This window comes from Mesorhizobium sp. WSM4845 (assembly GCF_055811455.1).
This window is the reverse complement of the sequence record NZ_JBVVQA010000008.1, coordinates 108,291-223,633: the sequence shown is the minus strand read 5'-3', so window position 1 is coordinate 223,633 and position 115,343 is coordinate 108,291. Positions and strand designations below refer to the sequence as shown.

The following is a 115,343-nucleotide window of genomic DNA, read 5'->3' as shown; positions in this document are numbered from 1 at the left end:
TGCAGCCTTCCGCATCGAGTTCGAGGCGGTTTTGCTTCAGCGCCTCGATCAGCGCCCGGAATTCACCCGGCCGCGCCGCGATGGCCTGGCGCATCGCCAGCAGCAGCGCCGGCCCCGGCTGCCACCAGGCAACGCCGGCAAAGCAGCGCTCAAGCCCGATATGGATGAAGAACACGCCCTGTTCCATCTTGGTGCCATCAGGCGAGAGGATTGCCGACAGATGCCGGTTGTAGGCCGCTTGTCCTTGGCGAAGCGCACGTCGCGATTGATCCGGAACAGCGACTTCTTGCGATCGCCGCGCAAGCCCAGCCCCGCTGCCGCGAAGCGCTCGGAGAGCGTTTCGACCAGATCGCCGAAGGGGTCGCGCAGCTCGCTTTCGAAGAGGTCGCGGTTTTCCAGAAACCACTCCCGGCTCTGGTGAAAATCGAGCGCCTTGAGGAAGGGAATTGCCTTTTGGCCGAAACCGGTGAACGCGCCTTCCATCACGCCTTGCCGATCCGCGCCAACCAAGCGTCTTCGTCGATCACCTCGATGTCGAGTTCGGTGGCAAGCTTGAGCTTGGAGCCAGCACCTGGGCCGGCAACGACGAGATCGGTCTTCTTCGACACCGAGCCGGCGACCTTGGCGCCGAGCTTTTCGGCCATTGCCTTGGCCTCGTCGCGCGACATCTTTTCCAGCGCGCCGGTGAAGACCACCGTCTTGCCGGAGACCGGCGACGACACGCCACCGACCGGCTCCTCGTCGAGCACTGTTACTTCCGCCAGCAATGCATCGAGCGCCTGCCGGTTATGGTCTTCAGCGAAGAAATCGACCACCGCCTCGGCAACGATCGAGCCGATGCCGTTGATGCCGTTCAACTCCTGCCAGGCAGCGTTGCCAGGGTCACCCTTGCCGGCCGGCATGACGGCGCTTTGCCCGGTTTCGCGGAAAGCGGCAAAGGAAAGGAAATGGCGGGCCAGCCGCTTGGCATTGGTCTCGCCGATGTGGCGGATGCCGAGCGCATAGAGGAATCGCGAGAACTCGACCTGCCGCCGATCGTCGATTGCCGCGAACAGCTTGCGTACCGAGGTCGCGCCGAAACCGTCAACGTTCTCGAGCTTGGTCAGCGATGCTGCCTGCCGCTTCTTCAGCGTAAAAATGTCGGCCGGTGAATAGATGCGTAGGGACGGATCCTCGGCGTGGAAGAAGAATTCGATCTGCTTCTCACCGAGCCCCTCGATATCGAAAGCACCCCGAGAGACGAAATGGCGCAGACGCTCCACCGCCTGCGCGGGGCAGATCAATCCGCCGGTGCAGCGCCTGACTGCTTCCCCCTCCTCGCGCACGGCGTGGCTGCCGCAGGCCGGGCAAAGCACTGGGAAAGCATATTGCACACTGTCGGGCGGCCGCTTTTCCATGACCACGTCGATGACCTGCGGAATGACATCGCCAGCACGCTGGATGCTCACCGTGTCGCCGATGCGAATGTCGCGGCCTTCGCGGATCGGCTGGCCGTTGTTGCCGATGCCCTTGATGTAGTCCTCATTGTGCAGTGTCGCGTTGGTCACCACGACGCCGCCGACCGTCACCGGCACCAGCCGCGCCACCGGCGTCAGCGCGCCGGTGCGGCCGACCTGGATGTCGATGCCGGTCAGGATCGTCGTCGCCTTCTCGGCCGGGAATTTGTGAGCGATCGCCCAGCGCGGCGAACGCGAGACGAAGCCCAGCCGCTGCTGCAGCTCGAGGCTGTTCACCTTGTAGACGACACCGTCGATGTCGTAGCCGAGCGTCGCCCGGTTGGATTCGATCAGCCGGTATTGCTCGAGCAATCCCTCGACGCTGTCGAACAGCTTCATCAGCGGATTGACCCTGAAGCCAAAGCGCTCGAACGCCGCCACCATGCCCATCTGCGTGTCGGCGGGCATGGCGCTCACCTCACCCCAGGTATAGGCGAAAAACCGCAGCGGCCGGCTGGCTGTGATCGAGGTATCGAGTTGGCGCAAGGAGCCTGCCGCCGAGTTGCGCGGATTGGCAAAAACCTGCTTTCCGGCCTCGGCATTGCGGCGATTGAGCTCGGCAAAGTCGGTGAGGCGCATATAGACCTCGCCCCGCACTTCCAGCACATCGGGAAAATCGCCTGAGAGCACGTTGGGAATCTCGGCGATGGTGCGGGCGTTGGCCGTCACATCCTCGCCGACCTGGCCGTTGCCACGCGTTGCCGCCGTCACCAGCCGTCCGGCCTCGTAGCGCAGCGACAGCGACAGGCCGTCGATCTTAGGCTCGGCAGTCATCGCCAGCGGCGCGTCGGCGCTGAGCCTGAGGAAACGGCGGATGCGGCCGACGAAATCGATCACGTCCGCATCGGCGAAAGCGTTGTCGAGCGACAGCATCGGAATGGCATGGACGATCTTGCGGAATTTCTCCGACACCGCCGCGCCGACTTTGCGTGACGGCGAATCCTCGCGCACAAGGGCAGGAAACCGCTGCTCGATGGCAAGGTTGCGCCGCCGCAGCGCATCGTAGGCCGCGTCCGAAATCGTCGGCGCGTCCTCGGCATGGTAACGCTGGTCGTGAGCGGCGATTTCCTCGGCCAACCGCTTCAGCTCGCTGGCTGCTTCACTTTCGCTGAGCGAATCGACTGGTTTTTCGGGCATGCACGGCTCCTCGACGCTGACCCGGAACGATTTCCTGGGCCATGCGCGAAATCAAATTGCTACAGCGTCCTTGCGCGTTCGAAGGACGCGCGGCGCGCCACAATAGATCAGGATTTTGAGAAAATCATTGCTGAACAGCAGGATGGAGCCACATCCTGACTCGATCCACAACGCCGAGCATAAGCTCTGCTATGCCGCGGTGTTTTCGCGAAGCAGCCGCTCGGCGGCCGCACGCGCCTCGTCGGTGATGGTCGCCCCGGCAAGCATCCGCGCGATCTCTTCCTGGCGCGCCGCCCGATCCATCTCGGCGATGCCGGTGGCGACGCGATCGGCGCTGCCGGATTTGGAGATCAGGAAATGCGTTGCCGCGCGTGCCGCCACTTGCGGCGCGTGCGTGACCGAAAGCACCTGCACGCGCTTCGACAGCCGCGCCAGCCTTTGGCCGATGGCGTCCGCCACCGCGCCGCCTACGCCGGTGTCGATTTCATCGAAGACCAAGGTCGGCGCCGAGCCGCGGTCGGCCAGCGCCACCTTCAGCGCCAGCAGGAACCGCGAAAGTTCGCCTCCGGAGGCGACTTTCATCATCGGGCCCGGTCTTGTGCCGGGATTGGTGCGCACCCAGAACTCGACCCGATCGATGCCGTCTTCCATGCGGCTCTCGGCCTCGCTTGCCATCTCGACGATGAAGGCTGCCCGTTCGAGCTTCAGCGCCGGCAGTTCGGCCATCACCGCCCTGGTCAACCCGACCGCCGCCGCATGGCGAAGCGACGAAAGCTGGGCAGCGGAAATGTCATAGGTCTCGCACGCGGCGGCGGCCTGCTTCTGCAGCCCGTGCAGGCGCTCCTCGCCGGCGTCGAGATCGGCGAGATCGGCGGCCATCGTATCGCGCAATTGCGCCAGATCGTCGACCGCCACACTGTGCTTGCGTGAGGCGGCGCGCAGCGAAAACAGCCGCTCCTCGGCCTGTTCCAGCCGCCGCGGATCGTACTCGGTGGCGCGAAGTGCCGCTTCCACGCCCGATTGCGCTGCGTCGAGCGACAGCATCGCCTCATCGAGCGATTTGACCACGTCGTCGAGCAGGCCGGGCGCCTCGGTCACCTTGCGCTGCAGCCGTCGCAACAGGCTGGCGAGTTGCGGCAGGGGCGAAGACGGGCCCGAGAGCACATCTTGCGCATCGTGGATTTCGGAGGCGATCTTTTCCGCCCGCATCATCGAGGCGCGCAACTCGGCAAGGTCGGCTTCCTCGCCTGGCTGGGGATCGAGCTTCGTCAATTCGGCGACCGCGGCGCGCAGATAGTCGGCCTCGCGGGCCGCCGCTTCCACCTTGGAACGATGCCGCGAAAGTTCCAGTTCGCAGGCCCGCCAGTACCGCCATGCCTCGCCGGTCGCCCGCACAGCGCCGAGATGACCGCCAAAACTGTCGAGCAATTCGCGATGGGCACCGGGATCGACCAAGGCACGCTCGTCATGCTGGCCGTGGATCTCGACCAGCGCGTGACCGACATCGCGCATCAGTGTCACGCTGGAAGGCTGGTCGTTGACGAAGACGCGGGTACGGCCATCCGCCGTCTGCACGCGGCGCAGGATGATGTCGCCATCGTCCTCGATAGCGTTGTCGGCAAGCAGCATGCGGGCAGGATGGTTGCGCGGCACGTCGAACACGGCGATGACTTGGCCCTGTGCCGCGCCATGCCGCACCAGCGAGGCGTCACCGCGGGCGCCAAGCGCCAGCGACAGCGCGTCGAGCAGGATGGATTTTCCAGCACCGGTTTCGCCGGTCAGCACCGAAAGACCGGACGAGAAGTCGATGTCCAGCTTCTCGATCAGAACGATATCGCGGATCGACAGTCTGGAAAGCATGGTGACGCGCCGCTCAGGCGCCGGTGATCAGCTTCCCGGCCTTGGCGATCCACGAGCCCGCATTCTCGCGCGGCTCGAGCCCACCAGTCTGCAGGAGCTTGTAGGAATCCTTGTACCACACGCTGTCGGGATAGTTGGTGCCGAGCACAGCAGCGGCAGTCTGCGCTTCCGATGTCAGCCCCATCGCATAATAGGTTTCGGTAAGGCGCGCGAGCGCTTCCTCGACATGGCGCGTGTTGGAATAGGTCTCCACCACGACGCGGAACCGCTTGACGGCGGCGATGTATTCACGGCGCTCGAGATAATAGCGGCCGATCTGCATCTCCTTGCCGGCGAGTTGGTCGTTGGCGAAGCGGATCTTTTCCTTGGCGTCGTCGACATATTCGGAATCGGGCCAGCGCGTCACAAGATCCTGCATCGTCTGCACGGTCTGACGCGCTTCCTTCTGGTCCTGGGTGACATCCCTGATTTGCCGGTAGTAGCTCAGCCCGATGATGTACTGGGCATAGGCAGCGTCGTCGGTCGACGGATAGAGCGTGAGATAGCGCTTGGCCGAACCGATAGCCTCGGTATAGTTGCCCTGGCGATAGTCGGCAAAGGCGCCCATCACCATCGATTTGCGGGCGTATTCGGAATAGGGATGCTGGCGGTCGACCGCACTGAATTTGCGGCTCGCCTCCTGCAGGCGCCCGGCATTCAGATTGGCGAGGCCCTGATTGTAGAGAACGTCTGCCGGCTCGGTCTGCTCGACATAGGTCGACAGGTCGACATCCTTTTCGGACGACATGCAGGCCGACAGGAACAGCGATGGAACAACCACCGAAAGCGCCAGGAAAACAGCCCGATGCGGCGCTTTCGATTGACCAATTCGCTTGAAGAACATGATTGGATTCCGCCCTTTCGGCGTCATTTCAGTCGACATTTCGCCCTGGGCAGCAGGCATAACCATAATCGCCGTGCCCGGCAACGCTATCTCCGGCCATTCGCACATTTTTGTGGCAGCCTGGCGCAGCCCGCACACTTGCGTGATTTCGCCGGCCGATGGTGCATTCATGCAACACAGGCCGGCGGCCATAAAACGCAAACGTTAAGAATCAGATCATCCAGGGCGCGTAGACAGGTGCATAGACGGCGCTCTTTTCGACGGTGCGACCGCGCTCGCGGCGTGTCGTCTCGACGATCTCGAACGCCGAACGGTCCGACAAAAGGCGGCGCAGCGCTGCCGCATTCAGCCTGTGGCCGCCGCGATAGGAACGGAAGCAGCCGATGAACCGGGCGCCGGCCAGCGCCAGATCGCCCATGGCGTCCATCGTCTTGTGGCGCACGAATTCGTTGGGATAGCGCAAGCCTCCGATGTTGATCACGCGGTTGTCGTCGCCGATCACCAGGGAGTTTTCCAGCGAGGAGCCGAGCGCATAGCCGGCTGCCCACAGCCGCTCGACGTCCTTCATGAAACCAAAGGTACGGGCCCGCGCGATGTCGCGGCGAAAAATGTCGGCGTTCATGTCGGATGCAAAGAGCTGACGGCCGATCGCCGGGCTTTCGAAATCGATCTCGATTTCGAAGCGCGTGCCGTCATAGGGCCTGAACTCCGCCCAGGAGGCACCGTTCTCGATGCGAACCGGCTTGACCACCCTGATGTAGCGGCGCTTGACCGGCAGCGTATCGATGCCCGCCTGGTCGATAGCCTCCACGAACGCAATGGCGCTGCCGTCGAGGATCGGAACCTCACGGCCGTCGATCTCGATGACGACATTGTCGATGCCGAGCCCGAAAACCGTGGCCATCAGATGTTCGACTGTGGCGATGTGCTCGCCTGCCGGATCGCCGAGCATGGTGCACAGATCGGTGGCGCCGACCTCGGAAACCAGCGCGCGGAACTCCCGGACTTCGCTTCCATTCGAAAGCTGGAACACGACACCCGTATCAGCGTCTGCCGGCAGGAAATGAACGGTAACGGAATTGCCGCTGTGAACACCGGTGCCGGTCAGCGTCGCACGCGATTTAAGTGTCGTCTGATAGTCGTGCAAAACAAACCCCATAGCCCATACTGCCTACGTCCGCTTCATAAGCCCAAGGGCGCGGCTCTTTGATCGGCAGGCAGGGCCACTTCCCCGAATCCCAGCAAACCGAAATTGATCGCGGCGAAGATAGTGGTCCGGCAGAAAGTCTCCAAATCACGGTTTCTTACTCTGTGTAACCGCGATCCGAACCGGATACGGTCTCATAACTCCTTGTTTTACAAGGAACTTTTAGCGTTAACAGGCAAACAATTTCTTGTCTGCCTGTTAACAACTGTTACGGTCCGTTAACAGGTTAGTTGGCCTGGCGGCGCAGGAATGCCGGAATCTCCAGCTGATCGTCTTCCTGGACGGCCCTGCTCTGCGGCGTCAGCCGGCCCTGGTCGTCCAACTGGCCGCGGCGTGGCGCGTAAAGCTGCGGATCCTGGCTGGCAAGGCGGCGCACTTCGGGTGCCGCCTGGCGCAGTTTCGGCTCGCGCGGCTGCGCCGGCTGCAGCCGTGCAGGCTCTTCTTCGCGACGGGTAAGGCCGTTGGTCAGGCGCTTGAGCAGTCCCATCGGTCCGCTATTCTCGTGGTCGGCCGGACGGCTTTTGGCTTCCACCTCGGCTTTCACCACCGGCGGAAAGTCCTCGACGCGCGGCATGCGCTGGGGCGCTGCCCGCTGAAGCACTTCACGCTGCGGCGCGGGCTGCATCGTTTGCTGAACCATTGGCTGCAGCATCGGCTGCGGCTGGGCCGGCGGCGCCTGGAAGATCTTGCTCTGCGGGCGGAAATCTTCCGCCTGGGAGGCCGGCGCGGGACGCGCCATCGCCGCCGCATTGGCCTCGGCGAGCTGGATTGCCTCGGCGACCGGATCGGCGGCGCGCGGCTCGTAGCCTCCCTGCTGGACAGGCGCCGGACGGCTTTCCGTGACCGGAGCGGCCGGGCGGCTGACCGGCCTTGGCGGAGCCGTGCGGATGGCGATCGGCGCGGCAGCGATTTCTGCCGCCGATTTGTCGATGCCGGTAGCAACCACCGAGACGCGGATGACGCCTTCGAGATCCTCGTCGAACGTCGCACCCAGGATGATGTTGGCTTCCTGGTCGACCTCCTCGCGAATTCGGGTCGCCGCCTCGTCGACTTCGAACAGGGTCAGGTCGCGGCCGCCGGTGATCGAGATCAACAGCCCCTTGGCGCCCTTCATCGAGGTCTCGTCGAGCAGCGGATTGGCGATCGCGGCTTCGGCGGCGGCCATGGCGCGCCCCTCGCCGGAAGCTTCGCCCGTCCCCATCATCGCCTTGCCCATCTCGCGCATGACCGAGCGGACGTCGGCGAAGTCGAGGTTGATCAGCCCTTCCTTGACCATCAGGTCGGTGATGCAGGCGACGCCGGAATAGAGCACCTGGTCGGCCATGGCGAAAGCGTCGGCAAAGGTCGTCTTGTCATTGGCCAGCCGGAACAGGTTCTGGTTGGGGATGACGATGAGGGTATCGACGCATTTCTGCAATTCCTCGATGCCCAGATCCGCCGTCTTCATGCGGCGCTGGCCTTCGAAATGGAACGGCTTGGTGACGACGCCGACGGTGAGAATCCCCTTCTCGCGCGCCGCACGTGCAACCACCGGCGCGGCCCCCGTGCCGGTGCCGCCGCCCATGCCGGCAGTGACGAAGCACATATGGGTGTTGGAGAGATGATCGACGATCTCGTCGATGCATTCCTCCGCCGCGGCGCGTCCGACTTCCGGCTGCGACCCCGCACCCAGGCCCTCGGTGACATGCGCGCCGAGCTGGATCAGGCGATCCGCCTTGGACATGGTCAGCGCCTGCGCATCGGTATTGGCCACCACGAACTCGACGCCGCGCAAGCCGGCGGTGATCATGTTGTTGACGGCATTGCCGCCGCCGCCGCCGACACCGAACACGGTGATACGCGGCTTCAGCTCGGTGATGTCCGGCTTTTGCAGATTGATGGTCATTGTCTCCGTCCTTTGCCTTTCCCGCCGCTTCGCCGCTGCGGCCGCCTATGGGGCTGTCCCCGTCAATTTAAAAACTGTCTCTCAACCACTGACTCATTCGATGCAGTTTTCCGCCAGTTCCGGTCATCCTGAGACCAGAAATTCCTTTCGCCGGATGGCTCTCGAAATTCGCCATCTGCGGGTAGATCAGAAGCCCGACTGGCGTCGAGAAAGCCGGCCCCTTGGCCGCCTCCGGCAGGCCCGCTACACCGAGCGGACGGCCGATGCGCACATTGCGTCCGAGAATGCGGCGCGCTGCCTCGGGCAGGCCGGAAAGCTGGCTGGCGCCGCCGGTCAGCACGACGCGCTTGCCGGCCGCGTTGCCGTAGCCGGACCTGTTCAGCCGGTCGCGCAACAGTTCGAGCGTCTCGTCGATGCGCGCCCGGATGATGCGCGTCATCACCGAACGCGGGATCTGAAGCGGCACCTCGCCGTCCTCGCCGATCGGCTGTATCGAGACCAGGTCGCGGTCGTCGGCACTGCCGGGCAGCGCCGAGCCATGCATCACTTTCAGCCTCTCGGCGGCATCGAGCGAGGTTGACAGGCCCTTGGCCATGTCCAGCGTGACGTGGTTGCCGCCGATGGCGATGGCGTCGCCATGAACGAACTTGCCTTCCGAAAACATCGAGATCGTCGTGGTGCCGCCGCCCATGTCGATGCAGGCTGCGCCCATCTCGAGTTCGTCGTCGACCAGTGCGGCAAGACCGCTGGCATAGGGCGTCGCCACCATGCGCTCGACCGACAGGTGCGAACGGTTGATGCAAAGCTCCAGATTGCGCAACGGTGCCGCGTCACCCGTCAGCACGTGCATGTCGACGCCGAGCTGGTCGCCGACCATGCCGCGCGGATCACGCACGCCGCGCTCGGCGTCCAGCGAAAAGCCGACGGGAAGCGAATGGATCACTTCGCGCTCGGCCCGCAGCGCCTGCTTGGCGCCGGCGGCAAGCACGCGCTTGATGTCGGCCTCGTCCGCCTCATGGCCGCCAAGGTTGATGGTTGCCGAGAAGCTTTCGCTCTTCAGCCGGCCGGCCGTCATGTTGACGATCAGCGAATCGACGGTCAGCCCGGCCATGCGCTCGGCGGCATCGACGGCAAGGCGAATGGCGTGCTCGGCCCTGTCGAGATCGATGACGACACCCGATTTCACGCCTTGCGACTTCTGGTGGCCGATGCCGATAACCTGTATGCGATGCGAGCGCCCGCGCAGCAGCATGCCGTCCTCGCGCGGCTTGAGCTTGGCCACCACGCAGCAGACCTTGCTCGAGCCGACATCCAGCACCGTCATGATGCCGGATCGGCGCGACGAGGCATCGCTGTTGCCGCCAAGCCAGCTCATATCTTCGTCTCCGGCTTGCGCTTCGGCATTTTCGGCTTTTCATTGAGCGCGGCCTGACGCTGCGTCGCCGCCTCCGGCGTCAACTGGACGACGAGGCGATCGGAAAGGCGCATGTCAACGGCGGCGATATCGCGCGTCAAAAGCCCGTTCTCTCGGTCCATCCTCAGCAGATCGGCGATCGCCTGGTCCTCGCCATCCTCGGGGAGCTTGACCGTGATGCCGTTTTCCAGCTTCAGGTCCCAACGTCGTTCGCCGATGCGGATGTAGCCTTTGATCCGTGCGGCAAGCTCTGGGTATTTCTTGATCCTGGCCAGGAAATCCGGCGCCTTGGCCGGGGCGCCGGTGCCGACGATCAGCGGCAGCAGCGACTGCTTGCCGCCGGAGAATGGCGCGATCACGGCGCCGGAGCGCTCGATGACCGAAAGCTCGCTGCCCTGCTGCCAGAGCGCGAAGGGCTCACGCTCCTCGATGCGCACCTCCAGCGTGTGCGGATAGACCTTGCGCACCGCCGCGACCTCGACCCAGGGCAGCGTGGCGATGCGTTCCCGCGCGGCTTCGGCATCGAAGCCGATCAGCGACGTCCAGCCATCGAGCTGCATCCTGTCGAGAATATCGATCTCGGAGGTTGCGCGGTTGCCGACGACCTTGATCTGGTCGACGGCAAAGCCCGTGCGCGCGGTGATGCCCTGGACGATAGCGTCGACATGCCCGCCGAGATAGGCGCCATAGGCACTGCCCGATACGAGCAGCGCCGCCGACAGCACGGCTGCGGAAAACGGCGGCACCTCGAAGTCGTCCTCGCCCAGACGCGCCAGCATGCGCGCCGGCCGGCGAAGCAGGCGCGGCAGCACGAAATGGTCGAACGACAACGCCACGCCGAACAGCGTCGGCCCGGCCGCGCCCTTCCCCTTGCCCTGTCCCCACCTCAACGCAGACACGAAGCGTCCTCCACCATCCAACTCAACAAATCGCCGAACGAGTGTCCCGCCTGCGCGGCGATCTCAGGCACCAAGGATGTCGGCGTCATGCCGGGCTGAGTGTTGACCTCGAGCCAGACAATTTCGCCGTTCTCGGAGTGTCGATCATCATAACGGAAGTCCGACCGGGAAACGCCCCGGCAGCCGATGGCTTGGTGAGCCCTGAGCGTCAGTGTCTGTATTTTTTGGTAAATATTCGGTGAAATTTTTGCAGGGCATTCGTGTTTTGATCCGCCCGCGACGTATTTTGAATCATAGTCGTAGAAGGAATGGCCGGTCGGGATGATCTCGCAGACGCCGAGCGCCACATCGCCCATCACCGCGCAGGTCAACTCCCGCCCGTGCACATAGCGCTCCGCCATGACGGTATCGCCATACTTCCAGTCGGACGAACCGATGACCTGCGGCGGATGCGACTGCCCTTCGTGCACGATGACGACGCCGAAGCTCGACCCCTCATTGACCGGCTTGACGACGTAAGGCGGCTTCATCGGATGCTTGTTCTGGATGGCGAAGCGATTGACCACCTTCGATTCGGCAACCGGTATGCCGACAGACTTGGCGATCTTCTTGGCTTGTTCCTTGTTCATGGCAAGCGCCGAGGCGAGCACGCCGGAATGGGTGTAGGGGATGGCAAGATATTCGAGGATGCCCTGGATGGTGCCGTCCTCGCCGAAAGGACCATGCAGCGCATTGAAGACAACATCAGGCTTGAGCTCAGCCAGCACCGATCCAACATCGCGCGAGACGTCGACGCGAGTGACCTGGTAGCCTTCCGTCTCGAGCGCATCAGCACAGGCTTTCCCCGAAGACAAGGACACGGGCCGCTCGGACGAGAATCCACCCAGAAGGACGGCCACGTGCTTGCTTTTCATTTCCCGTCATTCCCTATCACGGCGGGCCCTTTCACTGCGGGTCTGCATCTCACACGCCCCGGAAAGGGCCATACACTCAAACGCTCGGAGCAGTCCCTGCTCTGATGATTTCTGCACCATCGAGTCCCCGAGTTTCCCGGCAGGCAACCCCCTGACGGAAAAACGCTGGTGACGCGTCGAAACGACTCAAATCAGGAAACGCTTCAGGGCAGAGAATCAGAGAGTGCAATCGCTGGCAAGTCCTTACGATTCCGCGAGATTCACTTTCCGCAAAAACGGCCGCGAAAACTGTGTTGTTGAGTCCTTACAGCAACTGTCCGAGGAATTCCTGGACCTCGTGCCCTGGCCGGAATTTGCCGATGCGCTTGATTTCCCAATGCAGCCGGATGCCCGACCTTTCGAGCACGCGCGCGCGCACCGTCTCGCCAAGATATTCAAGGTCGTAGCCCGTCGCGGTTCCCGTGTTGATCATGAAGTTGCAATGCATCGGCGACATCTGCGCGCCGCCGATCATCAGCCCCCGACAGCCCGCCCTGTCGATCTCCTTCCAGGCCGAGGTGCCCTCCGGATTCTTGAAGGTCGAGCCGCCGGTCTTTTCGCGGATCGGCTGCACGGTCTCGCGATGATGCTGGACGGCGTCCATTGCCGCCTTGATCGCGGCCTTGTCTGCCAAAACGCCTTCGAACACCGCTGATGTGAAGATCAGCCCGGCAGGTGCTGCCGAATGGCGATAGGCGTAGCCCATATCAGCGTTGCTCAGCGTATGCACATTGCCCTTGCGGTCGAGCGCCCGCACCTCGACAACGCGCTCGCGCGTCTCGACGCCATTGGCGCCGGCATTCATCCTCAGCGCACCGCCGATGGCGCCCGGAATGCCGTGGTAGAACTCAAAGCCGCCTATGCCAGCTTGATAGGCGACAGCGGCAAGGCGTTTGTCGGGCGTGGCCGCGCCCGCCTTGATTGTGGTCGGCGCAATCACTTCGGCTTCGCCAAAGCCCTTGGCCGAAAGCCGGATGACGAAGCCCGCAATACCGCCGTCACGGACAAGCAGGTTCGAGCCGATACCGACGGTGGTCAGCGGCATCTCTTCGGGCACTGCCCCCAGGAACGCAGCGAGATCGTCTTCGTCGGCCGGCTGGAACAGCGCGTCGGCCAGCCCGCCGGCGCGGAACCAGGTGATCTTGTCCATCTCGGCATTGGGCGTGATGCGGCCGCGCAGGCCGGCAAGCCGGCCGCCAAGCTTGTCGATCAATGCCTGGCCACGCATCATGAGGCAGTACCGCCGAGTTCCCTGGGCAGCGCGTAGGCCCATTGCGTGATGTTGCCGGCACCGAGGAAGACGATGAAATCGCCTGGTTTGGCCAGGTCGCGGATAACCGGCGCAATCGCCGCGGGGCCTTCGATGTAGCGCGCGTCGCGATGGCCGCCGGAGCGGATGCGCGACACCAATGCCTCGGACGTCACCCCGTCGATCGGCTCTTCGCCTGCCGCATAGACCGGCGCCACCATCACCGTGTCGGCATCGTTGAAGCAGACGGAAAACTCGTCGAACAGGTCGTGAAGCCGGGTGAAGCGGTGTGGCTGGGCAATCGCGATGACGCGGCCCTTGGTGGCATCGCGCGCCGCCTTGAGAACCGCCGTGATCTCGACCGGATGGTGGCCGTAATCATCGAACACATCGACGCCGTTCCACGAACCGGTACGGGTGAAGCGCCGCTTGACGCCGGCGAAGGACGACAGGCCCTTCCTGATCGCCTCGGCCGAAAGGCCGAGCTCATGCGCGACGGCGATCGCCGCCGTCGCATTGGCGACGTTGTGACGGCCGGGCATCGGCAGGCGCAGGCCTGATATCGTCGACTCGCCGCCGGTCTTGCGGTCGCGGATCACCACGTCGAATTCCGAGGTCGGGCCATCCATGCGGTGATTGATGAAACGCACGTCGGCCTGTGCGTTCTCGCCATAGGTGATGACGCGCCGGTCCTCGATGCGGCTGACCAGCGCCTGCACCTCCGGATGGTCGGTGCACATGACGCCGAAGCCGTAGAACGGCACGTTTTCGACGAACTGGCGAAAGGCCTCGCGCACCTTGTCGAAGGAGCCGTAATGGTCGAGATGTTCGGGATCGATGTTGGTGACGACGGCAATCTCGGCCGGCAGCTTCAGGAACGTGCCGTCGCTCTCATCGGCCTCCACCACCATCCATTCGCCATCGCCCATGCGGGCGTTGGTGCCGTAGGCATTGATGATGCCGCCATTGATCACGGTCGGATCGAGCCCGCCGGCCTCGAGCAGCGTCGCCACCATCGAGGTCGTCGTCGTCTTGCCATGCGTGCCGCCGATGGCCACCGCCTGCCGGAAGCGCATCAGTTCCGCCAGCATCTCGGCGCGACGGACGATGGGAAGCAGTTTCTCGCGTGCCGCCTTCAGCTCCGGATTGGATTTCTTGATCGCCGTCGAGACGACGACCACTTCGGCATCGCCGATATTGTCGGCATGGTGACCGACGAAGCACTCGATGCCCTTGTCGCGCAGCCGCTGCACATTGGCGCTGTCGGCCTGGTCGGACCCTTGCACCTGGTAGCCGAGATTATGCAGCACCTCGGCGATGCCGCTCATGCCGATACCGCCGATGCCGATGAAATGCACGAGGCCGATCGTCTGCGGCATCTTCATACGTGCGTCTCCTTCCTGAATTCCGATACGCTTTTCTTCGACGCAATAGCCTCTGTCAGATCGGCGAGCAACCGTGCCGCGTCCGGTTTTCCGGCCGATTTCGCCGCCGCTGCCATCGTGGTCAGCCGCTCCGGATCGTCCATCAGCGCTCCGACGAGCGCGGCGATGCGCTCGGACGAAAGCGTCGATTGCGGATGCACTTCGGCGCCGCCTGCCGCGGCCAATGCCGCAGCATTGGCGGCCTGGTCGTGGTCGAGCGCATGCGGATAGGGCACCAGCAGCGCCGGCCGGCCGATCACCGCGATTTCCGATACGGTCGATGCGCCGGATCGTGACATCACCAGGTGCGCCGCAGCCATGCGCGCCGCCATGTCGGTGAAGAAGGGCGACACCTCAGCCTCGACGCCAAGGACGGCATAGGCCGCCTTCACCCGCTCGACATCGTCGGCACGCGCCTGCTGGGTGATATCAAGCCGCTTGCGTTGTGCATCGGAAAGCTGTCGAACCGCCGCCGGCACCGCATCGGAAAAGAACTGTGCGCCCTGGCTGCCGCCGAACACCAGGAAGCGGAACCGCTGCTCCCCGGTCGACGCCGCATAGGGCGTCTTTGCCGCCTCCAGCACTTGCGGCCTGACCGGATTGCCGGTCGTCACCGTCTTGGCGCCTGCAGCGCTTGAATCTTCTGGCAAAAACCCGCCGGCGATGGCATCGACACGGCCGGCGAGCGCCCGGTTGGCGCGCCCCATCACCGCGTTCTGCTCGTGGATCAGCGTCGGCACCTTGCGCCGCGTCGCCGCATAGAGCGGCGGCAGCGTCGGATAGCCGCCGAAACCGACCACCACGGCTGGCTTGACCCGGCCGATCACGGCCGATGCCTGCCGCACGCCGCCCCAGATCTTCCAGAAGGCGGCGAGCACGGCGAAAGGATTTTTCGAGCCGATAGTCGCCGACTGGATCGGATGGATACCCGCGGCCGGGAACTGGCCGGCAAAACGCTCGGCACGATCATCGGCGGCCAGATGCACCGTCCAGCCGCGCCTGATCAGCTCGTGCGCCAGCGCCTCGGCCGGGAAGAGATGCCCGCCCGTGCCGCCGGCCGCCAAAAGGATCGCGCCCCTCGACATTTCACTCCGCCGGCATGGCGCGCTGCGACGGCGCGAAGCCCAACTGCTTGCGCTTTTCCGGCCGCTTGCGCGTCAGCGCCAGCACCATGCCCATCGAGATGGCGATGGCGATCTGCGAAGAGCCGCCATAGGAGATGAACGGCAAGGTCATGCCCTTGGCCGGCATCAGCTGCAGATTGACGGCCATGTTGATGACCGACTGCAGACCGAAGACCGTGACCAGGCCGCCGACCGCATAGCGTGTGAAATCGTCCTGCTCCTTGAGCGCGGTGCCGAGGCCGCGCAGCACGATGAAGGCGAAGATGGTCATGATGAAGAAGCACATGATCAGTCCGAACTCCTCGCCGGCCACCGAGTAGACGAAATCGGCATGGCTGTCGGGTATCACCCGCTTGACGGTGCCCTCGCCCGGCCCGACGCCGAACCAGCCGCCATTGATCAGCGCATCGCGGCCCATGTCGACCTGGAACGTGTCGCCCTCGCCGGTCGTGAAGCGATCGATGCGGCCGGCGACATGCGGGAACACGGTGTAGGCGGCAAACACGCCGCCGACGCCGACAGCGCCCAGCGCGATGATCCACAGCCATGGCAGCCCGGCCATGAAGAACATCACCCCCCAGGTGCCGAGCACCAGCATGGTCTGGCCGAAATCGGGCTGTGCTACCAGCAGCGAGATGACGAGGGCCAGCAGCAGCATGGCGAACAGATTGCCTGGAATGTCGGGCTGGCGCTTGTGTTCGGCAAACAGCCAGGCGCAGATGACGACGAAGGCAGGCTTCAGGAATTCCGACGGCTGCAGCGACACGCCGGCGAGCGACACCCAGCGACGCGCGCCCTTCACCTCGACGCCGATGTAGAGCACCGCCAACATCAGCACCAGCGTGATGCACAGCATCGCCAGGGCCATGCGCCTGATCTGCCGCGATTCCAGGAAGGAGACGGCCAGCATCACGCCAAGTGCGGGAATGGTGAAGATGATCTGCCTCGTGGCGAAGTGGAAACTGTCCAGGCCGATGCGCTGGGCCACCGCCGGGCTTGCCGCGAAGGACAGCACGATGCCGAGCCCCATCAGCGACAGGAACGCAGCCAGGAACCAGCGATCGATCGTCCACCACCAAGTGGCAACCGGGCTTTTGTCGAGACGGCTTTGCATTATCGTGCCCCTCCGATGAGCTTCACGCCATCAATAGTGCTCGCAGCTTGCCTGAAGGCTTCGCCGCGCACTTCGAAATTCTTGAACTGGTCGAAACTGGCGCAGGCCGGTGAAAGCAGCACCACCACCTCGCCGTTGCAGTCGTCCCTGGCCGCGTCGCTTGCCGCATGCTCGACTGCTGCGGCAAGCGTGCCGGAGATCTCGTAGGGCACCGCCTCGCCAAGCGTCGCCGAGAAGGCTGGTGCGGCCTCGCCGATCAGATAGGCTTTGGCGATGCGCGGAAAGAGGCCGCGCAACGGCTCGATGCCACCCTCTTTCGGCAACCCGCCGGCGATCCAGTAGATGCGCGGAAAGGAGGACAATGCGGGCGCAGCCGCATCGGCATTGGTCGCCTTGGAATCGTTGATGAACAGCACATGGCCCTTGCGGCCGACCTGCTCCATACGGTGCGCCAGCCCGGGAAAGCTCTCCAGCCCCGACTGGATCTCGCCCAGATCGAGCCCGACCTTGAGGCAGGCGGCGAGAGCGGCCAGCGCATTCTGCGCATTGTGCTGGCCGCGCAGCGAGCCGATGCCTTCGAGAAAGGCGACCCGGCTGTAACGGCCGTGCACCGCCTCCATCAGATCGGTGCCCTCGGCGAAATAGCCGTCGGTCAGCGGCAGGCGCTTCGAAATGCGGATGACGTGCCGGCCTGCCCGCTCCAGCCGGTCGGCGAGCTGGGCACACCAGGAATCGTCGACGCCGACGATGGCCGTCTCGCTGCCGGCCGCCAGCCGTTCCTTGATCGCGGCGTAGTGCTGCATCGTGCCATGACGGTCGAGATGATCGGGCGTCAGGTTGAGCAGGACGCCGGCAGTCGGATTGATCGAGGGCGCCAGGTCTATCTGGTAGGACGAGCATTCCACGACATAATGCCGCCCCGGCTCCGGCGGATCGAGCGTCATCACCGCGCGGCCGATATTGCCGCCCATCTGCGTGTCGCGTCCGGCCGATTTCAGGATATGCGCCGTCAGCGCCGTGGTCGTCGATTTGCCGTTGGTGCCGGTTAAGGCGACGAAGGGTGCAGCCGGCGCCAGCAAGGTCCGCTGCCGGCAGAACAGCTCGATGTCGCCAATGATCTCGACGCCTGAAGCGCGCGCCAGTTCCACTGTCCAGTGCGGCTTCGGATGCGTCAGCGGCACGCCGGGCGACAGCACAAAGGCCGAGAATTTCGCCCAGTCGGCGCCACGCAGGTCGCCGGTCGCGATACCGACGGCCGCGGCATTGGCGACACTGCCGGGATTGTCGTCCCAGGCGAGCACCTCCGCCCCGCCCTCGATCAACGCGCGCGCAGTGGCGATCCCCGAGCCGCCGAGCCCGAAGAGTGAAACGCGCTTGCCTGCGAAGGATGCGGCGGGGATCAAGCGGCCTCCTATCGCAGCTTGAGGGTCGACAGGCCGACCAGCGCCAGGATGACGGCGATGATCCAGAAGCGGATCACCACCTGGCTTTCGGTCCAGCCGAGCTTTTCGAAATGATGGTGGATCGGCGCCATCAGGAATACCCGCTTGCCGGTCATCTTGAAGTAGCCGACCTGGATGATGACCGACAGGATCTCGACAACGAACAGGCCGCCGACGATGACCAGCACGATCTCGTGCTTGGTGGCAACCGCAACCGTGCCGATCAGGCCGCCAAGCGCCAGCGAGCCGGTATCGCCCATGAAGATCGCCGCCGGCGGTGCGTTGAACCACAGGAAGCCGAGGCCGGCGCCGATCACTGCGCCGAGGACCACCGCCAATTCACCGGTGCCGGGCACGAAATGGATCTGCAAATACTCGGCGAACACCGCATTGCCGGACAGGTAGGCGATGACGCCGAAGGACGCCGCCGCGATCATGATCGGCACGATCGCAAGGCCGTCGAGGCCATCGGTCAGGTTCACCGCGTTGCCGGCGCCGACGATGACGAAGCACGAGAACGGGATGAAGAACCAGCCGAGATTGATGAGGAACTCCTTGGCGAAGGGGAAGGTCAGCGACGATGAGAACGGCGCCTGGCCATTGTGCATGATCACCCAGGCGGCGATGCCGGCGATGACGAATTCAAGCCCCAGCCGCGCCTTGCCAGAGAAGCCGAGATGCGATTGCTTCGTCACCTTGAGATAATCGTCGTAGAACCCGATCGAGCCGAAACCCAGGGTCACCAGCAGCACCACCCAGACATAGATGCTGGACAGGTTCGCCCACAACAGCGACGAGCCGATGATGCCGCACAGGATCATCAGCCCGCCCATGGTCGGCGTGCCGGCTTTCTTGAAATGCGTCTGTGGCCCGTCGGCGCGGATCGGCTGGCCCTTGCCCTGCCGCAGCCTCAGCGAATTGATAATGGCCGGGCCGAAGATGAAGACGATCAGCGCCGCGGTGATCAGCGCGCCGCCGGTGCGGAAGGTTATGTAGCGGAAGACGTTGAAGACCGAGATCTTGTCCGCGAATTCGACGAGCAGTGTGAACATGCGATTCGGTCCCCGGACCTGGCTCTAGGTCTGTTTGGCGGTTGCGGCTGCCGCCGGAAATTTGCTGAGCAGTGCGTCGACCAATTTGGAAAACCCGATGCCTTTCGACGATTTGATCATCACCACGTCGCCCGGCTTCAGTGCCGACAGAAGCACCAGTTTCAGATCCTCTGCGCCGGCGCGATACTCTGTCTCGATCTCATCAGGCAGGATATCGGCCAGCGCCCGCATTTGCGGGCCGGCGAGAAACACCGTGCGCGTGTCGGTGCCGACGATGAGATCGGCAAGGGCGGCGTGCAGCTTCGCCGAATGGTCGCCGAGCTCGAGCATGTCGCCGAGCACCGCGATGCGCCTGCCTTCGCCCGACACCGGCGTCGCGTTGAGCAGCGCCATTGCTGCGCTCATCGACGCCGGATTGGCGTTGTAGCTCTCGTCGATCAGCGTGATCGGACCTTTCGGGTGGCGCAGCACATGGCGCTTGCCGCGTCCGCGTTCGGCCGAAAGATCGGCCAGCGCCGGCGCCACCCTGGCGATGTCGGCGCCGACCAGGTGCGCGGCGCCCAGCACAGCCAGCACATTCTGCACCATGTGTCGGCCCGGCGCGCCGACCCTGGCGGTGATCTCCTGACCGCCGATCTTGGCGGTGATGACGGAATGATCGGCATGCAGCGCGCATGTCAGCAGCTTGAAGGTCGCACGGGCATTCTCGCCAAAGCCGTAGATGTGCTCGACGCCGGCGGTTCTCGCCATCTTGTCCAGAAGCTTCCAGCGCGGGTCGTCGCGGTTGAGAAGGACGGCGCCGTCCGGTTCCAGCCCTTCGAAAATCTCGGCCTTGGCTTTGGCGATCTCGTCCAGATTGCGGAAGAAGCCGAGATGTGCCGCGGCGATCAGCGTGACGATGGCGACATGCGGCCGGACCATCCTGGCCAGTGGCCGGACCTCGTCGGGATGGTTCATGCCGATCTCGAACACGGCATAGTCGCAATCCACAGGCATCCGCGCCAGCGTCAGCGGCACGCCCCAGTGGTTGTTGAAAGACTGCGCCGATGCGTGCACCTTGCCGACCACTGACAGCACATGGCGCAGCGCTTCCTTGGTGGTGGTCTTGCCCGCCGAACCGGTCACCGCGATGATCTTGGCATTCGAGCGCGCGCGGGCGGCCAGCCCCAGCTTTTCCAGCGCGGCCAAGACGTCCTGCACGACGATCATCGGCGCCGTCAGCCGCCCGAGCGACGGCAGCTTGCCCTCGGCGACGACCAGCACGCCGGCGCCGGCCTTGATGGCGGCGGTCGCGAAATCATGGCCGTCCATCGCCTCGCCCTTGATCGCGAAGAAAGCATTGCCCGGCTCAAGGCTGCGGCTGTCGATCGAGATGCCGCTGATACCCTCCGGCATCGGACCGAGCGGTCGTCCGCCCATGGCGGCGACGAGATCCTCTGAGGTCCACAGGAAGCTCATGCGGCGTGCTCCTGCAGCGCGGCGCGGACTTCCTCATGGTCGGAAAAATGCAGCGTCTCGGCGCCGACGGTCTGGCCTTCCTCATGCCCCTTGCCGGCCACGATCAGCGTATCGCCGGCATGGAGCATGGCGACTGCCTGGTAGATCGCCTTGCGCCGGTCGCCGATCTCGATCGCGCCGGGTGCAGCGGCAAGAATCGCAGCACGGATCGTTTCGGGCACTTCCGAGCGCGGATTGTCGTCGGTGACGATGACGACATCGGCGAGCCGCGTGGCGATCTCGCCCATGATCGGACGCTTGCCGCGGTCGCGGTCGCCGCCGCAGCCGAACACGACGATGACGCGGCCGGTGGTGAACGGCCGCACCGAAGCCAACACGTTTTCCAGCGCGTCCGGCTTGTGCGCGTAATCGACATAGACCGGCGCACCGTTGGCAGCGGTGCCAACAAGGTCCAGCCGGCCCGGGGCGCCCTTCAATTTCTCCAACGCCATCAGGGCTTTGGCGGCAGGTGTTCCAGTAGAAATGGCGAGGCCCGCCGAAACCAGGGCATTGGCGATCTGGAAATCGCCGGCCAGCGGCAGGTCGATCTCGTGGAGAACGCCATCGACTTCCACCTCGGCACGCTGGCGGTGGCGCTCGTGCTCGACCCGCTTCAGTGTCAGGAACTCGCCGTGGCGGCCGACCGTCAGCACATCCAGTCCCGCGGCCCTTGCCGCCTGGATCGTCGGCTCCGACCAGGGATCGTCGGCAAAGATGACGGCCGGCGCGCCCTTCGGCAGCAGCGCGTCGAACAGGCGCAGCTTGGTGCGATGATAGTCCTCGACTGTCGGATGATAGTCCATATGATCGCGGCCGAGATTGGTGAACCCGCCGGCTGCGAGTTTCACGCCGTCAAGCCGGCGCTGATCGAGACCATGGCTGGAGGCCTCCATCGATGCGTGGGTGACGCCGGCATCCGCCAGTTCGCGCAGCAGCCTGTGCAGGTCGACCGGGTCGGGGGTGGTCAGCGAGCCGTACTCGTTGCGGCGCGGCGCCACCACGCCGGTCGTGCCGATCGAAGCAGCGGCAAAGCCTGACTGCTCCCAGATCTGCCTGGTGAAAGCCGCAACCGATGTCTTGCCGCTGGTGCCGGTCACCGCGACCATGGTTTGCGGCTGCCTGCCGAAGTAGCGGGCGGCACTCAGCGCCAGCGCCAAGCGCGGATCGTCGACGGCGAAAACCGGCACCGGCAGTCCGGTGGCGCCGCTGCCCTTGCCGGCTACGATCGCTGCGGCGCCGCGCTTGGCGGCATCGGCGGCATAGGCCCCGCCATCGGTCTTGGTGCCAGCGAGCGCGAAGAAGACCACGCCCGGTCCTACCTGGCGGGAATCCGAAGAAATCCCGGTAACCTCCGTATCGAAGGACGCTGTCCCCTCGACAGGCAGGATACCGGCTAGGTCTTTCAGCTTCATCGAACCCCGTTCATAGCAACAAAATAGCGCGCAGTTGCCGGCGCGCCCTCAGAATCACTGATAGGAAACCAGCGTTGCGCCATTTTCATGGCTGAAATCTGGCTTCACGCCAAGCATGGAAGCCGAACGTCGGATAATGTTTGCAGCCATGGCGCCAGCATTCGAGGCGGCCGTCGCACCCATGCCGGGTTTTTCCGGCTTCGGTTCGTCGGCGATGGTAAGCACGATGTATTGCGGATCGTCCATCGGGAAAGCCGCAACGAAGGCGTTGAAGTTCTTGTCCTTTGAGTAGCGGCCGTTGACAACCTTCTCGGCCGTTCCCGTCTTGCCGCCAACGCGATAACCTGGAACCCTGGCGTTCCTGCCTGAGCCTTTCTCGGAATTGAGTGCATAGAGATAGCGCATGTTCTCGGAGGTCTTGTCGCTGACGACTTTCTTGGCCACCGACATCGCCTGTTCCTGCGCCCGTCTCAGGAATGTCGGCTGGATCAGATAGCCGCCGTTCATCAGCGCGGCACAGCCGACCGCCGTCTGCAGCGGCGTCGTCGACACACCGTGACCAAAGGCGATGGTGATCGAATGGACCTGTTTCCAGACCTTTGGCTCGGTCGGGCGGGCGACCTCAGGCAGTTCCGTCTGCATTCTCTCGAGGATGCCCAGGCGATGCAGGAATTCGCGGTGCCCCTCGATGCCGACCGCTTCAGCTTCCTTGGCCGAACCGATGTTGGACGAATAGATGAACACTTCGGGCACCGACAGCACCCGGGACTTGCCATGAAAATCATGGATGGTCTGGCGGCCGATCCTGATCGGGCGCGTAGCGTCGAAACGGCTTTCCAGCGTCACTTTGCCGGAATCGAGCGCCATGGCGGTGGTAAAGCTCTTCAAGGTCGAGCCCATCTCGTAGAGCCCGGCCGACATGCGGTTCAAGCGGTCCTTGTCGTGCGCATTATAGGGGTTGTTCGGATCGAAATCCGGAACCGAGGCCATCGCGACCACTTCGCCGGTCTTGACGTTGAGAACGACGGCGCCCGCCGCGATTGCGCGGTATTTTTCCATGCCGGTGGCCACCTCATCACGCACGATATGCTGGACGCGCAGGTCGATCGAGAGCTGCACCGGCTTCAGATCCTTGGCCACCGCCAGGCCGGACGCCTGAAGATCGCTCAGCCCCTGTTCGTCGATGTATTTCTCCATGCCGGAGATGCCCTGGTTGTCGATGTTGGTGAGGCCGACAATGTAGGACGAGGTTTCGCCGGCCGGGTAGAAGCGGCGCTTTTCGGTGCGGAAGCCGATGCCGGGAATGCCGAGCTGCAGAATCTCCGATTGTTGCTTGGGCGTCAGTTGCCGCTGCAGCCAGACGAAGCCGGCGCCGCTCTTCAGCTTGTGATAGGTCTGCTCGTAGTCGATTTCGGGAAGCACCGTCGCCAGTTTTTCGATCGCCTCGTCGGCGTCGACAATGCGGCGCGGTTCGGCAAACAGCGACGCCGTCTTGATGTCGGTCGCCAGAACTTCGCCGTTGCGGTCGACGATGTCGGGCCGCGACGCCGTCACCCGGCTCTGCGGACCGCCGGACAGGTCGGGGTTCTGGAAACCGAGATAGACCAGCCGCCCGGTGATGGTCAGATAGATGCCGAAAAACACCGCCATCGTCATCACGACGCGGGTCCTGCCCTTGCCTCCGGTCGCCTTGCGGGCGCCTTCGACCACAATCGATCCGTCGTCACCGGACTTGGCGCGGCGCGTCAGCAGACTGGTGATCACTGGAAGTCTGGCGATCATTGGACGATGCCTCCGGTGACCACGGGGTCGTTGCCCATCGGTTCCTTGCTGGAACTGTCGGCCATGCCGCCCAGCCGCTCGGACGAAAGGTCCTCGATGGTGAGGGGTTTTGCCGGCAGATCGTCCAGCCCGATGATCTGGCGGGCGCTGACCGGCTCGAGCTCGAGTTGCGATTTATAGGTCTCGGCCAGCTTTTGCAGGCGCGACGGTTGGGTAAGCAGGCTCCAGTCCGCCTTGAGGAGATCGATCGTATCCTCCTCGTAGCGGATCTGCGCCTGGATCTTGTGCACCGCCGCCAATTGTTCCTCGGCCTCGCGCTTGGTCTTGAAGGTCAAGGCCGCGGCCGAAACCATGACGGCGATAAGGACTATGTCGCTGGTACGAAACACGTGCTCACCTCTCTCCCGGCCGCTCGGCACCGGGAAGTTTTGGGTCAGGAAGTTTTGGAAGACCGAAAATCGAAAAATCGCCGGCGCGCGGCGGCGCGTCGGTGCGGATCGCAGCGCGCAGCCTTGCCGAGCGTGCCCGCGGATTGGCCGATATCTCGGCCTCACCGGGCGTCACGCCGCTGCCCACCTTTTTGAAGGTGGCGCTGCGCGCCTGCGCCTCGGGCAGGTGCCGCGATCCGGTCGCCGCATCGGCGCGATCGGCGATGAAGCGCTTGACGATGCGGTCTTCCAGGGAATGGAACGTCACCACGGCCAGCCGTCCGCCCGGTTTCAGCACGCGTTCAGCCGCAAACAGCGCTTTGGCCAGTTCGCCGAGTTCGTCATTGACGAAAATGCGCAGCGCCTGGAAGACGCGGGTCGCTGGATGGATCTTGCCCTTCGGCGCGCGGCCGATATGCGTCTCAATGGCGTCTGCAAGGTCGAGCGTGCGCTCGATCGGATGTTTTTCGCGACGGCTTTCAATCATGCGGGCGATGCGGCCGGCATGGCGCTCTTCGCCAAGAAACCCGAAGATGCGGGCAAGATCACCCACCTTGAAAGAGTTGACGACGTCGGCGGCGCTGAGGCCAGCCTGCGCCATGCGCATATCGAGCGGTCCGTCGGCACGGAACGAAAAACCGCGCTCCGCCTGATCGATCTGCATGGAGGAGATGCCGATGTCGAGCACGACGCCGTCAGCGCTTTCGACATGCTCGTCCAATGTCGAGAACGGCGCCTGAACAAGCCGGAGCCTGCCGCCCGATTGTTGCTCGAGAACACGACCGGCAGCAATCGCATCCGGATCGCGGTCGATCGCGACAACCGAGGCGCCGCTCGCCAGAATGGCTTTGGAGTAGCCGCCGGCGCCGAATGTGCCGTCGACGACCACCTCGCCCGTCTTGGGCGAAAGCGCCTCCAGCACTTCGGCAAGGAGGACCGGAATGTGACGGGCTGGTCCGCCAACGGCGTGAGGGTCATCGCCGTAGCCCGCCATCATTCCGGCCGCTCCCCAGGCTTCGTCCCCTGCCGAAGCTGCAAAAGCCGGGCGCGTGCTTCCGCCCCATAGGCGGTGAGCCGTCCAGGTTCCCAGATCTGAAAGAAATTGCCGCGGCCGACAAAAGCCACTTCCGCGGAAATGCCGGTATGCTCGCGGATGAAATCGGTCATCGAGATGCGGCCGTCCTGATCGAGCTTGAGAAAGGTTCCATCGCCATGGCAGAAGAACGACATGTCGTCCGAGGTTTGCAGGAAGGGGTCTTCCTGCGCGATGCGCTGCTCGTAGCGGTCGAGCAGGTCGAGCCCGCCGACATCCATCGCCGGACGGTCCAGGCAGCGCAGCGCATAGAGTTCCGAATAACCGCGCTTCTGCACAACCGCACGGAAATGCGCCGGAACGGACACCCGCCCCTTCGCATCGATCCTGTTCACCGCGCTTGACAGAAACCGGTCCATTACGCGTTACGGCCGCTTGCGCCGCCGCACCCCTCTGCATCTTCCCGCCCGCGCCGCCGCAGCGCGGTCCCTGCCCAAAACTCACTTCGCTCCAAAAGGCAAAAACAGGCGAACGCGCAGCCGCCGCGGCTGCCCGATTGGCGTACGCTTCACCCTGACGCGGAACGAAGGCTTGAATATCTGAATGGGATATCATGGGGTACTATGGGCGTCAACGGGAATAGGCTTCACAAAACGCGCGCCACAACCGATGAGGGCAGCTTTGACGGCACTCCCGTGTTTATGCTCCATTAAGCCTAACGAAGCGTTTAAAAGGGTTTGGCCTAACCGGAGGCGGCTTGCCGCGGAGCGGCACCACGCATAGCGTCGGCCTGTCTTTTCTCGGTCAGAAACAGGTTCTTTTCTCGGTCAGAAGGTTGAAAATACATGTCCGAAACAGCCAAATCGCGCACGGCCACCCTTGCCCATTTGCGTGGCGTCAAGCTCGCCAAGGGCGACCCGGTCTCGCTGCCGCTGACAATGACGACCACTTTCCATCTGCCCGGCAATCCGGCCGGCGTCAGCCAGTACGGGCGCTACGACAATCCGACATGGGAGGCGGTGGAAGACATGCTCGGCCACCTCGAGGACGCGCCGTCCGTAGCGTTCCCGTCGGGCATGGCGGCGATCGCGGCGGTCTTCTTCGCGCTGCTCAAGGCCGGCGATCGCATCCTGTTGCCATCCGATGGTTACTACACGCCGCGCCTGCTTGCCGAACGCTTCCTCAAACCGTTCGACCTCCCGTTCGACACACGACCGACCGAGTCCTTTGTGGACGGCGGTTTTTCCGGCTACCGGCTGGTGTTCCTCGAGACCCCATCCAATCCTGGGCTGGACATTTGCGACCTGGCCGGCGTGGCGCGCCTTGCGCACGAGGCCGGCGCGCTGGTCGTCGCCGACAACACCACGATGACGCCTTACGGTCAGCGCCCGCTCGACCTCGGCGCCGATATCGTCGTTGCTGCTGACACAAAAGCGCCCAATGGCCATTCCGACGCGCTGTTCGGCCATGTCGCCAGCCGTGACGCCGGCATCATCACCGCCATCCGCGAGTGGCGCAAACTGTCGGGCTCGATCCCCGGACCATTCGAAGCTTGGCTGGTCCATCGAGGCCTCGAGACGCTGGAAGTCCGCTTCGACCGCATGTGCACATCGGCCGAACTGATCGCCCGACGCCTGACAAATCATCGGGCCGTGAACTCCGTCCGCTTTCCTGGACTGGAGGATGACCCTTCACACAATCTGGCGACCACCCAGATGCAGCGTTTCGGCTTCCTTGTCGGCCTCGACCTGGGGAGTGAAGCCAGGGCCGAAGCGTTCATCGGCGCCTGCGCCCTGATCCAGCCGGCGACCTCCTTCGGCGGCGTCCACTCTTCGGCCGAGCGGCGCGCCCGCTGGGGTGATGCGGTGCCGCCCGGCTTTGTTCGCCTGTCGGTCGGCTGCGAGCCGGTGGAAGCGCTTTGGCAGGCGATCGAGGCGTCGCTGGACGGCGTCGACGGTTGACCGAACCGATCACGAAGCCAGATCGTCGGCTTCGATATTGCGCCGGCCATGCAGCACACGCAGGATCTCGACTGCATCCGCGCCGACACGGTACAAGGTAAGATATTCGCCGACGACCAGATGGCGGATGCCGGGCGCAATGTCTTCGCGCGGTGCGCCCGAGAAAGGATGCAGGGTCAGCAAATCACAGCGCCTCTCCAGGATATTCACGAGGCGGATCGCTGCATCAGGGTTGTGTTCGGCAATGTAGTCGCCGATACGTTCGAGGTCGATTACTGCCTGGGGAAGCAGGCGGTATTTCACTCCTCAAGGCCTTTGGCCTCGGCCATTTTCAGATATTTGGCGCGCAGTCGTTCCATGATTGGCGGGCCGTCCAGCGCCGGTCCGCTGTCGATCCCCTCCTGCACCAGCTTGCGCAACTCCTCGAGCGTGTAGCCGTGCAAGTCACGGCGGTCCTTCCATTGCCTGAGTGCGTCGCGGATCACCTCGCTCGCCGAAGCATATTCGCCTGCGGCGACCACATCGTCGACCGCCGCCGCCAATTCCGGCGAAAGCGTGATGCTGCGTTTGTCGACCTGACCCATGGTGCGCTCCTGATACCGCCCGTACTAATGCATGTCGCGCAAAAGTGTGCAGCGGTTCTGCGATAACGACATGCATAAACAACAACCTAAAGCGCGTCGCGAGAGGACGGTCGAACGCGACGCGCTTTAGGAAAGTACGATTTAATCGCACCAGTTTCAAGAAACGCTTGCTCCATGCACAGCCCAGCAAAAGCTGATTCAGTCAATGAAGCGCCTGAACCAGCAAGCGCGCCCGAAGACGCAACCTGCTGATATCAGGGAGTTTCCCCCTAGAATCTGGACGAAAATTGCCAGCTGGCCTGTAAGCCGGGTTCTGTATGGCCCTCGCCCCTTGCGGCGCGAGAACGTGGCGGCCATTCATCTTGGGCGCATGTTGCCATGCGCCTCACGCAACCTACCCGGGCGGTGAGCCGGAAACAGCCCTCGAGGGTTTCCCCTCGCACCGCCCCTATTCGGTCTTGCTCCCGGTGGGGTTTACCGTGCCGCTCCTGTTGCCAGTCGCGCGGTGGGCTCTTACCCCACCCTTTCACCCTTACCACGACGGATCGTGGCGGTTTGCTTTCTGTGGCACTTTCCCTAGGGTCGCCCCCGCCGGCCATTAACCGGCACCGTGTCTCCATGGAGCCCGGACTTTCCTCACCCGCAGCCTTTCGGCTTCGCGGGTGCGGCCGCCCGGCCAGCTGGCAAGGCGTATAAAGGGATTCACATTCGAAAACGCAAACAAAAAAGCAGATCCCGGTCTATTACGCCGGCGCTCCAAGCGCGGCCAGTTGCACTTTGACCTTGCCGCAATAGGCCGCGGAAATCGGGTTCATCCGCTTGGCGCCATGGCCGGCATTGTACTTCAGGATCGTGCCGCAAGTCGTGCCGTCGCCGAGGTTGCGCGCCATGGCGAGGTATTTCATGCCGTATTTGATGTTGGTCTCGGGATCGTGGAGACCCTTGATCGAGCCGCTGTAACCCATCATCCGCGCCGTCGACGGCTTGATCTGCATCAGGCCGATCTCACCGGCGCGGCCGACCTGGTTCGGCTGAAACCTGCTCTCGATCATGATGACGGCCTTGGCGAGCGAGATCGGCACACCATTGCTGGCCGCATGACGCTCGATGATCGTCGAATACTGGCCGCTATCGCCAGCGGCCGCCGGCTTCGGCGCCGCCGCCCGGCTTTGCCGGCCGATCGACGCCGTCGTCGCCTGGTCGATGCGGGTCCTGTTGCGCTTCACATGCCGCTTGGAGACTGCCTTCTTTGCAAGGACTGGCTTCTTTGCAACGACTGCCTTCTTTGCAGAGACCTTTTCCGCCTTTGCGGATGCTGGCTTTTTCGCTTTCACCGCAGCAACTTTTTTCGCCTTTGCGGAGGCTGTCCTTTTTTCTCCGGCATCTTGCCCGGCTTTCGGCGTGGCAGTCTTATCGGACGCGGTCATGAAACCCTGGTCGGCCCGCTGGCTCAACGGCGCGCCATTGGCCGCACCGATGGCAAAAGTCGTTACGCCGGCAGCAACAGCTGCCGTTAAAAGGGTCAATTTCTGCATGGGATCCTGTTCTGTTTGAACCGCGCGAAGAACTTCACGCAGCTACGCCAATCAACGTCGGAACATTTGGGAGGCTGTAGGTCCGACAACTTGCACGGATCGCCTTTGACGGTCGAATTGGCGGCAAAAAAGGCGGGGCAAGTCACTTTAAATGACAGACTGTAACTTACAGCCAGGAAAAGACTACTTGGACGGAACTGCCCTCACCGAGCCAAGCAGCCGTTCCAGCGTGCGAATTGTCGATCCGTCGGCCACGCCATCCACTTTGCGTTGCCGGAAATGCCTCTGGAAAGCCTCGACCACGATTTCGGTTTGCCGATCGAAAGCGCCTGATATCTCCACGCCATAACCGTAGAGCGCCAGCATCGACTGCAACGCCTCGACCTCGGCAGACGCGTCGCCGGCCTTCAGCACCGCGCCGCGCCTGACGGATGCCGCTTCGACAAGATGGCCGACACCGGCCTCGAACAGGGCCTTCCAGGGGAATCTCTCGCCCGGGTCGATCTTGCGTCCCGGCGCCACGTCGGAATGGGCGAGCACCCGTTGAGCCGGGATGGAATGGCGCTGAACAATCCCCTTGCACAGGCCGATCAGAGCATCGATCTGCCGTTTCGGAAAATTCCGGTAGCCCAGCGAATGCCCCGGATTGACGATCTCGATGCCGACCGAACAGGAGTTGATGTCGCTTCGTCCGAACCAGGAACTCTTGCCGGCATGCCAGGCACGGTCGCTTTCCCTGACCATCTGGACGATGCGGCCGTCCTCATGGACGAGGTAGTGCGACGAAACCTCGCTGGCCGGATCGCACAGCCATGCTTCGGCGCCGGCGCCGGTCTCCATGCCGGTGTAGTGCAGCACGATCATGTCGACCGTCTCGCGTCGTGGACCGAAATTCGGCGATACCCTGACCTCGGCGCTCGGCTCGTCGGGCAGGAAGCCGCTCATGCGTGCCGCAGGCCCCGTTCGATCATCTCATAGGCCGCGTTGATCGCCGCTATCCTGCTGGTTGCGATCTTGATGAATTCCTGCGGCAGGCCGCGTGCGATCAGCCGGTCGGGATGGTTGTCCGAAACCAGCTTGCGGTAACGCTTCCTGACCTCCTCGAAGGTTTTTCCCCGCTCGATGCCGAGCACGACATACGGATCGGCCGCACCCAGATCGACGTGCCGGGCCAGAATGCTCTGGTAATGCGCCTCCTCGATCCGGAAGATCTCGGCGATGCGATGCAGGAACTGACCTTCGCGCTCGTGGACCAGCCCGTCGGCCTTGGCGATATGGAACAGCCCGTCGAGAATGTCCTCCAGCATCGCGCAGTTCGAATGGCCGGAGCCGCAAAGCTGCGCCATGCGCGCGGCATAGGTCTCGAAGCCGGCGATGTCGCGCTTGGCCAGATCGTAGAGCCGCGCCACATTGCGCGTCTGCTCCTTCGGCACTTCGAATATCTGCTGGAAGGCGCGCACCTCGTCCTGGGTGACGATGCCGTCGGCCTTGGCCATCTTGGCCGACAGCGCGATCATCGCCACCGAGAAAGCGACGCGCCGGCGCAGGTCAGGGTCGCCGGAGAAAACCGTGCGCACAGCCTCGACCACGTCGGCGACGCCGGACGAGGTTGAGGACGAAACGCGGGTGATGAAGTCGCCGAGGCGATCCCAAATCGACATGGGCACCTATTAGGGCTAACTGGCCGCCGCTATCAAGCCCACCGCTATCAAGCTGGAAGACAATGCCGCAGGGCCGGCCCAGCCGATTTCGCGGCCGCCTGAGCAGGCGGCCTCCCTGAGCAGCTGGCGCAACCGTCGATCATGGAAATTAGCAAGCAGCAGCGGCCATGGCGCGCGAAACTGCAAACCTTCGTCACCTCGCCATTTCGGCCCCTTCTGCTCGGCCAAAAAGTGACAGGCGAAACCGAGCTTGCGGCGGCGGCCGCAAGAAGACTGTCCTGAAGTCAGAAGGCCGGCACGATGCCGGCCTTCTGTTCATTCACATAAGAATTACTGCGCCGGCGCAGATGGCTGTGCCGGAGCCGGCTCGGCCGGCTTGGTCGCGTCGGGAGCCGGCTGCATCGGCTGTTCGTTCGCCGGCGGATTGGTGCTCTGCGTGGTGGTGGCGTCCCCGCCCGTGCCGCTGTCGCTGCAAGCCGCAACGCCAAGCAGGGCAAGCGCCGAAACCGACGCAAGAATGAGTTTCTTCATGACATCTCTCCTCTGATCACGCCCCCGCTACCGGTGACGATCGAGGACAGAATGCACCAAACGCCCCATGGGTTTCATAACGTTGCATTTCCGTATGTAACATCATCTGCTTTTGCGTTGCCGGCGAAGTCATGGCGAATTAACACCAGACCATGGCGAATTAGCACATTTGAATCAATAAAATGCCCGGGAGAGCTGCCGTGACCGCCAAATGGGATTTCTGGATCGACCGCGGCGGCACCTTCACCGATGTCATCGGCCGGGACCCGCAAGGCGGGCTGCACCCGCGCAAGCTGCTATCCGAAAATCCCGAAGCCTATGCCGACGCCGCCATCCAGGGCATTCGCGATCTGCTCGGGCTAAAATCCGGCGCGCCGATCCCATCCGGCCTGATCGGCGACATCAAGATGGGCACCACCGTTGCCACCAACGCGCTTCTGGAGCGCAAGGGCGACCGTGTGCTGCTGCTCATCACCAGGGGATTTCGCGACGCGCTGAGGATCGCCTATCAGGCCCGGCCCGATATCTTCGCCAAGCAGATCATCCTTCCCGAACAGCTCAACGAGCGCGTCATCGAGGTCGACGAGCGCGTGCGCGCCGACGGCCGCGTCGAAAGGCTGCTCGACATCGCCGCCATGCGCCCGGCCATCGAACAAGCCAGGGCCGACGGCATCGACGCGGTGGCGATCGTGTTCATGCATGCCTGGAAATATCCCGACCACGAAAAGGCGGTTGCAAAAGTCTGCAGGAAACTGGGGTTTTCGCAGATATCGGTCAGTCATGAGGTCTCGCCGCTCATCAAGCTGGTCGGCCGCGGCGACACCACCGTGGTCGACGCTTATTTGTCGCCGATTCTGGCAAGGTATGTGCAGAGGGTGGCGGAAGAGCTGGGCGTCCTCTCCCCCCTCGAGGGGGAGATGGCTGCGCAGCAGCCAGAGGGGGTCATCTCAGAAGGCACCGCCAGAGCGTCGAACCCAGTCGAGCCGACCCCACCCGGCGGCTTCGCCGCCACCCTCCCCTCGAGGGGAAGGGAATCCCCTCGCCTGATGTTCATGATGTCGTCCGGCGGCCTTACCGCCGCCGATATGTTCCAGGGTAAGGACGCGTTGCTGTCCGGTCCGGCCGGCGGCGTCGTCGGCATGGTCGAGACAGCAAAGCTCGCCGGTTTCGACAAGGTCATCGGCTTCGACATGGGCGGCACCTCAACCGACGTCGCCCATTATGACGGCGACTACGAGCGCGCCTTCGACACCGAGGTTGCCGGCGTGCGCATCCGCGCGCCGATGATGCGCATTCACACCGTCGCCGCCGGCGGCGGCTCCATCCTGCACTACGAGGCCGGCCGTTTTCGCGCCGGGCCAGATTCGGCCGGCGCCAATCCCGGTCCGGCCGCCTACCGGCGCGGCGGACCGCTGGCCGTCACCGACGCCAATGTCATGCTGGGCAAGCTGCAGCCCGACTTCTTCCCGGCCATTTTTGGACCCGGCCAGGACGAGCCGCTCGACATGCAAACCGTGCGCGAGAAATTCGCCGCACTCGCCGCCGAAATCGGCGACGGCCGCACGCCGGAGGCGGTCGCCGAAGGGTTCGTCACCATCGCCGTCGAAAACATGGCCAACGCCATCAAGAAGATTTCCGTGCAGCGCGGCTACGACGTCACCGAGTATCTCCTGAACTGTTTTGGCGGCGCCGGCGGCCAGCACGCCTGCCTCGTTGCCGACGCACTCGGCATGGAGGCGGTGCTGATCCATCCCTTCTCCGGGCTGCTGTCGGCCTATGGCATTGGGTTGTCCTCAATTTTTTCGTCGCGCCAGCAGGCGCTGCTGAAACCGCTGACGGAAGTGTCCAGGCCGGCAATCGATGAACTCATCGCGACGCTGCGCAAAGCCGTCATCGACGAGCTTGCCGCGCAAGGCATTGCCGAGGACGCCGTCGCCTCGAAACCGGTGCTGCAGATCCGCTACGACGGCACCGACACCGCGCTGCCGGTGAATTTTGGGCACGGTTCGATCGCACGGGCCAAGGCGGATTTCGAAGCCGCCCACAAGGCGCAGTTCGGCTTCGTCTATGACGACAAGCCGATGATCGTGGAATCGGTCGGCGTCGAAGGCATCGACAGCGGCGACGCCGGCCGCGAGGAAAGTGATTCAATCCTTGAGGACATCGCCGCAAGCCCTTCGGAAAATCGGCAAATCTTCATCGACGGCACTTGGCAAGACGCCGGCATTTTCCGCCGCGAGGCGCTCAAACCGGGGCACAAGCTTGGCGGCCCTGCCCTGGTCATCGAACCGAACCAGACCATCGTCGTCGAGCCGGGCTGGCAGGCCGAAATCACCGCCAGGAACCACGTGCTCCTGCGTCGCATCGAGAAAAAGCGCCGGCTGGCGGCGCTCGGCACCGAGGCCGATCCGGTCATGCTGGAGGTGTTCAACAACCTGTTCATGTCGATCGCCGAACAGATGGGCGTGACGCTGCAAAACACCGCCTATTCGGTCAACATCAAGGAACGGCTGGATTTCTCCTGTGCCGTCTTTGACCGCAATGGCGCGCTGGTGGCCAATGCGCCGCACATGCCGGTGCATCTCGGCTCCATGGACCGTTCGGTGGAAACCATCATTCGGCTGAACTCCGGCGACATCCACCCCGGCGACGTCTTTGCACTGAATGCGCCTTATAATGGCGGCACGCATCTGCCAGACATCACCGTGGTGACGCCGGTCTTTGAGGATGGGCGCCCCATCTCCCCCCATGTGGGGGAGATGTCGGCGAAGCCGACAGAGGGGGGCGCTGTCCCGCCAACGCCTCCAATTGGCGAGCCGGCATACCGCGAAGCTGAGCGCTCGACGTTGCCCCCCTCTGCCCTGCCGGGCATCTCCCCCACAAGGGGGGAGATCGGCCAATCGCCAAAGATCCTCTTCTACGTCGCCTCGCGCGGCCATCATGCCGATATCGGCGGCACCGCACCCGGCTCGATGACGCCGCTCGCCACCACCGTCGACGAGGAAGGCGTGCTGTTCGACAATTTCCGCATCGTCGATCGCGGCCGGTTCCGCGAGAAGGAGCTGGAGACGCTGCTCGCCGACCACCCCTACCCGGCGCGCAATCCGCATCAGAACATCGCCGACCTCAAGGCGCAGATTGCCGCCAATGAAAAGGGCGTTGCCGAGTTGCGCGAGATGGTCGCGCATTTCGGCCTTGGCGTGGTCGAGGCCTATATGGGCCATGTCCAGGACAATGCCGCCGAAAGCGTGCGCCGCGTGCTGGAGCGGCTGCCCGACAGCTCCGTATACGAGTATCCGACCGACACCGGCCAAATCATCAAGGTGAAGATATCGGTCGACCGGCAAAAGCGCGAGGCAACCGTCGACTTCACCGGCACATCGCCGGTCATGAAGAACAACTTCAACGCCCCCGAGCCGGTCGCCCGTGCAGCCGTGCTCTATGCCTTCCGCGTCATGGTCGAGGACATGATCCCGATGAATGCCGGGTGCCTGAGACCGATCAACATCATCATTCCCGAGGGTTGCATGCTGAAGCCGACCTACCCGGCCGCGGTCGTCGCCGGCAATGTCGAGACCTCGCAGCATGTCACCAATGCGCTGTTCGGCGCCATGGGCGCGATGGCCAATGCGCAAGGCACGATGAACAACCTCACCTTCGGCAACAAGCAGTACCAGTATTACGAGACGATCTGCTCCGGCTCGCCGGCAGGCCGGATGAACAACGGCCGCAGCTTTGCCGGCATCTCCGGCGTCCACACCCACATGACCAATTCGCGCCTAACCGACCCGGAAGTGCTGGAGTTGCGCTTCCCCGTCCTGCTCGAGGATTTCCACATCCGCGAAGGTTCCGGCGGCAAAGGCAAATGGAGTGCCGGCGACGGCACCGAGCGCACCATCCGTTTCCTCGAAAAGATGGAATGCGCGATCCTGTCTTCACATCGCAACCGCCCGCCGCAAGGCCTGGACGGCGGCGGCGATGGCGAGGTCGGCTCGACCAAGGTCCGCCGCAAGGATGGCCGCATCGAAGTCCTGAAGGCTTGCGACCAGACGCTGCTCGAGGCCGGTGAAGCCGTCATCGTGACGACGCCGACGCCGGGCGGATTTGGCCGCCTCTAAGGAGGCATCCAGAATTCGCTCTGGCGAGTCAGGTGGGGTGGTTTTCGAGAACCGAAGCGGAGCGGACATTTGGGTCCGTGAGCATCGGAAGCGCAGAAAACCGCGTCAGATGACCGCCGGAGTAGAATTATCGATGCCTCCGACTGTCACCGGCCTGTCATCCACCTGCGCTACCCGCTTGCGCCAGAGCAAACGGGGAATCGCCTTGTCATGACGGATGTTTCCGCAGAACTGGTTTTTCGCCGCGGCAAGCAAGTTGGCAAGGCCGTCTACCAGAACCGCCCGCTGTCGAAGGCAGGCCTCTCCGAGCGGCTCTTCGCCTTGCTGTTTTCCGGCCTCGTCTATCCGCAGATCTGGGAAGACCCCGACGTCGACATGGAGGCGATGCAGCTTGGCCAGGGCCACCGCGTCGTCACCATCGCCTCGGGCGGCTGTAACATCCTTGCCTATCTCACCCGGTCACCCGAAAGGGTCGACGCCGTCGATCTCAACGCCGCCCATATCGCGCTGAACCGCATGAAGCTCGAAGCGGTGCGCCATCTGCCGTCGCAGGGCGACCTGTTCCGTTTCTTCGGCGCTGCCGAGACCCGTCACAATTCGCAAGCCTACGACCGTTTCATCGCGCCGCATCTCGACCCGGTCAGCCGCCATTACTGGGAACATCGCAACTGGCGCCGGCGTCGCCGCATCGCCGTCTTCGACCGCAATTTCTACCAGACCGGACTGCTCGGCCTGTTCATCGCCATGGGCCACCGCACCGCCAAATTCTTCGGCGTCGATCCGGCCGGCATCATGGAAGCCAAAAGCCTGGCCGACCAGCGCCGCTTCTTCGACGACGAGCTGGCGCCGGTCTTCGAAAAACCGCTGCTGAAATGGGCAACATCGCGAAAAGCCTCGCTGTTCGGCCTCGGCATTCCGCCGGCGCAGTACGATTCGCTGATCACCTCGGGCGACGGCACCATGGCCAGCGTGCTGAAGGCCCGGCTGGAAAAGCTCGCCTGCGATTTTCCGCTGGAGAACAACTATTTCGCCTGGCAGGCTTTTGCCCGCCGCTACCCCAATCCCGGCGAGGCGGCGCTGCCTGCCTACCTCGAAAAACGCAACTACCAGGCAATCCGCAACAATGTCGACCGCGTCGCCATCCACCATGCCAATCTGATCGAATTCCTTGCCGGCAAGGATGCCGGTTCGGTCGACCGCTTCGTCCTGCTCGACGCGCAAGACTGGATGAACGACGACCAGCTCAATGCGCTGTGGGCCGAGATCACCCGTACCGCGTCGACCGATGCTCGCGTCATCTTCCGCACCGCGGCCGAACCCAGCCTGTTGCCCGGCCGGGTCTCGAATTCGCTGCTCGACCAGTGGAGCTATGCGGACGAGGCGTCGCGCGAATTCTCGGCCCGCGACCGTTCGGCCATCTATGGCGGCTTCCACCTTTATGTGAAGCAAGCCGCATGAGCGCGACCGACCTGCCGGCCAGGCACGGCGAACCGCCGGCCGGGCACGGCGAACTGATGGACGGCGTCTACCGCTGGCAGCGCCACGTCTACGACCTGACCCGCAAATACTACCTGCTCGGCCGCGACCGGCTGATCGCGGGGCTGAATGTGCCCGCCGGCGGCACCGTGCTCGAGCTTGGCTGCGGCACCGGCCGCAACATCGTCCTCGCCGCCCGGCTTTATCCCGACGCCCGCTTCTTCGGTCTCGATATTTCAGCCGAGATGCTGGAAACGGCCACCGCTGCCATTGCCCGCGAAGGTCTCTCCGGCCGCGCCAAGCTGGCGCGCGGCGACGCCACTGATTTCGACGCGAAGGCGCTATTTTCCGTCGAAAGCTTTGACCGCATTTTTGTCTCGTATTCGCTGTCGATGATCCCCGGCTGGGAGAAGACGATTTGCGCGGCACTTGCAGCCCTGTCACCCGGCGGTTCGCTGCACGTCGTCGATTTCGGCCAGCAGGAAGCCCTGCCCCGCTGGTTCCGCACGCTGCTGCGCGGCTGGCTGAGAAAATTCCACGTCGAGCCGCGCGAGGCCCTGCGGGACGTCCTGGAATCGGAATCTGCAAGAGTCGGCGCAACCCTTCGGTTTAGAACGCTTTATCGCGGTTACGCCTGGCTGGCTGTGACCAGGATCGCCATCTAGTTCCGCAGCCCAGAGGATTTGCTCTTTGACTGAGCCCTGTGGAGGGTCGCTGCCGACCGGCCTGCAACCGCCAATCTCCAACGTCTGCGATTAGCCATAAGCCCCCGCGCCTTCGTCATCCTAGGTCAAGCAAGGAGCGAAGCGACACGGCGCAGAACCTGGGTCCATTCCGTGACATCAGCCGAAGAATGCAGCGGCTCAGAACGAAAACAGCAGTGATCCGTCGCGCCCCCCTCTGTCCTGCCGGACATCTCCCCCACTTGGGGGGAGATCAGATGTCGCGTCCGGCTTCGCCAATCTTCAACGTTGAAAGAAGGGTGAGGCGCGCGAGCTGCCAATCTCCCTCCTTGTGGGGGAGATGTCCGGCAGGACAGAGGGGGGCGCCTCGCTCCGCGATCGAAGGTTCTGCACCGCAGCAGCGCTCCAAGGTCACGGAATCCCAAGATCGGTCGCGTCGCTTCGCTCCTCGCCCGATGAGCGGGCGCGTGTTGATCGTGCAAGGCCTTTGGTGACAGCTGCGTAGACCCTGCGGCGAGCGATCGCCGCATTCCTCTAATGCAGCGCCTTCACCAGTGCTGCCAGCATGATCTGCGGCCGGTAGCCGAGCTTGGCCGGCGTCAGGCCGAGCCGCACCACCACAAGCTGCGCCGAGGGGATGATGGCGACCGTCTGCCCGTCATGGCCTTCCATCCAATAGCTATCCCCAGGCAAGCCCGCAGCGATACCGGCGCCGGGACTCTCCTCGTCGCCCGGACCCTCGATCCACACCTGGCCCCTGCCGTAGACTTTCGAGGCGGGTGCGGCTTCCCGCATCCAGGCGACGAAGCCCGCAGGCAGGACCTCCTGGCCGTTCCAGACACCATCCTGCAGCAGGAACTGGCCGAAGCGCGCCCAGTCGCGGGCGGTGGCGTAGAGATAGGACGAGCCGACGAAGGTGCCGTGCTCGTCGGTCTCCAGCACCGCGCTCTGCATGCCGAGCGGGTCGAACAGCGCAATCCTTGGCCACGCCAGCGCCTTGTCCTTGTCGCCGACCGCATCCTGCCAAAGCCGCGACAGCATCGCTGCCGTGCCGCTTGAATAGGAAAATACCTTGCCCACCTCGCCGGTCAGCGGCTTGGATCCGGCAAAGCCCGCCATATCAGGCTCGAGGTAGAGCATCCGCGTCACGTCGGTGACGTCGCCATAATCCTCGTTGAACTCCAGCCCGCTCGACATCGCCATCATGTTGGCGAGGCTGATGGCGGCGCGGCCGTCCGCTTTCCAGGGCCCGAACAGGCCCTGGTTCGTCATCACCATCTTGCCGTCCTTCACCAGCGTGCCGACGATCGCGGCATTGACCGTCTTGGTCATCGACCAGCCAAGCAGCGGCGTCTTTTGGGTAAAGCCTGCGCCATAACGCTCGGCGACGATGCGGCCGTTCTTGACCACCACCACCGCCCGCATACCGGCGCCGGTCATTGCAGGATCGTCGAGGATTTTCGCGATCTCGGGGTTTTGCGATGCGTCGACCTTGTCGCCCTCCGGCCAGAGCGCGTCGAGCGGCGGCGGCGGTGTCAGCGCCGGCCCGGCGACTGCTTTGGCCCGGGCGATGTCGCCGCCCGGAACCGCGGTGCAGCCAAGCCCGTCTCGAACGACGGCGACGCTCTTGCCGAACACGCCGAACAGCCCGGCCGAAACCGTGACCTGTTCCTTGTCGACGGACATCCTCATCAGCCGCAGCAGTGGATGGCCCGGCGCCTGCACGTCGACTGCGAGCACCTCATCGGCATCGCGTCCGGCGATAAAGACATTCGAGCAAACGATCTTGGCCGTATAGCCCGAGCCGACGCGGATCAGTTCCGGCGGCGCCAGATACAGCCAGGCAGCGAGTGCTGCGACCGCCAATACGGCCAGCCCGAGCAGCCACTTCACCAGCCTCAGAGCAATCTGCATTTTCCGATTCCCCCGGAAGCTCATCTATGCCATCGATTTGCCGTCATTGCTTCGGCAAAATCGCGGTTCTGGTCGAGCGCTGTCAACGGAATATCAACCATGATCAGCGATACACCAGGGATAGGAGAGCGGTCCTGTGGGGCGATCGCTTGGGGGCACGGTCGAGGGACCACCTGCAGCAACAACCCATCAGCGGCCGGCTGAAACCGGTTCAGGAGTAGCGATGCGCCGTTTCGCGGCTTTCATCTTGCTGACGCTGCTGGGCGCCTGCTCGACCGTCGACGATCTTGCGCCTCCCTCATCGGGCGCGCCGAGCGTTGCGGTGCGCGCACCCCGTTTTGACGACTCCGACCCGCATGAGTGGGACAGCGGCGCGCCGTGGAGCTATGCCGTCCATGGCACCGACGTCTCCAAATACCAGACCTCGGTCGATTGGCCGGCGGCCAGGGCAAGCGGCATTTCCTTCGTTTTCGTCAAGGCGACGGAAGGTGGCGATCGCTTCGACGCGTATTTCAACGAGCATTGGAGCCGCACGAAAGCCGCCGGAATTCCGCGCGCCGCCTATCATTTCTACTATTTCTGCACACCGGCCGCGACGCAGGCGCGCTGGTTCATCCAGAACGTGCCCAGAGACCGCTCGGCAATGCCGCCGGTTCTCGACATGGAATGGAACCCGCAATCGCCGACCTGCAAGCTGCGCCCCAATGCGGCCACGGTGCGCAGCGAGATGAGCACTTTCCTCGAAATCGTCGAAAAGCACTATGGCAAGAAGCCGATCATCTACACCTCGATCGATTTCTTCGACGACAACGGCCTGTCGGCCTTCCGCGGCTATCCCTACTGGCTGCGTTCGGTGGCCGGCCATCCGCGCAAAAGATACGGCAGCCACCCGTTCACCTTCTGGCAGTACACCGGAACCGGTATTGTGCCGGGCATCTCAGGGAAGGCCGATATCAACGTGTTCAACGGCTCGGAAGCCACCTGGAACAAATGGCTGCGGCAGAACACCCGTTGACAGCGGGCCTGCAGCCTGCTTTTCGACACAGCGAATGAAGGACGCCTGCAACCGCCGGTAATCTTCTCGGAGGATGGCGATGCGATTGCGCTTGGAAATTCTCGCGGCGCTGTTTCTGGCCGCCACGGCGGCGCCGGCGGTGGCACAGCAATGCGGCGGCGATTTCGAGGCATGGAAGCACGGCGTTGCGGCCGAGGCGAAGAACGCCGGCATCGGCACTGCCGGACTTGAGGCGCTGGAAACCGCCGCTCTCGATGGAAAGGTGCTGGCGCGAGATCGCGCCCAAGGCGTCTTTACCCAGACCTTCATCGAGTTTTCGAACCGCATGATATCGGCCTATCGGCTGAAGCAGGGCGCGGTCGTCTTAAAGGAATATGCCGACGTGTTTGCCCGCGCCGATCGCGAATTCGGCGTTCAGGCCCCGGTCATTGCCGCCTTCTGGGCGCTGGAAACCGATTTCGGCGCCGTGCAGGGCGATTTCCAAACGCTGAACGCGTTGGTCACGCTCTCTCACGACTGTCGTCGCCCGCAGCTCTTCCGGCCCCAGATCGTGCCATTGTTGACGCTGATCGATCGCGGCGTGGTCCCGGCCGACGTCACCGGCGCCTGGGCGGGCGAAATCGGCCAGACGCAGATGCTGCCTTCCGACTATCTCGGCCGAGGCGTCGACGGCGACGGCGACGAAGTGATCGACCTGCGCGGCAGCGCGCCTGATGTGATCATGACCACGGCCAACAAGATCACGTCGCGCGGCTGGAAACGCGACCAGCCCTGGATCGAGGAAGTCCGCGTGCCGGACGACTTGCCATGGGACCAGACCGGCCGCACCAACAAGCTGCCGCTGGCGCGATGGGCTCAGTGGGGTGTCACCAACCCGAACAGCACGCCGCTTGTCGACAACGGCCTGAAGGCAGGCCTCGCACTGCCTATGGGCCGCAAGGGGCCAGCCTTCCTGGTCTACGACAATTTCGACGTCTACCTCGAATGGAACCAGTCCTTCACCTATGCGCTGACCGCGGCAAATCTCGCCGCGCGGCTGGCGGGTGCGCCGCAATTCGACCCGCGCAATCCCGAACCCGGCCTCAACGGCGACCAGATGAGGGCATTGCAGACAAAGCTCGAGGCCAGAGGCTATGACGTGGGAACGGTCGACGGCATCCTGGGCACCAACACCCGCGAAGCGATCCGCAAGGAGCAGATGCGGCTAGGCCTGCCGGTCGACGGCTGGCCGACACCGGAGCTTTTGGCGAAGCTGTAGCAGGTTAGCGAGTAGTGAGTAGTGAGTAGTGAGTATAGTAGTGAGTAGTAGTGAGTAGTGAGTAGTGATTAGTGAATGGTGAATGGTGAATGGTGAATGGTGAATGGTGAATGGTGAATGGAACTAGGTGCTGACTACTGACTACTGACTACTGACTTATTCACTATTCACTATTCACTATTCACTATTCACTATTAACTATTCACTATTCACTATTCACTATCCACTATTCACTATTCACTATTCACTATTCACTAATCCATCATCGCCTGGCAAGCAGGAAGTCGATGAAGACTCGCAAGGCCGGCGGAACCTGCCGGGAGCTTGTATGATATAGGTAAAAGCCCGGAAATCTCGGCGACCAGGCTTCGAGAAAACGGATGAGCTTGCCGGTTTCGATCCACGGCCGAACCTGGTAATCCAGCATGTAAGCCACGCCGATCCCATCCAGGGCCGCCCTGATCATCAGTTCCGTGTCGTTGACCGTCAGACCGCCGTTCACGGGTATTTCCAAAGCGTGTTGGCCTCGCGCGAACTCCCATCGATAGACGTTGCCGCCACCGGGCCACTGGAAATTGATGCATTGGTGATGGTGCAGGTCGGCGGGATGACGGGGCATGGGGTGATCCTCGAGATAGCTGGGCGCCGCCACTGCGGCCATCTCCAGCTCCCCGCTGAGTTTCACCGCCACCATGTCCTTATGCAGCCGCTCACCAAGCCTGATTCCGGCATCGAATCGTCCCTCGACAATATCGGTCAGCATGTCGTCGACGATGATGGTGAGGGCAATATCGGGATAGGCGCGGCGGAAATCGCCGAGGATGGGCACGATGAAACGCATGGCGGCGATGCGTGGAACATTGATACGCAGCGAGCCTGCCGGTCGACCGCGTGATGCATGCGCGTCGGCGACAGCCCCTTCGAGTTCGCTGAATGCCGGAGCGAGGCGGGCAAACAGCGTTTCGCCTGCAGCGGTCGGCGACACGCTGCGGGTCGTGCGGTTGAGCAGCCGGACACCGACACGCTCCTCCAGCCCGCGTATCGTCTGGCTAAGCGCCGGCGGCGAAATTCTGAGCCTGGCCGCGGCGCGGACAAAGCTGCCTTCCTCGACGATCGTCGCGAACGCCCTCAGCTCGGAAAACTCGGTCCCTCGCATTATGTACCTCAGACTTAACAAGCCTGTTCGATCATAGGCTATTATCTGATCAATAGCATGCCCCTAACGTCCACATGGAACGCCGCCGCTCGATTTGGAACGGCCGTAGCCAGACGAGAAAGGGACAGCTATGTATCATTCGCTTGAAGGCAAAATCGCGCTCGTGACCGGCAGTTCGCGCGGCATCGGCCGCGCCATCGCCGAGGGGCTCGCGGCAAACGGCGCGGCCGTGGTCGTCAATTATGTCGGCAACGAGAAAGCCGCCCAGGAAGCCGTTGCCGCCATCCGCGAGAATGGCGGCAAGGCCGTCGCCATTCGGGCCGATATCTCCATTGTTTCCGACATTCGCCGGCTGTTCGATGAAACCGAGAAGCAGATGGGCGCGATTGATATCGTCGTCGCCAATGTCGGCGTCGCCGTCATAAAACCGTTCGTCGAGGCCACCGAAGCCGACTTCGACCACGTCTTCGGCGCCAATGCCAAAGGCACCTTCTTCACGCTTCAGGAAGCGGCGCGCCGCGTGCGCGACGGTGGCCGCATCATCGCGGTTTCCACCGGTGGAACCAAGATGTTCTTCACCCAGACCGCCCTTTATCTCGGCAGCAAAGGAGCCGTCGAGCAGTTCGTTCGCGTCCTCTCGCGCGAACTCGGACCGCGCTCCGTCACCGTGAATGCGCTTTCGCCAGGCTTTACCGACACTGACCTGCTGCCCGAGCGGGATCGCGCGATCGCCGCCGGGATGTCGCCCTTCGGCAGGATCGGAGCGCCGCGCGACGTCGCCGGTGTCGCGGTTTTCCTCGCTTCCGACGAGGCCCGTTGGCTGACCGGCGAAAACATCCAGGCCGGCGGCGGCGTTGCTTAGTGGGTAGTGAATAGTGAATAGTGAATGGTAGTGGCAGTGGAATTAGGCAGTCACCGCTGATTACTGACTACTGACTATTCACTATTCACTATTCACCATTCACTAATCCGCCATCGTCTCGAGGCTGGCGAACCCTTGCGGCGCATCGCCTTCGTCGAACGGCGTCGTCACCTCGACGAAGGTGTCGGGATAAAAGCCGTTGAACCGTGTCCTCAGCGACAGCGAATAGGCGCCGATATGGCCGATCTCGATCCAGTCGCCGGTATCGACCGTTTCCGGCAGCCAGAACGGCCGCGACAGGATGTCGACGGAATCGCAGGTCGCGCCGCACACTTTGAACGGCACGATGGTCTTCTCCTCGCCGTTGCGCGAGCGGATCGCCGGGTCTGGAATGAAGCGCGCCGGCAGCGTGATCTTGCCGGTCCATGAATCCGACAGCGACGCCCAGATGCCGTCATTGATGTAGAGCCGCTTGCCCTTGCGCAGCAGCACGCGCACGATCAGCGACAGGCAGCGCGCCACGATCACCCGGCCCGGCTCCGCCACCAGCGGCATCTGGTCGAACTGGTATTCCTTGAGGTCGCCCGACAGCCGCGACATGATCTGGCCGAGCGACGGCATCTCGATCTGCTTGCGGTTGGGATCATGGCCGTATTCGGCGGGAAAACCGCCACCCACGTCGAGGCCGGCGATGTCGAAGCTGACGCGGTTGCGCACCCAGTCGGCCGAGGCCAGCGCGCGCTCATAGGTGTCGGGATCCTCGATCTGACTGCCGACATGAAAGCACAGGCCGACCTTGTAGCCGGTCCGGTTCAGCCGTTCGGCCAGATCGACCGCATTGGCCGGTCCGGCGCCAAACTTCTTCGACAGTTCGTAGGCGGCCGATCCTTTCGTCTGGATGCGCACGAACACGGTGATCGCACCCGGATCGATATCGAGCGCCCGCACCACGCGGGTCAGCTTGGTGATCTCGTCCTCGTGGTCGAGCGAGATGACCCGGATGCCATACTTCTCCAGCGCCAGCTTGATGTCCGACTGTGCCTTGACCGGATGCATGTAGAGCATCTCGGCGTCCGGCGAGACTGCGCGCACGGCGGCGAACTCACCGGGCGAGGCCACGTCGAAAGCGCCGACGCCGGCCTCGACCAGCGCCTTCAGCACGATCTGCTCGCCGTTGGTCTTGACCGCATAGGCGGTCTTGCCGGGAAACATGCCCATGAACTGCCTGGCGTCCGCCTTCAGCACCTGCGGGCGGAAGCAATAGATCGGATCGTCCGGGCGAAGCGCCAGCGCCGCTTCGCGCGCATTTTCGAATTGCTGCATGGACGAATCCCTTGGCTTAGACTGCGCACAATTAATCCAACCTATGCGGGAATGAAAACAATTCTGTGTCTCGCACCCCTGACGCTGCGGCGCTACGGCAGATGATGCAATGCTAGTCCACTGATCTGGTTTCGGGTGGCCCTTGCCATCGAACAGAATATGGCCTGAACAGACGCCTGATTGACTTGGCATTCAGAACCATCCGGGAGGATTCTCCATGGCGATCACAACCACGACGGCAATGCGCGGCCCCATGGTCTTGAAAGACTGGGCGCAGCTTCTGCTGCTCGGTGCGATCTGGGGTGGCTCGTTCTTCTTTGCCCGCATTGCGGTTGCCGAGATTCCGCCGCTGGTGCTGGTGCTGTTTCGCGTCGCCATCGCGGCGCTTGCGCTGCATCTCTATCTCGGCCTGCGCGGTCCGTCCTTCCGCATCGCCTTGCCGCATGCCGGCCTGTTCTTTCTGCTGGCGCTCGTCAACAACGTCATACCGTTCTCGCTGATCTTCGCCGGCCAGACCGAGCTTGGCGCCGGTGTCGCCTCGGTGCTCAATTCGACGACGCCGTTCTGGACGTTGATCCTCGCCAACGCGCTGACATCAGACGAAAAGCTCTCCTGGAACAAGCTTGCCGGGATCGCGCTCGGCATCGTCGGCACGGCGGTGATGATCGGTCCCGGCCTGCTTGCCGGGCTGGGCGGTCCGGTCTGGGCGAAATTCGCGCTGGTCGGCGCCTCGCTGTCCTATGCGGTGGCCCTGATGATCGCCCGCCGCTTCAAGGGTGTGCCATCACCGGTCATCGCCACTGGACAATTGACCGCTTCGACCATCATCATGATCCCGATCGTGCTGCTTGGCCACGGCACTGCCAACCTGTTTTCGGCCTCGCCGCCGGTCTGGGCGGCGGTGTTGGCGCTGGCCCTGCTGTCCACCGCCTTCGCCTACATCCTCTATTTCAACCTCGTCGCCTCGGCCGGCGCCACCAACGCCTCGCTGGTCACGCTCATCGTGCCGGCCAGCGCGATCCTGCTCGGCTTTCTGTTCCTGGGCGAACGGCTCGAATTGTTCGAGCTCGGCGGCATGGCGCTGATCGCGATCGGCCTCGTCACCATCGACGGCCGCCTGTTCGGCCGACGCTGATGCATATCGCCCAAAAGCACGCCCTCGGGCTTGAACCGAGGGTGCGTAGCGGTTTGCGATAACGACATGCATGACCAACAAGCTGAAGCGGGTCGCTTCCCAGGCCTGACACGCTTGAGGGTCCAATCGGACGCCCAAACGACGCTCCAACTTGTCGAATCTTCGTACCGACGCGAAAATCGATTCCGACTTTCAGCGGCGGTAGCGCTGCCATACCCATTCTTGCCCCAGCTCCGTCACATTTTGTACACAGGGCCGAAGCGGGATTTTGCCGAAGAGTTTCAATGCCTAACGGCAAATGGCCTGTCGCAAATTCCACATTGTCGTCGCATTGCAGCATAGTTTCCGCTTGCCTGTGGCAGAAATGCCCCTAGACTCTGGCCATAGCTCTTTAAGAGGAGGCTATGACATGGGGCTTACCAGGCCAATCAACGCATTGATGATTTGTGCTGCATTTGCATTCATCGGGGCGCTGATTATGGGCTTTCTTCCGTAGACCCGCCAAGCAACGGAAGCAGCACAAAATAGTCCAAGTCATTGAAAAGGCCGGGTTTTTTACCCGGCCTTTTTGCACCCCGGATTTGACGGGGAGTTACGCCGCGGCGGACCCCGCGGCTTCAGCCTCGTGCGAGCGGATGCCGATCATGTGGCAGACGGCGAAGACCAGATCGGCGCGGTTCATGGTGTAGAAATGAAAATCGCCGACGCCGCGCTCGACAAGGTCCAGCACCTGCTCGGCCGCCACCGCGGACGCCACCAGCGCATGCGTCTGCGGGTCCGTCTGCAGCCCGTCGAAGCGCTCGGCCATCCACGCCGGCACCAGCGCGCCGCAGCGCGCCGAGAAATTGGCGACCTGGGTAAAATTGTGGACCGGCAATATGCCCGGCACGATCGGTATGTAGATGCCGGCCCGCCGCGCCCGTTCGACATAGCGCTCGTAGAGGTCATTGTCGAAGAAGAACTGGGTGATCGCCCGCGTCGCGCCATTGTCGACCTTGCGCTTCAGCATATCGATGTCGGTGGCGAAATCCGGGCTCTCCGGATGCTTTTCCGGATAGGCCGAGACCGAGATGTCGAAATCGCCGACACCTTTCAGCGCCCCCACCAGTTCGGCGCCATTGGCATAGCCGTCCGGATGCGGACGATAGGCGGCGCCGACGCCCTCGGCCGGATCGCCGCGCAGGGCGACGAAGCGGGTGACACCCATGTCGGCGAATTCCTGGATAACTTCATCGACCTCGTGACGCGCCGCATCGACGCAGGTCATGTGCGCCGCCGGCGTCAGCGCCGTTTCGTTGAGGATGCGCTTGACCGTGCGCGCCGTGCGCTCGCGGGTCGAGCCGCCGGCGCCATAGGTGACGGAGACGAATTTCGGCTTGAGCGGCTGCAGCCGGGTGACTGTGTCCCACAGCCTTGCTTCCATCTCGTCGCTCTTTGGCGGGAAGAACTCGAACGAAACCCTGATCTTGTCGCCAATGTCAGGGCGGCGGGAAAAGCGGAACTGGTTCATCAGGCGGTTTCCCCTATCGGATAGGCATTGGCCGGTTGTGGGTGGTTGGAAGGATCGGCGATCAGCATGCGCTGGTCACGGCCGAGCCACAGTTTTACCGTGAGACTGGGCTCGTTGCCGGCGCGCGGCTCGAACTCCTGGCTCTCCTCGAGGTCGAGCCCGGCCTCGGAAAACCACTCGGTGATCTGCCGGTCGGCAAAGCCAAGCCGCACATGCGCGTGGGCATCGCGCAGGAATTCCAGCGAATGCGGAGCGAAATCGACGATCACCAGCCGTCCTGCCGGACGCAGCAGCCTTGCTGCCTCGCGGATGGCGCGGGCAGGATCGTCGAGATAGTGCAGCACCTGGTGGATGGTGACGAGATCGAAGGCGTCGCGCTCGACCGGCGGCGCAAAAATGTCGCCCTGGCGCACCTGCGCATTCGAGATGCCGGCCTTGTCGAGATTGGCGCGCGCCACCGTCAGCATCTCGCGCGACATGTCGATGCCGATGCCGCGCCGGTAGAGCGGCGAAAAGATCTCGAGCAGCCGCCCGGTGCCGGTGCCAAGGTCGAGCATCGACTGGAACGGCCGCTTGCCGACGAGCTTGAGCAGCGCTGCTTCCACGGCGCGGTCCGGCACATGCAGCGAGCGGATGTGATCCCAGCTTGCGGCATTTACGGAGAAATATTCGGCGGCGCGATCCTGCCGCTTGCGCTTGACCGCCGCCAACCGCTCGAGGTCACGCTCGACCTGCGGATCGGCGCCCCGGATACCGGAGACCAGCCTGAGCACGAAGTCCCGCGCCGCATCCGAATCCGACAGCCGGAAGAAGGCCCAGGAGCCCTCCTGATAGCGGCCGATCAGCCCCGCCTCCAGTAAAAGCTTCAGGTGGCGCGAGACGCGCGGCTGCGACTGGCCGAGGATTTCGGTGAGATCGGAAACGGTCAGGTCGCCGCGCGACAGCAACGCCAGGATGCGCAATCGGCTGGATTCGGCCGCCGCCTTCAATGTATCTACCATGGTGTCGAGCGCGACATGCATGCGAGCATTCTCTTTGAAAAGATATAAACATATGTTTATGTCGATTTTGACAGGCTTGCAAGCGCTATGTCGCTCCCGGACAAGAAAATGGCGCATGCGTGGCGGATCGCGCACAGCCGGAAGCAGGATCGGGGCAAAAACCATGTTCGAAACGCGCAGCGGCGAAAAGCTTCTGGAAACTGATCCCGCCGATATGCCGCCGGATGGCCATGTCGTCTTCATCGGTCGCATCGCCTCGCCCTGGACCTCGCGGGAAACTTGCCCCAAGAACATGAAAGCCGCGCGGGAAACGGGCAAGCCGGCAGTTCTCACCGTCGACCTGCCCTATCGCGAGGGCCTGCTCGGGCTTGAACGCGCCAGCCACGTCATCATCCTGTCCTGGCTGCACCACGCACCGCGGACCCTGATTGTTCAGAAACCCCGCCATGCGGCTGAACCGAAGGGCGTTTTTTCGCTGCGCTCCCCGGCCCGGCCGAACCCGGTCGGGTTGCATATCGCCAGGCTCGTCGCCCTCGACATCGAAACGGGCCGTATCGATCTCGATGCCATCGACCTGCTCGACGGCACGCCGGTGATCGACATCAAGCCTTATTTCGCTTCGACCGATGCCTTTGCCGACGCGACAATTGCCGGACGGGACGAGCGCGGACAGGTCGGGCCCGGACAGGTCGGGCGATGAACGCGCCGACGGGTCGCCGCCGCGCCATCGCTAAGGCGCTGACAGCGCTTTTGCCGCTGGCGCCCTATGCCGACATGGAGAAGATCCGCGCCGACGCCGGCGCGGTGCATATGAAGAGCTTGCCGCCGAGCATTGCCGTATGGCTGGCGACAATAGCCCATATCCGTCATGTGCACACCGACTACGAGAAACTGCTGGCCGAAGGCTACGATCGCGACTCGGCGCGTTTCTTCGTCATGGAACAGACCAACAGGGTGCTGACCCGTTGGCGCGCCACCCGTCTGCTCCAGGATGAGGACGAGGAATAACCAGATCCCCCGATGGCTCATCCGCAACCCCGGCCTGTGTCTTGTGCCAACCGCCGCAGCGCTCTATCGCGTTCGACGAAGACGACCTGACGGAGGACGTGATGAGCAACTTGATCGATCCGCACGCCAAACCACTGCCCTCGCTCTCCGCCCATCATATAGACCCGCACTCCTACCCCGATGGTGTTGCCTTCCTGGACGGGCAGTATCTGCCGATGTCGCAAGCCAAGATCTCGGTGCTGGATTGGGGCTTCCTGCATTCCGACGCCACCTACGACACGGTGCATGTCTGGGACGGTCGTTTCTTCCGCCTCGACCTGCATCTCGATCGCTTCTTCGGCGGGCTGGAAAAGCTGCGCATGACGATCCCGTTCGACCGCGATGGAGTCGCCGAAATCCTCCACAATTGCGTGGCGCTGTCGGGTCATCGCGACGCTTATGTCGAGATGCTGTGCACGCGCGGCGCCTCGCCGACCTTCAGCCGCGACCCGCGCGACGCGATCAACCGCTTCATGGCGTTCGCCGTTCCCTTCGGCTCGGTCGCCAATGCCGAGCAATTGCAGCGCGGCCTGCATGTGGCGATCAGCGACAAGGTGCGCATCCCACCAGCCTCGATCGACCCGACAATCAAGAACTACCACTGGCTCGACCTGGTGCGAGGCCTCTACAACGCCTATGACCGCGGCGCCGAGACCGCACTGCTCCTCGATTTCAACGGCAATGTCGCGGAAGGCCCCGGCTTCAACGTCTTTTGCGTGGACGACGGCAAACTATCGACGCCGGCTGTCGGCGTGCTGCCAGGCATCACCCGCCGCACCGTCTTCGATCTCTGCACGGAGGCAGGGCTTGCCGTTGCCGCGGCCGATGTCAGCGTCGCTGCGCTGCGTCAGTCCGATGAGGTCTTCATCACCTCGACCGCCGGCGGCATCATGCCGGTAACGGTGATCGACGGTGTTCCGGTCGCGGACCGCAAGGTCGGTGCGATTACCAGGCGCCTCATGGCGATCTATTGGCAAAAGCACCGAGATCCGACCTAGTGCAGCCCGGTGCACTATTCCTGACCATCCCTGGCCTCAGGCCCGGTAAATCCACTGCTCGGGCACACGCACCGAAATCTCCTCGCCGGCCGTGATGCGTCCTGGTTTTTCCACCCAGGCGACAAGGCCGCGCAACCGTTTTGCCGCTTTCGGGAACAACAGCGCGCCGGCTTCACGGTCGGCCATTCCGGCATTTTCCGCAACCGATCGCCCGGCGATGCGGCAAGGTCCGTTCTGCGCATCGACCTTGACGGTGACGCCGCCTTTGAAGAACAGCAGCGTGCCGGACGGCAGCATCGAGAGATGCGGCAGGCCTTCGATCAACAGATTGGCGCCGATCCACTCCGGCTTGATCTCGGCGATGGCCATCCGCCCTGCCACGATCGCCAGCTCGTCCGCGGCCACGATCGACAGCTGCCGCTCGTTGCGCATCTCGGTGCCGCGTGGATACCAGGGCTCGCGCCCGCCGGAGCGCCGCGTCGCGCCGGCGTGGAAATCGCCGTCGATGCCGTCGAAGCCAAGCCGCAATTCATCCACCGCGCGTGTCTCGAAATGATCCGATGGCGCGACGTAAAGCGCGGCCACCCGCGCGACAAGTTTCCGCGCCGGGATGATTTCGACCGGGTTTACCGTCTCGGGGAAGAGGTCCAGCATAGGCTTCGCTCCGTGCGTGATGCCAAGCAATTAGCCGCAGTGAGTTCATCAGGTCCAGCCTAAAGCACTGATGCTCCAGTCAAGCAGGCTGATGCGATTACACCGGCGCCTTCCAATGCCGGTGCCGTTCGCGCCAATCAGAGCATGCGCAACAGCGCCCCGCCGATCGAATAGCCGGCGCCGAAGGCGCAGAGCAGGCCATAGTCGCCGGCGTTCATGTCGGCGTGGTTTTCCGACAAGGCGACGACGGCACCGGCGCCGGCGGTGTTGCCGAGGCGCTCCAGCACCATCGGCGCGCGGTCATGGTCGACCTCGTGGCCGAACGACAGCTTCAGGATCATGGCGTTCATACGTGCATTGGCCTGATGCAGCCAGAAGCGCCGGATCGCTTGCGGCGTCAGCCCATGCTCGGCCAGGAACTCGACGATGAATTTGTGCCCGGCGACGGTGACTTCCTTGAACACCTTGTTGCCGACCTGATTGATCAGGTTGCCTTCCAGGTTGATCATATACGGATCGTCCTGGGCGGTGCGCGTGTAATAGCCGAGATTGGTGCGGATGTTGTTGGACATCTGCGTCCAGGTCCGGGTGTCGAGCACCTCGAAACGTCCCGGCCGCTTGTCGCCCAGGGCAAGCCCCTCGACGACCATCGAGACCGAAGCATCGCCGAAGATGAAATGCGTCTGCCGGTCGCGGAAGTTGAGATGGCCGGTGATGATTTCGGGCGTCGTCACCAGCACGCGCCTGTGTGCGCCCGCCCGCACCAGATTGACCGCGATATGCAACGCCGCCGCCGCCGACGAACAGCCAAGGCCCATGTCGAAGCCGGCGCCCCTCGTGCCCATCGCCTGCTGCATCTCGATGGCGATCGCCGGATAGGGCCGCTGGTGATGCGAGGCCGAGCAGATCACCAGGTCGATATCAGGTGGCTCCAGGCCGGCATGGTCGAGCGCTTTCCTGGCCGATGCGATGCCGAACTCGGCTTCCAGCGACAGTGCGTCGTCCGGCCGCGCCGGAATGCGCGGCGCCATGCGGGTCGGGTCGAGAATGCCTTCCCGCTCGATCACATGGCGCGTCTGCACGCCCGAAGCATGGACGATGAAGGCGCTGTCCGACTTCTGCAGCAGCGTCTCGCCCGAAGCCTGGCGGCGGACATTCTCCATCTCGACCCAGGCATTGAAGCTGTCGACCAATTCCTCATTGGTGATCGAAGGCTCGGGGATTTCAACGCCGATGCCGCTGATGATGACGCGATGCATTTTCAGTTCGTCCCCATGCGCAGGCGCTGCGGCTTGATGTGGGCGCCGCGAGAGTTCGGCGCAACATTATTCGCATCAAGCTAGTTTAAGCCGGCTTAAATCAAGGGCCTGAGGCACAAGACCACAACCTTGCGTGGCTGAAATACGCGTTGTGGCGAATCAAGCGCAGCCAGGCAGTGCGTCTCGGTGTCGCCAATCGTTTCTAGGCAGCGCGCCGCGCGACGATGAAAAGGCGCGGGAAACGCAGCAGCACCTTGCCGTTCGCCGTCTTCGGATAGGCTTCGGTTATCCCAGCGGTGTAGCGCGTGAGAAAAAACCGTCGCTCGTTCTCGTCGAGCGGATCGAGGAACGGCTTCAGCCCCGTCGACTTCAGCCACTCGACGATTGCCCCGGCATCGGCCAGCGGATGATTGTAGGCGGTGTGCCAGATGTCGAGCCGGTCGGAGAACGGCGACAAAAGATCGTAGTAGAACGACACTAGCGGCAGCGGCCCGCGCGCAGCACACTCGAGCTTTTCGGCAAACGGCATTTCGGCCGCCGTCTCGCGCATCAGCCGGTGCGAGGGCTCGCCCATATTGTCGGGCATCTGCACGGCAAGCGCGCCGCCGGGCGCCAAAAATCCCATCAGCCGCTGGAAGATCGCCGGATGCTCGGGCAGCCACTGGAACACCGCATTGGCGAAGATCACGTCGACCGGCACTTCGGGCTGCCACGCTGCCGCATCCGCCAGTTCGAAGGCCACATCCGGCAGACGCGCCCTCGCTTTCTCGATCATGTCAGCCGAGGTGTCCAAACCGCTGACCTGCGCGCCCGGCCAGCGCTCAACCAGCAATTCGGTCGAGTTGCCCGGCCCGCAGCCGATATCGACCACCCGGCGTGGCGCCGCCACCGGCACCTGCGCGACGAGATCGCGCGCCGGACGCGTGCGCTCGTCCTCGAATTTGAGATATTGGGCGGCGGACCAGTCTGCCATTTCAGCTCCTCAGATCATTTGAGAATTCGCCGCCCTAAAAACCCCTATCGCGTCAACCTCTTGTACGTCATGCGGTGCGGGTTGACGGCATCGGGGCCGAGCCGGCGGATCTTGTCCTGCTCGTAATCCTCGAAATTGCCCTCGAACCACTCGACATGGCTGTCGCCTTCGAACGCAAGGATGTGCGTCGCCAGCCGGTCGAGGAACATGCGGTCGTGCGAGATGATGACGGCGCAGCCGGCGAAGTTTTCCAGCGCGTCTTCGAGCGCCGCCAGCGTTTCGGTATCGAGATCGTTGGTCGGTTCGTCGAGCAGCAGCACATTGCCGCCGGTCTTCAGCATCTTGGCCAGGTGGACACGGTTGCGCTGGCCGCCGGACAGATTGCCGACCTTCTGCTGCTGATCGCCGCCGCGGAAATTGAACGACGCGCAATAGGCGCGGGTGTTGGCCTCGAACTTGCCGAGCTTGACCACTTCGGCGCCGCCCGAGATTTCTTCCCAGACGGTCTTGGTCGGGTCGAGCGCATCGCGGCTCTGGTCGACGTAACCGAGCTTGACCGTCTCGCCGACGCGGATCGTGCCGGCATCCGGCTTTTCCTGGCCGGTGATCATGCGGAACAGCGTCGTCTTGCCGGCGCCGTTCGGGCCGATGACGCCGACGATGCCGCCGGGCGGCAACTTGAATTCGAGGTCGTCGATCAGCAGCGTGTCGCCAAAGCCCTTCGACAGGTCCTCGACCTCGATCACCACATTGCCGAGCCGCTCGCCATGCGGAATGACGATCTGGGTGTCGCTCGGACGCCGCTTGTCGGCCGCATCCAGCAGATCCTGGAACGCCTGGATGCGCGCTTTCGACTTGGTCTGCCGTGCCTTCGGGCTGGACTGGATCCACTCGCGCTCGCGGCCGATCGCCCGCTGGCGCGCATCGTCCTCGCGGCCCTCCTGCTTGAGCCGCTTGGCCTTGGCTTCGAGATATTTGGTGTAGTTGCCCTCATAGGGAATGCCGCGGCCGCGGTCGAGCTCGAGGATCCAGCCGGTGACATTGTCGAGGAAGTAGCGATCGTGGGTGATGATCATCACCGCGCCCGGGTAGGCGCGCAGATGCTTTTCCAGCCACGCCGTCGTCTCGGCGTCGAGATGGTTGGTCGGCTCGTCGAGCAGCAGAAGGTCGGGCTGACGCAGCAGCAGTTGGCACAGTGCCACGCGGCGGCGCTCGCCGCCCGACAGCTTGGTGACGTCGGCTTCCTTGGGCGGGCAGCCCAGCGCTTCCATCGCCATCTCGACCTGCTGTTCGAGATCCCACAGGTTGAGCCGGTCCATCTCGTCCTGGAGCTTGGCCGACTCGTCGGCCGTCTCGTCGGAATAGTTCATCATCAATTCGTTGTAGCGTTCGATGATCGCGGTCTTGGCGGCGACGCCTTCCATGACGTTCTCGAACACGGTCTTGCTCGCATCGAGCGCCGGCTCCTGCGCCAGGTAACCGACGGTGGCGCCTTCGGCCAGCCACGCCTCGCCGCTCCACTCCTTGTCGATGCCGGCCATGATCTTGAGGATGGTCGACTTGCCGGCGCCGTTCGGCCCGAGGATGCCGATCTTGGCGTCCGGGTAGAAGGAGAGGTGGATATTCTCGAGCACCTTCTTGGTGCCGTAGGCCTTGTTGAGGCCGGCCATGTGATAGATGAACTGGCGTGCCACGCGCGCTTTCCCTGAAAAGTCGACTGGAATGTCGGATTGAATGGAAGTTGCGCGCTATGTAGGCGATGCCGCGCCGAACGGCAAACTGTTTTGGCATTTCGGATCGGCCTTCGGGCCAAGACGGGCTCGGCGTGTCACTGGAACTCGATCGGATCGACGATGCCGTTCGGACAGCCGGCATTGTTCGTCGGCACTGAGGCCAGCAGCAGCTCACTGAGCGAAGAGTTCGGACCGATTGGGCCGGTCAGGCCGAGCGTCAGTTCGCCGATCAGCCGCCTGCCGCTCGAAGGATCGTTCACGCAGAAGACGCGAACCCGATCGCCGGCACCGGGACCAAAGGCACCGTCGAAGGCGGCGCGGATCTGGTCGGAGGTCAGATCCCGGCCAATTTTCTGCGTGAAAAGATCACGCACCGATGACGCATTCACCGCGCGCGTCAAGTTCAGCGCATCGGAAAAATACGCCTGCTGGCTCTTGCCGTAACAGGTGCCATGCTTGATCCACTCATGCCTGTCGAGAGCGGATGCGGTGCCTGGCATGACCTGATCGAGCTCCGACCGGGTGTTCGGCTCGAGCTTGACCGTCGGCAGGTCCTGCCAGTGCGCCGGATTGTCGTTCGCCTTGTCGGCCGCTGCCACTTGGCAATAGAAATTTCCGTTCGGCTGCGGCCACAGCCCGTGCAAGGTGAAATGCGTCGCCTCAAAACCGGCCGCGGTCTGCGCCCTGCATTCGGTCTTGCCGGGCCTGGTCTCGCAAAACGCCGGCTGCCAGCTCAGCGCGAGGACATATTCGGGCTTTCGCGAAGCCGGCTCAGCAGGCTTCTCCCGGTCGGCCGGCACAGGTGCTGCCGGTTCCGTGGACGCGCTGCCGCCCGAAACATGGCCGCAATTGACCTTCACCCAGCGGCGCTCCGGATCGGCCCCGGGCACGCGGATCAGATAGTGGGTGGGAGCATCCTTGTTGCCAGCCAGCAGCTCGTAGCTCTGTCCCGCATCGGTCGCGATATTGCCGGGGTTCCTGCCGCTCCTGATGGCCTGGGTGGCTGGACAGGTGGCGTCGGCGACGAAAGAGCCGCTCATCTTGACCTCGGCCCGCGCAGCACCCGTCAGCGACGCGGCGGCAAGCGCCGATCCAAAAACAAGACCTGTCAGCGTACGCATGGGTACTCTCCGGTTGAATAATGCTGGGCAACAGACTGCCGCCCTCTCTCGGTAGCAAGTTCTCCATGTCAGAATTGCGATACCCGCGTTGCGACGCAAGAACAGCGCTGCGAAACACCGCCGACGGATTGACGCAAAACCGGCGTCGGCGCACACAAACGTTCGCAGGCGTAAAAGACGCGTCGGAGACGAAGCGACAATGTCATTCAGCCAGCAGCGCGTGCTGCGATCGCCGACCGGCGCCGAGCTCAACCTTTACGTGAAACGCGCCGAGGGCCGCCCGCGTGCGGTCGTCCAGATCAATCACGGACTGGCCGAACAGGCCGCGCGCTATGTCCGCTTCGCTACCTTTCTGGGCGAGTGCGGCTTCCACGTCTATGCCCATGACCATCGCGGCCATGGCGCAACCAAGGCGCCAGACGCTCCGCTCGGCAGATTCGCTAATGTGGATGGCGGCGCCAAGGTCATCGCCGATGTCGCCGCCGTGCATGATCTGATCGCCGGCGACCATCCCGGCCTGCCGGTCATCGTCTTCGGCCATTCCATGGGCGGCCTCGTCGCGCTGAATTTCATGCTTCACCATTCCAACCGGCTGCACGCCGCCGCCATCTGGAACGCCAATTTTTCCGCCGGGCTCGCCAGCCGTGCAGCGCAAGTCATCCTGGCCTGGGAAAAATTCCGGCTCGGCTCCGACATGCCGTCGCGCATGCTGCCGAGACTGACCTTCCAGGCCTGGGGCAAGGCCGTCCCCGGTCACCGCACGCCGTTCGACTGGCTGTCGCGCGACGCGGCGGAAGTCGACAAATACATCGCCGATCCGCTGTGCGGCTGGGATGCGTCGGTGTCGATGTGGCGCGACCTGTTCGGCTTTGTCTTCGACGGCGCCGACGACGCTAATTTTTCCGGCATCCGCAAGACCCTGCCGATCTGCCTAGTCGGCGGCGAAAAGGATCCTGCTACCGACGGTGGCAAGGCGGTCAGCCATCTCGCTGGGCGCCTGCACAGGATGGGCTTTTCGAATCTCGTTTCAAAGGTTTACGCCGAGACCCGCCACGAAAGCCTGAACGAGGTGAATCGAAATATCATCATGGACGATTTCGCCGCATGGGCCGACAGCGTGCTGAAACAAGCCTGATCGAGATTGGCACGGTCCGGTTGGACCATTGCAAGAACCGTGACTTCGGCACGCGGGATTGATAGTGCATGTTGCCCAAAAGTGCGCAGCGGTTTTGGATAACGACATGCATAAAAAGAAAACCAGAGCCTGCGCTTTTGATCAATCACGGTGATCCATGACCGAGCCTCCGCTGAAAGGCATCCGCGTAATCGAACTCGCCCGCATCCTGGCCGGGCCGTGGGCGGGGCAATTGCTTGCCGATCTCGGCGCCGACGTGATCAAGGTCGAGAGCCCTGATGGCGGCGACGATACCCGCAAATGGGGTCCGCCCTTCGTCATGAGCCATGACGGCGAAAACCTCTCGGCCGCCTACTACCATTCCTGCAATCGCGGCAAGCGCTCCATAGCCATCGATTTCTCGACGCCCGAAGGCGCCGAGACAGTGCGCCGGCTGGCTGCGACATCGGACGTGCTGATCGAAAACTTCAAGCTCGGCGGGCTGAAGAAATACGGCCTCGACCATGACAGCTTGCGCAAAATCAACCCTCGGTTGATCTATTGCTCGATCACCGGCTTCGGCCAGGACGGGCCCTATGCGCCACGCGCCGGCTATGACTTCATCATCCAGGGCATGGCCGGCATGATGTCGATCACCGGCGAGGCTGGCCGCGAGCCGCAAAAGGCCGGTGTCGCCATTTCGGACATTTTCACCGGCCTCTATTCGGTGATCGCCATCCAGGCCGCACTTCGCCATGCCGAGAAGACCGGCGAGGGCCAGCATATCGACATGGCGCTCTACGACAGCCAGATCTCGGCGCTCGGCAACCAGAACCTCAACTATCTGGTCTCGGGAAAATCGCCGGTGCAGATGGGCAACGCGCATATGAACATCGCGCCCTACGAAGTGGTGACGGTCAAGGACGGCCACATCATCCTGGCCATCGGCAATGACGGCCAGTTCGCCAAGTTCTGCGCGGCTGTCGGGTTGTACAACCTGCCATCGAACCCCGATTTCGCCACCAATCCCGCCCGGGTCGCCAACCGGACGACGCTGCGCGAGCATATAATCGAGGCGCTAAAGACCTTCGATCGCGATCCGCTGCTGGCCAGGCTGGAGGCGGCAGGCGTGCCTGCCAGCCCGATCAACACGATCGGCGAGATGTTCGCCGACCCGCAGACCATCGCGCGCGGCATGCGGCTCGACCTCGACGACGGCCATGGCAATCTGTTGCCCTCGGTGCGCGCGCCGATGGTCATGTCGGGCACGCCGCTGTTCTATGAACGGCCCTCGCCGCGTCTCGGCGAACACACCGAAGAAATCCTTGCCGAACTGGAGAGGTCAGGAAAATGAAGACCGGCGGACAACTGATTGTCGATGCGCTCGTAGCCAACGGAACGGACCGTATCTATTGCGTGCCCGGCGAATCCTACCTTGCGGTGCTCGACGCGCTGCACGACTCGCCGATCCGCACCATCGTCTGCCGCCAGGAGGGCGGTGCTGCGATGATGGCCGACTGCCATGGCCGCCTGACCGGCAAGCCAGGCATCTGCTTCGTCACCCGCGGCCCCGGCGCCACCAACGCCTCGGCCGGCATTCACATCGCCATGCAGGATTCGGTGCCCGTCATCCTGTTCATCGGCCAGGTCGCCAGCCACGCCAAGCAGCGCGAGGCTTTTCAAGAGGTCGACTACGTCAGGTTCTTCGGCGACATCGCCAAATGGGTGGTCGAGATCGACGACGCCGCGCGCATTCCCGAATTCGTCACCCGCGCCTTCGCGGTGGCGACATCCGGCCGTCCCGGCCCGGTCGTCATCTCGCTGCCGGAAGACATGCTGACCAGCTTGGCCGAGGCGCCAGCAGCCCTGCCCCATACGCCGGTCGAAACGCGGCCGGGCGAGGCCGAGCTCGATGCTCTTGAAAAGCTTCTCGGCAAGGCAAAACGCCCCTTCGTCATCCTCGGCGGCACGCGCTGGGATGCGGCGGCCGTCGCGCGGATGCGGACGATCGCCGAAGCCTGGTCACTGCCGGTCGGCTGCTCCTTCCGCCGCCAGATGCTGTTCGATCATCTCCACCCCAACTATGCCGGCGATGTCGGCATCGGCATCAACCCGAAGCTGGCGACCGCCATCAAGCAGGCCGACCTCGTGCTGCTGATCGGCGGCCGCATGGGCGAGATGCCGTCCTCCGACTACACGCTGCTCAAAAGCCCCTATCCCGACCAGACGCTGGTCCATGTCCATGCCGACGCCGGCGAGCTCGGCCGTGTCTATCGGCCGACGCTGGCGATCAACGCCTCGCCGTCCGCCTTCGTCGAAGCCTTTGCCGGGCGCAAGCCGGCCGCCACGCCGGCATGGGCTGATGAAACACCGAAGCTGCACGCCGCCTATCTCGACTGGTCGACACCGCCCGAAAGCGGTCCCGGCGCCGTCCAGATGGGGCCGATCATGAACTATCTCGAAAAAATGCTGCCCGACGACGCGATCCTCACCAACGGCGCCGGCAACTACGCCACCTGGGTGCACCGCTTCCACCGTTCCCGGCGCTTTGCCACGCAGGCGGCACCCACCTCCGGCTCGATGGGCTACGGCACGCCGGCAGCCGTCGCTGCCAAGGAACTGTTTCCCGAGCGCGACGTGATCGCCTTTGCCGGCGACGGCTGCTTCCTGATGAACGGCCAGGAATTCGCCACCGCCGTGCAGTACGATCTGCCGATCATCGTCGTCGTCGTCAACAATGGCATCTACGGCACCATCCGCATGCATCAGGAACGCGAATATCCGGGCCGCGTCGTCGCCACCGACCTGAAGAATCCCGACTTTGCCGCTTTAGCCCGCGCCTATGGCGGCCATGGCGAAACCGTCGACAAGACGGCCGATTTCGCGCCGGCCTTCGAACGCGCCCGTGCCAGCGGCAAGCCGTCGATCGTCGAGATCAGGCTCGACCCCGAGGCGATCACGCCGACCCGGACGATGACCCAGATACGGGACAGGACCTGAGCGGCAGAGGCATAGGCCGAATTTCTTCGCGGCGCTGTGCCGCAAACTTCGACAGGCTAGTGCAGCGCTCCGCCGGGCCGACGTTGCGCTACATCGTCGCCGCCTTCTCGATCTGCCCGCGGATCTCGCCGTCCTTGTGGGCCGCCGTATGGATGTTGATGTAGTATTTGCCGGCCATCAGGTCGGCAGCCTGCGCGTCGGTCAGGATCGCCCCCCCTTGAACGGGCTTTTCGGAGCGCCCTTGAACGGGACGACGACGTCGGCATTTTCACCTTTTGCTGCCGGACCGTGAATATGTCCGGCCGTCGCCGGTCCACTGAGACCTGAATACATCACGTTCCAGGTGAGCTGTTTCGTGTCGGTGTTGAAGCCGAGAGTGGCCTCGCCTTTGCCCTCCGTGGTGACGGCTGGATTCTGCTGAGCGCCATCGAGCGTCGCCTTCATCTTCATCATGTCGGCCAAGGCCGGTGAACCGCACAGGAAGGAAGCCGAAACGGCGAGCGCCGAAAGCATCGGCGAGAAGGATTGCATGCGCATGGAATTCTCCGTTGTGGCGATGACATCCGCTGAAGCAGGATGCACTGGAACAACGGTTGTGGCGAGCGGATGTTTCCACCGGAACGGCTATTTTACATGCCAAAAAAGGGGCGGTCGCCCGTCCCCTTTTTTCGAATTGCGGACCCCAGAGGCCCCGGTTGATGGCCCTTTACTTGATGGCCTTGTCGGTGATGGCGGTCGTGTAGGCGCCGGTTGGCTCCTTGGTGATGATCTTCTGGTCGAGCAGCGCCTTGGCGGTGCGCGCGTAGGTCGCCGGGTCGAGCTTGCCGTCGGCATTGTCGATCAGCTTGGCGACTTCGCCCATCATGCGCTTCTGGTGGTTCTCGTCTTGGCCGCCATTGTCCATGACGATGCCGGCCGCCTCGTCGGAATTGTCGACGGCGTATTTCCAGCCCTTCATCGAGGCGCGCACGAAACGCACCATCTTGTCCTCGAAGGCCGGATCCTTGAGCTTGTCCTCCAAGGCATAGAGACCGTCCTCAAGCAGGTCGTTGCCCATGGCCGAGTAGTTGAACACGATCAGCTCTTCCGGCTTGTAGCCGGCATCGATGAGCTGCCAGTATTCGTTGTAGGTCATGACCGAAATACAATCCGCCTGCTTCTGGATCAGCGGCTGCACGTCGAAACTCTGCTTCAGCACGGTGACGCCATCCGGGCCACCGTCGGTCTTCAGGCCGAGCTTGTTCATCCAGGCGTAGAACGGATACTCGTTGCCGAAGAACCAGACGCCGAGCGTATGGCCCTTGAAGTCGGCTTCGGTTTTGACCGGGCCGTCCTTCGGGCAGACCAGCTGCATGCCGGCCTTCTTGAACGGCTGGGCGATATTGACCAGCGGCACGCCCTTTTCGCGTGCGGCCAGCGCGCCGCCCATCCAGTCGACGATGACGTCGGCGCCGCCACCGGCAATCACCTGCTCGGGCGCGATATCGGGGCCGCCCGGCTTGATCTCGACGTCGAGGCCCTCGGCCTCATAAAAACCCTTGTCCTTGGCGACGTAGTAGCCGGCGAACTGGGCCTGCGTGACCCATTTCAGCTGCAGCGTCACCTTGTCTGCGGCCATCGCCTGGAACGCGGCAAGCGACATCGCGCCGGCCAGCATCGAAACAACAAGTCTTTTCATGCTTTTACCCTCTGGAGTTAAGTGTTTACCCTTTTAGGACCAGGACCTTCAATCCAACCCTGATTCCAACCCGCCACCGCCCTATCCACCACGGACGGAGGGATGCCAAAACGTGACTGCTCTCTCGAAAAGAGCGACCACGCCATAAAAGACCGAACCCGCAAGTGCTGCAACTGCGATTTCGGCCCAGACCATGTCGATATTCATCCGTCCGACTTCGGTCGAAATCCGGAATCCCATGCCGACCACCGGCGTGCCGAAGAACTCCGCGACGATGGCGCCGATCAGCGCCAGCGTCGAATTGATCTTCAGCGCGTTGAAGATGAAGGGCGCTGCCGCCGGCAACCGCAGCTTGAACAGCGTCTGCCAGTAGCTCGACGCATAGGTGCGCATCAGATCGCGTTCCATATGGCCGGAGGCAGCAAGCCCGGCGACCGTGTTCACCAGCATCGGGAAGAACGTCATGATGATGACGACGGCGGCCTTCGACTGCCAGTCGAAGCCGAACCACATGACCATGATCGGCGCTACGCCGATGATCGGCAGCGCCGACACCATATTGCCGATCGGCAAAAGCCCGCGGCGCAGGAACGGCACGCGGTCGGCCGCGATGGCGGCAAGGAAGCCGGCGCCGCTGCCAACGATGTAGCCGAAGATCACCGCCTTGAAGATGGTCTGCCGCACGTCTGCGGCCAGCACCGGCAGCGAATTGGCGATGCGCACGCCGATGGCGCTTGGCGGCGGCAGCAGAATGAAGGGAATGCCGGCGCCGCGCGTCACCGCCTCCCAGATGATCAGGATCCAGGCGCCGAAGATCGCCGGAATAATCAGCCTCAAAGCGGTCGCCGCCCAGCGCGAGGCCGGGCGAAGCGCGGACAGCACCGTCACGCAGCGCCAGGCCAGGAGCCATGCCGCGGCAAGCAGCAGATAAAACGACGCGCGGGCGGTGCCCTCATTGCCGGTTATGCCGGCGAGCAGCAGCCACGCTGCGCCATGCGCGCCAAGGAAGAGCAACACCACCCCAATTGCCGGCGGGAAATTATCGGCCCCAATTGCCAGGAGCAGCAACAAGAAAATCAAAGCCGCGGTACCGACACCGTAGCCGGGCGCCGCATCGACAAGCGGCCAAAGAAGCAGCGCGCCGGCGAGAAGGACAAGCGAGGCATACCCTTGCCACGAGCGGGGGGTGATCGACGAAAGGCTCAGGAGGGAACTCATGCGGGCCTCCCGCCCATGGCGCGGTCGACGATGCGCCCGGCCATGCCGACCACCATCACCAATAGCGCCGCCACCACCGAGCCGGCCACCAGCGCCGACCAGATGTCGATGGTTTGGCTGTAATAGGCGCCGGCGAGCAGCTTGGCGCCGATGCCGGCGACGGCACCGGTCGGCAGTTCGCCGACGATGGCGCCGACCAGGCTGGCGGCCACCGCCACCTTCATCGAGGTGAACAGGAACGGCACCGACGCCGGCACTCGCAGTTTCCAGAAGGTCTGCGAGGCGCTGGCATTGTAGGTGTGCATCAGGTCGAGATGGGTGATCTCGGGCGAACGCAGGCCCTTGACCATGCCGACCGCCACCGGGAAGAACGACAGATAGGTCGAGATCAGCGCCTTCGGGATCAGGCCGGTGACGCCGATCGCCGCCAGCACGACGATGATCATCGGCGCCACCGCCAGGATCGGAATGGTCTGCGAGGCGATGATCCACGGCATCAGGCTGCGGTCGAGCGTCGCCACATGGACGATGCCGACGGCAATCAGGATGCCGAGCGCCGTGCCGAAAGCGAAGCCGAGCAGCGTCGAGGACAGCGTCACCCAGGCATTGTAGACAAGGCTGCGATTGCTGGTGACCTTGCGCAGAAACGTGTTCTCGAAGAAATTCACCGCCACCTGATGCGGCGCCGGCAGCGTCGGCTTGGGCTGCGACATCGTCTTGCCGATGAACTCCACGATCCCCCGCGTCTCGCCGGCACGGCGGTCGAGATCGCGCTGGAACGGCGCGTTGAGGATGACGGCGAAAACATACCAGACGACCACCACGCCTGCGAGGATCGAGGTCACCGGAACGATCTTGTCGCGAAAGGAGTCCATCAGCGAAGCTTCCCTCCTCTCCCCAACGGGGAGAGGGTGGCCGGAGCCAAGCGGAGGCCGGGTGAGGGGGTAGAAATCTTTCCGTCGAGGCAAGCCAAAATCGTATCAAGGACCGCTCGACGTTCGGCCAGAACTTCATGGTTCCAGAACCGAAGAACGGAATAACCATGGCCATTCAGCCAGGCCGTCCTGGCGGGGTCGGTTGGTGAATCCGCATGCTGGCTGCCATCGAGTTCGACAATCAGACCCTTCTCGCGACAAACGAAATCCGCGATGAAAGGTCCAAGCGGCACTTGCCTCACAAATTTGTAGCCGTTGAGATGACGTCCTCTCAGCTCCCCCCAAAATCGGTACTCAGCCTCGGTTTCGTTGACCCGCAGCTTTCGAGCGCGAGCGGTTGCCCCGGCATTTCTTTTCGTCGGATCTGTCGGCGCCGCCCCCTCACCCGACCTCCGCTTCGCTCCGGCCACCCTCTCCCCGTCGGGGAGAGGAGGGAGCCCATCCCGCCCAATCCTCATAGCTGTGCCCTGCCCTGCGCCGCGTCGCTTCGCTCCTTGCTCCGCCCTAGGATGACGAAGGCATGGGTGGGCCCGCTGGCACCGTCGGGGAGAGGAGAGAGCCCATCCCGCTCAATCCTCATAGCTGTGCCCTGCCCTGAGCCCGTCACGCACCCGCGCCGCGATCGCCAAAAACTCCGGCGTCTCGCGAATGTCGAGCGGCCGCTTTTTCGGCAGCGTCGATTCGATGACATCGCTGACGCGGCCCGGGCGCGGCGACATGACTATGATCCGCGTCGACAGGTAGACCGCCTCGGGAATGGAATGGGTGACGAAGCAGATGGTCTTGTTGGTCCGATCCCAAAGCTCCAGCAGCTGTTCGTTGAGGTGGTCGCGCACGATCTCGTCCAGCGCGCCGAACGGCTCGTCCATCAACAGAAGATCGGCATCGAACGCCAGCGCCCGCGCGATCGAGGCACGCTGCTGCATGCCGCCGGAAAGCTGCCACGGGTATTTCTGCTCGAAGCCGGCCAGGTTGACGAGATCGAGCGTGCGCTTGATGCGCGCCGCCTGCTCTGCCTTCGACAGGCCCATGATCTCCAGCGGCAGCGCCACATTGCGCTCGATCGTGCGCCACGGATAAAGTGCGGCCGCCTGGAAGACATAGCCATAGGCGCGGTTTTCGCGCGCCTGCTCCGGCGTCACGCCATTGACGGAGATGCTTCCCGATGTCGGTTTCTCGAGATCGGCGATGACCCGCAGCAAGGTCGTCTTGCCGCAGCCGGACGGCCCGATGAAGGAGACGAATTCGCCCTTGCCGATGGTCAGGTCGACATCCGACAGCGCCTGCACCGGACCGTCGCTGGTCTGGAAGGTCAGGCCGAGCTTGCTTGCCGAAACGACGGCTGGCGACTGTCCGGTCATAGGCCGCAGCCTGGCTTTTCGCACCGCCGCCGCGCCGGCCGCACTCCCGTTGCTTTTGCCAAAATGCTGCTTTCCACTTATCTTGTCCCACTCGATCGAGAGTTTGCCCGATGTCGTCCAAACCCACCTGCCATCTTATCCCCCCCGAAGGCTCTTATGAAGGCAAGCAGGGATTGAGTTATTTCACCGGCATCGCCGCCGAGACGGTCGGCTCTACCGGCATCTGCATGCACCTGCTCACCATGCCGCCCGGTGCCCGCGCCAAGGCGCATATGCACGAAAGCCATGAGACGGCGATCTATGTGCTCTCCGGCGAGGTCCATACCTGGTATGGCGATCGGCTCGAGCAGCAGACCGTGGCCAAGGCCGGCGACCTCTTCTACATTCCCGCCGGCGTGCCGCATCTGCCGGCCAATCTGAGCGACAGCCCGGCCTCGGCGGTCATCGCCCGCACCGATCCCAACGAACAGGAAAGCGTCGTGCTGCTGCCGCAACTGGATGGGCTGCTCGCCTGAGGCCGGCTTCAGTGCAATCGCTTCAGGTTTGCGCTGCCCCTGAGGGGCGGCGCCGACTTCGACAAACCCGCGCAAGCTCACACCCCGGTCGCCGGAATGCCTGATCGTTCCACCTTGCGCGGCGCGGAAATTTCCTTCCAGGTCGACAGCGCCCGGTTGACCGCGGCATTCGGCTCGCGAGCGACGAACTCGCCATGGCCGGGCTTCGCCTTGACCTCGTTCTCCTGGATCGACAATTCGCCGCGCGAAAAGACGAAGCGCGGCAGGCCTGTCACCTCGAAACCTTCGAAGACGTTGTAGTCGATCACCGACTGCTGCTTCTTGGAGGTGATCGTCTTCTTGCGCTTCGGGTCCCAGACGAGGATGTCGGCGTCGGCGCCTTCGACGATGGCGCCCTTCTTCGGATACATGTTGAGGATTTTGGCGATGTTGGTCGAGGTCACCGCGACGAATTCGTTCATCGTGAGCCGGCCGGTGTTGACGCCCGTCGTCCACAGCACCGGCAAGCGGTCCTCAAGCCCGCCGGTGCCGTTCGGGATCTTGGTGAAATCGCCGACACCGTTGCGCTTCTGGCTGGTGGTGAAGGCGCAATGGTCGGTCGCCACCACTTGCAGCGATCCGGCCTGCAGGCCGGCCCACAGCGAATCCTGGTGCAGTTTGTTGCGGAACGGCGGGCTCATCACGCGGCGCGCCGCATGGTCCCAGTCCTTGTTGAAATATTCGCTCTCGTCGAGCGTCAGATGCTGGATCAGCGGCTCGCCGAACACCCGCATGCCCTTCTGCCGCGCCCGGCGAATGGCTTCGTGCGCCTGCTCGCAGGAGACATGCACGACATAGAGCGGCACGCCGGCCACGTCGGCGATCATGATGGCGCGGTTGGTCGCCTCGCCTTCCACTTCCGGCGGCCGCGAATAAGCGTGCCCTTCGGGGCCGTTATTGCCGGCGGCTAGCAGCTTCTGCGACAGCGCCGCCACCACGTCGCCATTCTCGGCATGGACCAGCGGCAGCGCGCCAAGGTCGGCGCAGCGCTGGAACGACGAATACATCTCGTCGTCGTCGACCATCAGCGCGCCCTTGTAGGCCATGAAGTGCTTGAACGAGGTGATGCCCTTGTCGACGACGGTGGCCATCTCGTCGAACACCTGCTTGCCCCACCAGGTGATCGCCATGTGGAAGGAATAGTCGCAGGAGGCTTTCGAGGTCTTGTTGTCCCACATCTGCAAGGCCTCAAGCAGCGACTGCTGCGGCGCCGGCAGACAGAAATCGACAACCATGGTGGTGCCGCCGGCAAGCGCGGCGCGGGTGCCGCTCTCGAAATCGTCGGCCGAATAGGTGCCCATGAACGGCATTTCGAGATGGGTGTGCGGATCGATGCCGCCCGGCATCACGTAGCAGCCGGTGGCGTCGAACTCGTGATCGCCATGCAGGTCCGGCCCGATGGCGATGATCTTGCCGTGCTTGAACAGCACGTCGGCCTTCCAGCTTCGATCGGCGGTGACGATGGTGCCGTTCTTGATGACTTTGGACATTTTTTTGTTCCCTTGTTCTCTTCGCGCTTCTTGGTGAGCGACGTTCGGAATCTTGGTTTCTAGCTCACCCCACGATAACAGCTGTCTCCACCACCGCGTGGAACAGCACATCGGCGCCGGCCGCCGCCCATTCCTTGGTGATTTCCTCGGCCTCGTTGTGGCTGAGCCCGTCGACGCAGGGGCACATCACCATTGCCGTCGGCGCGACGCGGTTGATCCAGCAGGCGTCGTGGCCGGCGCCGGAGACGATGTTGCGATGCGTATAACCCAAGCGCTCGGCCGCATCCCGCACTGCCTTGACGCAGCCCGGATCGAAAGTCACCGGATCGAAATGGCCGACCTGGTCGATTTGATATTTGATGTCGAGCGCTTCGCAGATCGTGTCGATGCCTTCGCGGATGCGCCCGTCCATGGCGTCGAGCACTTCCTTTTCCGGTGAGCGGATGTCGATGGTGAACATGGTGCGGCCGGCGATGATGTTGCGCGAGTTCGGATAGACCTCCATGTGGCCGACCGCGCCGACGGCGTCGGGCTGGTAGTCCATGGCGATCTCGTGCACCAGTTCGATCACCCGCGCCATGCCGAGCCCAGCATTGCGGCGCTTCGGCATCGGCGTCGAGCCGGTATGCGCCTCCTTGCCGGTCAGCGTCACCTGCAGCCATTTCAATCCCTGGCCATGGGTGACGACGCCGATGTCGATGCCCTCGTCCTCGAGGATCGGGCCCTGCTCGATATGCAGCTCGAAGAAGGCGTGGATCTTGCGCTCACCGACTTTCTCGCTGCCTTTCCAGCCGATGCGTTCGAGCTCCTCGCCGAACTTCTTGCCGTCCTTGTCGACATGTTCGTAGACGTCGGCTTGGTCGAGGACGCCGGCGAACACGCCGGATGCCATCATCGCCGGCGCAAAGCGCGCGCCTTCCTCGTTGGTCCAGTTGGTGACGACGATCGGATGTTTTGTCTTGATGCCGAGCTCGTTGAGCGAGCGTACGATCTCAAGGCCGCCAAGAACGCCGAGCACGCCGTCATACTTGCCGCCGGTCGGCTGGCTGTCGAGATGGCTGCCGACATAGACCGGCGGCAGATCGGGGTCGGTGCCCTCGCGGCGGGCAAACATCGTGCCCATCTCGTCGAGGCCCATTTCAAGTCCAGCCGCCTCGCACCAGCGCTTGAACAGCTGCCGCCCCTCGCCGTCCGCGTCGGTCAACGTCTGGCGATTGTTGCCGCCGGCAACGCCGGGGCCGATCTTCGCCATCTCCATTATCGAATCCCACAAACGGTCTGAATTGATTCGCAGATTCTCGCCCGGAGCGGCCATTTCTAAAACCTCATCGATTGCGCAGCGTCCCCCAGGGAAAGCTGCGCCGCGTTTCTCAATCCACCGCCCTCAGCACTTCACGCACATGGTCGATCAATTCGTTGATCTGGCCCTTGGTGATGATCAGCGGCGGCGACAGCGCGATGATGTCGCCGGTGGTGCGGATCAGCGCGCCGCGCTCGAACGCTTTCACAAAAGCCGAGAAGGCACGCTTGGTCGGACTGCCGGGAATCGGCGCCAGCTCGATCGCACCGATCAGGCCGATGTTTCTGATGTCGATGACGTTCGGCTCGCCCTTCAGCGAATGCAGCGCGTCTTCCCAATACGGCGCCAGTTCCTGGCCGCGGGTGAGCAGGCCCTCTTCCTTATAGGTATCGAGCGTGCCCAGCGCCGCCGCACAGGCGATCGGATTGCCCGAATAGGTGTAGCCGTGGAAGAACTCGATCATATGCTCGGGGCCGGTCATGAAGGCGTCGTGGATTTCCTTCTTGACGAACACCGCGCCCATCGGGATGACGCCGTTGGAGACGCCCTTGGCGGTGGTCATGATGTCGGGCGTGACGCCGAAATAGTCGGCGGCAAACGGCGTGCCGAGACGGCCGAAGCCGGTGATGACCTCGTCGAAGATCAAAAGGATTCCGTGCTTGGTGCAAATCTCGCGCAGCCTCTCGAGATAGCCCTTCGGCGGCAGGATGACGCCGGTGGAACCCGCCACCGGCTCGACGATGACGGCCGCGATGGTCGAGGCGTCGTGCAGCGCGACGATGCGCTCCAACTCGTTGGCCAGTTCCGCGCCATGCTCGGGCACGCCCTTGGTGAACGAATTCTTCTCCGGCAGGTGGGTGTGCGGCATGTGGTCGACGCCGCCGAGCAGCGTGCCGAACATCTTGCGGTTGGTGACGATGCCGCCGACCGAGATGCCGCCGAAATTGACGCCGTGATAGCCGCGCTCGCGGCCGATCAGGCGGGTGCGCGAGCCCTCGCCTCTGGCGCGGTGATAGGCGATCGCCATCTTCAGCGCGGTCTCGACCGATTCCGATCCGGAATTGGTGAAGAACACGTGGTCCATGCCCTCCGGCGCCAGGTCGACCAAACGGTTCGCCAGTTCGAAGACGATCGGGTGACCCATCTGGAACGCCGGCGCATAGTCGAGCTCTGCGGCCTGGCTCTGGATCGCCTCGGTGATCTTCGGCCGGCAGTGGCCGGCATTGACGCACCACAGGCCGGCGGTGCCGTCTAAAACCGTGCGGCCGTCGCTCGTCGTGTAATGCATGTCCTTGGCGGACACCATCATGCGCGGCGCCTGCTTGAACTGCCGGTTTGCCGTGAACGGCATCCAGAATGCGCTGAGATCGTTCGGCGTGACTTTCAGCCGGTTGGACATGACCAAGACTTCCCCTTGTAACCTGTTTCGGTGCGGCTAACGCTTGGTCTTCCCGACACTTGGTCTCTGCTGCGTTTTCGTGCTACGCAAATTTTGACCGATTGGACAAACGTTAGCACCGCCCTGTCGGCGGTCAAGGGATTACTAGCGGAAATGCGGCAGCTGAGGCGCGCTCCACAGGCCGGAGAAAAACTGGTCCAGAGAATTGGTCCAGATGGCTCTCCAAGCCATGGTATGCCGCGGTGACGGCCGACATGGAAATTCCGGCCCCTCGCCGTACCCGCATCCAGCAGGAAAAGCGCGAGCTGATCCTGGAGGCGGCGCTCGAGGTGTTCTCGACCAGCGGCTTTCGCGGCTCGACCATCGACCAGATCGCCGAAGCCGCCGGCATGTCGAAGCCGAACCTGCTCTACTATTTCCGCCGCAAGGAGGACATCCACGAGACGCTGATGCAGCGGCTTCTCGACACCTGGCTGGCGCCGCTGCGCGAACTCGACGACATCGGCGATCCCTTGACCGAATTGCGCAGCTATATCAGGCGCAAGCTCGAAATGGCGCGCGATTTCCCCAGGGAAAGCCGCCTGTTCGCCAACGAGATCCTGCAGGGCGCGCCGCGCATCATGCCGATGCTGGAAGGCGAGCTGAAGACGCTGGTCGACGAGAAGGCCGCCGTCATCAAGGGCTGGATGCGCGCCGGCAAGATCGCGCCCACCGACCCCTGGCACCTGATCTTCTCGATCTGGGCGACGACGCAGCACTATGCCGATTTCGACGTTCAGGTCCGCGCCGTGCTCGGCCCCGACCGCGGCGGCGACGGCCGCTTCGAGGATGCTGCAAGGTTTCTCGAACAATTGTTCATCGACGGGCTGAAGCCGAAGAGCTGAAGCTTCAGCAATTGGTTTGACAGATTGAGACCGTTTGCCAGAGGCTGCGGCGGCTGCCTCCGCGAGGCGGCCACCGAACCTTCAAAGCGGCTGCGCCGCCAGCGCCAGGAAACCTCCAGTAAGCGCCACGTTGCCGACAAAGCCGTTGATGCGCGACGCGCGCTCGGGGCCCTGATGATCCCAGAAATTGTGGAACATCGGCGTGGCCACCATCAGGAACAGCACCAGGCACAGAGCCGCGGCAGCGGTCCAGACACCTGATATCACCAGCGCTCCGGAAACGATTTGCAGGACGATCCCCAGCCACAGCATCAGCCGCGCCTGCGGCACGCCTCGCGTCGTCATCAGCTGGGTCAGGAAGCCTGCATTCTGGATGTTGCGCAGGCCGGCAAAGACAAAGGCGCCGCCAAGCAGCAGGCGTGCGGCAACCAGAATCTCATTCTCAAAATTCGACAACATGGTCTTGATCCCAAAGCAAAAAGAGACGCGCGGGGCGTTAAGGCCGCGCATCCAGTTTCGTCTGCTCAGGCGGCCTTGGCCGCCGCTGCCGGATGAATGGCGTGGAAGGGAACGCAGAGCCAGTTCCAGGTGTTGATCATGCCGATCGCGACGGACAGCTTGACCAATTCCTCTTCCGAGAAGTGTTCAAGCGTGCGAGCATAGAGATCGTCCGGCACGCCGCTGTCGGCGATCTTCGTCACCACTTCGGTCCAGGCGAAGGCAGCACGTTCGCGCTCGGAAAACAGCGGCGATTCCTTCCAGGCGGAGACGAGATAGAGCCGCTGCTCGGTCTCGCCATCTCGGCGCGCCTCGCGGCTGTGCATCTCGACGCAGTACGAACAGCCATTGATCTGCGACGCCCGCAGCTTGATCAGATGCAGCAGGCCTTCCTCGAGCCCGCACTCGTCGACCGCCTTGTTGAGCGCCGATACCGCTTTCATGATTTCCGGCGCCGCGCCGAAGAATTGCAGCCTCTGCTTCATTCTCTTTCCCTTCACGCTTGCTTGGTTGAACTGGATTTCTGCGGTCGTTGATGACGCTCGACAAAGGCGCAGTTGGCGGCGACTGAACGGGGATCGGCATCGCTCACGTATTCCGCAACGATGTCGGACAGCCGGGACTCGGCAAGAGCGGCGCGATAGGCGCGCTCGGCCTTCAGCATCGCGACGCTGATGCCGCAGGGTTTGACATAGGCCGAGGCATCGAGCCTGGCCGGCCCGCGCTGACGGATTTCGCCGCAACGGAAGGCCGGTTCGCGTCCTTCGACGGCGAGCACGATGTCGAGCAGCGTTATGCGCTCCGCCGGCCGCGCCAGCCGGAAACCGCCCGATGGCCCGGGCACCGATTCCAGGATGCCCGACGCCGTGAGCGCGTTGAGATGCTTGAGCAGATAGCTTGGCGACAGGCCGAACGCTTCCGCCATGGCAGCACCCGGCATGGTCGACGCGCCTTCCACGCCGGCAAGCATGGCGGCGCAGTGGATGGCCGCTTCAACGCCCTCGCCCAGCTTCATTTTTCTGAATCCCAATTCATGGATATATCTTATCATGGATAATTTTTATCCGCAATAGGAATATCCGGGCCTACGGTTCCTTTTCAAAGGGTTGCGCTGCCCCTCATTGCCCTGCCGGGCATTTCTCCCCGTATAGTGACGGGGAGAAAGACGCTATCACCGATGATTTCGCCAATTGTCGGCGGTGCAAAAAGGGCGGCGAGGTTGCGGCAATCCCCCTTCTCCCCGTCACGATACGGGGAGAAGGTGCCGGCAGGCGGATGAGGGGCAGCGCCAACCTCGACAATTCAACCGGACGAAACCGATCTGGCGCTTCGACCAAACTTACTCCGCGGCCACCTTGGCCATCGGGTTGTTTGGATGCGTCGTCCAGTTGGCGTAGACCGGCGACACCGGTCTGCCGGTGCGCTGGTCGATGACGCCGGCCGCCAGCGGCTCCATGGTGATGCAGTTCTCGACAGGGCAGACATTGACGCAGAGGTTGCAGCCGACGCATTCGGCCTCGATCACCTCGAAATGCCGCTTGCCGTCAACCATGCTGGTGATCGCCTGGTGCGAAGTGTCCTCGCAGGCGATGTGGCAGCGGCCGCATTTGATGCACGCCTCCTGGTCGATATGCGCCTTGGCGACGTAATTGAGGTTGAGATATTGCCAGTCGGTGACGTTGGGCGTGGCGCGGCCGACGATGTCGTCGAGCGAGGCATGGCCCTTCTCGTCCATCCAGTTTTCGAGACCGGCGATCATCTCCTGCACGATCTTGAAGCCATAGGTCATCGCCGCCGTGCACACCTGCACATTGCCGGCACCGAGCGCCATGAATTCGGCAGCGTCGCGCCAGGTGGTGATGCCGCCGATGCCGGAGGTCGGCAGGCCGTGCGTTTCCGGATCGCGGGCGATCTCGGCGACCATGTTCATGGCGATCGGCTTCACCGCCGGGCCGCAATAGCCGCCATGCGAACCCTTGCCGTCAATCGTCGGCTCCGGTGCGAAACTGTCGAGATTGACGCCGGTGATCGAATTGATGGTGTTGATCAGCGACACCGCGTCGGTGCCGCCGGCAAGGGCGGCACGCGCCGGCTTGCGTATATCGGTGATATTCGGCGTCAGCTTGGTGATGACAGGCATGCGGGTGTTGGCCTTGCACCAGCGCACCACCATTTCGATGTATTCCGGGACCTGGCCGACGGCGGCGCCCATGCCGCGTTCCGACATGCCGTGCGGGCAGCCGAAATTGAGCTCGATGCCGTCGGCCCCGGTCTCCTCGACCACCGGCAGGATCGCCTTCCACGCACGCTCCTCGCAAGGCACCATCAGCGAGACGACGATGGCGCGCTCGGGCCAGTCCATCTTGACCTGCTTGATCTCGCGCAGATTGGTCTGCAAGTCGCGGTCGGTGATCAGCTCGATGTTGTTCAAGCCGAGCAGGCGGCGATCGGCGCCCCAGATCGCGCCATAGCGCGGGCCGTTGACATTGACCACCGGCGGCCCCTCTTCGCCGAGCGTCTTCCAGACAACGCCGCCCCAGCCCGCCCTAAAGGCGCGGATGACATTGTAGGCCTTGTCGGTCGGCGGCGCCGAGGCCAGCCAGAACGGATTCGGCGATTTGATGCCGACGAAATTGTTTCTGATATCTGCCATGCTCATGCCCTCCCGTTCGAGGTCAGTGCCCGGTGGATCGATTCGGCCGCGTCGCGCCCCTGCGCGACTGCCGAGACGGTGAGGTCGTCGCCGCCATAGATGCAGTCGCCGCCGGCCCAGACGTTTGGCAGCGAGGTGCGGCCTTCGGCGTCGACCTTGATGCGGCCGGCTTCCAGCGCCAGCAAGGCGCCGCTGCCGTTGAGCGCAGCCGGGACAAAGCTCTGGCCGATCGCCTTGAACACCTGGTCGGCAGTGAGCGTCAGCCGCTCGCCGGTGCCGACGAGCCTGTCGCCTTCCATCGCCGTATATTCGAGTTCGATGCCCGACACCTTGCCGCCTTCGGCAATGACCCGCTTCGGCTGCAGCCAGTGACGGATGATGACGCCGTTGGCGGCGGCCAGGTCCTGCTCGAATTCGGAAGCGTTCATGTGCTCCTGACCGCGCCGGTAGCAGATCGTCACCTCTTCGGCGCCTAGCAGCTTTGATTGCACCGCCGCGTCGATCGCCGTCATGCCGCCGCCGATGACGACAACGCGCCGGCCGACCGGCAGGCTGGCAAGATCGCTGGCCTGGCGAAGCTCGGCAATGAACTCCACCGCATTGGTGACGCCTTGCGCGTCCTCGCCGTCGGCGCGCAGCGCGTTGACGCCGCCAAGTCCCATGCCGAGGAACACTGCATCGTAATTCCTGGTCAGGTCCGACAGCTGGTAATCGCGGCCAAGCGCCTTGCCGTTCTGGATGTCGATGCCGCCGATCGAAATGACATAATCGACCTCGGCCTGGGCAAAATTGTCGATGCTCTTGTAAGCGGCGATGCCGTATTCATTGAGACCGCCGGCTTTCGGGCGCGCCTCGAGGATGGTCACGTCGTGACCGTGGCGGGCGAGCCGATGGGCGGCGGCAAGCCCGGCCGGTCCGGCGCCGACCACGGCGACCGTCTTGCCGGTCGGAGCGGCGCGCGCATAGAACTGCTTGTTCTCAGCCATCGCGACATCGGTGGCATAACGCTGCAGGCGGCCGATCTGCACCGGCTTGCCTTCAGCCACTTCGCGCACGCAGACCTCTTCGCACAGCGTCTCGGTCGGGCAGACGCGGGCGCACATGCCGCCCAAAATGTTCTGGTCGAAAATCGTCCTGGCCGAGCCGATCGGATTGCCGGTCGAGATCTGGCGGATGAACAGCGGGATGTCGATCGAGGTCGGGCATGCGTTCATGCACGGCGCATCGTAGCAGAAATAGCAGCGATCGGACTCGACCAGCGCCTCGTGATGATCGAGCGGCGGATGCAGGTCGGAAAAATTGTCGGCATATTGCTCGGGCGAAAGCCGCCCGCCGGCAATGCCCTGCTTGAAATGACCAGTCGCCATTCCGCTTCCCCATTCCTTGTTGTTTTGCGGAAGGCTATCACGTTTTGTTTTTTTATCAATTGGTCAATTTTCGACGCAAGCCGCTGAAAAGCCACGACAAAACATGATATCAATACTCATGTTTTCTATATTGGCCTTGGCTGTCGGAATTCCGTCGCGAAGATCGTCCTAGATGGATCACGCATGATCGATGACTGGAAACCCAAGGAGCACGACAATGCCAAACTCCCCGATGTCCTTCTTCTGGTACGAGCTGATGACCACCGATCTCGACGCTGCCGAAGCGTTCTACACCGATGTGGTGGGCTGGAAGGCGCAGCCCTTCGACGGCGCGCCCGGCATGCCGCGCTATATCGTGATGAATGTCGGCCAGCGCGGCGTTGCCGGGCTGATGACGCAGCCGGACGAAGTGCGCAAGACGGGCATGCCGCCAGCCTGGGTCGGTTACATCCATACCGGGGATGTCGATGCTTCCACGAAATCGCTGAAGGGGGCCGGCGGTGCGGTTCACCGCAAACCCGATGACATTCCGGGCGTTGGCCGCTATGCCGTCGTCGCCGATCCGCAAGGCGCGGTGTTCAACCTCCTGCAGCCGATTGGCTCTGACCAGCCGCCGTTGCCGGCTACCACTCCCGGCAATATCGGCTGGCATGAACTCTACACGACCGACTGGCACGCCGCGTTCGATTTCTATGCCGGGCAATTCGGCTGGACCAAGGGCGACGCCATGGATATGGGGCCGATGGGCACCTACCAGCTGTTTGCCGCCGGCGGCGAACCTGTCGGCGGCATGATGAACAAGCCCGAGCAGGTTCCGGTGCCGGTCTGGCAGTTCTATTTCAATGTCCCCGCAATCGACGCGGCGGCCAAGCGTGTCACCGATGATGGCGGCACGATCCTGATGGGACCGATGGAGGTTCCCGGCGGCGGCTGGATCGTGATGTGCACGGACCCACAGGGTGCTCATTTCGCGCTGACGGCGCCGGTGCGGTAGCTGGGCGTACGGTTTGTTTCGCGGTTGGCGTTCCTTCGCCCCCTCTGTCCTGCCGACAGAGGGGGCGCTGTCCGGGCGCTGTCCCGCCGACCCCGCGCAGTGGCGGCGCCATCACCCTCGCAGCCGCTCGAGATTCGCGTCGAACAGCGGCGTCGGCTGCACCCGTGCGGTGTAGCGCTTGCCCAGGAGCTCGATCTCGAAACCATCGGCCTCGTCGGCGATCTCCTTCGGCACATAGCCCAGGGCCACGGACGTCTTCGAATGATGTGCGTAGCCGCCTGACGTGACCCAGCCGCGCACGGCGCCGTCGAACCAGATCGGCTCGTCGCCGATGACGTCGGCGTCTGCAGCATCGACGACAAAGGCGCGCAGCCGCAGCTTGCCGCCTTGCTGGCGCTCGGCCAGTGCCGCCTGCTTGCCGATGAAATCGGTTTCTTTCCCGTAGGCGACGAAACGGTCGAGCCCGGCCTCCAGCGGACCGTAGATCGGCCGGTATTCGCGCGCCCACGAGCCGTAATTCTTCTCCAGCCGCAGCGCGTTGAGCGCACGCGCGCCGAACAGGCCGATGCCGAAGTGTTCGCCGGCCGCCATCAGGGTCTGGTACGCGGCACGCTGATATTCCGGCGCCACCCAGATCTCGTAGCCGAGATCGCCGGTGTAGCTGACGCGGCCGACCAGGCACGGCGCCATGCCGAGATCCATCCTGGCCGTCGCCATGAACGGAAACGCCGCATTCGACACATCCGCCCGGGTGACTTTTGCCAACACGTCCCGCGCCCTCGGACCGGCAATCGACAGGCCCGTCAGTCTCGCCCCCAGCGCCTCGATATGGACCGAGCCATCTTGCGGCAGATGCGCCTCGAACCAGCGCATGTGATACTGCTCGGCAATGCCGGAACCGGCGAGGAACCAGCCCTCCCCGCTGGAATTGCCGCTGCCGAGATTGGCCAGCGAAAAGTCGCCGATCAGCCTGCCGTCTTGCTTCAGCATCGGAGTCAGCGTCATGCGGCCGGGCTTTGGCAGCTTGCAGGCAAGCAGGCGGTCGAGCCAGGCCGCCGCGCCCGCGCCCGTCACCCTGTATTTGGCGAAGGACGAGATTTCCGACAGGCCGACACTTGTCCGCACCGTCCTCACCTCTTTTGCGACATGCTCGAAATCGCTCGAGCGCCGCCACGAGAACTCGTCCCTGACGCCTTCGGGCGCATACCACAACGACACTTCCAGCCCATAGGCCACGCCCCACTGCGCGCCCTTCGCCGACAAAAGGTCGTAGACCGGCGTGGTCTTGAGCGGCCGCCCGGCAGGCAGTTCCTCATTGGGGAAGCGGATGGAAAAACGCCGCGAATAATTCTCGCGCACCTTGGCGTTGGTGTAGGCCATCGTTGCCCAGTCGCCGTAGCGAGAGACGTCCATCGCCCAGATGTCGGCGCCGGGATCGCCCTCGATCATCCAGTTCGACAGCGCCAGGCCAACACCGCCGCCCTGCGAAAAGCCGGCCATGACGCCGCAGGCGACCCAGAAGCCAGGCAGGCCGCGCACCGGCCCGACCAACGGGTTGCCGTCGGGCGCGAAGGTGAAGGGGCCGTTGATGATCTGCTTGATTCCGGTGTTCTGGAAGGCCGGGAAATGCCGAAACCCGACTTCCAATGACGGCGCGATGCGGTCGATGTCGGGCTCGAGAAGCTCGTGGCCGAAATTCCACGGTGTCTGGAGCTCGGACCATGGCTTGTTGGCCTTCTCATAGGTGCCCATCAGCATGCCGCCGCGCTCCTGGCGCAGATAGAGCTCGCCGTCGAAATCGACCGCGTGGATGATCTCCGTGCCGGTCTTCTGGTTCCAGGCGGCGACCTCCGGCATGTCCTCGGTGATCAGGTACATGTGCTCCATGGCCAGCACCGGCAGTTCGAGGCCCACCATGCGGCCGACCTCGCGCGCCCACAGGCCGCCGGCGTTGACGACATGCTCGGCCACCACCTCGCCCTTGTTGGTGATGATCCGCCACAACCCGTCGGCGCGGCGCACGATATCCTCGACCTTGGTGAAGCGCTCGACCTCGGCGCCAAGTTTTCTGGCCGCCTTGGCATAGGCGTGGGTGACGCCGGACGGGTCGAGATGACCGTCCTCCTTGTTGCGCACCGCGCCGACGAACTGTTTCGGGTCGAGCAGCGGCATCAACTCGGCCGCCTCATCAGGCGAGATCTCCTCGAGGTCGATGCCGAGATAGCGGCCCTTGGCGACAACGCCGCGCAGCCAGTCGAGCCGCGCCTCGGTCGCCGCCAAAAGCACGCCACCGGTCAGATGCACGCCGGTCGCCTGGCCGGACAGCTCCTCGATCTCCTTGTAGAGCGAGATCGTGTATTTCTGCAGCTTGGCGACGTTGGGATCGCCATTGATCGTGTGCATGCCGCCGGCCGCGTGCCAGGTCGAGCCGGAAGTCAGCTCGTCGCGCTCCAGAAGCACAATGTCGGTCCAGCCGTGACGGGCGAGATGGAACAGCACGGAACAGCCGACGACGCCTCCGCCAATGACCACGACCTTCGCATGCGATTTCATGGGTTTTTCTCATATTTCAGGGAGTTGGAGGGGTGAGATGAATCGGGGCGGGAGGAGCCAAGCCACCCCCCCTCTGGCCTACCGGCCATCTCCTCCTCAAGGTCCCCCCAAGGGGGGAGATTGGCAGTTTCAACGCCGCCGCGCTCTTTTCAACGGTGGTGATTGGCGAAGGAGAACGTGACAGCCAATCTCCCCCCTTGAGGGGGAGATGTCCGGCAGGACAGAGGGGGGTACACGAGCGCAAGCCTTCGACCATCACGGCTCGCCCTGCCCGATCGCTTCCTTGCGCCTGGCCACATACGCCTCCAGCGCTTCGCGCACCGCAATATCCATCGTCAGCTCGACATGATCTTCCAGCGCCTTCTTCCACAGCCGCGTCGCCCGCGCCGTGGTGTCTAGGCCGCCGGCCTCCTGCCAGGCCTCGTAGTTCTGCCAATTCGAGAGCATCGGCTGGTAGAAGGCGGTTGCATAGCGCTCCAGCGTGTGCGGCTCGCCGAAGAAATGGCCGCCGGTCGGCACCGCACCCAGCGCCTCGACGGCGAGTTCCGCCTCGTTGACTTCGATCGGGCGCAAAAACTCCATCATGTGCTGGATCATCTCGACATCGATGATGAACTTTTCGAACGACGCGGTCAGCCCGCCCTCCTGCCAGCCGGCTGCGTGGTAGACGAGATTGCCGTGGCCGAGCACCGCACCCCACAGCGCCATCAGCGTCTCATAGGCGCCTTGCGCGTCGGCGGCGTTGGAGGCCGAGCCCGGCGTCGTCCGGTAGGGCAGTCCATAGCGCCGCGCCAATTGCCCGGAGGCGATGTTGGCCTTGGTGTTCTCCGGCGTGCCAAAGGCCGGCGCACCGGACTTCATGTCGACATTGGAGGTGAAGGCGCCATACATGACCGGGGCGCCGGGGCGGACAAGCTGCGTCAAGACCACGCCGAACAGCGCCTCGGCGTTCTGTTGCGCCAGCGCGCCGGCAAGCGTCACCGGGCTCATCGCCCCCATCAGCGTGAACGGCGTCACCGCAACCGACTGGCCGAACTCGGCCATGGTCATCAGCCCTTCGGCCATCATCTCGTCGAAGCGGCGCGGCGAGTTGACCGAGATGATGGTGGTGACGCCGGGATCGTCGCGCATTTGGTCGAGGCTCAAGCCCCGCGAAATCGCCATCATTTCGACGCCGTCCAGCGCCCTGCCGCGGCCGACCGCCGAGACGTGAAAACTCTTGTCGGTCAGCGTCAGATTGGCGAAATAGGTGTCGAGGTGGCGTGAATTGGCCGGCAGTTCCACCGGTGCGCAGACCTGATTGCCGAGCATGTGGATGCAGTTGAAATGCTGCGCCAGCCGGGTGAGGTCGCAATAGTCGCGCAAATTGCCGGCGCGCCGGCCGCGTTCCATGTCATGCACGTTCGGCGGTCCGGCGACGAGCGTAAAATTGATCGTGTTGCCGCCGAGATGGACTGTGTGGGCCGGGTTGCGCGGCGTCAGCGTATAGCTGGACCGCGTCGTCTTCAGTGCCTCGTCGACCATGCCGCGGTCGATGCGGACAGTCATCGACGCATGATCGACCTTGGCGCCGGCCTTCTCGAACAGCGAAAGCGCCCGCGGGCTCATCACCTCGATGCCGAAATTCTCCAGAATGTGCATCGACGCCTGGTGGATCGCCTCGATCTGATCGGCCGAGAGCATCGCCATCGGCGGATAGGGATTTGTCACGCGGCGCAACGGCAGTTGCGGGATGGCGGCCGGTCCCCTGTTGCTGGTTCGCTCGGCGCCGCGCTTGCGTCTCGGTTCGGTCATGCGGCGCATCAAAGCGCCGGCACGACGATCGGGCTGTCAGAAATCCGCCACCTGCGGGCGCGATTTTAGCCAAGGCGGCATTTTGGGATTTTCGGTGCCGACAAAAGCGACGGAAAACGTCGGAATATCTATCCTCGCTGTGTCCCGGCCAATGCGGCCGATCAGCCGTTAAGGAACGCTGCAAGATTCCCTTTATGATTCCAGCCTAATCCTCTTCCAATGGGTAGGTCGAGTTTTAGCAAAATTGTAGCCGTTACCGTGCTGCTGGCGCTGTCGGCCTGCGCGACGCCGCCGAGCCATATCAACAATGTCTGCGCCGTCTTCGACCAGAATGACGGCTGGTTCGACAACTGGCAGGCGGCGGCCGAACGCGCCGAACGGAAGCACGGCGTGCCGGTTCCCGTGCTGATGGCGACGGTGCGCAAGGAATCCGGCTTCAAGAGCAACGCCAGGCCGCCGCGCAAGAAACTGCTCGGCTTCATTCCCTGGAAACGTGCCTCCAGCGCCACCGGCTTCTCGCAGGCGCTTGACGGCACCTGGGCGCAATATCAGAGCGAGACCGGCAGTTGGGCGGCGCGCCGCACCAGCTTCGCCGATGCCGTCGATTTCGTCGGCTGGTATCATTCCAAGACATCAGACACGCTCGGCGTCGCCCGCAACGACACCTACAATCTCTATCTGGCCTATTATCTCGGCTGGACGGCCTATGGCCGCGGCAACCGCGGCGATGCCGGCGTGCAGCGCTATGCGCGGGCCACGGAGCAGATGGCTCGGGACTACGCCGCGCAGCTACGCCAATGCGCGCGTTGATGGCGCCACGGATCTAATCGTCCGTCAGCTTCGGCCTCTTGCCGTGCGGACGCTGCGGCGGAGCGCCGGCAAAGCCCGGACCGATGCCTTGCGGCGCGTCGTCGGGCACGCCTTCATTGGCGGCATGCTCCTTGTCGAACTTGATCACCGGCTCCATTTTCGCCAGCACGTCGTCGGCAAGCCAGCACAGGCTCATATGACCGTCGCCGAGATGCTTGACCGGCGGCACCTGCGTCTCGCAAAGATTGTCCGGCACCAGCTTCTTGTAGCCGCAGCGGGTCTGGAACGGGCAGCCGGTTGGCGGGTTCATCGCCGACGGGATGTCGCCCTCCAGCACGATGTGCTTCTTGATCACGCTGGTATCGGCGATCGGGATCGCCGACAGCAGCGCCTCGGTATAGGGATGATAGGGCGGCGAAAAGATCTGGTCGGTCGTGCCCTGCTCGACGATATAGCCGAGATACATGACGACGACGCGGTCGGCGATGTAGCGCACCACCGACAGGTCGTGGCTGATGAACAGCATCGTCGTCTTGTTCTTGCGCTGGATGTCCATCAACAGTTCGGTCACCGCCGCCTGCACCGACACGTCGAGCGCCGAGACTGGCTCGTCGGCCACCACCACCTTGGCATCGCCGGCAAAAGCCCGCGCCACGCCGATGCGCTGCTTCTGGCCGCCTGAAAGCTGGCGCGGCTTGCGGGACTCGAACGCCCGCGGCAGCTTCACCAGGTCGAGCAGTTCCAGCATGCGCTTGCGGCGATCGGCAACGGTGTTGCCGACATTGAATTTTTCCAGCGTGCGGATGATCTGCGAGCCGACCGTATGGCTGGGATTGAGCGTGTCGAACGGATTCTGGAACACCATCTGGATCGACGACACCGTCTCGACGCTGCGGTTCTCGACCCCGATCGACTGGATCTGCTGGTTGCCGAGCGTCACGCTGCCGGAGCTTGCCGTCTCCAGTCCGAGCAGCACCTTGGCCAGCGTCGACTTTCCGCAGCCGGACTCGCCGACGATGGCGACGGTCTCGGATTCGCGCGCCATGAAGGAGATCGTCTCATTGGCCTTGACGACGCGGCCCTCGCTCGAGCCGAACACCTCGCTGCCGCCGACCTTGTAGTACTTTTTGAGATCCTCGATCTTGAGCACCGGCGCGCCGGGCTCGACGCGCTCGTTGACCTTCTTGGCGCCGGGCGGCAGCGCTTCCCAGTCGATCTCGTTGAAGCGCACGCAGCGCGAAAAATGGCCTTCATGGCCGTCGACCGCGATCATCGGGATTTCTGCGGCGTTGCAGACGCCCTCGACGAAATGGTGGCAGCGGGGGCCGAAATTGCAGCCCTTCGGCCGCTCGTGCGGCAGCGGCAATTGCCCCGGGATGGAGATCAGAGGCCGCGAATTCTTGTCGGCGCCGGGCAGCGGGATCGAGCGGAACAGGCCTTGCGTGTAGGGATGGCGCATCCGGTCGAAGACGTCCTTGATCTTGCCGGTCTCCACCGCTTCGCCCGAATACATCACCGTGATGCGGTCGCAGGTTTCCAGGATCAGGCCGAGATTGTGCGACACGAAGATCATCGAGGTGCCGAACTTCTCGCCGAGCCCCTTGACCAGGTCGACGATGCCGGCTTCGACCGTCACGTCGAGCGCCGTCGTCGGCTCGTCGAGCAGCAGCAGCGCCGGCTTCGACAGCAGCGCCATGGCGATGACGATGCGCTGTTGCTGGCCACCGGAAAGCTGGTGCGGAAACGAGCGCATCATCCGCTCCGGATCGGGCAGCCTGACCGAGCGCACCATTTCCAGCGCGCGTTGATAAGCCTCTTCCTTCGACACCTTGTCGTGGATCAGCGGCACTTCCATCAGTTGCTGGCCGACCTTCATCGCCGGGTTCAGGCTGGCCATCGGCTCCTGGTAGATCATCGCGATCTTGTTGCCGCGGATGGCGCGCAGTTCCTCGTCGGACAGCTCGCCCATGTCCTTGCCCTGGAACTTTATCCGGCCGCCGACGATTTTTCCGATGTTGGAGAGGTCGCGCATGATGCCGAGCGACACGGTCGACTTGCCGCAGCCGGATTCGCCGACGATGCCCATCGCTTCGCCAGGCATGACCGTGCAGGAAAAATCCATGACGGCCGGTATCTCGCCCTTGCGGGTGAAGAAGGAGATCGACAGGTTCTCGATTTCGATGATCGGCCCGTTGGTCGGCCCGTTGGTCGGCTTGGGGGGATTTCGAACTGCCTCATTCATGGGTCGCTCCAATCCTGGTTCTTTCAGCATATCGGGTCGAGAACCCGTCCATCAATCTTTCATCGATTGTTCACGCAGCGAGTCGGCCAGCAGGTTAAGGCCCAGCACGAACGACATCAGCGCGATCGTCGGCGGCAGCGCCGGATGGATGAAGGAGCGCAGCAGCCGGCTGGCATCCTTGATCGCGGTGCCCCAGTCCGGGCTCTCGGGCGCCAGCCCCAGGCCAAAATAGCCCAGCGTGCCGAGCAGGATCGTGGTGTAGCCGATACGCAGGCAGGCATCGACGATCAGCGGCCCGCGCGCATTGGGAAGTATCTCCCACAGCATGATGTACCAGGGCGATTCACCGCGCGTCTGCGCCGCCGCCACATAGTCGCGCGTTTTGATGTCCATGACCAGGCCGCGCACGATGCGGAACACGCCGGGGCTGGAGGCGAACACCACCGCCACGAAGATGTTGAGCTGGTTGGGATCGATATGGATGATCCTGAACGGATCGGCATCGAAGACCAGGCCGGCATAGACCCAGCCGCCAATGATCAGCGTCAGCCCCAGGAGGATGTAAAGGCGGTCGGGCCGTTTCTTGTAGCGCGTCCAGAACAGCACGCTGAAGAAGATGATCGGGAACATGAAGAACAGGCCGGCCATCGCATAGGGGATCGGTGTCTCCATGATGCCCGGCGTCACCAGGAGGTAGAACAGCAGGATCACCGGGAAGGCGAGCACCAGATTGGCGAGGAATGACAGCACCGTATCGATCCTGCCTCCATAATAGCCGGCCGGCAGGCCGAGCGTGATGCCGACCATCAGCGCAAAACCGGTCGCCGCCGGCGCGATGATCAGCACGATCTGGCTGCCGTAGACCATGCGGCTGAACACGTCGCGGGCAAGCTTGTCGCCGCCGAACAGGTAGACAAGTCCCGATTGCGGCTCGACCGCGCCCGGCAGCGCGTCCTTCATGATCGGGATCTGGACAAGCGGATTGAAGGGCGAGACGGTCGACGCGAAGATCGCCGTGAACAGCCAGAACAGGCAGATGCCGACGCCGACGATGCCGACGCTGCTGTCGAAGAGCTGACCGTAGAGGCCAAGCCTCTTCTTGTAGGCGAAGCTCGCCCCCATCACCAGGACGAGAGCGATCCAGACCGGCCAGAAACGCGCAAGCACGCCAAGCACCACATTGAAGGCGCCGATATATTCAAGCTGCATCCGCTCGATCCCCTATTGAACTCTGATACGCGGATTGAGAAACGCGTAGCCGACATCGGAAATGAGCTGCGTGATCAGGACGATGAACACCGAGACCAGGGAGCAGCCGAGCAAAAGATCGATATCGTTGTTGCCGGCCGCCTCGACCAGCGTGTAGCCAAACCCCTGGTAGCGGAACATCACCTCGACGATGACGACGCCGGTGAGCAGCCAGGGAAATTGCAGCATGATGACGGTGAATGGCGCGATCAGCGCGTTGCGCAGCGCGTGCTTGACCACGACGCTGCCGAAGGAGAGGCCCTTCAACCGGGCGGTGCGGATATATTGCTGCGTCATCACCTCGACCATCGAGGCGCGGGTCATGCGGGCGATATAGCCGATGCCATAGATCGCCAGCGTCATCACAGGCAAGGTGAAGTTGTAGAAGGTGATGCCCCGGCTGGCGGAAGCCGCCGAACCGTTCAGCAGGCCGAGCCATGAGGCGAAGATGACGGTGAAAATGACGCCCGAGACATATTCGGGCGTCGCCGTCGAGGCGATCGAGGCGACCGACAAGGTCCGGTCGGTTCGCGAGCCTTCGCGCATGCCGGCGAGGATGCCGATCAGCAGCGAGATCGGCACCATCACCACAAGCACCCAGAACATCAGGATTCCGGTAGCACCAAGCGCCGGGAATAGCTTCGACGCGACCGTCGTCTTGAACTTGGTCGAGCAGCCGAAGTCACCCTGCAGAACGCCGGAGAATGTCGGCTCGACAGGATCGTTGCAGAAGGCAAAACGTCGCGTGGGTTTGCCGGTTGCCGGGTCTGTGACTGGCTGCTTGGGCACGATACCCAGCCATTGGCCATAGCGGGAAAAGAAATTCTGGCGGTAGCCATGGTTGACAAGCCAGTTTTCGAGCTGCTCGGCCGAGGTGTGCATTTCGGTCTGGCTGATCGCCAGCTTTTTCAGATTGGGATCGAGATTGATCAGGAAGAACACGACCATCGTCAGGCACAGCATCGTCAATGCCATGGTGCCGAGGCGTCGAAGGATGAAAGAAAGCATGGCGGTCCCCTGCCGGCTGGTTGGGGTTGAGGCCGGCTCGGAGCCAGTTCAGCCGCAATCGGCAGAGCTGGCTGTCAAACGGACCCTCAGAATGCGATCAACCCTGTCTTATTGCACGCCCCTTTCCGAAGAGTCTGCGCTTTTTTTCTGCGCCGATCTGCGGTTGTGGGATCATGCATGGCGTGGGTGGAAGGGGCGAACCGCCCCTTCCACGATCGATCCGATCAGGCCTCCTCGTCGAGCCAGACCTTGCCGTAGTCGCGCTCGAAGGTCGGGTGCATGCCGTAGTTCTTAACGGAAGCGACCGAATGGCTGTAGAGCTTGCGCCAGTAGGGCTGGATGATGATGCCGGCATCTTGCAGGATCTGCTCGATGTCCTTCATCATTTCCTTGCGCTTGGCGGGGTCGGCAACGGCGAGCGCAGCGTTGAGCTTGGCATCCCACTCCGCATTCGCCCAGCCCGTCTCGTTCCAGGCTTCACCGGTGCGATAGCCGATCGCCAGAACCTGGACGCCGAGCGGCCGCATGTTCCAGTTGGTCATCGACAGCGGGTATTTGGTCCAGTCGTTCCAGAAGGTCGAGCCCGGCAGCACCGTACGCTTGACCTTGATGCCGGCGTCGCGCATCTGCGCGGCGATCGCATCGCCGGTGTTCTTGTGCCAGTCTTCGTCGACCGTGATCAGCTCGTGCTCGAAGTCGGCCTGGCCGGCTTCAGCCATCAGCGCCTTAGCCTTGGCCGGATCGCGGGCAATCTTCGCCAGCTCGAAGTATTCCGGATGGATCGGCGAGACATGGTGGTTTTCGGCAACTGTGCCGGCATTGCCGTAGCCGAGCTGCAGGACGACAGCGTTGTCGACCGCAAGCTGCAGCGCGTTGCGAACCTTCTGATCGTCATACGGCTTGTTGGTCACATTGGTGCGGCAGACGATCGTCGAAGCGGTGACCACCTCGGACTTGACCAGATCGACACCGTCGAGGATCGACACATAGTCGGCCGACGTCTCGAAATTGGTATGGACTTCGCCGGCTTCGAAAGCGCTGACCATCGCCGCCGGATCGGTGCCATAGTCGATGAACTCGACGCCGTCGAGAAACACCTCACCGTCCCACCACTTGTTGTCTTCGCGGCGTTTGTAGACGACCTTCTGGCCGACATCGTAGGAGACCAGTTCAAATGGGCCGGTGCCGATCGGGCAGGCTTTGAAATCGCCGCCCTTTTCGTCGAAGGTCTTGTGGACGACGAGACCGGGATAGTCGCACACGTTGGGGATGAGCGCGATATCCGGCGAGCTGAGCGTCAGCTTGACCGTGTGTTCGTCGACCTTGGTGACGGCGCTCTCATCCAGCTTGTCGTCCTTGACCAGCGAGCCGAGACGACCGGGCATGGAATTGCCTTCGGCCTTCTTGTCGGCCCAACGCTTGAAGTTGAAGATGACATCGTCGGCGGTGAACGGATCGCCGTTGTTCCAGGTGACGCCCTTGCGCACATGCAGCGTGTATTCGGTGGCGTCGTCGTTGACGTCCCAGCTCTCGAGCAGGTAGGGGCGGAACGTGTATTCGTTCGTGTACTTGACCATCGGCTCGAGCGCCTGGCGCTCGGCATTGGCGATTTCCGACCAGTCGGCCTTGCGCGGATCCTTCGGATCCTTGATCCACATAGCGACCTTCAGTATGCCGCCTTTCTTGCCCTGCGCGTCCTGCGCTCTCGCCGGCGTCGGGTCGGCGAGGCCGAGCATGCCATAGGCCATCGCCGTGGACGCGCCGAAAACGCTGGCCAAAGCGAGAAACTCGCGGCGATCGACACGTCCGGCCCTGGCTTCCTGGGCCATCGCATGGATGTGATCCGGAACGCGGTCGCCATTACTCTTGTAGATTGTCATCGAGAACTCCCATTGTTGGCTTTCTGCCTTTTACCATTCCGCATCCGGGCCGTGATGTCAAAAACGGCACCGGATTGGGAACATGCCAAGGAATGTGCAACTTTGGAAGGGAAGCAGTTCGCGTGATAACGACAGTCTTGGCGCAAAATTGCTATTGCCCGGCAGATTTCGTTCGAATCTCCGGCATCGATCAAACTGAGACATTCACTACCGCGCCGCACGTCCCGTCGGGCGCGCAACGGACGCTGTAGCGGTTTGATTTTGCGCCGAAATCGATTTCGATACTCGCGGTCATGCGCGAAGCTTTGCACCGCGCCGGCCGATCGCGGATGAGTGCCAGAACGGCGACGAGGGCTGTCGGACTGCCGGCCCCTATCACGCAGGCCGGCTTCAGTACTCGCGTTCGTAGAAAATGCCACCCTTGGCTTCGCCGGCATCGGTGGCTTCGCCGCGCAATTTGACGCCGCGGCCGACGTCGAGATCGATCGCCGCCTTGCCCGAACCCGGCTTGTCGCCCTTCTGGATCGTCACATAGGTGCGGTCGTTGAGATATTTGCCGGCCGAGACCGCGGTGCCGCCCTCCTCGTCGGTGACGACGTCGAGATCGTCGACGCCGATGGCGCTGCGCAGGTTCTGGAGCAGCGAGGTCGAGCCGCCGATGCCGGCCAGTTGCGCGGCGGCTTCGGCAAGCTGGGCGATCTGCAGCGGCGACAGGTTCGACATCGAGCGTCCGAAAATCAGTTGCGCCAGGACCTCGTCCTCTGGCAATGTCGGCACCGACGAGAAGTTGAATTTCGGATTGGTCGCCTCGCCCGACACCACGATGGTGACGGTGGTGCTGTTCGTCGTCGATGTCGCCGTGAGATTGAGATAGGGCACCAGCGACCCCGAAAAACCGACCGTGCCTTCGGTGAAGGTCAGCCGCTTGGCCAGGATCGACAGCCGACCGCGCTGCAAGTCAAAGGTGCCGACCGCTTGCGGCGACGATGCCGGGCCGGTCAGCCGCAGCGAACCGCCAAGCTCGGCATCGACGCCCCTGCCCTGGATGAAGATCTGGCTGGGCGCGTTGACTGTGACATCGAGGTTGAGGCCGCCACCACCGCTGCTGCTGCTCGCCGTCGCCGGACGCAACGCCTTGTCTTGCGCGCGCACGGCGGCCGGTGCGTTCTTGTGCCTGATGTTGAGGGCCGCCAGCGAGCCCGGCAACTTTTCGGGAACGGTGATGACGGTCTTGGCCAGGTTGATCGTACCCGAGATCAACGGCGCCGATGCGAGTGGCCCCTTGATGGTCAGGTCGCCGCCGAGATTGGCGGTGACCACCCTGCCGTCGGTGTAGCGACCGTCGACGAGCTTGACCGACAGGTCGGCCGGAAAGCCTTGCGCCGGATTGATGCCGACCGTGCCGCTGGCCGACAGGCTGCCGCGCGTCGACAAATTGCCGGTCAGGCGGTTGATCCTGGCGACGCCATCGCCGATCGCCACATCGGCGGTGATGTCGTTGATTGCAAGTCCCGAGCGTGCATCGATCAGGCGGGCACCTGACGTGCGGACCGTGCCTGTGATCACCGGCGCCGTCGCCGGGCCGCGCACCTTCAGATTGACGTCGGCAGTGCCGCTCAACGACAGGCCTTGTGCGGCCAGTGTCCGGGTCAGGAAGGCGAACGGCACCTTGCCGGAAAAGTCGAGATCAAGCGTCGGCGTGCCTGATGTCGTCATCGTGCCGCCGCCCTTGAGGCCGAGACCGGCGGCATCGCTCATGTTGGCCTCGAAGGTCAGTCGGTTGCCGGAAAACGTGCCGGAGGACGAAACGCCCATGCCGCCGAAACCGGCGCCGCGGGTCTGCGACGTCTGGACGCCTGCGGCGTCGACCTTGAAGGCGACGGCCGGATTGGCCGGCGCGCCCGTCACCTTCACCGTGCCCGAGATCGTGCCGGCGGCATCGAGGCCGGGCGAGAAACTGTTGGCGAGCGACATCGGCACCCGCGCCAGCGTCGCGTTGAGATTGAGCGCCTCCCCGACCTTGCCCGAAACCGTCGCCGTGCCGCCGCCGAGGTTGAGTGCGAGCCTGTCCAGGCTGGTGGTGCCGTTGGCGATGGTGATGGTCGAGGTCTGGGCGATCGCCGCCTTGATGCCGCGCATCGTCGCCTGGCCGGAGGCGAGCTCAACCGTCGTCGTGCCATTGGCGACCCTGACGCGGCCGGCCGCCTTGGCCGGAATGTCCTTGACGGTGGCGCCGCCGGAAAAGCCGGTCCAGTCGCCGTCACGGGTGAGATCGACATCGATGCCGCGAATGACGGTGTCGCCGGAGGTGACGCTGTCGGCCCGGATTTTTCCGGAGATCACCGGTGCCGCGAGATAGTTGCCGATCGATGCATCGATGGTCACCGTCTTCGCCGAAACATCACCGCGTGTAATCGACGCCGTCGAAGCCTTGACGGTGACGCCAGGCGCATTGCCGGTCTTCGAGAACACGATCGTGCCGCGCACGTCGCCTTCCGCCTTTTCCAGCGCAAGCGCTGCCAGCGGTCCGATGTCAGGTAGGTCGAGCGCCACGGTGCCTTCAGGCACGAACGCCTCGTCAAGCGCCAGGTCGCCTGATATCCGGTTCTTGCCGAGCGACAGCAAAAGCCCGTCGATGGCGCGCTTGCCGTTTGACGTCGCCAACACGGCGCTGCCTTGCAGGGGCTGGCCCGCGACGTTTCCGGTCAGTTGGACATTGGCCGCCGGGTTGGCGGCATCGGCCTTGCCGGTGGCGGTGAGGCTCAACCCGGTGATCTCGCGTTCGGCAACCGAAAGCCGGTCGCTGTTGACCGTCAGCGACAGGTCGGGCGCGGTGCTGGCGCCTTGCGCGTTCAGCGCAAAGGTGATGGCGCCGTTGGCGTCCCCTGACAGAAGCGAGATGTCGGCCAGCGCGCCTTTAATGTCGACGGTGAGCTTGTTGTCGGCAAGGCTGGCCTGCCCGTCGGCGGTCAGCGCGCCGGATACCAGCCTGATCGCATCGGCGGTGACATTGCCATTGGCGTCGCGCTTCAGCGCGGCACTGAGTTCCGTCCGCTGCGCGAGCACGCCGCGCGCTGCCGCCGGCAGCGCCGCGGAAACGGCGTCGGTCTTGAGGTTGAGGTCGATGGCGCCGTCGGCCAGCGAGATCCTTCCATTGAAGCCGCTGTTCAGCGCGTCGCTCGTCACCGACCCGCTGTCGATGACGATGGTATCGGTAGCGAGATCGCCGGCGACCTTGGCAGTAATCTTTCCGGCGAGCAGCGGCGCGATGGTCGGATTGTCCAGGCCGATTTTGCCCGCCGTCACCGTACCGGAGATCGGCCCTGTTCGGCCCTTCAGATCGAAGGCGTCGGAATGGAGCGCAAGCGCGATGCCTTCGGCCTTGGCGAGGTTGGTGGCGACCGACGGCAGTGTCGCGGAGATATTCAGCGTCGATTGCGTGCCCTGCCCCGCGACCTCCACCGAAAGCGCCTGCAGCTCGAGCTTGATCGGGCTCTCGGTGCTGCCGAGCGTCAGCGGCAGGCTCGGGCCGGTCGAGGCCAGGTCGAGCGAAAAATCGCTGGCGCCGTTCGGATTGATGGTGCCGGCAGCCTTGCCGGAAATCTTGTCCCCGGCAAGCGTCGCGTTGTCGATGGCGACGCCGCCGGCGGAGGAGAAGCTGCCTGCGGCATCGAGGTTGAGCTGCCCAAGCCCCGCCTGGCGGGTCTGGCTGGTCTCGGCGCCGTTGAGCTGCGCATTGAAACGAATGTCAGGGGCTGTCGACGGTCCCGTCACATGCGCCGTTCCACCGAGTGTGCCCGCGGCGTCGAGGCCGGGTGAAAAATCATTGGCCAGGGCGGCCGGCAGCCCGGAAAACTCTGCCGCGAGATCGAGCGTCTGGCCGGCGGTGCCGGACACTGTCACCGATCCGCCGCCGACATCGAGCATCAGCTTCTCGATGCTGGCGTTGCCATTGGCGATGCTCAGGGTCGACGGCTGCGCCATCGCCGCCCTGATGCCGCGAATGGTCGCATCGCCGGAGGCGATTTCGACGCTTGTCGTGCCGTCCGCGATCCTCACCCTGCCTTCTGCCGTGGCCGGAATTCCGGCAACGGTGGCGCCGCCGGAAAACCCGGTCCAGTCGCCGTCGCGCTTCAAATCGACATCGATGCCGCTGATCACGGTGCCGCCGGAGGTGACGCTGTCGGCACGGATTTTACCGGAGATCGCCGGTGCGGCGACATAGTTGGCAATCAGCGCATCGATGGTGACCGTCTTTGCCGAAAGATCGCCGCGCGAAATTGAATCTGTGGTCGCCTTGATGGCGACATGAGGCGCATTGCCGGTCTTCGAGAAGACGATCGTGCCACGCACGTCGCCGTCAGCTTTTTCCAGCGCCAGGGCTGCGAGCGGACTGATATCGGGTAGATCCAGCGCAACCGTGCCGAGCGGCAGGAATCGATCGTCGAGAGCAAGGTCGCCGGAAACTTTGTTGTCGCCCAGTGACAGGCTTAGTCCGTTTATGGACCGCTTTCCTTGGCGCGTTACCAGCGACGCCTTGAAATCGAGTGGCTCGTCATTGACGGATCCGGTGAGCGAGATATCGGCCGCCGGGCTGGCGATGTCGCCCTTCCCCGTCGCGGTGAGCTTTAGCCCGGTGATTTCTCGCGCCGCCACCGAAAGCCGGTCGCTGTTGACCGTCAGCGACAGGTCGGGCGCGGTGCTGGCGCCTTGCGCGTTCAGCGCAAAGGTGATGGCGCCGTTGGCGTCCCCTGACAGAAGCGAGATGTCGGCCAGCGCGCCTTTAATGTCGACGGTGAGCTTGTTGTCGGCAAGGCTGGCCTGCCCGTCGGCGGTCAGCGCGCCGGATACCAGCCTGATCGCATCGGCGGTGACATTGCCATTGGCGTCGCGCTTCAGCGCGGCACTGAGTTCCGTCCGCTGCGCGAGCACGCCGCGCGCTGCCGCCGGCAGCGCCGCGGAAACGGCGTCGGTCTTGAGGTTGAGGTCGATGGCGCCGTCGGCCAGCGAGATCCTTCCATTGAAGCCGCTGTTCAGCGCGTCGCTCGTCACCGACCCGCTGTCGATGACGATGGTATCGGTAGCGAGATCGCCGGCGACCTTGGCAGTAATCTTTCCGGCGAGCAGCGGCGCGATGGTCGGATTGTCCAGGCCGATTTTGCCCGCCGTCACCGTACCGGAGATCGGCCCTGTTCGGCCCTTCAGATCGAAGGCGTCGGAATGGAGCGCAAGCGCGATGCCTTCGGCCTTGGCGAGGTTGGTGGCGACCGACGGCAGTGTCGCGGAGATATTCAGCGTCGATTGCGTGCCCTGCCCCGCGACCTCCACCGAAAGCGCCTGCAGCTCGAGCTTGATCGGGCTCTCGGTGCTGCCGAGCGTCAGCGGCAGGCTCGGGCCGGTCGAGGCCAGGTCGAGCGAAAAATCGCTGGCGCCGTTCGGATTGATGGTGCCGGCAGCCTTGCCGGAAATCTTGTCCCCGGCAAGCGTCGCGTTGTCGATGGCGACGCCGCCGGCGGAGGAGAAGCTGCCTGCGGCATCGAGGTTGAGCTGCCCAAGCCCCGCCTGGCGGGTCTGGCTGGTCTCGGCGCCGTTGAGCTGCGCATTGAAACGAATGTCAGGGGCTGTCGACGGTCCCGTCACATGCGCCGTTCCACCGAGTGTGCCCGCGGCGTCGAGGCCGGGTGAAAAATCATTGGCCAGGGCGGCCGGCAGCCCGGAAAACTCTGCCGCGAGATCGAGCGTCTGGCCGGCGGTGCCGGACACTGTCACCGATCCGCCGCCGACATCGAGCATCAGCTTCTCGATGCTGGCGTTGCCATTGGCGATGCTCAGGGTCGACGGCTGCGCCATCGCCGCCCTGATGCCGCGAATGGTCGCATCGCCGGAGGCGATTTCGACGCTTGTCGTGCCGTCCGCGATCCTCACCCTGCCTTCTGCCGTGGCCGGAATTCCGGCAACGGTGGCGCCGCCGGAAAACCCGGTCCAGTCGCCGTCGCGCTTCAAATCGACACCGATGCCGCTGATCACGGTGGCGCCTGATGTGACCGTATCGGCCTTGATCGTGCCGGAGATCGCCGGCGCCTTGAGAAAGTTGGCGACCAGCGCGTTGACGGCGATGGTCTTCGCCGCCAGATCGCCGCGGGAAATAGACCCGCTCGTCATATCGATGACTACCGTCGGCGCGCCACCATCATTCGAGAGGCGGATGCTGCCCTGCACGTCGCCGGCCGCCGTCTGCCCGGCAAGCGCGGCCAGCGGGCCGATATCGGGCGCTTCGAGGGTCAGCGTGCCGAGCGGCAGCAAGCTGTCGTCGAGCACGAGATCGCCCGAGACCTTGTTGTCGGCCAGCGACAGGCTAAGCCCGTTGAGGGAACGCGTTCCGTCACGCGTCACCAAAGATGCCCTGAGATCGAGCGGCTGGTCGTCGACGGACCCTGTCAGTGCGACATCGGCAGCGGGATTGACGATGTCGGCCTTGCCCGTCGCTGTCAGCTTGATCATCTTGACCGTGCGGCCCGACGCGGTCAGGCTGTCGCTGTCGGCCGAGACCGAGAAATCCGGCGCCGAGCGCGCGCCGCTCGCCGTCAGCGCGAAATTGACGGCCCCGCCGACCGGTACGCCAACCATCGGCGACAGCACCGAGACATCGCCGAGCGTGCCCCTGATGTCGGCCTGGATGTCGGTGCCCGTCGCGCTGGCGGTGCCGCTGGCGCTGAGCGAGCCCGAATTGAGTTGCAGCGCATTGGCGGCAAACAAGCCTTGCGGGTCGCGGGTCGCGGTCGCCGAGAATGTCACACGCTCGCCGAGAACCGGGCGGATCTGCGGCGGCAGCGCAGTCGAGACGGCATCGGCATTCATCTTGAGCGTCATCGCCAGATCGGCCAGCGTCACCTTGGATGTCACCGAGGCATTGAGCGCATCGCTGCGCAGCGTGCCTTGATCGACGACGATCTCGTCCTTGCTGACCGACCCGGCGAGGTCGGCGGTGACCCTGCCGGTCACCAGCGGCGCCAGCGTCGCCACGTCGGTGTTCAGGCCGCCGGCGATAAGCTTGATGGTGACCGGTCCGCTGCGGTCCTGGATGTCAAAGCCGTCGGAATGGATCTCGGCCACCAGATCGTCCACCCGCGTGCCGCCCGCCACCACCGAGACCAGGGACGCGCCGATGTCGATTATCGGCGCCTTGCCACCGCCGAACGCGCGAGCCGTGGCGCCGGTGATCGCGACCGTCACCGGCTGCGCCGCGGCGCCGAGGCTGAGCACGACTGGTGGACCCTTGGCGGCGAGTTCCACCGAAAGGTCGCTGGCGCCGTTGGGGTCGATGATGCCCGCGGCGGTGCCATGCACGGCATCGCTGTCGATGCTGGCGCGCTCGACCTCGACGCCGCCCGTCACAATCGCGGTTCCGGCGAGGTCGAAGCTGGTCTTGCCGGCAAACAAGGATTTCAGATTGTCGGGCAAGAAGCGCTGGAAGTCGCCGTCGCCCTTGGCCTCGACATAGTTGCCCTTGTCGGTGAGCTGGTGGCGACCTGTGAGCTGGGTGACGATCTGGCCGTCGACGACGAAGGTACCGATGCCGCTCCAATTGGCGACCGGCCCGGTGCCGGTGACGACGATGTTGACCGGCGGCGCATCCGGCAATTTGAGCAGATTGGCGATGATGCCGCCGGCCGGCTCCGACGCCTTCAGATCGAGGTCCAGCTTGTTGTCGGCGGGCGCGAAATGGATGTTGGCGTCGAGCTTGCCTTGCTTGCCGTCGCGGCGGGTGATGTTGAGGCTGGTTGCGAGCGCCAATGGCGCCGCATCGGCCTTGAACGATCCCTTGGCGGCGAGCTCGGCGATACCGCTGCCGACCAGCGCCTGCCCGAGCGCGATTTCCGGCAGGTCGATCTGCTTGATGTCGAGCGACACCGGCAGCGTGGTGGCGCCACCTTGGCTCGGCTGCGTGCCGGCCACCGGCAGCCGCGCCAGCTCGATGCGATCGGCGCTGACGCGGCCGGCGCTGAAGTTTTTCGACAGAAGCGCCAGCGGCGACCAGTTGACGGCAACCTTGCGCGCCACCAGCCAGGCGCCCTGGCGATCCTCCAGCACCACATGGTCGACCGTCAGGGCGCCGGACCAGATGCCGTCGATGCCGCTGACCGTGACCTTCTGGTCATCGGTCGACGCCACGGTCGAGATGATGCCGGCGAGATTGGCGCGGCCGCGCTCGGTCTTGGTCAGCACGACGAGCGCACCGACCACCGCCGCCACCAGGACGAGCAGCGTGTAAAGGGCAATGCGAAGGATGCGCTTGAACATTGTCATCAAAACGCCTGGCCGATACCGGCATAGATGCCGAAATCCGGGTCGTCGGGATCCGGGTTGAGCGGCACCGCCGCATCGATGCGCAACGGTCCGAACGGCGTAATATAGCGCAAGCCGACGCCGGCGCCGACCTTCATGCCGGAAAAATCCGGGAATTGATCGGTCGAGACGGTGCCGGCATCGACGAACGGCACGACGCCGATCGTGTCGTTGATGGCGATGCGCATCTCGAACGAGGTCTCGAAGAAGGACAGCCCGCCGATCGGCTCTCCGTCGGCGTCCTTCGGACCGATGCCCTGATAGGCATAACCGCGGACCGAGCCGCCGCCGCCGGAATAGAAGCGCCGGTCGGCCGGAACATCCTGAAGGCCGGCGCCGATGATCGAGCCGATGACGACGCGTTCGGCCAGGACGAACTTCGAGGCCGCGTCGAGCGACTGATAGGCCGATCCTTCGCCCCTAAGCTTGACGAAGGCGGCACCGTTCAAAATGTCGTAGCTCGGCTCGGCATAGGCCAGCGCCCTGAATCCGGTCGTCGGGTTGAGCCGGTTGTCGCGGTTGTCGTAGACATAGCGCAGCGGAATGCTGGCGATCAGAAAAGTGTGCTTGCCGAAGGAATCGGTGATCTTCGAATAGTCGAGCGCGACTTCCGCCGAAACCGTCTGCTGCCGGTCGAGGTCATACGACAGGCCGGTGTTGCCCTTGACCGAGAAACGGTCGTAGGCGTCGGGATGCTCCAGCACGGTGTTGGCGCCGGCGAAGAATTTAGACGCCGGCCCGACCACGCCCGGCTTTTCGAACATGATGCCGGCATTGTAGTTGAGCTCGGTCAGTTCGTTGCTGCCGATGCCGCTGATTTCACCCTCGATGCGCAGTTTTTCGGCACGGCCGAACAGATTGCGGTGACCCCAATAGCCTTCGAGGCCGAGCCCCTCGGTGTTGGAGAAGGTACCGCCAAGGCCGAAATAGCGCGGCTTGCGCTCGCTTACTTCGACGCCGATCGGGATATTGCCGCCGGCGTCGAGACTGTCGGCCTCCTTCAGCGTGACGCTGTTGAAGACTTCCAGCCGGAGCAGCCGGTCGCGCGCCTCATCGACCTCTTCCGGCGAATATTGGCGGCCGCGCTTCAGGCCGGTCATGTATTCGGTGAAATCGCGGTCGACCTTTTCGGTGCCTTCGACCGTGGTGTCGCCATAGCCGGCAACCGGCCCGGCGGCCACGGTCAGCGCCACGTCGAGCGTCGAGGTGGCGTGATCGGCAACGATCTCGCGGGCGGTCACCTTGGCCAGCGGCCTGCCGTCCTCCTTGAGCGCCCGCACGATCGACGCCTCGGCCTTGAGCACGGCACCGGAACCTGCATCGCCGCCGGCGATCAGGCCGAAATCGGCGCCCGACAGCCCCGCCGCATCGCCCTCCAGCCTGATGTCGCCAAGCGTGAACTTCGGCCCGGCCGCAATGTTGATCACCACCGGAATCGGCTGCGGACCCGAGAATTCGGCGTCCGGCGGCAAATCGTCGAGCGGCTTGCCTTCGATGGTAATGGTGACGACGCCCTCGTAGCGGGCGTCCGCATAAAGGGCGGCGACAAGCTGATCGCGGTCGGCACGCGCCTTGGCCAGCAGGCCGAGCGAACCGGAGACCGGACGTTCTTCGTCGTCCTTCAGCGCCGAGGCGTTTTCGAGCTTTTCGGCGAGATCCTCGTCGGCGTCGGGCGCCTCGATGGTCACCGCATAGCGCAGCGGATCGACGATGTCGGCATCTTCATCCTCCGACGATCCCCACAGCTTGATGCCGAAGATCTCGAAAGCGGCCGCATTTCCGCTCGCGCCAATCAGTGCAGTCGAGCATAGCAAGGCGGAAAGCAAGGCGAGCGAAAACACGCGCCGTGGCGCGGTTCCTCCCGACATCTGCCTTTCATACGCCGACATTACAACTCTACACTAGCGGCCAAAGCTAAAATTGGAATGAAGTTCTGAATTGCTCGTAAACGGGCCACAATCCAAATGCCACAATCCAACTGTCTGAAATGGACAGGGCTTGGAATTCACACATTCTGCGTCGCCGCAAGAAAGCGTGATCCCTGTCCTGTGGAGGTACTACCGGTCATCGGCCGGAAAGGAAACCGTTGGCAGGCGGGAACCTGCCGCGTCCTTGTGTTGACAAGCTGGACCGAAGCTTGAACATGTCTGGACGTACGTGGACGTAACGTAAGCAGTGTCCGGAGGGGTGTCATGGCAATGCGCGCGGCTCGTGGTCTGTCGATTCTTTTTCTTCTCTTTTTCGCTTGGGGCAGTGTCGCGCAAGCGGCCGAAGCGCGCCGGGTGGTGACATCGGACAATTCCGATTATTTCGGCTTCGATCTCAGATCCGACCAGAACGTCAGCCTCGATCAGTGCACGACGACATGTCTCGGCGATCCCGCCTGCCGCGCCTTCACCTACAACCCCAAGGCCAAATGGTGTTTTCTCAAATCCGATTATAACACGCTGAAGCCCTTCAAGGGCGCCGTCGCCGGCAAGGTCGTCAACGTCGAAGGCGACCCCGACATCGGCGCGCCGCCGGCGCTCGCCTTCTTCCCCGCCTGGATGGCCGACCAGGCCCAGCAATACCGCAACAGGCTCACCGGCCCGGCCTACACCAAGCCCACCGAAGGACTGACGGCGCTGCGGGAGGCGGCAAGGCAAGCGTCGCAGACCGGCGACCACCGCTTGGCCGTTCAAAAATACGAGGCTTTGGTTTCGGTATTGCCCGACCATGGCCAACTCTGGCTTGAACTGGCGCGGGAAACACTTGCCGTGCAGCCGACCGCCAACAGCGCCGAGGCGTCGACCCTGCCGGCGAACGCCACCTCCGCCGGCTTCAACGCCTACAAATTGCTGCGCACCACAAAAACCCGTGCCGAAGCGCTGGCACTGCTTGGCGACGGGCTCGATCGCCGCGACCTCGCTCGGCCGGCCCTGCAGGCCTACGAAGCGAGCCTCGCGCTGGTCAGTTCGCCCTGGGTCACGGCCGCCTACCACGACCTCAAGGCGCGCAAGGGCTTCCGCGTCGTCGATCACACGGTCGACGCCGACACCAGCGCGCCACGCATCTGCGCGCAATTTTCCGAAGACCTGGTCAAGACCGGCGTCGACTACGCGCAATTCGTCACTGTCGACAACGCCGCCCCCAAGGGCGTCGAGGCCAAGGACAAGCAGATCTGCGTCGAGGGGCTCGAGCACGGCCAGCATTACGACGTGACCTTCCGTCCCGGCCTGCCGGCCGCCATCGGCGAGGTGATCTCCACCCCTGTGGTGCTGTCGATCTATGTGCAGGACCGCGCCCCGTCCGCCCGTTTCACCGGCGACAGCTTCGTGCTGCCGGCCGGCGCCCGCCGAGGCATCCCGGTCGTCACCGTCAACATGAGCGCCGCCGAAATGAAGCTTTTTCGCATCGGCGATCGCTCGCTGACCCAGCTTCTGTCCGGCTACCAGTTCCTGCGCCAGCTTGACGGCTACGACATCTCCAACATTTCCGATCAGATGGGCGAGCCGGTTTGGCAGGGCCAGCTCGACATCGCCAACGACCTGAACAAGGAAGTCACCACCTCCTTCCCGGTCGACGAGGCGCTGCCGCAGCGCAAGCCCGGCGTCTATGTGCTGACCGCGCAACCGGTCGACGAGAACGACGACGACTATGATTCGCGCGCCACGCAATGGTTCGTCGTCTCCGATATCGGCCTGTCGACCTATACCGGGCAGGACGGGCTGAACGTCTTTGCCCGTTCGCTCGCAACCGCCAAGCCGATATCAGGTGCTGAACTGACGCTGCTGGCCAGGAACAACGAGATCCTCGGCACCGCGACCACGGACGGTGAAGGCCGCGCCGTCTTCAACCCCGGACTGACGCGCGGCGACGGCGGCATGGTGCCGGCCGTGCTGACAGCCAGGCAGGGTGACAGCGACTTCGTCTTCCTCGACATGGGCCGCGCCGGCTTCGATCTTTCCGATCGCGGCGTCACCGGGCGTCCGGCGCCGGGCGCGCTCGACGTCTATGCCTGGACCGAACGCGGCATCTACCGCGCCGGCGAGGACGTCCATGTCGCAGCACTTGCCCGCGACAGCGCCGCCAAGGCGGTCGAGAACCTGCCGCTGACCTTCATCTTCACCCGTCCCGACGGCGTCGAGAACCGCCGCATCATCAGCGACGGCGCATCGGCCGGCGGCCATGCCGTCGACCTGCCGCTCGAAGCCAACGCCATGCGCGGCACCTGGACGGTGGCGATCCACACCGACCCCAAGCAGGCGGCGGTCGCCAGCCAGATGTTTTTGGTCGAGGATTTCGTGCCGGATCGCATCGAGTTCGACCTGTCCTCCGACAAGCAGGAGATCGCGCAGGGCGAAACCGCTAACGTTACCGTCGACGGCCGCTTCCTTTATGGCGCGCCGGCCGCCGGGCTGGCGCTCGAAGGCGAACTGACGCTGTCGACCACCCGCGCCTGGGACCGCTTCAAGGGCTATTCCTTCGGCCTCGCCGACGAGCAGTCGGCGGAACCGTCAGTCACCCCGTTCACCGGCCTGCCGGTGGTCGGCGACGACGGCAAGGCGACCTTCCCGGTTTCCGTCGACCAGTTGCCCTCGACCACCAGGCTGGTCGACGCCAAGGTTACGGTCAGGATGCGCGAGACCGGCGGCCGCGCCGTCGAACGCTCGCTCAACTTCGCCATCCGGCCGCCGGGCCAGATGATCGGCATCCGCCCGGATTTCGACGGCGACGAGGTGCCGCAAGGCGGCACGGCGAAGTTCGGCCTGATTGCCGTCGACCCCGACGGCAAGCGCGAGGCGCTCCAGGGCGCGCAATGGTCGCTGGTCAAGGTCGAACGCAATTACCAATGGTACCGCTCCAGCAATTCCTGGAATTATGAGCCGGTGACCTTCACCAAGTCGGTGGCCAGCGGCCAGGTCGACATGACCGCCGACGGCGAGGCCACCGTCTCGCTGCCGGTCGACTGGGGCCGCTACCGGCTCGAGATCGAGACGTCTGACCCGGAGGGCCCGGCGACCAGCTACGAGTTCGACGCCGGCTGGTATGTCAGCTCCACCACCACCGAAACGCCCGACGGCCTCGAAATCGCCCTCGACAAGGACAGCTATGCGGCCGGCGAAGTGGCCAAGCTCAAACTGTCGCCGCATTTTGCCGGCGAGCTGCTCGTCACCATCGGCGCCGACAAGCTCTTGAAGACCGTCACCGCCAGCGTGCCGGCCGGCGGCAGCACCATCGACATCCCGGTCGGCGACGACTGGGGCGCCGGCGCCTATGTCACGGCAACGCTGTTCAGGCCGGGTGATGCGCAGGAAACCCGCATGCCGGCGCGCGCCATCGGCGTCAAATGGCTGAAGGTCGATCCGGGCTCGAAAAAACTCGCCGTCAGCCTGACGCCGCCGGACAAGACCATGCCGCGCCAGCAGCTGTCGATCCCGGTTTCGGTGGCCGGCGTGCAGCCGGGCGCCAACGCCTATGTCATGGTCGCGGCCGTCGACGTCGGCATCCTCAACCTGACCAACTACAAGGTGCCGGATCCGGAGACCTGGTTCTTCGGCCAGCGCATGCTCGGCCTTGAAGTACGCGACCTCTACGGCCGCCTGATCGACGGCTCGCTGGGCACGACCGGCAAGCTGCGCAGCGGCGGCGACGGCGCCAACATCCAGTCGCAAGGCAGCCCGCCGACCGAAAAGCTGGTCGCCTTCTTCTCCGGTCCGGTCCAGCTCGACGCCGACGGCAAGGCGCGGGTCGACTTCGACATCCCGCAGTTCAATGGCACCGTGCGCGTCATGGCCGTCGCCTGGACCGAGGACGGGGTCGGCCATGCCCAATCCGACGTGATCGTGCGCGATCCGGTGGTGATCACCGCCGGCCTGCCGCGCTTCCTGGCGCCCGGCGATTCGGCCGTCATGCGGCTCGATGTCACCGACGCCGACGGTCCGGAGGGCGACTATGCGCTGTCTATAAGCACGTCAGGCGATCTTTCGACCGGCGATGCCGCCCTGCCCGAAAAGCTGACGCTGGCCAAGGGCAAGCGGCAGACGCTGACCGTGCCGCTGATCGCTGAAACGCCGGGCAACGCCTCGATCACCATCAAGCTCGCCCATGCCGACGGCACCGCTGTCGAGCAGACGCTCTATGTTCCGGTGCGGCCGGCGCAATTGCCGGTGACCACCCGTATGGTGGTCGACCTCAAGGGCAAAGGCGGCTCGCTGCGCGTTGACAAGGAGCTCTTGGCGGCAAGCCTGCTCGACGGTGCTTCGGTCAGCGTCGGCGTTTCACAGGCGGCGGCCTTCGACGTGCCCTCGCTGCTGATGACGCTCGACCGCTACCCCTATGGCTGCGCCGAGCAGACCACCAGCCGGGCCATGCCGCTGCTCTATGTCAACGAGATGGCGTCGGGCGTCGGCATGGCCAGCGACGCCGATCTGCACGGCCGCATCCAGGACGCCATCTACAAGGTGCTGAGCTATCAGGCCTCGGCCGGCAGCTTCGGCCTGTGGGGCCCGGGCTCCGGCGATTTGTGGCTCGACGCCTATGTCACCGACTTCCTGACCCGGGCGCGCGAGCAGAAATACGACGTGCCGGCGCTGGCGATGAACCAGGCGCTGAGCAATCTGCAAAACGCGATCGGCTACGACCAGGACGTCAAGGATCGCGGCAGCGAGATCGCCTATGCGCTCTATGTGCTGGCCCGCAACAAGAAGGCCTCGATCGGCGATCTGCGCTACTATGCCGACACCCAGCTCGAAGCCTTTACCAGCCCGATGGCCGTGGCCCAATTGGCGGCGGGCCTGGCGCTCTATGGCGATACGCAGCGCTCGGAAGCCACCTTCCAGGCCGCCCTGCAACTGGCCAATTCGACCTCGGCATACGACTACTACAGGTCCGATTATGGCTCGCCGCTGCGTGACGGCGCAGCGATGCTGGCGCTTGCCGCCGAATCCAAGCCGGTGCCGACGATCGTGCCGGCGCTGATCAAGCGGGTGACGCAGGAACGCGCCGCCGTCAGATGGACCAGCACGCAGGACGAGTCCTGGATGCTGCTGGCGGCGCGTGCCCTGAAGGCCGGCAATGATGCGATCGCGCTGACCATCAATGGCGCGCCGCATGCCGGCGCCTATTCGGACCAGATCGCCGGCAGCGACATTGCCGACAGTCCGCTGACCGTCGCCAACACCGGCAGCAACCCGTTGCAGGCGGTCGTCACCACGGTGGCCTCGCCGATCCAGCCGCTGCCGGCCAGCGGCGACGGCTTCACCATCGGCCGCACCTACTACAAGCTCGACGGCACCGAAGCCAATGTCACGCAGGCGACCCAGAACGAACGCTATGTCGTCGTGCTCAGTATCTACGAGCAGAACAAATGGCCGTCGCGGCTGGTGATCACCGATCTGCTGCCGGCCGGCTTCGAGATCGATAATCCGGGCCTGGTTTCCAGCGCCCAATTGTCGAATTTTTCCTGGCTGGCCCAGACCGACGCCGCCCATCTCGAATTCCGCGACGACCGTTTCGTCGCCGCTTTCAATCCGAACGACGGCGACGGCGACCGCAACATCACGCTCGCCTATGTCGTGCGTGCGGTGACGCCGGGCACCTATGCCCATCCGGCGGCTACCGTCGAAGACATGTACCGGCCGCAATATTCGGCCCGCACCGCGACCGGCATGATGGAGGTCAGGGCGCCGTAAGGCAAAGATGGCGAACCATGGCGATGGCGCTGCCCCTCATTGCCCTGCCGGGCATTTCTCCCCGTATAGTGGCGGGGAGAAAGAGGCCTGCGCCGAAATTTTCGCCAAACTCGAACGCTGCTGAAAAGCCGCTGTGGGCCGTGACAGCCCCCTTCTCCCCGTCACTATACGGGGAGAAGGTGCCGGCAGGCGGATGAGGGGCAGCGCCGTGCTCTCCAAAAAATTCCTGCGCCGTTCAGCCATCGCCGCCGCCTCCCTCTCCGGCTTCGCAGCAATCGCCGCCGCCACCCTTTGGCAGCTCGACCGCGCCTTTCCGCCGCCGCTGCCGGCGGCGCTGACGGTATCGACCGAAGTCCAGGACCGCGACGGCCAACTGTTGCGGGCCTTCGCCACGCCGGACGGCTATTGGCGGCTCGCCACCCGCCTCGACCAGGTCGACAGACAGTTCGTCGACATGCTGGTGACTTACGAGGACAAGCGCTTCTGGGATCATGAAGGCGTCGACGTGCTGGCGCTGGCCCGCGCCGTCGGCCAGTTCGCGACCAATGGCCGTATCGTCTCCGGCGGCTCGACGCTGTCGATGCAGCTCGCCCGGCTGACCGAACCGCGCGACAGCCGCAGCCTCGGCTCCAAGCTCAAGCAGCTGCTGCGCGCCCTGCAGATCGAGCGGCGGCTCACCAAGCGCGAGATCCTCGAACGCTATCTGACGCTGGCGCCCTATGGCGGCAATCTCGAAGGCGTGCGCGCCGCCTCGCTGGCCTATTTCGGCAAGGAGCCGAAGCGGCTGACCGTTTCGGAGGCGGCGCTGCTCGTCGCGCTGCCGCAACTGCCGGAAAAGCGCCGGCCCGACCGCAACCTCGCAATCGCCCACGCCGCCCGCGACCGGGTGCTGACGCGAATGGTCGCATCAGGCCTGCTCGGCGAGCGCGAGGCCGCACGTGCCGCGCTCGACGATGTTCCCGCCAGCCGCCGCCCGCTGCCGGCGCTTGCCGCCCATGCCGCTTATACAGTGCTGCCCCGGGCCGTCGCAGGCCACAAGCTGCGGCTGACGATCCGCAAGAGTGTCCAGGAAGGACTGGAACAGGTGGCCAGGGATGCCGCCGCCAGGCTCAGCCCTCGCCTGTCCGTCGCCATGGTGCTGGCCGACGCCCGCACCGGCGACATCCTCGGCGAAGTCGGCTCCGCCGACTATTTCGACGCCAGCCGCTCCGGCTGGATCGACATGACTAGGATCGTCCGCTCGCCCGGTTCGACGCTGAAGCCGTTCATCTACGGGCTCGCCTTCGAGCAGGGATTGGTGGCGCAGGAAACGCTGATCGATGACAGGCCGACGGATTTCTCCGGCTATCGGCCGAAGAATTTCGACATGGGCTATCAGGGCGACGTCAGCATCAGGCAGGCGCTGCAGCTGTCGCTCAACGTGCCGGCGATCAGTGTGCTCGACGCGGTCGGGCCGGCGCGGCTGCTCGCGCGCTTCCGGCAGGCCGGCGTCACGCCGATCCTGCCCGTCAACAAGGCGCCGGGTCTCGCCATCGGCCTTGGCGGCGTCGGCGTGACGTTGCGCGACCTCGTCCAGCTCTATGCCGGGCTCGCCAATGGCGGCAAGGCACACACGCTGCATGACGGCACCGAGCCGGCGAATGCCGAGCGCTCGACCGCTACCGTCCTCGACGATCAGGCGAACTGGCAGATCACCGACATATTGTCGGGCGTCAAGCCGCCCGAGGGCGCCGCCCGGCGCGGCATTGCCTACAAGACCGGCACCTCCTACGGCTACCGCGATGCCTGGTCGGTCGGCTTCGACGGGCGCTACGTACTGGGCGTCTGGGTCGGCCGTCCCGATGCCGGCGCGGTGCCCGGCCTGTCCGGCTATGTCTCGGCCGCACCGATCCTGTTCGAGGGCTTTGTCCGCTCTGGCCTGGCTGCCGTGCCGCTGCCAGGCCAGCCGGCCGGCGTCACTAGACCCAGGCGCGACGATCTGCCGGTGACATTGGCGCGCTTCGGTTCTGGCGCCGACGGCCTGGTCCAGGCGACGCCGACCGAGCCCGCGCCGACGATCATCTTTCCGCCCGACGGCGCCCACGTCGATCTCGCCGCCACCACCGCCGACGCCACGCCACTGGTGCTGAAGCTGCAAGGCGGCCGCGCCCCGTTCCGCTGGCTGGCCAATGGCAAGCCGCTGGTCGGCATCGACCGGCGGCGCACCGCGACCTGGCAGCCGGACGGCGCCGGCTATTCGACCCTGACCGTGATCGACGCGGCCGGGCGTGCGGCCAGCGTGAAAGTGTTCGTTGAATAGAATGCGCCAAGGGATTCAGGGAATTGGCTTTCCATTAGGTCGGCGAGTAAGCAGGACACGCTCGACTCCTCAGGCCATTGCCGAGGCGCGACCTGTCTCTAGATAGATTGCTTCATGTGCCCGGAATCCGCACTGCAGCGTTGCGAGGAAAGAATTTCTTCGTGATGCCGAAAGCCGGCGAAAAATTGCTTCATAAGGCCAAAAAAAACAACATTGAATGCATCTAATTTCTACCAATTCAGTAGATTGAGGTGATCTCAACGGAGGCGGAAATGACCAATCCTCATTTCAGGAAACTGCTCGGCGCACTGGTCGCCACATCTGTCCAGTTCGGCACGCTCGGTTTCGCGTTCGCCGATACCACCATCCTCAATGTGTCGTATGATCCGACGCGTGAGCTGTACAAGCAATTCGACGAAGCGTTCGCCGCTCACTGGCAGGCCGAGACCGGCGAGACGGTAACCGTCCAGCAATCGCATGGCGGGTCGGGCGCACAGGCCCGTGCCGTGATCGACGGCCTCGACGCCGACGTGGTGACGCTGGCGCTAGAAGGCGACATCAACGCCATCGTCGAGAAATCGAAGAAAATCAATCCCGACTGGCGGACCAGATTCGAGAACAATTCGGCGCCCTACACCTCGACCATCATCTTCCTCGTCCGCAAGGGCAATCCGAAAGGCATCCAGGACTGGGGCGATCTGGTCAAGGACGACGTCCAGGTGATCACGCCCAACCCCAAGACTTCGGGCGGCGCACGCTGGAACTATCTCGCCGCCTGGGCCTATGCCAACGCCAAGGATGGCGGCGACGAGGCCAAGACAAAGGAATTCGTCGGCAATCTGTACTCTCATGTTCCGGTGCTCGACACCGGTGCGCGCGGCGCAACCGTGACCTTCGCGCAAAAAGGCCTCGGCGACGTGCTGCTGGCCTGGGAAAACGAGGCCTATCTGGCGCTCGACGAATTCGGCGCCGACAATTTCGATATCGTCTACCCGCCGACCTCGATCCTGGCCGAGCCGCCGGTCGCCGTGGTCGACGCCAATGTCGATGCCAAGGGCACGCGAAAAGTCGCCGAAGCCTATCTGAGCTACCTCTACTCCAAGGAAGGCCAGACGCTAATCGCCAAGAACCACTATCGCCCGTCGAAGCCGGATTTGGTACCGCCCGAGGACCTCGCCAAACTGCCTGAGATCAAGCTGATCACCATCGACGATCCGCTTTTTGGCGGTTGGAAGAAAGCACAGCCTTACCATTTCGGCGACGGTGGTATATTCGACCAGATCTACAAGCCGGCCCAGTAGACCCAGTTAGCTAGACTCTAGATCAGGACGACATGACCACAGCACCCGCCAAGGCGGGGTGGCGGTTCAGACAGCCGAGCGTCATTCCGGGTTTCGGATTGACGCTCGGCTTCTCGCTTGCCTACCTCACGCTCATCATCCTCATTCCCTTGTCAGGGCTGATCTGGCGATCGGCCGCGCTTGGCTGGGCCGATTTCTGGGCGATCGCCACCGACCGCCGCACCATCAACGCGCTTGAAATCAGCTTTGGCACCGCCTTCATTGCCGCCATGGTCAATGTCGTCTTCGGCACGATCGTTGCCTGGGTGCTGGTGCGCTACAGCTTTCCTGGCCGCCGCATCGTCGATGCCATGGTCGACCTGCCCTTCGCCTTGCCGACGGCGGTCGCCGGCATCGCGCTGACCACGCTCTACGCGCCGAACGGCTGGCTCGGCAGTCTGCTGGCGCCGCTCGGCGTCAAGGTCGCCTATACGCCGCTCGGCATCGTCATCGCGCTGATCTTCATCGGCCTGCCTTTTGTCGTGCGCACCGTCCAGCCGATCATGGAGGAGATCGACAAGGAGGTCGAGGAAGTGGCTGCCACGCTCGGCGCCAATCGCTTCCAGACAATCGCCCGGGTTCTGCTTCCGGGCCTGGCGCCGGCCATCGTCACCGGTTTCGCGCTGGCTTTCGCGCGCGGTGTCGGCGAGTACGGCTCCGTCATCTTCATCGCCGGCAACCTGCCCTACAAATCCGAGATCGCGCCGCTTCTGATCGTCATCCGGCTGGAGGAATACAATTATGCGGCGGCGACCGCGATCGCGGCGATCATGCTCGCTTTGTCGTTCGTGATGCTGCTGGTCATCAATCTGGTCCAGACGTGGAGCCGCAAGCGCTATGGCTGATCCGGAGATCAAATCCTACGCACCGCACCACGAAAGCCAGTCGGCGGCAGTGACCGAGAGCCGCCCGGCGAAAGCCGTGCTGATGATCGTGACCTTTGCCTTCCTCGGCATTTTCCTGCTGTTGCCGCTGATCGTCGTCTTCAACGAGGCTTTCGCAAAGGGCATCGGTGCCTATACCGAGGCGCTGACCAATCCCGACACGCGTTCGGCGATCCACCTGACGCTGCTGGTGGCGGCGATCTCGGTGCCGCTCAACATCGTCTTCGGCGTCTCCGCCGCCTGGGCGATCGCCAAGTTCGAGTTCAAGGGCAAGGCCTTCCTGACCACGCTGATCGACCTGCCGTTTTCGGTATCGCCGGTCATTTCCGGCCTGGTCTATGTGCTGTTATTCGGCGCGCAAGGCCTGTTCGGCGCCTGGCTGAAGGCGCATGGCATCGTCATCCTGTTTGCCGTGCCGGGCATCGTGCTGGCCACCATCTTCGTCACCTTCCCGTTCGTCGCCCGCGAACTGATCCCCTTGATGCAGGAACAGGGCAACGGCGACGAGGAGGCGGCGCTATCGCTCGGCGCCAATGGCTGGCAGGCGTTCTGGTACGTGACGCTGCCCAACGTCAAATGGGGGCTGCTCTACGGGGTCTTGTTGTGCAATGCCCGCGCCATGGGCGAGTTCGGCGCGGTCTCCGTCGTGTCGGGCCACATACGCGGACTGACTAACACCATGCCGCTGCATGTCGAAATCCTCTATAACGAATACAATGCCGCAGCCGCCTTCGCCGTCGCTTCACTGCTTGCCGGCCTGGCGCTGGTCACGCTGGTCTTGAAAACACTTCTCGAGATGCGCTACGGCGCCGAGCTCGCCGCGACGCGCGGACACTGAAAAAAGGGACGGTTGATGGAAGTTCGCGTTGCCAACGTGCGTAAGGAGTTTGAGCGGTTTCCGGCCCTCCACGACGTTTCGCTTGACATCAAGTCCGGCGAACTGATCGCGCTGCTCGGGCCGTCCGGCTCCGGCAAGACGACGCTGCTCAGGCTGATCGCCGGGCTGGAGCGGCCGACGAAAGGAAAGATCTTCTTTGGCGAGGAGGATGCGTCGCAAAAGTCGATCCAGCAGCGCAATGTCGGCTTCGTGTTCCAGCATTATGCGCTGTTTCGCCATATGACGGTCGCCGACAATATCGGCTTTGGCTTAAAAGTTCGGCATGGCGCGTCACGGCCGTCGGCGCAGGAAATCCGCCGCCGTGCCTCAGAGCTTCTCGACCTCGTCCAGCTTTCCGGCTTGGAAAAGCGCTATCCGGCTCAGCTTTCGGGCGGCCAGCGCCAGCGCGTGGCGCTGGCCCGCGCGATGGCGATCGAACCGGCCGTGCTTTTGCTGGACGAGCCGTTCGGCGCGCTCGACGCCCAGGTCCGCCGCGAATTGCGCCGCTGGCTGCGCGACATCCACGACGCCACCGGCCACACCACGGTCTTTGTCACCCATGACCAGGAAGAAGCGCTCGAGCTCGCCGACCGCGTCGTGGTGATGAGCCAGGGCAGCATCGAGCAGGTCGGCACCGCCGACGAAATCTACGACACGCCGAACTCGCCCTTCGTCTATGGCTTCATCGGTGAATCGAGCGCGCTTCCCGTCAAGGTCGAGGACGGCCAGGTCTGGATCGCCGACCGCCCGATCGGGCTGTCGGCGCCGCAGGCGCCGCGGGGCGAAGCAACGCTGTTCTTCCGCCCGCACGATGTCGACCTGGTGGACGAATGCAATGGCTGCATCGCCGGCACGGTCGCCGCCAGCCGCCGCGTCGCCGGCACCAGACGGGTGGAGCTCGAAATCGGCGGCGAGCGCCGGCGGGTCGAGATCGAGCTGCCGGTCGACCATCCGGCGGCGCAGAAAAGCCGGGTCGCGTTCAGGCCGCGGCGCTGGAAACTTTTTCCGGCTGCTTGATCCTCTGTCCGGCGCTACGCCAGCCAGTTCTCGACCTTCAGGCCTTTGATCCGGTTGAACTCTCCCATGTTGGCGGTCACCAAGGTGGTGATGCGCAGGATGGCGCTGGTGGCTCTGCCCGCCGGGTTTCGGACCATATCGCTGATAATGTTGGTGTCCAGCATGAACCGCATTAAAAAAATTCCTCGGATTTGACAGGCATATCGTCGGTCTCGGGGAAGTCTCCCTCGGGACCGAGCGGCGGCTCTTGCGCCCATTGCGCGAGCAGCGCCGAGAGGCCAAGTTTGCGGACCGGCTCGATGACCAAGCGGTCGCCTTCACGGCTGATCAAGACCTTTTCGCCGGGGAGCTCGAACTTGACAGGAATGCGCACCGCTTGGCTGCGATTGTTGCGAAACAGCTTCGCCTCTTTCGGCGGGGTTTTGGAATGGCGGGGCTGGGGCATAGCGATGGCTCCTTTGTATACATCATTTGTAAAATGCCAGGCAGTGTCGCGATGCAATCGTTTTGCCAACGCACGGGGACCGCTGCCTAGGTGCATCGAAAGACTCCGCGTGAAAGAAAATCCTAGCGACGGCCCGGAATGGGAACATTTTTCTCGCGAGGGCCTGGCGAAGGCGCTCTCCGTGTCTCGTCGCCCACCGTGCCTTGCCGCTATGGTTCGGCAATAAGCGCACTGCATTGGAGTTCTGTTTTCATGAAGCGATTTTTGCTTGGCGTCGCCACATTGGCCGGCCTGTTCCTGGCATCCTCCCAAGCCTGGTCGGCCGACAGACTGCTGAATGCGTCCTATGATGTCGGCCGCGAACTGTTTGCGCAGGTCAACAAGGCCTTCATCGCCGAGCACCCCGGGGCGGCCATCGATCAGTCGCATGCCGGGACGTCGGCGCAGGCGCGTGCCATCGCCGAAGGCCTCGGCGCCGATGTCGTCACCTTCAACCAGGTCCTCGACATCGACTTCCTGGTCTCGAAGGGGCTTATCTCCGCCGACTGGCAGAAGGACTTCCCCGACAACGCCTCGCCTTTCTATTCGCTGCCGTCCTTTTTGGTGCGCGCCGGCAACCCGAAGAACATCGAGGATTGGAACGATCTCGTGCGCGACGACGTCCAGGTTATCTTCCCCAACCCGAAAACGTCGGGCAATGCGCGCTACACCTATCTAGCGGCCACCGCCTACGCCAAGGAAGCCTTCAAAGGCGACGATGCCAAGGTGAAGGAATTCGTCACCAAACTGTTCAACAACGTGCCGATCTTCGACTCTGGCGGGCGCGCCGCCACCACCACCTTCGTGCAGCGTGAGATCGGCGACGTGCTGATCACCTTCGAGTCGGAAACGCGCGGCGTCCGCAGGGAGTATGGCGATGACAAGTTCGAGCAGGTGACGCCCTCGGTCAGCCTGCTGGCGGAGTTTCCGGTGGCGATCGTCGACACGGTCGCCGACGAGCATGGCACGCGTGACCTCGCCAAGACCTATCTCGATTTCCTCTACACGCCGCAGGGCCAGGACATCGCCGCCCGCAACGGCCTGCGGGCTCGCGACGCGGCGGTCGCAGCCAAATACAAGGCCGAGTTTCCCGACGTCCGGCTGCTGACGGTCGAAGATGTCTTCGGCGGCTGGGCCAAGATCCAGGCCGAGCATTTCGCCGCCGGCGGACTGCTCGACCAGACCTATGGCAGCCGCTGAAGCAAGCGATCTTCGAAATCGATAGAAAACCGGCTTTTGCCGGCCTTCTTCGTTTTTCGCGCTCCGGACAGGTGATTTCCCGCACGTTCCTAGCGCGCCGTCCAAAACGTCACGAAGAATCAACGTGTTTGTGCCTACTGTGCCCGCGGACGGCTTGTTTCGCGAAACTGCATCGCGCGACAAAACGTCATGATTTGCACACAAACAACCGCCAGATGCGGGCGGTTGGGGTTTTCATGAACTGAATCGGGCATGCTTACCAAAAAAGGCAAATACGGCCTCAAGGCCCTCGTGCATCTGTCAGGCTTGCCGGTCGGCCAGCTGGCGTTCGTCAACGACATTGCCGTCGCCAACAACATCCCGAAGAAATTCCTCGATGCCATTCTGGGCGAATTGCGCAATGCCGGGTTCGTCCAGAGCCGCAAGGGCAAGGAAGGCGGCTATCGCCTCGCCCGGCCGGCCTCCGAGATCAAGATCGGCCATGTCGTGCGTGTCCTCGACGGGCCGCTGGCGCCGATCCCTTGCGCCAGCCGCACCCAATATCAGCGCTGCGATGATTGCGACGAGGCGACATGCCAGGTCCGGAACATGATGCTGGAGGTGCGCCATGCGATCGCCGAGGTGCTGGACAAGCGCAGCCTCGCCGCCATGCGCGACGCCGACAATGACGATTTTCCAGTCGAACTGACGTCACAGATCTGATCTGGCGTCTTGAAGTGGAATCGGCGCCAGCGAACCCTCATGAATTCGCCTCGAACAGGCTTGTGACGTCAGCCACAATATCGGCGATCGGGCGCGTCGCATCGAGCGTCAATACCTTCTCGTCGGCTGCCGGCGGCTCGAGCGTCGCGAACTGGCTGTCGACCAGGCTTGCCGGCATGAAATGGCCCTGGCGGGAGCCGACACGCTGCTTTGCGGTCGCGGGGTCGATTTCCAGGTAGAGGACCAAAATGTCCTGGCAAAAACCGCGCAGACGCTCGCGATAACTGCGCTTGAGCGCCGAGCAGGCGGCGACGACGCTCTGCCCATCGCCGACCGGTCCGGCAATGCGCCGGCCGATCGCGTCGAGCCAGCCTTCGCGCAATGCGTCGGTCAGCGGCTCGCCGCTTGCCATGCGCGCGACGTTTTCCGGTGGATGCAGCCAGTCGCCCTCGACGAAGGCAGCGCCCAGCGCCGCCGCCAGCGCTTCGCCGACCGCCGACTTGCCACAGCCGGCGACGCCCATCACCACGACGGCCGGTGCGGGCCGAATGCGATCGCTCTGCATTTGTGCTGTCTTTTCGTCCACGATGCGGGTCAGCGGCTGGCCGGCGCGCGGCCGTAAAGCAGGAGCATGGCGACGATGACGACGCCATAGATGATCTGCCGCCCCGCCTCCGGCATCTGCATGACGGAAAGAATGGATTGCAAAAGCGTGATCAGGATGACGCCCGCGACCGTGCCGAGATAGGAGCCGCGGCCGCCGAGGATCGAGGTGCCGCCAAGCACCACCGCAGCGATCGACGGCAGGAGATAGGCGTCGCCCATCGACTGCGCCGCCTTGGAGGCATAGCCGGCCAGAAGGACGCCGCCGAAGGCGGAGAGCCCGCCGGATACGGCGAAGGCGATCAGCACCACGCGCCGCGTGTCGATGCCGGAAAGGTAGGCGGCGCGCTCGCGGTTGCCGATGCCGTAGACCGTGCGGCCGAAGCCGGTGCGGGTCAGCACGAAAACCATCGCAGCACCGATCAGCGCCCAGATGACGACGGCGTTGGGCACGCCCGGAATGGCAAAGCCGGTCGCCAGATAGCGCATCGCCCGGGTCGCCGAATCCTGTGGCGAGAAGCCGCCGGTATAGACCACCATCAGCCCTTGCGCGACGGCATTGGTGGCGAGCGTGATGATCATCGAGGGAATGCGCAGATAAGCGACGCCGATGCCGTTGACGATGCCGATCGCGACGCCGCAGAAAATGCCGAACGGGATCGCCAGCGCCACGCCGAGCGGGCCGTAGGCGGCGGCCGCACAGGCCATCATCGCGCCCGTCGCCACCGACCACGGCACCGACAGGTCGATCTGGCCAAGCAGGATGACCAGCATCATTCCGGTGGCGATGACGCCGAGAAACGACGCCACCTTGAGCTGCTGCAGCAGATATTCCGGCGACAGGAAGCTGCGCGAATAAAGGCTGCCGACAAACAGCAGCAGCACGATGCAGGCAAAGGCGGTCAGCACCGCAGGGTCGGCGCGGCGGATGAATTTCGGCATGCGGCCGGCGATGCCGGCGATGGTCGTTTCGCTCACAGGAACCACTCCAGCCGGTTGCGGACCCTGAACAGGGCGAAGGCGCCGAGGCTGACGGCGATCAGCAGGATGACGCCCTGGAACAGCGGCTGCCAGAGCGGATCGAAATCGAAGACGAAGAGCAGGTCGCCGATGGTGCGGAAGGCGAGCGCGCCGAAAAT

Annotated in this window: 88 protein-coding genes, 1 other RNA gene and 2 pseudogenes (2 of these 91 cut by a window edge); 26 read left to right on the top strand and 65 right to left on the bottom strand. The window is 63.7% G+C overall.

Annotation, left to right across the window (positions count from 1 at the left end):
- The 21 genes and pseudogenes from AC0L2C_RS12495 to mraZ all read right to left on the bottom strand — a co-directional run.
- Positions 1 to 483 (bottom strand): annotated as a pseudogene (locus AC0L2C_RS12495) (DUF2461 domain-containing protein) (it extends 209 nt beyond the left edge of the window).
- Positions 483 to 2,633 carry an NAD-dependent DNA ligase LigA gene (gene ligA, locus AC0L2C_RS12490; protein WP_473523480.1) on the bottom strand — a complete coding sequence of 717 codons (2,151 nt, stop codon included), beginning with the start codon at positions 2,631 to 2,633 and terminating at the stop codon, positions 483 to 485. The pseudogene AC0L2C_RS12495 and the gene ligA overlap by 1 nt, the downstream one beginning before the upstream one ends.
- Before the next feature lie 189 nt (positions 2,634 to 2,822).
- On the bottom strand, positions 2,823 to 4,493 hold the full coding sequence (recN, locus tag AC0L2C_RS12485; protein ID WP_473523479.1) for a DNA repair protein RecN: 1,671 nt from the start codon (positions 4,491 to 4,493) through the stop codon (positions 2,823 to 2,825).
- A gap of 13 nt (positions 4,494 to 4,506) precedes the next feature.
- Positions 4,507 to 5,376 carry an outer membrane protein assembly factor BamD gene (locus tag AC0L2C_RS12480; protein ID WP_023798747.1) on the bottom strand — a complete coding sequence of 290 codons (870 nt, stop codon included), beginning with the start codon at positions 5,374 to 5,376 and terminating at the stop codon, positions 4,507 to 4,509.
- A gap of 211 nt (positions 5,377 to 5,587) precedes the next feature.
- Positions 5,588 to 6,535 carry a UDP-3-O-acyl-N-acetylglucosamine deacetylase gene (gene lpxC / locus AC0L2C_RS12475; protein ID WP_473523478.1) on the bottom strand — a complete coding sequence of 316 codons (948 nt, stop codon included), beginning with the start codon at positions 6,533 to 6,535 and terminating at the stop codon, positions 5,588 to 5,590.
- 274 nt (positions 6,536 to 6,809) lie between these two features.
- Positions 6,810 to 8,468 (bottom strand): cell division protein FtsZ, encoded by a 1,659-nt coding sequence (gene ftsZ / locus AC0L2C_RS12470; protein WP_473523477.1) that lies wholly within the window; start codon positions 8,466 to 8,468, stop codon positions 6,810 to 6,812.
- A gap of 67 nt (positions 8,469 to 8,535) precedes the next feature.
- Positions 8,536 to 9,843, bottom strand: a complete 1,308-nt coding sequence (gene ftsA, locus AC0L2C_RS12465) for a cell division protein FtsA (RefSeq protein ID WP_023798744.1) — start codon at positions 9,841 to 9,843, stop codon at positions 8,536 to 8,538.
- The gene (locus tag AC0L2C_RS12460) at positions 9,840 to 10,781 is read right to left on the bottom strand and encodes a cell division protein FtsQ/DivIB (protein WP_023798743.1); all 942 of its coding nucleotides are present in this window, start codon (positions 10,779 to 10,781) and stop codon (positions 9,840 to 9,842) included. Before AC0L2C_RS12460 ends, ftsA begins: the two co-directional genes overlap by 4 nt.
- Positions 10,769 to 11,695, bottom strand: coding sequence for a D-alanine--D-alanine ligase (locus tag AC0L2C_RS12455; RefSeq protein ID WP_091594156.1), 927 nt, complete (start codon positions 11,693 to 11,695; stop codon positions 10,769 to 10,771). The genes AC0L2C_RS12460 and AC0L2C_RS12455 overlap by 13 nt, the downstream gene beginning before the upstream one ends.
- Before the next feature lie 304 nt (positions 11,696 to 11,999).
- On the bottom strand, positions 12,000 to 12,965 hold the full coding sequence (gene murB, locus AC0L2C_RS12450) for a UDP-N-acetylmuramate dehydrogenase (RefSeq protein WP_473523476.1): 966 nt from the start codon (positions 12,963 to 12,965) through the stop codon (positions 12,000 to 12,002).
- The gene (gene murC, locus AC0L2C_RS12445) at positions 12,962 to 14,368 is read right to left on the bottom strand and encodes a UDP-N-acetylmuramate--L-alanine ligase (protein ID WP_473523475.1); all 1,407 of its coding nucleotides are present in this window, start codon (positions 14,366 to 14,368) and stop codon (positions 12,962 to 12,964) included. The genes murB and murC overlap by 4 nt, the downstream gene beginning before the upstream one ends.
- Positions 14,365 to 15,492 carry an undecaprenyldiphospho-muramoylpentapeptide beta-N-acetylglucosaminyltransferase gene (murG, locus tag AC0L2C_RS12440; protein ID WP_473523474.1) on the bottom strand — a complete coding sequence of 376 codons (1,128 nt, stop codon included), beginning with the start codon at positions 15,490 to 15,492 and terminating at the stop codon, positions 14,365 to 14,367. Before murG ends, murC begins: the two co-directional genes overlap by 4 nt.
- A gap of 1 nt (position 15,493) precedes the next feature.
- Positions 15,494 to 16,645: a putative lipid II flippase FtsW gene (gene ftsW, locus AC0L2C_RS12435; RefSeq protein WP_473523473.1), complete on the bottom strand. Its 1,152-nt coding sequence runs from the start codon at positions 16,643 to 16,645 to the stop codon at positions 15,494 to 15,496.
- The gene (gene murD, locus AC0L2C_RS12430; protein WP_473523472.1) at positions 16,645 to 18,048 is read right to left on the bottom strand and encodes a UDP-N-acetylmuramoyl-L-alanine--D-glutamate ligase; all 1,404 of its coding nucleotides are present in this window, start codon (positions 18,046 to 18,048) and stop codon (positions 16,645 to 16,647) included. The genes ftsW and murD overlap by 1 nt, the downstream gene beginning before the upstream one ends.
- 8 nt (positions 18,049 to 18,056) lie before the next feature.
- Complete coding sequence (gene mraY, locus AC0L2C_RS12425; protein WP_023798736.1) at positions 18,057 to 19,139, bottom strand: phospho-N-acetylmuramoyl-pentapeptide-transferase; 1,083 nt, start codon at positions 19,137 to 19,139, stop codon at positions 18,057 to 18,059.
- Positions 19,140 to 19,163: 24 nt separating this feature from the next.
- Complete coding sequence (locus tag AC0L2C_RS12420) at positions 19,164 to 20,597, bottom strand: UDP-N-acetylmuramoylalanyl-D-glutamyl-2,6-diaminopimelate--D-alanyl-D-alanine ligase (protein WP_473523471.1); 1,434 nt, start codon at positions 20,595 to 20,597, stop codon at positions 19,164 to 19,166.
- Complete coding sequence (locus AC0L2C_RS12415; RefSeq protein WP_473523470.1) at positions 20,594 to 22,048, bottom strand: UDP-N-acetylmuramoyl-L-alanyl-D-glutamate--2,6-diaminopimelate ligase; 1,455 nt, start codon at positions 22,046 to 22,048, stop codon at positions 20,594 to 20,596. The genes AC0L2C_RS12420 and AC0L2C_RS12415 overlap by 4 nt, the downstream gene beginning before the upstream one ends.
- 54 nt (positions 22,049 to 22,102) lie before the next feature.
- Complete coding sequence (locus tag AC0L2C_RS12410; RefSeq protein ID WP_473523469.1) at positions 22,103 to 23,830, bottom strand: peptidoglycan D,D-transpeptidase FtsI family protein; 1,728 nt, start codon at positions 23,828 to 23,830, stop codon at positions 22,103 to 22,105.
- Positions 23,827 to 24,219: a cell division protein FtsL gene (ftsL, locus tag AC0L2C_RS12405; RefSeq protein ID WP_023798732.1), complete on the bottom strand. Its 393-nt coding sequence runs from the start codon at positions 24,217 to 24,219 to the stop codon at positions 23,827 to 23,829. Before ftsL ends, AC0L2C_RS12410 begins: the two co-directional genes overlap by 4 nt.
- Positions 24,220 to 24,223: 4 nt before the next feature.
- Positions 24,224 to 25,255, bottom strand: coding sequence for a 16S rRNA (cytosine(1402)-N(4))-methyltransferase RsmH (gene rsmH / locus AC0L2C_RS12400; RefSeq protein ID WP_473523468.1), 1,032 nt, complete (start codon positions 25,253 to 25,255; stop codon positions 24,224 to 24,226).
- A complete protein-coding gene (gene mraZ, locus AC0L2C_RS12395; RefSeq protein ID WP_023798730.1) occupies positions 25,252 to 25,710 on the bottom strand; it encodes a division/cell wall cluster transcriptional repressor MraZ in 459 nt (152 codons plus the stop codon). Before mraZ ends, rsmH begins: the two co-directional genes overlap by 4 nt.
- A gap of 426 nt (positions 25,711 to 26,136) precedes the next feature.
- Here mraZ and AC0L2C_RS12390 point away from each other — a divergent pair, with 426 nt between their 5' ends.
- Positions 26,137 to 27,252, top strand: a complete 1,116-nt coding sequence (locus AC0L2C_RS12390; protein ID WP_473523467.1) for a cystathionine gamma-lyase — start codon at positions 26,137 to 26,139, stop codon at positions 27,250 to 27,252.
- 9 nt (positions 27,253 to 27,261) lie between these two features.
- Here the strand turns inward: AC0L2C_RS12390 and AC0L2C_RS12385 are convergent, their stop codons facing one another.
- From AC0L2C_RS12385 to AC0L2C_RS12355, 7 genes are all read right to left on the bottom strand, one after another.
- A complete protein-coding gene (locus AC0L2C_RS12385) occupies positions 27,262 to 27,555 on the bottom strand; it encodes a type II toxin-antitoxin system RelE/ParE family toxin (RefSeq protein WP_128246406.1) in 294 nt (97 codons plus the stop codon).
- A complete protein-coding gene (locus AC0L2C_RS12380; RefSeq protein WP_091594133.1) occupies positions 27,552 to 27,836 on the bottom strand; it encodes a type II toxin-antitoxin system ParD family antitoxin in 285 nt (94 codons plus the stop codon). Before AC0L2C_RS12380 ends, AC0L2C_RS12385 begins: the two co-directional genes overlap by 4 nt.
- A 286-nt stretch (positions 27,837 to 28,122) precedes the next feature.
- Positions 28,123 to 28,520, bottom strand: an RNA gene (gene rnpB, locus AC0L2C_RS12375) — RNase P RNA component class A.
- Between the two features lie 59 nt (positions 28,521 to 28,579).
- Positions 28,580 to 29,371 (bottom strand): lytic transglycosylase domain-containing protein, encoded by a 792-nt coding sequence (locus AC0L2C_RS12370; protein WP_473523466.1) that lies wholly within the window; start codon positions 29,369 to 29,371, stop codon positions 28,580 to 28,582.
- 183 nt (positions 29,372 to 29,554) lie between these two features.
- The gene (locus AC0L2C_RS12365) at positions 29,555 to 30,316 is read right to left on the bottom strand and encodes an N-acetylmuramoyl-L-alanine amidase (RefSeq protein ID WP_473493948.1); all 762 of its coding nucleotides are present in this window, start codon (positions 30,314 to 30,316) and stop codon (positions 29,555 to 29,557) included.
- Positions 30,313 to 31,032, bottom strand: a complete 720-nt coding sequence (locus AC0L2C_RS12360; RefSeq protein WP_023798724.1) for a J domain-containing protein — start codon at positions 31,030 to 31,032, stop codon at positions 30,313 to 30,315. The genes AC0L2C_RS12365 and AC0L2C_RS12360 overlap by 4 nt, the downstream gene beginning before the upstream one ends.
- 330 nt (positions 31,033 to 31,362) lie before the next feature.
- Entirely contained in the window at positions 31,363 to 31,563 is a 201-nt protein-coding gene (locus AC0L2C_RS12355) for a hypothetical protein (protein WP_023798723.1), read from the bottom strand.
- Between the two features lie 200 nt (positions 31,564 to 31,763).
- Between AC0L2C_RS12355 and AC0L2C_RS12350 the strand changes: the two genes are divergently transcribed.
- The 3 genes from AC0L2C_RS12350 to AC0L2C_RS12340 all read left to right on the top strand — a co-directional run bounded on the left by AC0L2C_RS12350 (position 31,764) and on the right by AC0L2C_RS12340 (position 37,822).
- Complete coding sequence (locus AC0L2C_RS12350; protein WP_473523465.1) at positions 31,764 to 35,681, top strand: hydantoinase B/oxoprolinase family protein; 3,918 nt, start codon at positions 31,764 to 31,766, stop codon at positions 35,679 to 35,681.
- 210 nt (positions 35,682 to 35,891) lie between these two features.
- Positions 35,892 to 37,139, top strand: a complete 1,248-nt coding sequence (locus AC0L2C_RS12345; RefSeq protein ID WP_473523464.1) for a BtaA family protein — start codon at positions 35,892 to 35,894, stop codon at positions 37,137 to 37,139.
- Positions 37,136 to 37,822: a class I SAM-dependent methyltransferase gene (locus AC0L2C_RS12340; protein WP_473523463.1), complete on the top strand. Its 687-nt coding sequence runs from the start codon at positions 37,136 to 37,138 to the stop codon at positions 37,820 to 37,822. Before AC0L2C_RS12345 ends, AC0L2C_RS12340 begins: the two co-directional genes overlap by 4 nt.
- A gap of 552 nt (positions 37,823 to 38,374) precedes the next feature.
- On the opposite strand, the gene AC0L2C_RS12335 is transcribed toward AC0L2C_RS12340, so the two are convergent.
- Positions 38,375 to 39,754, bottom strand: coding sequence for a serine hydrolase domain-containing protein (locus AC0L2C_RS12335; protein WP_473523462.1), 1,380 nt, complete (start codon positions 39,752 to 39,754; stop codon positions 38,375 to 38,377).
- Between the two features lie 223 nt (positions 39,755 to 39,977).
- Here AC0L2C_RS12335 and AC0L2C_RS12330 point away from each other — a divergent pair, with 223 nt between their 5' ends.
- Together AC0L2C_RS12330 and AC0L2C_RS12325 are read left to right on the top strand one after the other, a co-directional pair.
- Positions 39,978 to 40,769 (top strand): glycoside hydrolase family 25 protein, encoded by a 792-nt coding sequence (locus AC0L2C_RS12330; protein WP_023798718.1) that lies wholly within the window; start codon positions 39,978 to 39,980, stop codon positions 40,767 to 40,769.
- A 79-nt stretch (positions 40,770 to 40,848) separates the two neighbouring features.
- A complete protein-coding gene (locus tag AC0L2C_RS12325) occupies positions 40,849 to 42,027 on the top strand; it encodes a lytic murein transglycosylase (protein ID WP_473523461.1) in 1,179 nt (392 codons plus the stop codon).
- A gap of 262 nt (positions 42,028 to 42,289) precedes the next feature.
- On the opposite strand, the gene AC0L2C_RS12320 is transcribed toward AC0L2C_RS12325, so the two are convergent.
- On the bottom strand, positions 42,290 to 43,183 hold the full coding sequence (locus AC0L2C_RS12320) for a LysR family transcriptional regulator (RefSeq protein WP_473523460.1): 894 nt from the start codon (positions 43,181 to 43,183) through the stop codon (positions 42,290 to 42,292).
- 130 nt (positions 43,184 to 43,313) lie between these two features.
- Here AC0L2C_RS12320 and AC0L2C_RS12315 point away from each other — a divergent pair, with 130 nt between their 5' ends.
- Complete coding sequence (locus AC0L2C_RS12315; protein WP_473523459.1) at positions 43,314 to 44,045, top strand: SDR family oxidoreductase; 732 nt, start codon at positions 43,314 to 43,316, stop codon at positions 44,043 to 44,045.
- Positions 44,046 to 44,147: 102 nt separating this feature from the next.
- Here the strand turns inward: AC0L2C_RS12315 and AC0L2C_RS12310 are convergent, their stop codons facing one another.
- Complete coding sequence (locus tag AC0L2C_RS12310; protein WP_077383117.1) at positions 44,148 to 45,368, bottom strand: alanine racemase; 1,221 nt, start codon at positions 45,366 to 45,368, stop codon at positions 44,148 to 44,150.
- Between the two features lie 217 nt (positions 45,369 to 45,585).
- Here AC0L2C_RS12310 and AC0L2C_RS12305 point away from each other — a divergent pair, with 217 nt between their 5' ends.
- Positions 45,586 to 46,503: a DMT family transporter gene (locus AC0L2C_RS12305; RefSeq protein WP_128167191.1), complete on the top strand. Its 918-nt coding sequence runs from the start codon at positions 45,586 to 45,588 to the stop codon at positions 46,501 to 46,503.
- A gap of 592 nt (positions 46,504 to 47,095) precedes the next feature.
- Here AC0L2C_RS12305 and metF read toward each other — a convergent pair.
- Both metF and AC0L2C_RS12295 read right to left on the bottom strand, forming a co-directional pair.
- Positions 47,096 to 48,013, bottom strand: a complete 918-nt coding sequence (metF, locus tag AC0L2C_RS12300; protein WP_077383108.1) for a methylenetetrahydrofolate reductase [NAD(P)H] — start codon at positions 48,011 to 48,013, stop codon at positions 47,096 to 47,098.
- Entirely contained in the window at positions 48,013 to 49,035 is a 1,023-nt protein-coding gene (locus AC0L2C_RS12295) for an ArsR/SmtB family transcription factor (protein WP_287173532.1), read from the bottom strand. Before AC0L2C_RS12295 ends, metF begins: the two co-directional genes overlap by 1 nt.
- 142 nt (positions 49,036 to 49,177) lie before the next feature.
- On the opposite strand from AC0L2C_RS12295, the gene tsaA reads away from it, so the two are divergent.
- The 3 genes from tsaA to AC0L2C_RS12280 all read left to right on the top strand — a co-directional run bounded on the left by tsaA (position 49,178) and on the right by AC0L2C_RS12280 (position 51,059).
- Positions 49,178 to 49,714, top strand: coding sequence for a tRNA (N6-threonylcarbamoyladenosine(37)-N6)-methyltransferase TrmO (gene tsaA, locus AC0L2C_RS12290; RefSeq protein ID WP_287237218.1), 537 nt, complete (start codon positions 49,178 to 49,180; stop codon positions 49,712 to 49,714).
- A complete protein-coding gene (locus AC0L2C_RS12285) occupies positions 49,711 to 50,022 on the top strand; it encodes a DUF2293 domain-containing protein (protein WP_128167195.1) in 312 nt (103 codons plus the stop codon). The genes tsaA and AC0L2C_RS12285 overlap by 4 nt, the downstream gene beginning before the upstream one ends.
- A 101-nt stretch (positions 50,023 to 50,123) precedes the next feature.
- Positions 50,124 to 51,059, top strand: coding sequence for an aminotransferase class IV (locus AC0L2C_RS12280; protein ID WP_287237217.1), 936 nt, complete (start codon positions 50,124 to 50,126; stop codon positions 51,057 to 51,059).
- Between the two features lie 36 nt (positions 51,060 to 51,095).
- Here the strand turns inward: AC0L2C_RS12280 and AC0L2C_RS12275 are convergent, their stop codons facing one another.
- The 5 genes from AC0L2C_RS12275 to AC0L2C_RS12255 form a co-directional block, all read right to left on the bottom strand.
- Positions 51,096 to 51,713, bottom strand: coding sequence for an MOSC domain-containing protein (locus tag AC0L2C_RS12275; protein WP_091594098.1), 618 nt, complete (start codon positions 51,711 to 51,713; stop codon positions 51,096 to 51,098).
- A gap of 137 nt (positions 51,714 to 51,850) precedes the next feature.
- On the bottom strand, positions 51,851 to 52,972 hold the full coding sequence (locus AC0L2C_RS12270) for a beta-ketoacyl-ACP synthase III (protein ID WP_473523458.1): 1,122 nt from the start codon (positions 52,970 to 52,972) through the stop codon (positions 51,851 to 51,853).
- Positions 52,973 to 53,174: 202 nt separating this feature from the next.
- A complete protein-coding gene (gene tam, locus AC0L2C_RS12265) occupies positions 53,175 to 53,945 on the bottom strand; it encodes a trans-aconitate 2-methyltransferase (RefSeq protein WP_473523457.1) in 771 nt (256 codons plus the stop codon).
- Positions 53,946 to 53,989: 44 nt separating this feature from the next.
- Positions 53,990 to 55,639 (bottom strand): energy-dependent translational throttle protein EttA, encoded by a 1,650-nt coding sequence (ettA, locus tag AC0L2C_RS12260; RefSeq protein WP_027153822.1) that lies wholly within the window; start codon positions 55,637 to 55,639, stop codon positions 53,990 to 53,992.
- 134 nt (positions 55,640 to 55,773) lie between these two features.
- A complete protein-coding gene (locus AC0L2C_RS12255; RefSeq protein ID WP_473523456.1) occupies positions 55,774 to 56,799 on the bottom strand; it encodes a ribonuclease T2 family protein in 1,026 nt (341 codons plus the stop codon).
- 199 nt (positions 56,800 to 56,998) lie between these two features.
- Here AC0L2C_RS12255 and AC0L2C_RS12250 point away from each other — a divergent pair, with 199 nt between their 5' ends.
- The 3 genes from AC0L2C_RS12250 (at position 56,999) to AC0L2C_RS12240 (ending at position 60,913) form a co-directional block, all read left to right on the top strand.
- The gene (locus AC0L2C_RS12250) at positions 56,999 to 57,934 is read left to right on the top strand and encodes an alpha/beta fold hydrolase (protein WP_473523455.1); all 936 of its coding nucleotides are present in this window, start codon (positions 56,999 to 57,001) and stop codon (positions 57,932 to 57,934) included.
- Between the two features lie 157 nt (positions 57,935 to 58,091).
- Positions 58,092 to 59,267 carry a CaiB/BaiF CoA transferase family protein gene (locus AC0L2C_RS12245; RefSeq protein WP_473523454.1) on the top strand — a complete coding sequence of 392 codons (1,176 nt, stop codon included), beginning with the start codon at positions 58,092 to 58,094 and terminating at the stop codon, positions 59,265 to 59,267.
- Positions 59,264 to 60,913, top strand: coding sequence for a thiamine pyrophosphate-binding protein (locus tag AC0L2C_RS12240; protein ID WP_128167205.1), 1,650 nt, complete (start codon positions 59,264 to 59,266; stop codon positions 60,911 to 60,913). Before AC0L2C_RS12245 ends, AC0L2C_RS12240 begins: the two co-directional genes overlap by 4 nt.
- An 88-nt stretch (positions 60,914 to 61,001) precedes the next feature.
- Here the strand turns inward: AC0L2C_RS12240 and AC0L2C_RS12235 are convergent.
- The 6 genes and pseudogenes from AC0L2C_RS12235 to AC0L2C_RS12210 form a co-directional block, all read right to left on the bottom strand.
- A pseudogene (locus AC0L2C_RS12235) lies at positions 61,002 to 61,450 on the bottom strand (CHRD domain-containing protein).
- A 169-nt stretch (positions 61,451 to 61,619) separates the two neighbouring features.
- Complete coding sequence (locus tag AC0L2C_RS12230; protein WP_023798699.1) at positions 61,620 to 62,591, bottom strand: ABC transporter substrate-binding protein; 972 nt, start codon at positions 62,589 to 62,591, stop codon at positions 61,620 to 61,622.
- A gap of 81 nt (positions 62,592 to 62,672) precedes the next feature.
- Positions 62,673 to 63,809, bottom strand: a complete 1,137-nt coding sequence (locus AC0L2C_RS12225; protein ID WP_128167207.1) for an ABC transporter permease — start codon at positions 63,807 to 63,809, stop codon at positions 62,673 to 62,675.
- Positions 63,806 to 64,684, bottom strand: coding sequence for an ABC transporter permease (locus AC0L2C_RS12220; protein ID WP_128246386.1), 879 nt, complete (start codon positions 64,682 to 64,684; stop codon positions 63,806 to 63,808). The genes AC0L2C_RS12225 and AC0L2C_RS12220 overlap by 4 nt, the downstream gene beginning before the upstream one ends.
- Positions 64,684 to 65,202, bottom strand: a complete 519-nt coding sequence (locus AC0L2C_RS12215; RefSeq protein ID WP_473523453.1) for an endonuclease domain-containing protein — start codon at positions 65,200 to 65,202, stop codon at positions 64,684 to 64,686. Before AC0L2C_RS12215 ends, AC0L2C_RS12220 begins: the two co-directional genes overlap by 1 nt.
- A gap of 111 nt (positions 65,203 to 65,313) precedes the next feature.
- Positions 65,314 to 66,105: an ABC transporter ATP-binding protein gene (locus AC0L2C_RS12210; RefSeq protein WP_287237206.1), complete on the bottom strand. Its 792-nt coding sequence runs from the start codon at positions 66,103 to 66,105 to the stop codon at positions 65,314 to 65,316.
- 110 nt (positions 66,106 to 66,215) lie between these two features.
- Here AC0L2C_RS12210 and AC0L2C_RS12205 point away from each other — a divergent pair, with 110 nt between their 5' ends.
- Positions 66,216 to 66,620: a cupin domain-containing protein gene (locus AC0L2C_RS12205; protein WP_473523452.1), complete on the top strand. Its 405-nt coding sequence runs from the start codon at positions 66,216 to 66,218 to the stop codon at positions 66,618 to 66,620.
- Between the two features lie 77 nt (positions 66,621 to 66,697).
- On the opposite strand, the gene hydA is transcribed toward AC0L2C_RS12205, so the two are convergent.
- From hydA to aptA, 3 genes are all read right to left on the bottom strand, one after another.
- Positions 66,698 to 68,149 carry a dihydropyrimidinase gene (gene hydA, locus AC0L2C_RS12200; RefSeq protein WP_473523451.1) on the bottom strand — a complete coding sequence of 484 codons (1,452 nt, stop codon included), beginning with the start codon at positions 68,147 to 68,149 and terminating at the stop codon, positions 66,698 to 66,700.
- A 64-nt stretch (positions 68,150 to 68,213) separates the two neighbouring features.
- Entirely contained in the window at positions 68,214 to 69,464 is a 1,251-nt protein-coding gene (locus AC0L2C_RS12195) for a Zn-dependent hydrolase (protein WP_473523450.1), read from the bottom strand.
- A gap of 55 nt (positions 69,465 to 69,519) precedes the next feature.
- On the bottom strand, positions 69,520 to 70,848 hold the full coding sequence (gene aptA, locus AC0L2C_RS12190; RefSeq protein WP_023798690.1) for an omega-aminotransferase AptA: 1,329 nt from the start codon (positions 70,846 to 70,848) through the stop codon (positions 69,520 to 69,522).
- Between the two features lie 254 nt (positions 70,849 to 71,102).
- Here aptA and AC0L2C_RS12185 point away from each other — a divergent pair, with 254 nt between their 5' ends.
- Positions 71,103 to 71,732 carry a TetR family transcriptional regulator C-terminal domain-containing protein gene (locus tag AC0L2C_RS12185; RefSeq protein ID WP_128174246.1) on the top strand — a complete coding sequence of 210 codons (630 nt, stop codon included), beginning with the start codon at positions 71,103 to 71,105 and terminating at the stop codon, positions 71,730 to 71,732.
- A gap of 81 nt (positions 71,733 to 71,813) precedes the next feature.
- Here AC0L2C_RS12185 and AC0L2C_RS12180 read toward each other — a convergent pair whose 3' ends face one another.
- The 5 genes from AC0L2C_RS12180 to AC0L2C_RS12160 form a co-directional block, all read right to left on the bottom strand.
- On the bottom strand, positions 71,814 to 72,191 hold the full coding sequence (locus tag AC0L2C_RS12180) for a DoxX family protein (RefSeq protein ID WP_287228200.1): 378 nt from the start codon (positions 72,189 to 72,191) through the stop codon (positions 71,814 to 71,816).
- A gap of 65 nt (positions 72,192 to 72,256) precedes the next feature.
- Positions 72,257 to 72,715: a carboxymuconolactone decarboxylase family protein gene (locus AC0L2C_RS12175; RefSeq protein WP_473523449.1), complete on the bottom strand. Its 459-nt coding sequence runs from the start codon at positions 72,713 to 72,715 to the stop codon at positions 72,257 to 72,259.
- An 11-nt stretch (positions 72,716 to 72,726) separates the two neighbouring features.
- Complete coding sequence (locus tag AC0L2C_RS12170) at positions 72,727 to 73,245, bottom strand: RrF2 family transcriptional regulator (protein WP_287249484.1); 519 nt, start codon at positions 73,243 to 73,245, stop codon at positions 72,727 to 72,729.
- Between the two features lie 324 nt (positions 73,246 to 73,569).
- Positions 73,570 to 74,883, bottom strand: coding sequence for an NAD-dependent dihydropyrimidine dehydrogenase subunit PreA (preA, locus tag AC0L2C_RS12165; RefSeq protein ID WP_473523448.1), 1,314 nt, complete (start codon positions 74,881 to 74,883; stop codon positions 73,570 to 73,572).
- Positions 74,884 to 74,885: 2 nt separating this feature from the next.
- Positions 74,886 to 76,250, bottom strand: a complete 1,365-nt coding sequence (locus AC0L2C_RS12160) for an NAD(P)-dependent oxidoreductase (protein WP_128167227.1) — start codon at positions 76,248 to 76,250, stop codon at positions 74,886 to 74,888.
- 217 nt (positions 76,251 to 76,467) lie between these two features.
- Here AC0L2C_RS12160 and AC0L2C_RS12155 point away from each other — a divergent pair, with 217 nt between their 5' ends.
- Positions 76,468 to 77,244 (top strand): VOC family protein, encoded by a 777-nt coding sequence (locus tag AC0L2C_RS12155; protein ID WP_473523447.1) that lies wholly within the window; start codon positions 76,468 to 76,470, stop codon positions 77,242 to 77,244.
- Positions 77,245 to 77,355: 111 nt separating this feature from the next.
- Here the strand turns inward: AC0L2C_RS12155 and AC0L2C_RS12150 are convergent, their stop codons facing one another.
- Positions 77,356 to 79,797, bottom strand: coding sequence for a GcvT family protein (locus AC0L2C_RS12150; RefSeq protein ID WP_473523446.1), 2,442 nt, complete (start codon positions 79,795 to 79,797; stop codon positions 77,356 to 77,358).
- A gap of 255 nt (positions 79,798 to 80,052) precedes the next feature.
- Positions 80,053 to 81,591 carry a trimethylamine methyltransferase family protein gene (locus AC0L2C_RS12145; protein ID WP_473523445.1) on the bottom strand — a complete coding sequence of 513 codons (1,539 nt, stop codon included), beginning with the start codon at positions 81,589 to 81,591 and terminating at the stop codon, positions 80,053 to 80,055.
- 219 nt (positions 81,592 to 81,810) lie between these two features.
- On the opposite strand from AC0L2C_RS12145, the gene AC0L2C_RS12140 reads away from it, so the two are divergent.
- Positions 81,811 to 82,401: a transglycosylase SLT domain-containing protein gene (locus AC0L2C_RS12140; protein ID WP_128174262.1), complete on the top strand. Its 591-nt coding sequence runs from the start codon at positions 81,811 to 81,813 to the stop codon at positions 82,399 to 82,401.
- A gap of 13 nt (positions 82,402 to 82,414) precedes the next feature.
- On the opposite strand, the gene AC0L2C_RS12135 is transcribed toward AC0L2C_RS12140, so the two are convergent.
- The 6 genes from AC0L2C_RS12135 to AC0L2C_RS12110 all read right to left on the bottom strand — a co-directional run bounded on the left by AC0L2C_RS12135 (position 82,415) and on the right by AC0L2C_RS12110 (position 99,014).
- Entirely contained in the window at positions 82,415 to 84,643 is a 2,229-nt protein-coding gene (locus AC0L2C_RS12135) for a dipeptide ABC transporter ATP-binding protein (RefSeq protein WP_473523444.1), read from the bottom strand.
- A gap of 51 nt (positions 84,644 to 84,694) precedes the next feature.
- Positions 84,695 to 85,852, bottom strand: coding sequence for an ABC transporter permease (locus AC0L2C_RS12130; protein ID WP_091600286.1), 1,158 nt, complete (start codon positions 85,850 to 85,852; stop codon positions 84,695 to 84,697).
- Between the two features lie 12 nt (positions 85,853 to 85,864).
- Positions 85,865 to 86,899 (bottom strand): ABC transporter permease, encoded by a 1,035-nt coding sequence (locus AC0L2C_RS12125; protein ID WP_128174268.1) that lies wholly within the window; start codon positions 86,897 to 86,899, stop codon positions 85,865 to 85,867.
- A 224-nt stretch (positions 86,900 to 87,123) separates the two neighbouring features.
- A complete protein-coding gene (locus AC0L2C_RS12120; protein WP_473523443.1) occupies positions 87,124 to 88,779 on the bottom strand; it encodes an ABC transporter substrate-binding protein in 1,656 nt (551 codons plus the stop codon).
- A gap of 390 nt (positions 88,780 to 89,169) precedes the next feature.
- Positions 89,170 to 97,086 carry a translocation/assembly module TamB domain-containing protein gene (locus tag AC0L2C_RS12115; RefSeq protein WP_473523442.1) on the bottom strand — a complete coding sequence of 2,639 codons (7,917 nt, stop codon included), beginning with the start codon at positions 97,084 to 97,086 and terminating at the stop codon, positions 89,170 to 89,172.
- Positions 97,086 to 99,014, bottom strand: a complete 1,929-nt coding sequence (locus AC0L2C_RS12110; protein WP_128170172.1) for an autotransporter assembly complex protein TamA — start codon at positions 99,012 to 99,014, stop codon at positions 97,086 to 97,088. Before AC0L2C_RS12110 ends, AC0L2C_RS12115 begins: the two co-directional genes overlap by 1 nt.
- A 303-nt stretch (positions 99,015 to 99,317) precedes the next feature.
- Here AC0L2C_RS12110 and AC0L2C_RS12105 point away from each other — a divergent pair, with 303 nt between their 5' ends.
- The 6 genes from AC0L2C_RS12105 to AC0L2C_RS12080 all read left to right on the top strand — a co-directional run bounded on the left by AC0L2C_RS12105 (position 99,318) and on the right by AC0L2C_RS12080 (position 111,215).
- The gene (locus AC0L2C_RS12105) at positions 99,318 to 104,798 is read left to right on the top strand and encodes an alpha-2-macroglobulin family protein (protein WP_473523441.1); all 5,481 of its coding nucleotides are present in this window, start codon (positions 99,318 to 99,320) and stop codon (positions 104,796 to 104,798) included.
- 193 nt (positions 104,799 to 104,991) lie between these two features.
- Positions 104,992 to 107,097 carry a penicillin-binding protein 1C gene (gene pbpC / locus AC0L2C_RS12100; protein WP_473523440.1) on the top strand — a complete coding sequence of 702 codons (2,106 nt, stop codon included), beginning with the start codon at positions 104,992 to 104,994 and terminating at the stop codon, positions 107,095 to 107,097.
- Positions 107,098 to 107,369: 272 nt separating this feature from the next.
- The gene (locus AC0L2C_RS12095) at positions 107,370 to 108,398 is read left to right on the top strand and encodes a sulfate ABC transporter substrate-binding protein (RefSeq protein WP_287241034.1); all 1,029 of its coding nucleotides are present in this window, start codon (positions 107,370 to 107,372) and stop codon (positions 108,396 to 108,398) included.
- A 32-nt stretch (positions 108,399 to 108,430) separates the two neighbouring features.
- Positions 108,431 to 109,282 carry a sulfate ABC transporter permease subunit CysT gene (gene cysT / locus AC0L2C_RS12090; RefSeq protein ID WP_027154317.1) on the top strand — a complete coding sequence of 284 codons (852 nt, stop codon included), beginning with the start codon at positions 108,431 to 108,433 and terminating at the stop codon, positions 109,280 to 109,282.
- Positions 109,275 to 110,159, top strand: a complete 885-nt coding sequence (gene cysW / locus AC0L2C_RS12085) for a sulfate ABC transporter permease subunit CysW (protein ID WP_023798668.1) — start codon at positions 109,275 to 109,277, stop codon at positions 110,157 to 110,159. Before cysT ends, cysW begins: the two co-directional genes overlap by 8 nt.
- A 15-nt stretch (positions 110,160 to 110,174) precedes the next feature.
- Positions 110,175 to 111,215, top strand: coding sequence for a sulfate/molybdate ABC transporter ATP-binding protein (locus AC0L2C_RS12080; protein ID WP_287241025.1), 1,041 nt, complete (start codon positions 110,175 to 110,177; stop codon positions 111,213 to 111,215).
- A gap of 14 nt (positions 111,216 to 111,229) precedes the next feature.
- Here the strand turns inward: AC0L2C_RS12080 and AC0L2C_RS12075 are convergent, their stop codons facing one another.
- Together AC0L2C_RS12075 and AC0L2C_RS12070 are read right to left on the bottom strand one after the other, a co-directional pair.
- Positions 111,230 to 111,388, bottom strand: coding sequence for a PIN domain-containing protein (locus tag AC0L2C_RS12075; RefSeq protein ID WP_198032668.1), 159 nt, complete (start codon positions 111,386 to 111,388; stop codon positions 111,230 to 111,232).
- Positions 111,388 to 111,660, bottom strand: coding sequence for an antitoxin (locus AC0L2C_RS12070; RefSeq protein WP_287241047.1), 273 nt, complete (start codon positions 111,658 to 111,660; stop codon positions 111,388 to 111,390). Before AC0L2C_RS12070 ends, AC0L2C_RS12075 begins: the two co-directional genes overlap by 1 nt.
- Positions 111,661 to 111,912: 252 nt before the next feature.
- On the opposite strand from AC0L2C_RS12070, the gene AC0L2C_RS12065 reads away from it, so the two are divergent.
- Complete coding sequence (locus AC0L2C_RS12065) at positions 111,913 to 112,899, top strand: sulfate ABC transporter substrate-binding protein (RefSeq protein WP_287241023.1); 987 nt, start codon at positions 111,913 to 111,915, stop codon at positions 112,897 to 112,899.
- A gap of 252 nt (positions 112,900 to 113,151) precedes the next feature.
- On the top strand, positions 113,152 to 113,601 hold the full coding sequence (locus tag AC0L2C_RS12060) for an RrF2 family transcriptional regulator (RefSeq protein WP_287241022.1): 450 nt from the start codon (positions 113,152 to 113,154) through the stop codon (positions 113,599 to 113,601).
- Between the two features lie 37 nt (positions 113,602 to 113,638).
- Here the strand turns inward: AC0L2C_RS12060 and AC0L2C_RS12055 are convergent, their stop codons facing one another.
- The 3 genes in view from AC0L2C_RS12055 to AC0L2C_RS12045 are tightly spaced (at most 29 nt apart) and all read right to left on the bottom strand, a layout consistent with a single transcriptional unit that may run on beyond the window.
- Positions 113,639 to 114,166 (bottom strand): gluconokinase, encoded by a 528-nt coding sequence (locus AC0L2C_RS12055; protein ID WP_473523439.1) that lies wholly within the window; start codon positions 114,164 to 114,166, stop codon positions 113,639 to 113,641.
- A gap of 29 nt (positions 114,167 to 114,195) precedes the next feature.
- Positions 114,196 to 115,182, bottom strand: a complete 987-nt coding sequence (locus tag AC0L2C_RS12050) for an ABC transporter permease (protein WP_023798663.1) — start codon at positions 115,180 to 115,182, stop codon at positions 114,196 to 114,198.
- Positions 115,179 to 115,343, bottom strand: partial view of an ABC transporter permease gene (locus tag AC0L2C_RS12045; RefSeq protein ID WP_023798662.1) — the 3' portion only. It continues 816 nt past the right edge of the window; only the last 165 of its 981 coding nucleotides appear in the window; the start codon falls outside the window, past its right edge — the gene reads right to left on this strand; its stop codon occupies positions 115,179 to 115,181. Before AC0L2C_RS12045 ends, AC0L2C_RS12050 begins: the two co-directional genes overlap by 4 nt.

Bases quoted from the DNA above. Each gene is read 5' to 3' on its own strand.
- AC0L2C_RS12390 (WP_473523467.1), top strand. From the start codon at position 26,137: ATGTCCGAAACAGCCAAATCGCGCACGGCCACCCTTGCCCATTTGCGT.
- AC0L2C_RS12175 (WP_473523449.1), bottom strand. From the start codon at position 72,715: ATGAAGCAGAGGCTGCAATTCTTCGGCGCGGCGCCGGAAATCATGAAA.
- AC0L2C_RS12110 (WP_128170172.1), bottom strand. From the start codon at position 99,014: ATGTCGGCGTATGAAAGGCAGATGTCGGGAGGAACCGCGCCACGGCGC.
- AC0L2C_RS12185 (WP_128174246.1), top strand. From the start codon at position 71,103: ATGGAAATTCCGGCCCCTCGCCGTACCCGCATCCAGCAGGAAAAGCGC.
- AC0L2C_RS12310 (WP_077383117.1), bottom strand. From the start codon at position 45,368: ATGCAGCAATTCGAAAATGCGCGCGAAGCGGCGCTGGCGCTTCGCCCG.
- AC0L2C_RS12245 (WP_473523454.1), top strand. From the start codon at position 58,092: ATGACCGAGCCTCCGCTGAAAGGCATCCGCGTAATCGAACTCGCCCGC.
- AC0L2C_RS12135 (WP_473523444.1), bottom strand. From the start codon at position 84,643: ATGAATGAGGCAGTTCGAAATCCCCCCAAGCCGACCAACGGGCCGACC.
- AC0L2C_RS12315 (WP_473523459.1), top strand. From the start codon at position 43,314: ATGTATCATTCGCTTGAAGGCAAAATCGCGCTCGTGACCGGCAGTTCG.
- ftsW (WP_473523473.1), bottom strand. From the start codon at position 16,645: ATGCAAAGCCGTCTCGACAAAAGCCCGGTTGCCACTTGGTGGTGGACG.
- AC0L2C_RS12285 (WP_128167195.1), top strand. From the start codon at position 49,711: ATGAACGCGCCGACGGGTCGCCGCCGCGCCATCGCTAAGGCGCTGACA.
- AC0L2C_RS12365 (WP_473493948.1), bottom strand. From the start codon at position 30,316: ATGAGCGGCTTCCTGCCCGACGAGCCGAGCGCCGAGGTCAGGGTATCG.
- mraZ (WP_023798730.1), bottom strand. From the start codon at position 25,710: ATGGACCGGTTTCTGTCAAGCGCGGTGAACAGGATCGATGCGAAGGGG.
- AC0L2C_RS12335 (WP_473523462.1), bottom strand. From the start codon at position 39,754: ATGCAGATTGCTCTGAGGCTGGTGAAGTGGCTGCTCGGGCTGGCCGTA.
- AC0L2C_RS12325 (WP_473523461.1), top strand. From the start codon at position 40,849: ATGCGATTGCGCTTGGAAATTCTCGCGGCGCTGTTTCTGGCCGCCACG.
- AC0L2C_RS12080 (WP_287241025.1), top strand. From the start codon at position 110,175: ATGGAAGTTCGCGTTGCCAACGTGCGTAAGGAGTTTGAGCGGTTTCCG.
- AC0L2C_RS12170 (WP_287249484.1), bottom strand. From the start codon at position 73,245: ATGAAGCTGGGCGAGGGCGTTGAAGCGGCCATCCACTGCGCCGCCATG.
- AC0L2C_RS12095 (WP_287241034.1), top strand. From the start codon at position 107,370: ATGACCAATCCTCATTTCAGGAAACTGCTCGGCGCACTGGTCGCCACA.
- AC0L2C_RS12355 (WP_023798723.1), bottom strand. From the start codon at position 31,563: ATGAAGAAACTCATTCTTGCGTCGGTTTCGGCGCTTGCCCTGCTTGGC.
- AC0L2C_RS12270 (WP_473523458.1), bottom strand. From the start codon at position 52,972: ATGCATCGCGTCATCATCAGCGGCATCGGCGTTGAAATCCCCGAGCCT.
- recN (WP_473523479.1), bottom strand. From the start codon at position 4,493: ATGCTTTCCAGACTGTCGATCCGCGATATCGTTCTGATCGAGAAGCTG.
- lpxC (WP_473523478.1), bottom strand. From the start codon at position 6,535: ATGGGGTTTGTTTTGCACGACTATCAGACGACACTTAAATCGCGTGCG.
- AC0L2C_RS12280 (WP_287237217.1), top strand. From the start codon at position 50,124: ATGAGCAACTTGATCGATCCGCACGCCAAACCACTGCCCTCGCTCTCC.
- ligA (WP_473523480.1), bottom strand. From the start codon at position 2,633: ATGCCCGAAAAACCAGTCGATTCGCTCAGCGAAAGTGAAGCAGCCAGC.
- AC0L2C_RS12345 (WP_473523464.1), top strand. From the start codon at position 35,892: ATGACGGATGTTTCCGCAGAACTGGTTTTTCGCCGCGGCAAGCAAGTT.
- AC0L2C_RS12180 (WP_287228200.1), bottom strand. From the start codon at position 72,191: ATGTTGTCGAATTTTGAGAATGAGATTCTGGTTGCCGCACGCCTGCTG.
- murG (WP_473523474.1), bottom strand. From the start codon at position 15,492: ATGTCGAGGGGCGCGATCCTTTTGGCGGCCGGCGGCACGGGCGGGCAT.
- tam (WP_473523457.1), bottom strand. From the start codon at position 53,945: ATGGCAGACTGGTCCGCCGCCCAATATCTCAAATTCGAGGACGAGCGC.
- hydA (WP_473523451.1), bottom strand. From the start codon at position 68,149: ATGTCCAAAGTCATCAAGAACGGCACCATCGTCACCGCCGATCGAAGC.
- AC0L2C_RS12205 (WP_473523452.1), top strand. From the start codon at position 66,216: ATGTCGTCCAAACCCACCTGCCATCTTATCCCCCCCGAAGGCTCTTAT.
- AC0L2C_RS12115 (WP_473523442.1), bottom strand. From the start codon at position 97,086: ATGACAATGTTCAAGCGCATCCTTCGCATTGCCCTTTACACGCTGCTC.
- AC0L2C_RS12275 (WP_091594098.1), bottom strand. From the start codon at position 51,713: ATGCTGGACCTCTTCCCCGAGACGGTAAACCCGGTCGAAATCATCCCG.
- ftsA (WP_023798744.1), bottom strand. From the start codon at position 9,843: ATGAGCTGGCTTGGCGGCAACAGCGATGCCTCGTCGCGCCGATCCGGC.
- AC0L2C_RS12420 (WP_473523471.1), bottom strand. From the start codon at position 20,597: ATGAGCTTCCTGTGGACCTCAGAGGATCTCGTCGCCGCCATGGGCGGA.
- AC0L2C_RS12480 (WP_023798747.1), bottom strand. From the start codon at position 5,376: ATGTTCTTCAAGCGAATTGGTCAATCGAAAGCGCCGCATCGGGCTGTT.
- AC0L2C_RS12250 (WP_473523455.1), top strand. From the start codon at position 56,999: ATGTCATTCAGCCAGCAGCGCGTGCTGCGATCGCCGACCGGCGCCGAG.
- murB (WP_473523476.1), bottom strand. From the start codon at position 12,965: ATGATGCGTGGCCAGGCATTGATCGACAAGCTTGGCGGCCGGCTTGCC.
- AC0L2C_RS12455 (WP_091594156.1), bottom strand. From the start codon at position 11,695: ATGAAAAGCAAGCACGTGGCCGTCCTTCTGGGTGGATTCTCGTCCGAG.
- AC0L2C_RS12255 (WP_473523456.1), bottom strand. From the start codon at position 56,799: ATGCGTACGCTGACAGGTCTTGTTTTTGGATCGGCGCTTGCCGCCGCG.
- AC0L2C_RS12130 (WP_091600286.1), bottom strand. From the start codon at position 85,852: ATGCAGCTTGAATATATCGGCGCCTTCAATGTGGTGCTTGGCGTGCTT.
- mraY (WP_023798736.1), bottom strand. From the start codon at position 19,139: ATGTTCACACTGCTCGTCGAATTCGCGGACAAGATCTCGGTCTTCAAC.
- AC0L2C_RS12305 (WP_128167191.1), top strand. From the start codon at position 45,586: ATGGCGATCACAACCACGACGGCAATGCGCGGCCCCATGGTCTTGAAA.
- AC0L2C_RS12210 (WP_287237206.1), bottom strand. From the start codon at position 66,105: ATGACCGGACAGTCGCCAGCCGTCGTTTCGGCAAGCAAGCTCGGCCTG.
- AC0L2C_RS12150 (WP_473523446.1), bottom strand. From the start codon at position 79,797: ATGAAATCGCATGCGAAGGTCGTGGTCATTGGCGGAGGCGTCGTCGGC.
- murC (WP_473523475.1), bottom strand. From the start codon at position 14,368: ATGAAGATGCCGCAGACGATCGGCCTCGTGCATTTCATCGGCATCGGC.
- rsmH (WP_473523468.1), bottom strand. From the start codon at position 25,255: ATGATGGCGGGCTACGGCGATGACCCTCACGCCGTTGGCGGACCAGCC.
- AC0L2C_RS12125 (WP_128174268.1), bottom strand. From the start codon at position 86,899: ATGCTTTCTTTCATCCTTCGACGCCTCGGCACCATGGCATTGACGATG.
- AC0L2C_RS12380 (WP_091594133.1), bottom strand. From the start codon at position 27,836: ATGGGTCAGGTCGACAAACGCAGCATCACGCTTTCGCCGGAATTGGCG.
- AC0L2C_RS12155 (WP_473523447.1), top strand. From the start codon at position 76,468: ATGCCAAACTCCCCGATGTCCTTCTTCTGGTACGAGCTGATGACCACC.
- metF (WP_077383108.1), bottom strand. From the start codon at position 48,013: ATGAACCAGTTCCGCTTTTCCCGCCGCCCTGACATTGGCGACAAGATC.
- AC0L2C_RS12340 (WP_473523463.1), top strand. From the start codon at position 37,136: ATGAGCGCGACCGACCTGCCGGCCAGGCACGGCGAACCGCCGGCCGGG.
- AC0L2C_RS12370 (WP_473523466.1), bottom strand. From the start codon at position 29,371: ATGCAGAAATTGACCCTTTTAACGGCAGCTGTTGCTGCCGGCGTAACG.
- AC0L2C_RS12195 (WP_473523450.1), bottom strand. From the start codon at position 69,464: ATGGCCGCTCCGGGCGAGAATCTGCGAATCAATTCAGACCGTTTGTGG.
- cysT (WP_027154317.1), top strand. From the start codon at position 108,431: ATGACCACAGCACCCGCCAAGGCGGGGTGGCGGTTCAGACAGCCGAGC.
- AC0L2C_RS12330 (WP_023798718.1), top strand. From the start codon at position 39,978: ATGCGCCGTTTCGCGGCTTTCATCTTGCTGACGCTGCTGGGCGCCTGC.
- AC0L2C_RS12225 (WP_128167207.1), bottom strand. From the start codon at position 63,809: ATGAGTTCCCTCCTGAGCCTTTCGTCGATCACCCCCCGCTCGTGGCAA.
- AC0L2C_RS12105 (WP_473523441.1), top strand. From the start codon at position 99,318: ATGGCAATGCGCGCGGCTCGTGGTCTGTCGATTCTTTTTCTTCTCTTT.
- ftsZ (WP_473523477.1), bottom strand. From the start codon at position 8,468: ATGACCATCAATCTGCAAAAGCCGGACATCACCGAGCTGAAGCCGCGT.
- AC0L2C_RS12240 (WP_128167205.1), top strand. From the start codon at position 59,264: ATGAAGACCGGCGGACAACTGATTGTCGATGCGCTCGTAGCCAACGGA.
- AC0L2C_RS12120 (WP_473523443.1), bottom strand. From the start codon at position 88,779: ATGACAATCTACAAGAGTAATGGCGACCGCGTTCCGGATCACATCCAT.
- AC0L2C_RS12415 (WP_473523470.1), bottom strand. From the start codon at position 22,048: ATGAAGCTGAAAGACCTAGCCGGTATCCTGCCTGTCGAGGGGACAGCG.
- AC0L2C_RS12145 (WP_473523445.1), bottom strand. From the start codon at position 81,591: ATGACCGAACCGAGACGCAAGCGCGGCGCCGAGCGAACCAGCAACAGG.
- AC0L2C_RS12065 (WP_287241023.1), top strand. From the start codon at position 111,913: ATGAAGCGATTTTTGCTTGGCGTCGCCACATTGGCCGGCCTGTTCCTG.
- AC0L2C_RS12295 (WP_287173532.1), bottom strand. From the start codon at position 49,035: ATGCATGTCGCGCTCGACACCATGGTAGATACATTGAAGGCGGCGGCC.
- pbpC (WP_473523440.1), top strand. From the start codon at position 104,992: ATGAGGGGCAGCGCCGTGCTCTCCAAAAAATTCCTGCGCCGTTCAGCC.
- AC0L2C_RS12220 (WP_128246386.1), bottom strand. From the start codon at position 64,684: ATGGACTCCTTTCGCGACAAGATCGTTCCGGTGACCTCGATCCTCGCA.
- AC0L2C_RS12215 (WP_473523453.1), bottom strand. From the start codon at position 65,202: ATGAGGATTGGGCGGGATGGGCTCCCTCCTCTCCCCGACGGGGAGAGG.
- AC0L2C_RS12160 (WP_128167227.1), bottom strand. From the start codon at position 76,250: ATGGCGACTGGTCATTTCAAGCAGGGCATTGCCGGCGGGCGGCTTTCG.
- AC0L2C_RS12230 (WP_023798699.1), bottom strand. From the start codon at position 62,591: ATGAAAAGACTTGTTGTTTCGATGCTGGCCGGCGCGATGTCGCTTGCC.
- aptA (WP_023798690.1), bottom strand. From the start codon at position 70,848: ATGTCCAACCGGCTGAAAGTCACGCCGAACGATCTCAGCGCATTCTGG.
- AC0L2C_RS12055 (WP_473523439.1), bottom strand. From the start codon at position 114,166: ATGCAGAGCGATCGCATTCGGCCCGCACCGGCCGTCGTGGTGATGGGC.
- AC0L2C_RS12360 (WP_023798724.1), bottom strand. From the start codon at position 31,032: ATGTCGATTTGGGATCGCCTCGGCGACTTCATCACCCGCGTTTCGTCC.
- AC0L2C_RS12075 (WP_198032668.1), bottom strand. From the start codon at position 111,388: ATGCGGTTCATGCTGGACACCAACATTATCAGCGATATGGTCCGAAAC.
- AC0L2C_RS12060 (WP_287241022.1), top strand. From the start codon at position 113,152: ATGCTTACCAAAAAAGGCAAATACGGCCTCAAGGCCCTCGTGCATCTG.
- tsaA (WP_287237218.1), top strand. From the start codon at position 49,178: ATGTTCGAAACGCGCAGCGGCGAAAAGCTTCTGGAAACTGATCCCGCC.
- AC0L2C_RS12140 (WP_128174262.1), top strand. From the start codon at position 81,811: ATGGGTAGGTCGAGTTTTAGCAAAATTGTAGCCGTTACCGTGCTGCTG.
- cysW (WP_023798668.1), top strand. From the start codon at position 109,275: ATGGCTGATCCGGAGATCAAATCCTACGCACCGCACCACGAAAGCCAG.
- AC0L2C_RS12070 (WP_287241047.1), bottom strand. From the start codon at position 111,660: ATGCCCCAGCCCCGCCATTCCAAAACCCCGCCGAAAGAGGCGAAGCTG.
- AC0L2C_RS12410 (WP_473523469.1), bottom strand. From the start codon at position 23,830: ATGATCGCCAGACTTCCAGTGATCACCAGTCTGCTGACGCGCCGCGCC.
- preA (WP_473523448.1), bottom strand. From the start codon at position 74,883: ATGGCAGATATCAGAAACAATTTCGTCGGCATCAAATCGCCGAATCCG.
- AC0L2C_RS12320 (WP_473523460.1), bottom strand. From the start codon at position 43,183: ATGCGAGGGACCGAGTTTTCCGAGCTGAGGGCGTTCGCGACGATCGTC.